The organism is Leeuwenhoekiella aestuarii (assembly GCF_004104055.1).
GTDB classification, from domain to species: domain Bacteria; phylum Bacteroidota; class Bacteroidia; order Flavobacteriales; family Flavobacteriaceae; genus Leeuwenhoekiella; species Leeuwenhoekiella aestuarii.
In genome coordinates, this window is sequence record NZ_QOVJ01000001.1 from 865072 (window position 1) to 980414 (window position 115343).

The window sequence follows — 115343 nt, forward strand, 5'->3', positions numbered from 1 at the left end:
TGTCCTTCAAGACCGTGAACGATTATGGTAATTTGAGAGCTTTTTTTCTCGTTTTGCGAAAAACTAAAGTCTACATCTAGAAAATCCCCATCACTTAGGGTGATGCGCTCCCTGTTGTAAGTAACACCTTTTATACGTCGTATTTTTGCCGCATAAATGGTATTAAAGTGACCGTTTGTAAACGGAGTTTTAGGTTTGTATGTAGATGAGACAAGGGGCATTAATACAATATTTCTCCTTTTGGTTTTATTGATTTTGGTAAATCTTTCTCATTGAGCATATCGCGTAGATCTATCTCTATGGTGCGGCACAGTGCAGTCATAGGTACGTCATTTGCCTTGCCCTCAAAAGGATCTTCACTGTTGTCGCCTATATATTCCATTGTAGTGAAGATCCACATTATAAGAATAGTGAACGGAATCATTTGCAGGAATAAAATTGAAATTTGCTGTGAAGGATGTACTGAATCTGTTACATGAATTTCAAAAATATTGAGTAAACCTAGCGGAAGTAAAAGCGCAAAAATCCATGTAAATAGTTTAGAGAAGTAACCGTATTGTCTGGGGAACGGCGTGTTTTTAATACGCTCGCACATTCCCTGAAAATCATAAAACTTAGCCAGAGCCTCTTGAAGTTGCATTTCTTGAAAACCATCTATCACCTTGTCTTTTCTGAGACGCTGAATGATTAAACTTTGATTTTTTATAAGATGCGTTGCCGGGTTTTCTCGTTTTTTAATTTCTTCATATTCATCCTGTCCTACAAATTGATAGGCTTGGTTACTTTCAATATTCCGCTCTGCATGACGATCAAACAGTCGCTCTACTAATGCACCTTCTTGTAGTGTCCAGGAGCGTGGCTGACGGAGTTGTACACGTAACGCATTGAGCCAGGCGATATGTCGGTAAATCAAATCTCTTTTAATTTCTTTTTCAGCCTCTTTATCTTCAAAATCGATAAGACTCAATACCCGTATTCCCCAAGTACGACTCCAGTTTACAATCATTCCCCAGATCTTTCTTCCTTCCCAAAAACGATCATAACTTTGACTGTTTTTAAAACCTAGATAAAAAGATACCGCAATACCAATTACGGTTAATGGTTCAAAAGGAATATCTATAAATTCCCAACCCAGATCGTGATACAGGTAAAATATGACAAGTGAATAAATAAGGAAAAATACGAGGTTTTTCCAGGTATAGCGTAGAATAAGCTTCCAGCTAATATTTCTTTTGATGAGCATTGGTGTTCTTTTGTTTTTAAAGATACTTTGAATGTACAGAATAGCAGAACTATTAAGGTAATTTTAAAATAGTATGCACGCACAGTACTTTTAGGTATCTTTGTTTTCTAATTGAGAAACTATGTATACTAAAGAATTTGAGATACGCTGGAGTGATATAGATGCTAATAGACACCTTGCCAATAGCGCTTATATCAATTTTATGAGTCATACCCGAATGGCTTTTTTGATGGAAAACGGTTTTGGACAGCAACAAATGGCAAAACACAGTATAGGTCCGGTGGTTTTTTATGAGCATATGTATTATTTTAAAGAAGTATTTGCCGGGAAGCCGGTGCGTGTTACACTTCAGTTAAAGGGTATTTCAGATGACGGAATGTATTTTGAATTTGTACATAACTTCTACGATTACAAAGGCCGAAATTTTGCTAGTTGTGAAATGATGGGAGCCTGGATTGATTTAAAAGAGCGTAAGCTCATCGCTTTACCAGAAGAACTCTATAAAAACCTCTCATCTCTAGATCATACTGATGATTTTAAAATCATTACTAAGGAGGATACGCGTAAATTTGGTAAAAAGCCGAAAGATCTAGACTAAGTTATTTTTACTAGATAATTGAGATCTAAATTTTCTGAGACTGGCCCGAAGTCAAAAGTTGTCTTCTTTTAATGACTTTTGGGCTTTTCAAAAGTTGTCTTGTTTCGGGTAGAAAGGTAAACTCCGGCAAAAATTAAAAGAGCTGCTCCCGCTCGTACTGGTGTTATTTTATCTGCGCCTACCAGCATAGCAAAGATCACGGCAATTACCGGTTGTAAGTAAATAAATGCTCCTACGGTAGACGCTTTGAGCGTTTTTAATGCATATAAGTTGAGTAAATAGGTAGAAAAGGTTGTCCCCACAACTACAAAGATCATAATCCCTATTGCGCGAGGCGGAAGCTCTAACCAGTCTACATCTGTAAATTCTGATAATGTGAATGGAAGGTTTAAGACTACACCGGTTAGAAAGAACCATTTCATCAAAGTAATGGTTGAATATTTTGAGGTAATGGGCTTTACGAGTATGAGATAGACGGCATAGGTGCCCGCATTTACAAAAAACAGTAAATTCCCTAGCGGAATATTAGGAGCATTAGGTTGTTCTGAAGCTCCAAATAACACCAGAATCAATGCGCCAAGCATTCCGGTAAAAATACCAACTGTCTTTACCCAGGTTATTTTTTCTTTTAAAAAAAGGGCTGATAGAATCAAAAGAATAACCGGACTCAGCGTGATAATAACTGAACTGTTTATAGGAGTTGACAGGCTCAATCCTTTAAAAAAAGCAAGCATATTTACAAACATCCCAAAGACAGCACATCCCAGAAATCGCCAGTAATCAGCGCGATCTACTTTTTCTGATTTTGTAAAAATACTTATCGACCAGAAGAGAACAGAGGCACCCAGTACGCGTAATAGAATAAAACCATAAGCGCCTATATAGTCAGGCATAACACCTTTAGCAAGTGTATGATTAATACCGTAAATAGTACTGGCTCCTGTTGCTGCAGCAAGTGCAAGCATGCGCTTGTTCATAAATCTGTTTAAGAATGTATAGCCTCTTTTGCCGCTGCAACCGTCTTTTTGCTGTTGCCTATAAAGATCTGATCATTATTTACGATCACTGGTCTTTTTAAAAACGTGTATTGCTCCAGAATAAGTTCTGCAAAATCATCTTCACTGAGATTCTCATTATTCAGATCTCGTTCTCTATATAGACGAGCACGTTTATTAAATAAAGCTTCGTAGCTATTGCTTAAATTATAGAGTTGGTCAAGTTGCTCTTCAGTAATAGGGTCTGTTTTAATATCCTGTTTGATAAACGCAGAAGGTAATTCGATCTCATCCATAATTCGTTTACAGGTATCGCAAGTCGACAGGTAATATATTTTCTTCAAAACAACAGATTTTAAAATTTATAATTACTTAAAAAATTCAAGCTGTGTTTTGCTTTTTAGAAACACAGTTTACGGCTGCAAAGTAATTGCTTTTCGTTGTAAAAAGGTATTTTTGACTAAAATTAAACAGATGGCATTCACTTTTGACTACGCTTTAAAAATCACTTATAAAACTCGGGTAATCTTAAAAAACTACCTCGAGACAATTTCTCTCGAAGATTTAAACAAAATACCACAGGGCTATAACAACACTATTTTTTGGAATATAGCACACCTTGTGGCTACACAGCAAATACTGGTTTATAAGTTCTCAAATGTGCCGGTATTAGTTTCTGAAGAGATTATTAATAAATACAGAAAAGGCACAAAGCCTGAAGCAGATGCTTCTCAGGCAGAAGTAGATGAGATAAAAGAATTGTTATTCACTACGCTAGATCAAACTGCAAAAGATTATGAGGCCGGTGTCTTTAAAACCTACAATACCATTACCACATCAATGGATAGTACGTTGAGTAATGTTGAGGAGGCAATCTCGTATAACAATTTCCACGAGGGGATTCACTTAGGTTCTGTCTTAGCTTTACGTCACGCTATAGGTTTGGTCTAAGGTATTTTTGAACTTCTGTAATAGGGAATTCTAAAATAATCTGACCATCTGCATAGGAGGCAATTTCGTAAGGATTGTAAATAAGTATGATCTTATCGTCTTTAAACCCTATGTTTTCAGGTAAAGAAAAAGTGTCATTTTCAAAAAAGTAACCGCTGCTGTTGATATTTTCACCTTCAGAAATACCTTTTTGATTTCTAAATTGACCTTCGGTAAATTTTAAAAAACCGCCTTTATCGGAGAATAAAGCTTCTTTAGAAAGTTGCTCGTGGGTTTCTTTATCAAAATTGATGTAGGTGGTGCTGCCATAACCGTGTGCTCCACCCCAATAGGAATAGTTGTCAAAAATGATACTCAATACATTTTCACTCTCATAGCTAATTTGAGACTTACTGTTTATTTCATATTCAATAGCAGCTTCGGGAAAATCATTGCGGTAAGCACGATAGCTGGTGATGAAGTTTGCTAACGCCTGATCTAATGTTTTGATATTTTGGCTGTCATCTGGTGAAATAGTAAGTGTATTCACAAGCACCTGTTCAATGGCTTTATTAATCGTATCAGAAAAATTATCATTACCGGAGGCAGTGAGTTTTTCGATTTTGATCACAGGACACATTCCTTTGTCGCAAGCGTCTAAATTTTCAGGATTATAGGTTTTAGTATCAAATACTAACGGAGTTTCTTTTTTTTCACAACTGATAAGTACAACAATAATGGTCAGTATTGAAATGATTTTCTTCAAGGCAAATATGGTTTTGGTGTTAAACAAAGAATAAAGGTACAAGCAATTTTGGGAATAGGTTTCTTGCTTCCTACATTTACGAATAGATTTAATGAAAGATTAAGAATTATGAAATTCAATACCAAAACTATTCACGGTGGTCAACACAATACAGACCCTGCATACGGAAGCGTGATGCCTCCTATTTATCAAACGTCAACTTATGCGCAGTCTACTCCGGGTGGTCATAAAGGTTTTGAATATTCGCGAAGCGGAAATCCTACTCGTAAAGCTCTAGAAGATGCTTTAGCCAGTTTAGAGCATGGAGCGTTTGGGCTAGCTTTTGGCTCTGGTCTTGCTGCAATTGATGCGGTTTTGAAGATGTTTAAACCAGGAGATGAGATCATATCTACTAATGATTTGTATGGGGGGTCTTACCGCTTATTTACTAAGATTTTTGAAGATTTTGGTCTTAAATTTCATTTTGTAAGCATGCAAGATACCGCTGCAATTGAGTCTGTAATCACAGATAAGACTAAGTTGATTTGGGTAGAGACGCCAACTAATCCAATGATGAATATTATAGATGTCGAAGCGGTTGCTCAAGTTGCTAAAGCGCACAAAATCCTATTGGCAGTAGACAATACTTTTGCGACGCCTTATTTACAACAGCCGCTAGATCTGGGAGCAGATTTGGTTATGCACAGTGTTACAAAATATTTGGGTGGTCATAGTGATTTGGTAATGGGCGGTCTCATTGTAAGAGATAAAGAGCTTGCAGATAAGTTGTACTTTATTCAAAATGCAAGTGGAGCTGTTTGTGGTCCCCAAGATAGTTTTTTGGCCCTTCGCGGAATTAAAACGCTACATGTGCGTATGCAACGTCATTGTGAAAATGGAAAAGCAGTTGCTGAGTTTTTAAAGAATCACCCTAAGGTAGATAAAGTATATTGGCCGGGTTTTGAAGATCATCCTAATCACAATATCGCAAAAAAGCAGATGAAAGATTTTGGAGGAATGGTTTCATTTACAACAAAAAAAGATTCGCTTGAAGGCGCTGTTGAGGTTGTTGAAAAATTAAAAGTATTTACGTTGGCCGAAAGTTTAGGCGGTGTAGAAAGTCTTGCTGGCCATCCTGCGAGTATGACGCACGCCAGTATTCCTAAAGAAGAACGTCAAAAAACAGGAATAAAAGATTCCTTAATACGTTTAAGTGTAGGTATAGAAGATGCAGAAGACCTTTTAGCAGATTTACAACAAGCTTTAGATTAGGCTGTACGTTCTTAAAAATTCAGATAATAGATGTAGCCAATGTTTAGCCATGCGATAGAATCATCGTATTTGTTAGGTGGGTAAAATTCAGGATCAGGGTTTAAGCCGTCTACCCAGTTGGAGTAATATTTGTGATATCTTAATTCTAAATTGATATCACTTAATGTAGTGAGTTTGTATCGAATGCCCACACTACCGGTTAGCGCCCAAGTCGTTCCTGAATCATCACTAATACCGCCTAATTCGCCACCATCGCCTATTAAAAAGCGGTCAAAATAGATATCTTCTGGAGAAGCTCCGGGTACATCTTGTACTGATGAATATTTAGGTTTGAAAGAAACAAAGTGTGCTCCGAGGCTAATATAAGGTGCGATTTTATATCCGCCTGCTTGAAAATCCCGTATGCTTAATGGGAAATACTCAAGCTGCATTCCGAGTTCAAAAACGAGAGAACTTCCTTTGTGATCTCTTAAGTCTTGACCTTCTGGAGTATCTTTTTGAGCTTCAACGCCCTCGTGAGTAAAAGGAGTATAATGCAAATCTGCTTCAGAACGCAGTTTAAAATGATCATTAAAATAGCGATCTCTGGTATAGCAATTACAATCTGCTCGATAAGAGAAGTTGAAGTAATGCACGATACCTACACCTAAACCTTGATTATTTATATTAGTATCAAAATTGTTTCTAAGTCCAAAATCAGACTGAAAAAGAAGTGGACCCGCAATTACACCGATTTCGTTAGAAAAAGCAAGTTGTGCCTTACCGGCGAAAGGTATTGTCAGGCAGAGTGTTAATACCGAAACTAGAATTCTGGTATTCATTAGGTTTGGGGACTTAAGATGCAACAAATATAGTAAAATTGAAGTTTTAATCTAAAATTGCTCGCGCACTACAACTTTAATGATAGATATAATAAAAACGAAGTGTCAATATTAAGAATTTCTAAAAATTAGACACTTATTTTTATCAATATCATATATTTGCATCGCCAAAGAGCAATAAAAATTATAAATTCAAAAAATATTATAATGACAGATAGCATTAAAAACTTTGTTGATTCTGTTGCGAAAGCTAATCCTAACGAGCCTGAGTTCATTCAGGCTGTACAGGAAGTAGCAGAAACTGTTATTCCTTTTATAGAAAAAAATCCTAAATATCAGGGTAAAAAGCTTTTAGAGCGTATGGTAGAACCAGAGCGCGCTATTTTGTTTAGAGTGCCTTGGGTAGATGATAAAGGAGAAACTCAAATCAATAAAGGATATCGTGTTGAATTTAATTCTGCAATAGGCCCTTATAAAGGTGGTTTGCGTTTTCATCCTTCTGTGAACTTAAGTATTCTAAAATTTTTAGGTTTTGAGCAGGTATTTAAAAACAGCCTTACTTCATTGCCTATGGGTGGTGGTAAAGGTGGTTCTGATTTTAACCCTAGAGGTAAAAGCGATGCTGAGGTTATGCGTTTTTGCCAGAGTTTTATGACAGAATTATACCGTCACATTGGCCCAAATACAGATGTTCCTGCCGGGGATATTGGTGTAGGTGGTCGGGAGATTGGCTTTATGTTTGGCCAATATAAACGCATTAAAAATGAATTTACCGGTATTTTAACCGGAAAGGGTCTTTCTTACGGCGGATCTAAAATTCGTCCAGAAGCTACGGGTTATGGTAACGTGTATTTCACTAAATATATGTTGAATAACATCGGTGAAAAGCTAGCAGGAAAGACAGTTGTAATTTCTGGTTCTGGTAACGTGGCGCAGTACGCTGCAGAAAAAGCAACTCAACTTGATGCAAAAGTGGTGACGCTTTCTGATTCTGATGGTTTTATTTATGACGAGGCTGGGATAAGCAAAGAAAAACTCGCGTATATCATGGAAATCAAAAACGAGCGTCGCGGTCGTATTAAAGAATATTTAGATAAGTATCCTGAAGCAGAGTTTCACGAGGGGAAAGCGCCTTGGGGAATTAAATGTGATATCGCTTTGCCTTGTGCAACTCAAAACGAACTGGATAAAGAAGATGCAGAACTGCTCGTTAAGAATGGCGTTATGGCTGTAGGTGAAGGGGCGAATATGCCTTCTACACCAGAGGCGATTGAAGTTTTCTTAAAAGCGAAGATCTTATTCTCTCCGGGTAAAGCTTCTAACGCAGGTGGCGTCGCAACATCAGGATTAGAGATGTCACAGAACAGTATTCGCTATAACTGGTCTGCAGAAGAAGTAGATAAAAAATTACACGAGATTATGTATGACATTCATAATGCTTGTGTAGAATATGGTAGACAAGAAGATGGATTCGTTGATTATGTAAAAGGTGCGAACGTCGCAGGTTTTGTAAAAGTTGCAGACGCGATGCTTGCTCAGGGAATTGTATAATAATTTCATTTTTATATCAAGAATTAACTTAAGGCTTCGGTAATTAACGAAGCTTTTTTTATATCATAAATTGTACTTTTAACTGCTGTGCTAAATGCATTTTATGAAAAACAGAATCTTAGTTTTACTGTTTTTGATTTTTCATCTTTTTCAGATGAAGGCGCAAGACTTTGGTCAAAATTGGACAGGTTATTTCTCATACAATACCATAACAGCTGTAGCAAAAGGAGACACAAAAATCTATGCCGCCGCTCAGAATTCAATATTCAGTTATGAGCTTGCTACAAACAAAATTGAAACACTTTCTACTATAAACGGGTTAACGGGTTCTGCCATTAGTACCATTCATTTTAGTGAAAGCACAGGTATTCTTTTTGTGGGTTATGTTTCGGGAGTGATTGATATTGTACGACCAGATAGATCAGTTTCAACCGTTGTTGCTATACGTGATAAACCAGTGATCCTTCCGTCAGAAAAAATAATCAACAGCTTTACCGAATTTGAAAATACCCTATACATTGCTACAGGTTTTGGGATTTCGCTATTTGACTTAGCGCGTTTAGAGTTTGATGATTCCTATTTTATTGGGGATAATGGTACGCGTTTAAACATTATTCAAACAGCAATATATGATGAATATATTTATGCGGCTTCTCCAACGGGAGGTTTGAGAAGAGCTTTAGCCACTGCACAAAACCTGATCGATTTTAATAATTGGGAAACTGTAAATGCTGGCAGTTGGCTTGGAATTCAAACTTTACAGAATGGTCTTTTTGGAGTAAAAGGAGATCAAACCTTGCAGCAATATGATGGAAATACCTTTAATACGATTGCAACTTTTGAGTCTGTACCGGCATTGCTAAAAGCATCAGGCAATTCGTTAGCAATCATTTTTCAAAGTAGAGTTTTGATTTATAATGATACAGGTATTTTGAATACATCAGTTAATACACTTGCAGAATATCCGGACACTTACAACACAGCATTGGCAGTGGATGGACAAATTTACTTAGGAACGCAGTCTAATGGGCTTCTGATCACTTCAGAAACTAATACCACTAGCGCTTTGCAGATTTTACCAGACGGTCCTTTACGCAACGATCCGTTTAATATTGAAGCGGCACCGGGGCAACTTTGGATGGTTTATGGTGATTATTCTTCTACTTACAATCCGTATCCTTTAAAGCGCCGCGGAGTGAGTCATTTAACCGAAGAAAACGGATGGTATAATATTCCTTTTGAAGACTTACTCAATACAAACAGCATCACAAATATTACTTACAATCCGGCGGATGTTAGTCAGGTTTTTATGAGTTCGTACAACGCCGGACTTCTTGAAATTTCAGAAGAAATACCGGTACAGTTGTATGATGAAACGAATAGTGGGCTGAGTGATATTTCTATTAATCCTACAGATGTGCGTATCAATGGAGCTGCTTTTGACCGTAATGGCACCCTGTGGATGACAAACAGCTTAGTAGAAAATGCTTTGGCACGTAAAACCGGAAACCAGATCGCAGGAATATCTGTCGCTGATGTTTTACCAGATTTTGATCAGGTAAATGGATATTCAGAACTCGTTATAGGGAGGTTAGGAACTATATATTTTGGGTCTTCAAATCGCGGATTGATAGCATACGACCCTAATACAAATAGCTTTCAACTTTTAAATGCAGAACGTTCAAATCTACCTTCAGATAACGTGCAGACTTTAGCAATTGATGCAAACGGTACGTTATGGATTGGTACGACTTTAGGGCTTCGTATTTTAATCAATCCGGCGCAAGTTTTTGAGAATGCAGAGTTGCAGACGCAACCGGTGATCATAGAAGAGAACGGTGTTGCTTTAGAATTACTCAACGATCAGGTTATACAAACGATTACCGTAGATGGTAACAATAATAAATGGATAGGAACGGTAAACAGTGGTGTGTTTCAGTTCAGCTCTAATGGTAAGGAAACCTTACAACAGTTTGATCGCTCCAATTCACCGCTTCCTTCTAATACGATACAGGATATTAGTATCGACAATGCATCTGGTGAAGTTTATTTTGCAACTCCATTAGGATTGGTCTCATTTTCAGGAACTGCGGTAAGTGCACAAGAAACTTTAGAAAATGCACGGGTATTTCCCAATCCCGTTCGCCCTGATTTTAACGGGCAGGTTACTATTGATGGCTTAACAGATCGGGCAAATGTAAAGATCACAGATTTGAATGGTAATCTGGTTTATGAAGAAGTTTCGCAGGGTGGAAGCATTCAGTGGGATACTACAGCTTTTGGAAGGTACAAGGTAAGGTCTGGTGTTTATTTTATCTTAATTACTGCCGAAGATGCCGTTGAGACTAAAATCGTTAAATTGATGATCATTCGCTGATGTTAGTCAATACTAAAGCCATTGTGATTTCAGCATTAAAATATGGCGAAGCAGACCTTATCGTGCGTTGCTTTACAGAAGAAGCCGGTGTTAAATCATACATTTTAAGAGGTATTTTAAAGTCAAAAAAAGGAAAGCTTCGTACTGCCATGTTTCAACCGGCAACCCAGTTAGAGCTTGTTGCGATGCATAAAGATAAAGGTACGCTTGAGAGCATCAGAGAGGCAAAAGTTATTCAGCCTTATGTTAGTTTGCATACTGATATTTTAAAGTCGAGTATGGTATTGTTTCTTTCTGAAATGTTGCGTAACGCAATACAGGAGGAAGAAGAGAACCGGGGGCTTTATGCTTTCTTAGAGCATGCTTTTCTTTGGCTTGACCTGCATCAACAGACGGCTAATTTTCATTTATTTTTCTTGCTGGAACTCACTAAATATTTAGGGTTTTACCCAGACACTTCTGCGATTGAAAATGCACATTTTAATCTAGAGACCGGCACATTTGAGCCTGTTGAGCGTTTTTACAGTATTTCTGAAGAAAATTTACAAACACTAAAAGCCTTATTGGGTATAAATTTTGATGCACTTTCTGATGTAAAACTCAATCAGAAAAGGCGTGCAGACTTTGTAAATATGCTGTTGGCCTATTATGAATTACATTTACACGGCTTTAAAAAACCTAAATCACTGGCTGTTCTCAGTTCACTTTTTAACTAACTCTAATTAATGAGATTAACTATTGCCTTACTATTTTTTATTTATTCAATAAATTCTTTGCAGGCTCAGGTCATTAAAATTTTAGATCAGGAAACGCAAGAGCCTATTGAAAATGCTGCATTATATAACACAGAAAAGTCTACCTATGTGGTGAGTGCAACAGATGGTAAAGCGGATATTTCAGCATTCAGTAAATCTGAAACAATTATAGTAACGCACGTTTCTCATCTCACGCTAAAAACAACAAAAGCTGCGCTCATTGCTAAGGGAAATTTGCTCTACTTGTCTGATAATGAAAATGAATTGAATGAGGTGGTACTTTCGGTTTCAAAATTTGAGCAACAAGCGCGGGGTATTTCACAAAAAGTTGTAAGTCTCGATGCAGAAGATATTGAGCTTAAAAACCCACAAACGGCAGCAGATTTTTTAGCACAGAGCGGACAAGTATTTGTTCAAAAAAGTCAGTTGGGTGGTGGTAGCCCAATGATACGGGGATTTTCTACAAACCGCTTACTTTTAACTGTTGACGGGGTGCGCATGAACACCGCTATTTTTCGTTCAGGGAATTTGCAGAATGTGATCAATATAGATCCCTTTACCGTAGACCAGACCGAAATTATTTTGGGACCGGGCTCTGTCGTTTACGGCAGCGATGCGGTAGGTGGCGTGATGAATTTTTACACTAAAAAACCTACATTTTCTTTTGAGGATGGCACTTCGGTTTCCGGGATGGCACTTACACGTTATGCTACTGCAAACAAGGAGAAGACCGGTCACGTCGATATGACCTTCGGACTAAAAAAATGGGCGTTTTTAACCAGTGTGAGCTATTCTGATTTTGATGATTTACGTATGGGAAGTCACGGCCCGAGCGATTACTTGCGTCCAGAATATGTTGTCACTCAAAATGGCATAGATACCGTTGTTGAAAATGATGATCCTAATGTGCAAATACCTACCGGTTTTGATTTAGTAAACCTCACGCAAAAAGTGCGGTTCATGCCAAATAATATATGGGACTTTAATCTGGGGCTACATTTCAGCACTACTTCAGATTATGCGCGTTACGATCGTTTAACTCGTAAACGTGGTGATCAATTGCGTTCTGCCGAATGGTATTATGGGCCGCAATTGTGGTTTATGGGTAATTTGCAAATCGATAAAAAGGGTAATGGAGATTTTTATGACGATGCAAAACTTACTGCTGCCATTCAATATTTTGAAGAAAGTCGAAATGACCGTGATTTTGGAGACCCTATACTTTTTACTACACAAGAGCAGGTAAATGCCTATTCTTTTGATCTGGATTTTACTAAAAAAATGGGTAATGATCGCCTGTTTTATGGGTTGGAATATGTGTATAACAAAATTGGTTCCTACGGAAAGCAAACCGATATCAACACCGGCGACCAAGCGGCAACTGCAACCCGATACCCTGATGATTCCAGCTGGCAATCATTGGCAGCCTATTTAAGTGGACAATTCAATTTGGCTGAAAGTTTAACCTTGCAAACCGGCCTGCGGTACAATCATATATTGATCGATGCCACTTTTGACGATACTTTTTATGATTTTCCATTTGAAAAGGCAGATGTAAGTTTCGGAAACTTCACCGGAAATGCCGGTTTGAATTGGCAAACTGCAGAGAATTTCAATTTAAAACTGAATTTAGGTACAGCCTTTAGAGCACCCAATATTGATGATATCGGGAAGATCTTTGACAGCGAACCCGGTTCGGTTGTAGTGCCCAATCCTGATCTTAAAGCAGAATATGCCTACAATGCTGAAATTGGTGCGGGTTTGCGCGTAGGCGAAAAGTTGCGTTTAGATTTTGCGACCTATTATACCAAACTGAATAATGCGCTGGTACGCCGCGATTATAGTCTAAATGGCGAAACGACCATTGATTATCAGGGCGAGCCCAGCACCGTGCAGGCCATACAAAACGCCGCGAGTGCTGAAGTGTACGGTCTGGAAGCCGGCCTCGAATATTTATTTACTAAAAACTTAAAGCTTACCTCGCAAATCACGATTACCGAAGGGAGTCAGGAAGAAGACGATGGTAGCGATGCGCCATTAAGACACGCCGCACCACTGTTTGGAAATACGCACCTTATTTACCGTATGAAGCGCTGGAAGTTTGACGCTTCTGCAGAGTATAATGGGCAGTTTGATTATGACGAACTCGCCCCTTCGCAGGTAGGTAATGCCTATTTGTATGCACTTGACGCCAATGGGAATCCCTATTCGCCACGTTGGTACACGCTTAATATATACAGCGAATACCAGATCGCGAAAAACTGGAAAGCCACCGCTGCTCTAGAAAATATCACTGATCAACGCTATCGCCCCTATTCTTCAGGTATTTCAGCGCCCGGAAGGAATTTGATTCTGGCGTTGAAGTACAGTTTTTAGAAATACACTAACTTCAGCCTAAACTAAAACCGGGATGAACTTAAAACTACATCACGTTTTCTACTTAGGTTTTGTACTGTTACAGGTATTTTCTGTGCACGCTCAAAGCTATTCGCCTAATCGTACGTATAACGATACGCTCGATTACCGCCCTGTAAATTCTGATTTTATCAATACCAAAGTCGATTCCATAATGACTCTGGGAATTAAAAATCAGGCATTTCCCGGAGCACAAGTGTTGGTGGCCAAAAACGGCAGTATTATTTTTCACAAAGCTTATGGGTTTCATACCTACGACAGTCTGCGGCCGGTTAAAAACGATGATTTGTATGATCTGGCTTCGGTGACCAAAGTGACGGCAGCTTTACCCGCGATTATGAAGCTGGTTGATGCAGGTAAACTCGATCTGGATTCACCTTTTAGCACCTACTGGACCCCCTGGAAACGCCGCCGCGATAAACGCGATTTGACCCTTCGGGAAATCCTTGCACATCAGGCCGGTCTCGAACCTTATATTGTTTTTTTAAGCGATGTACTTAAAAAAGACGGAAGCTTTAAGCATCGGTTTGTACGTGATAAAAAGTCCCGCCGTTTTTCGGTACAGACGTATAACAATCTGTGGTTAAACAAACGTTTTGTGCGTAAAATGTATCGTAAAATCAACCGCTCTGAAGTTTCCGAAGAGAAGAAATACACCTATTCGGGGCTTTCATTTTTGCTATATCCGCAGATTGTAGAGAGCCTAACCGGTGTGCCGTACGAGCAGTATCTTCAGGAAAATTTTTACGGTCCGCTAGATGCTAAAACCTTGATGTTTAATCCAAAACAACACGGTTTTCCACAGGAACGTATTATTCCCACCGAAGCCGATTCTATCTATCGCAAAGCGGAAGTTTTAGGCTGGGTACACGATGAGAATGCGAGTTTGATGGGCGGTGTTTCGGGCAATGCAGGCCTGTTTGCGACCGCAGCTGATTTGGCCAAACTGATACAGATGTATATGAATATGGGCATCTATGACGGCAAGCGCTATATTTCAGAAAAAACCATGCGCGAATTCACGCGGGTTCAATATCCGGATAACGATAATCGTCGCGGTTTGGGTTTTGATAAACCTTATTTAAACAATGCAGAAAAGCCCCTGGCAGAAGCCTATCCCAATCCCGAGGTGAGCCCTGCAAGCTTTGGGCACAGCGGGTTTACTGGTACTTTTGTGTGGGCAGATTCGGTAAACGAATTGGTTTTTGTCTTTCTATCTAACCGGGTTTACCCCAGCCGAACCCATACCGCGATTTACGATCTGAATATCAGGCCGGCACTGATGCAGGTTTTTTATCAGGCAGAGTAGCTTTAGTATTTCAGGGGTTTAAAATCATCATAAGAGATATACAAGTCATTCGTGGTCACATTTTATCTCAATGTCGAAGTATGGGTTTTGAGAGTAAATCTCAGTTTCTTAAGAATCTTCTATGTTAATAAACTGTTGAGATGTAAATTACACCCCCAATTATTGGTTAAGATCATTTAGATTCCTTGTAATAATTTAAATAAATTTTATGAAGTAGTTTTACGTTTTAATCCGGGTATTAGTAATTGGTATTTTCTCACTCATATTTTTTTCTTGTCAACATGAAGAAGAATTTATATCTCCTGAAACTACAATCGTTGAGGATAGTTCAGTGAAAAATTCTAAATTTCCGGACCTACAGGATGTTCAGAGTAATTTTAAATCGAAAACATCTGTAAATAAACTTTTTCGTTCTTCTAAATAGTTCAAAGTCTAGTACAGGTAGTGATTTAAATTTAAGTATTGATTGGGACAATTCTTTCCGTACTGAATTTAATACCGAATTGGATTTAGATGTGTTATATACGCCTCTTCATTTTAATAGCACGAAGCGATTAAAAAGCTTTATCGCCTCTGCAACAATCAATGACACATTGGTTTCCCAAATTGTTACTTTGGCCTATGTGGGAACACCAACCTTAGAATATTTTTCAGGGCTACTGTTTACCCATAATTACGAAGGTATTTTGCAAAGTGTATCTTTTTATGAAGAGGGGGTTTTAATAAAAAGAATCATCAGAAAGGGAAATGGGGATAACAAACAGGGTAAGGCTGGCAACTGTATTAATCCGGCGGAAGGACTTGCTTTTATTTTAGAGTATGGTATTGACGAGTATGAGGCTTATTTTGTGTATAGTACATGTCTTGAAGAGACAACTATTACTGCCCCATCAAGTGGGGGTGATTTTTCTGGTTCAGGAGGTGGTGATATACCCTCTGGAGGTCATCAAATACCTGTAGGCAATAGTTATGTTGGTAATACATCAGGTTCGGGTGGCGGTGGTGCAAGTTCCCCGGGTAATTCAAGCAGCCCTGGCAGCCCATCGTCTATAACGCCAGGCGAGCCTTTTTGGCAGGAAAATGTATCGCCCAGTACCATTTTAATATCTTCATTGTCCTCCCAGTTGAATTTAAACGTTGCACAGACCAACTGGCTGAATGCTCTTTCCGGTACATCACTTTTGCCTTTTCAGATTAGCTATTTTTTACAACTCAATAACAATAGCATTGAAGCCAAAAACTTTGCTAAAGAGGCGATAGGGGTTTTAACAAGATTAGATTTACTTGAGAAGAAGTTTGATGAACAAGGTATAAATCCTTTAAATACCCCTTGGTTAAATGAGCTAAGGGAGATCGTCAAACATTCAGAGGAGCGGCTAAGTGATGATGCGCCAGAATTTATTAGAAATACAATAAATGAGTCTATTGATTTAACTTTACAAACTATGCTTACCGCTACTGCGATAAACCTCTATCAAAATGTGGGCGATGTGGGGAATGATAGCGAAGGGCATAAACAAGAGGTTTTCTTAATGATGGACAAAGTGCTGTTGCTATATTACTTTTTGAGTTTGCAAACGGTTTAGGTCCTGAGAACAGAAGTTTTGATTCTACCTACGACATCACTCAACAAATGCTTGCAGGGGATGTTGTAAGCAATATTAAAACGGATTTCATGAATGTTTTAAGTGATGAAAATCTAAGCTTTGACAATTTTATAATTAATAATCAAAGCCTTCCTGGTAATTATAAATTTAGTCCAGATCATACTTCTTGGAGTGATTCTTTTAATAAGCATATAAATTCTAACTGGGTACAGTTTTTTATAGGAGGATCTTCTTTAACTTATTATCCCAGTAGTCGTTCAGGTTATGTTACTGTTCAAATGCTAAATCCTACTAGTAGAGCCTCCTTGTTACTGCATGCAGGAGAAAAATATGATCGTAGTGATGGCTTTAGGCCGCTTTCAACAATTAATCAAATTTTTTGGTTTGACATTAAGATAGAATGATTATGAAAAAATATTTTACTTGTATTCTATTATTTATCTTGACTAGTTGCCACCTTATTAATTGCGACTTAGATTCGGATTTAGAACCACTTACCGCTAAGCCTGATTCTGAAAGTATCGTCGGAACGTGGTATCCTGATAAACGAACAATGGAAAGCGTTTCAGTATATCGGAAATCTGAAAATCCAGAATTTATAATTTCGAGCAACGGCACATTCAAAATGAGTAGAATTCCGGCTAAAACATTCACACTCTTAACTTCAAAAAATCCTTCAGAAAAAAGTGTAGATGCAACAGGAACCTGGAAACTTGTTGAAAGTAGAGGGTTTGTTTTTCTTTCGATGGATATTATTTTCGAAAAAAATAATTTTCGTTTGACAAAAATGGGGGTGCCTTGGAAAATTAATATTAAAAATGGAAAAGTTGTTTTATTTAGAATGATTGGAGATCCTGACGAGTGCGAGGCAGTGAGATTAATCAAAAAATAAAATACCTTATCTATTACCGTCCCTATTCTTCGGGTATCTCAGCTCCCGGACGTAATCTGATTATGGCGTTGAAGTATACGTTTTAAACCGGCTTTTGCAACGCCTGTTTGATCACATCGCTCCAGATGGCGTAGCCTTTTTTGTTGAGGTGCAAGCCGTCTGACATATAGAGTTCGGGATTGGGTTTGTCGTCTAGGGAGATCATTTGTGAGAACACGTTAATGAATTGCGCATCCAGGCCTGTGATCACATATTCTGAAAGCAATTCGTTAAGCTCCATAAATTGCGGGATGAGATGCGCGCGTTCTACGCTGGGTTTTAAGCTGATCACCGCCAGCGGAACTTTAGGATATTTTGCTTTTACCGCTTTGATAAGCTCTTTAAAGTCGGCTAAGACTTCAAGCGGTGTGCGGCCTTGGGTAATGTCGTTTTCTCCGGCATATAAAATAAGCTTCGACGGATTTACATCTTGAAAGATCTCCTCAAAATAGTGCAAACACCAGGCATACGTAGAGCCGCCAAATCCCAGATTTAAAGTGTGCAAAGGCGCAAGATCCTCTTGCATATGTACCCACAAGCGCACCGAAGAACTTCCGTAGAAAACGTACAAACTCTCTTGGTTTTTCAGTTTTTCAACACGTCGACGCAGGCGTTTGATCTCGTTGGCCCACATTACCGGAGGTTCTTCTTTCGGCACCGCCGAAAAAGTACTGGTCATCAAGCTTTTTACTTTTTCGCGAGCTTCGGCCACATAATTCACATACTTTTTTTGATAGTCTTCGACAAAAGCTTTGACCAACTGAGGATCGTTTTTAGCCACGCGATCACTCATTTTAAACGGCTTGAGGATCTTGCAGTAGAACAAGGTGTCGTTGATGCGTTTGTCAAAATTCACCAAAACCATAGGAATGATAAGCGGTTCGGTTTTAAGGTTTAGGGCGAGGTTGAAGGCTCCTGTTTTAAAAGCTCCGGGAGATTCTTCAGAAGTATACGAAGTGCCTTCCGGACTGATGATCATGTTTTTGTGCTCTTTTAAAAATTCGCTTGCAGCCGTATAAAAAATACTGCGGTTGCTGGTTTTGGCAGCGGCTTCCGGTAGTTCAGATTCTTTGGTGTACACGTTGATGTAGCCCAGGTTTTCATAATAATTTTGATGTCCGTATTCCTGCCCTTGCGCAATACGCACCGTGCGTATACCGGGCTCACCGTATTTATCATCAAGCAAAACGCTGATAAAATGCGAGTCTAAAGTGATCTGAAATTGATTATTCAGCGTGTAAAACGGATGATTCAATAAGTGGTTGTAAATAAAAATATGTCCGGAGTCCTCAGGCAGATTCTCTAAACCTTCTACATGTACCATAACCGACTTGAGCGCTTCACGTGTGGCTTGCGCACAAGCTTTGCGTTTCTGTTGCGGGCTGGTTTCGGGATTGTTTTCGGCGACCGCCTCATAAATAGTGCGCAACGCATTTTTAAACTGATGTTCGCGCCGATCGTGTTTTAAAAACTCGAGACTCAGCGATGCGATATGTCGCTCCAGACTTGTACCCTGCGTTAGTAAATCTTGCAAGGCTTCATAAGCAAACTTTTTAGTGGTTTGATCTTTCAGCAAATGAAATACCGAATGCAACCTCGAATTCACTGTAAGGCGCGCGCGGTTGTTTTCGATCAATTGATACACGGCATCAATACTATGCTTGCCTAAAAGCGAAGTGTAGCGAATGAACGCTGCATTGATTTGATTTCCGATAAGCCAAATGAGGCGGTGGTAAAAACGTTTTTTGAGTCGGTCATCTTTCTTCAGAAGTTGATGCAAATCCAGATGATTGATATGGTAGACCGCTGTTTTTTCGGTGGTGATGGCATTGCAAATATCAGGAAGGTTGAGCAGGGAAGACCAGCCAAAAATAAATCCCGAATTGGAGATGCTGCGCTGGCTGATATCAACTTTTCCTTCGATGCGCTTGATGGCTACCTCGCCGTGAATTAAAATGTACAACCCTTCTGAAGGATGATCTTGCGCATAAATGATTTCGTTAGGTTCATAGTCGCGCCGGTGCGCAAGTTTGGCGAGTTTGCCTAAATGCAGTTCAGAAAATTGATCAAGAAACGGGGAGCGCCGCATCAGTTGAATGATCTCAGATTTCTCGATAGACGCATTTATGTAATACTGTTCGTCTTTTGGAATTTGAAAATTACGTGGTTGTAAAAGCGAAGCTTGCTTGGTCAACGCATTTTTAAGCAGGTGGTAGTTGTTTTGCCCAATCGCAAATAGCAAAGTGTTGACGCCCGGGATATTTGCCTTAAAATCTTTGATAGGCACTTTGTAAAAAGTGGCTTGCTCACTGGCAATTTTTGCGCTAAAGGTATAGCGCTCTGGTGCAAAAAAGCCATTCCAACCTATTGTGGTAAAAACGGTGTCACTATGTGCGACCTGCACTTCTTGTTCTGCATTTTGATGTTGTGTATAAAAGTCAAGACTGCCTTCAATAAGCCAATAGAGGTGTTTTACTTTTTTATGAATGGCGCAAAGTGTGGCGCCTTTGTGTTGAGAAATCAACTGACCGGTAGGCAAGAGCTCTTGTAATAATTGAAGCGAAATTTTAGTAGCAGCACGTGTTTTCAATAGATAGCAGGTTTTAAGTCCTTTACAAATTATCGCATCGGAAGAAATAAAACACATGAGGGGAGGCTAACCGATGAATTTTTAGGGATTTGTAACTTTTGTACGTTTGATTTTTTTGATTCGGCAATATTTAGGGGTTGACTGCTGCAGAGCGGGTTTTTGTGGTACAGTAACCTGAAGCCTTATCTAATATTGCTTCAGTCCTGTGTTCAAGTAGTTTTTTCTATAGGGTATGTATACCGTATATACGCCTTTACTACGCCTTTACCACGGGTGAACCTCGGGTAAAGTACGGGTGAACTATGGGTGAAGCTTTGTGTGTTTGGTATCACTTAGGTGATGGACATGGGTGGGGGTAGTTACAAAGTAAAAGAGATAGACTTCAAAGAAATTGAGTCGTTTATTGGCACCGCCAAAGGGTTTAATACTCCGAGGCTTAACTCGAAATTGAAAATTCGTTTCCAACACATTTCTTAAGAGCTTGCTTTGAGGTAGTTTGCTAATTGATAAAGTACTGATTTATAGTTAGATTGAAGGTTTTGTAAGATACGCTATTTTTAAGCCTTTGTCAACACCTTTGCGAAAATAAAAGTTGGACTTCTGTTTGATTTTTTCTCAAAGAGCTTATCAGTGTATTAACCCGTAGTTTTATAGGTTTTTTTCTAATCTAAATTCCGTAATTTTGCACACTTATTAGAAAACGCATATCATGAGCACAAAGTTCCCTGAATATAAAGGACTTGACCTACCTAAAGTAGCCGAAGAAATTTTAGCCTATTGGAAGGAAAACGACATATTTGAAAAAAGTATTTCTACGCGTGAAGGCAACGAACCTTACATCTTTTTTGAAGGTCCGCCATCTGCAAACGGAATGCCTGGTATTCACCATGTTATGGCGCGTGCGATCAAGGATATTTTTTGTCGTTTTCAAACTCAAAAAGGAAAGCAGGTTAAACGTAAGGCCGGTTGGGATACTCACGGACTTCCGGTAGAACTTGGTGTGGAGAAAGAGTTGGGGATTACCAAAGAAGACATCGGGAAGAAAATCAGCGTTTCAGAATACAACGAAGCCTGTAAGAATGCAGTAATGCGCTACACCGATGTGTGGAATAACCTTACTGAGCAAATGGGGTATTGGGTAGATATGGAAGATCCCTACATCACCTATAAGCCTAAATATATGGAAACAGTATGGTGGCTGCTCAAAAATATTTATGATAAAGGCCTTATTTACAAAGGATACACCATACAACCGTATTCGCCAAAAGCGGGTACTGGTTTAAGTTCGCACGAACTCAACCAACCCGGGACTTATCAAGATGTTACCGATACTACGGTAACTGCACAGTTCAAAGTAGTAGAAGACGAGACGTATAAAGCATCTCCGCTTGCGGCTTTTGAAGGAACAAAATACTTAATGGCCTGGACGACCACTCCGTGGACCTTGCCATCAAACACAGCATTGACCGTTGGTAAGAAAATCGATTATGTTTTAGTAAAGACCTTTAACCAATATACGTTTGATCCTATTCAGGTGGTTTGTGCGAAAGCTTTGGTGGGTAAACAGTTCTCTAAGAAATTTTTCGTTGCCGAAAGTGAGGAAGATTTTACCAATTTCAGCGAAAAAGATAAAAAGATCCCTTATCAAATCGTAGCTGAATGCAAAGGCAGCGAGCTTCTTGAGTTGCGTTACGAGCCGGTGATAGATTATGTACAGCCGCATGACAATCCGCAGGATGCATTCCGGGTGATTGCCGGGGATTTTGTAACTACAGAAGACGGTACAGGTATCGTACATACCTCACCAACTTTTGGTGCAGATGATGCGCTGGTAGCGAAGCAGGCTGAGCCTCAAATTCCACCGATGTTGGTGAAAGATGAGAATGGCAATTTGGTTCCCCTTGTTGACTTGCAAGGGCGTTTTCGTCCTGAGCTGAAAGAGTTTGGGGGTAAGTACGTGAAAAACGAGTATTACGACGACGGTGAAGCTCCCGAAAAGAGTGTTGACGTTGAGATCGCCATTAAACTAAAAGAAGAAAATAAAGCCTTTAAGGTTGAGAAATACGTGCACAGTTATCCAAACTGCTGGCGTACCGATAAGCCTATATTATATTATCCATTAGATTCCTGGTTCATCAAGGTAACCGATGTGCGTGACCGTATGCACGAGTTGAATTTGGGCATCAACTGGAAACCAAAAGCCACCGGAGAAGGTCGTTTTGGGAATTGGCTGGCTAATGCTAACGACTGGAACTTATCGCGCTCGCGTTATTGGGGAATTCCGTTGCCAATCTGGAGAACCGAAGATGGTAAAGAGGAAATCATCATTGGTTCGGTTGCCGAACTAAAAGAAAAAATTACAGAGGCAGTAAAGGCTGGAGTGATGGATGCCGATCCGTTTGCAGATTTTGTGACGGGCGATATGAGTGAAACAAACTATGACCTGATCGACCTGCATAAAAATGTAGTAGATGAGATTAAGTTGATTTCACCAAGCGGAAAACCAATGCGTCGCGAAGCAGATTTGATTGATGTGTGGTTTGATAGCGGAAGTATGCCGTATGCACAATGGCACTATCCTTTTGAGAATAAAGAGAAGGTTGAAGATACCTGGCGCAAGGCAGATTTTATTGCAGAAGGTGTTGATCAAACTCGTGGATGGTTTTACACCTTACACGCGATTGCTACAATGACTTTTGACGATGTGGCGTATAAAAATGTAGTTTCAAACGGACTTGTACTCGACAAGAACGGACAAAAAATGTCTAAGCGTTTAGGTAACGCTGCAGATCCTTTTGAAACATTAAACACTTACGGTCCTGATGCAACGCGTTGGTATATGATAAGCAACGCGAATCCTTGGGACAATTTGAAATTTGATCTTGACGGAATTACCGAAATACAGCGCAAGTTCTTTGGTACACTATACAACACCTATTCGTTCTTCTCGTTGTATGCCAATCTAGATAATTTTAAGTATGCAGAAGCAGATATCGATTGGAAAGAAAGGCCTGAGATTGATCGCTGGATTCTTTCAGAATTACACACGTTGATTGCTCAGGTAGATAAATTTTATGCAGAGTACGAGCCTACTAAAGCGACCCGTGCGATTTCAGATTTTGTACAGGAGAATTTGAGTAACTGGTTTGTGCGTTTAAGCCGGCGCCGTTACTGGAAAGGTGAATATGCACATGATAAGATTTCAGCATATCAAACACTTTATCAGTGTCTAGTGACTGTTGCAAAATTAGGAGCTCCGGTAGCACCATTTTTTATGGATCGCTTGTATAAAGATCTTAATGGTCTAACGCAGCAAGAAGATTCAGAAAGTGTGCATCTGGCAGATTTTCCGGTGAGTAATGCAGCATTTATAGATACGACTTTAGAGCATAAAATGCAGAAAGCACAGACGATATCATCATTAACGCTTTCTCTTCGCGCTAAAGAAAAGATAAAAGTGCGTCAACCTTTGCAGCGCATTATGATACCAGTTCTTGATGAAGCGCAACGTGCAGAAATAGAAGCCGTGCAAGATTTAATAAAATCTGAAGTTAATGTTAAGCAAATAGAGTTAATTGATGATGCTTCGGGTATCTTAGTTAAGAATATTAAGCCTAATTTTAAAGTGTTGGGACCACGCTTTGGTAGAGATATGAAAGTGGTTGCAAATGCTATTAACGCGATGACTGCTACAGATATCGTAACTATTGAAAATCAGGGGCAAATCAATGTGGACATTAATGGAAAAAGTGTTACTTTGACGCCCGAAGATGTAGAAATAACTTCCCAAGATATTGAGGGATGGTTAGTTGCAAGTAGTGGCTCGTTGACAGTAGCTCTAGACGTTACTTTAGATGATGAATTGCGAAATGAAGGAATTGCCAGAGAGTTGGTAAATCGTATTCAAAACTTGAGAAAGGATTCTGGTTTTGAAGTGACTGATAAAATAGAAGTACAATTACAACGTGACGGTAAGGTCGAGCAAGCCGTTAACGAGAATTTAGAGTATATTAAAACGGAGACGCTCACCGCAAAACTCGAAGTTGCAGAGCAAGTTACTAACGGTATAGCCATTGCATTTGACGACGTACAAACAAAGCTGGCTATAAAAAAACAGTAAATAGAATATGGCGGCAGACATCAAAGAACGTTATAGCGACGCAGAATTAGAAGAATTTCGCGTCCTCATTCAGCAGAAAATAGATAAGGCCCAGAAAGATTTGGATCTTATTAAAAGTGCTTATATGAATGACGGTAACAACGGTACCGATGACACTTCACCTACATTTAAAGCTTTTGAAGAGGGCAGTGAGACAATGAGTAAGGAGGCTAACTCTGCGCTTGCAATCCGTCAGGAAAAGTTTATACGTGACCTAAAAAACGCTTTAAACCGTATACAAAACAAAACATACGGTATTTGTAGAGTTACAGGTAAGCTTATTAATAAAGAGCGTTTAAAATTAGTACCTCACGCTACATTGAGTATTGAGGCTAAAAATATGCAGAAATAAGATACATTATTATATTTTTTCAAACGCTTCAGGATTTTCTGGAGCGTTTTTTGTTTCAAGAATTTTATGTTTAAACCCCATTTCCTTCTTTGTTTAGGTTTTTTATTTGCTGTGCTCAATTCAGTTTACAGTCAGAAGCAAATTTTATACACGCAGCCTGCAACTGATCTAGAAGGAGTTTTTGTAAATTCTGATGAGGTTTTTCAAATTCATGTTACAAGTACGAATACAAATGCTATTGAGTTGAAAGCCGAAATAGAGGGTGAAACTTTTGAAACCGTCTTACTGGATGCACATGTAGAAAACAGATTGTGGATTATAAATATCAAACGTGCTCCTGGTTTTCAAAAAATTGATGATAAACTAGCCGCACATAAAGTGTTGTCAGTCGTTCTAAAAATTAAAATGCCACAGAACAAAGAGTTCTGGGTAGATTCTTCTTTAGCTTCTGTTGAGCTAACCGGTGTTTTTAAGTTTATAAACCTCAATCTTTCTAGTGGTGATTGCAAGTTGAAAGCTTTTCGTGGTAGCGGAACCATAAATACCTTGCGGGGTGATATCGAGGTGGAAACGGAAAATAATCAGATAGAAGCAATCACCAGACACGGAAAGCTTCATGTGGAGAATAATGCTTACGGAAGTCAACATTTAAATCTCAAAAGTGTAGATGGGGATATAAGAGTAACCCAGTCTGAATAAATTAATTATTTTTACGCGATAGTCGAACAGAGTTGCTTTAAGCTCGTCTTAGAGTTAAACTGTTTTTTCGATAAATACTTTGAGGGCTTTACCTCAATTAATAAAAAGCACATGTCATTAAAAAAGGCCGTAGGCATTATAGTTCTTATTTTACTTATTGATCAGATCAGTAAAATTTATATTAAAACACATTTCGTCTTACAGGATCAGGTAGTCGTTTTTGACTGGTTTAGAATACTATTTGTAGAAAACGAAGGAATGGCCTGGGGGGCCAAAATACCCGGTAATTATGGTAAAATTATTCTTACTTTATTTAGAATAGGTATTTTACCATTAATAGGCTACTGGCTTTATGATAGCGTCAAGAAAAATGCTTCAAAGATTCTTATTGTAGGAATCTCATTAATTTTTGCAGGTGCCTTTGGAAACATTATAGACTCTATTTTCTACGGAGTTATTTTTAATAGTAGTGCAGGGCAAGTAGCGACCTTTATGCCAGAAGATGGTGGTTATGCCGGCTTGTTTTACGGAAGGGTCGTAGATATGCTATATTTTCCTATGTGGGAAGGTTATTTACCAGAATGGTTGCCTATTTGGGGCGGTGATTATTTTACATTCTTTAATGCGGTATTCAATATTGCAGATATGGCGATAAGCACCGGAGTAGGACTTTTACTAGTATTCAATAAAAGAGCTTTTGCAAAAGAAAAGTAATTATAATTGCTTATAAGGTAATTATAAACTTTGTGCCATAACCTAGTTTGCTGGTTACATCTATTTTTCCACCTAGAGCCTCTACTTCGTTTTTAACGATAAACAGACCTACAGACTGACTATTCTCATTATTGTCTGAACTACGTGTCATATGAAAAACTTGATCGGTTTTTCCCTCTATATCATAACCTTTACCGTTATCCTCTATAATGAGTGACAGTTTTTTGTTATTCTCCAGACAATAAGCCTTAATCTCGGGTTTGCGATCTGGACTCTTATTAATTATACCATTCTTGATTAGTGTATAAAGAATATTGTTTAAAAAATCAGGATTATATTCAATAGTAGGTATCTCAGAAAAATCAGAATAGAGATAGGCTTCTTCTTGCTCAATTAAAGGCCGTAGTTTAGTTTTTACCCGTTCAAAAGCATCTTCAAGATGAATAGCTTTTAAAGGTTCTGATGCTTTATTTTGAATCGAAACCACTTCATTAAGTCTTGCTACGGTACCATTTAAACTGGCAGCGATTTGCTTAAAATTATTAAAGAGCTCTTTTTGATCTTGTGGTAGTTTATTAACATCAACAAGTTCACTGGTAAGCTCTAAATTATTCACGTGTGACTTAATATTGTGTGAAACGTAGTTTGCAAATGTAAAGAGCCGCGAGTTGTTTGCCTCAACCGTTTCAATTGCTTTCTCAAGCATAAGTTCGCGTTCTTTTTCTTGATCAACGTTTACGATAACACCTTTTAGACCAATTATTTTACCATTCTTATCTAGGTCAGGTTTGCTAATTGCGTGTGCCCAAAACGTTTGATTGGTATAGGTGACCATCTTTATAACTTCATCAAAAATGCGCTTTCCCGAAGCAAGTTCTGAAAAGCTTTTAAGTACCATTTCATGATAATCCATGTCAAAAAAATGAAGCGCGTGCTTAAGAGAAGGTCTGTAATTTTCCGGAGTTTCAAGAATAGCCTTCATTTGCTTGTCAAAATAACTCTTCTTGTTGATAAAATCTATACGCCAACCACCGGCACCAACCATTGAGGCAACCTGCTCATAATAAAAGCTTTCCTCCAAATTTTGATCCTTTGATGCAGGCGTTTTTTTCAAAAATGAAAAAAAGCCACTTTGAGGTTTATTCGACATATCTATTTATGCTTTTGAAATGGGAGGTTGAATATAGCAAAAAAATCGCTGTCGTGTTAAAACGTGTATGTTTTATTAGGTGTAACACAGTGTGTTAACTTAATATCATTGTTGTTAGTTGGGAGCTCGTTTTCGGGTTCAAAAAATGAAAGTCCTATTTTTAAACAATCAGGCTTGCAAGACGATAGAAACCTGTCGTAGAACCCTTTACCGTAACCCAGCCTATTGCCTTCTATGTCATAAGCAAGTAGTGGTACCAATACAACATCAAGTTGTGAAGGGTCTATTTCAATACCACCTTGAGGTTCTGGAATGCCCCAACAATTAACTTTAATCAAGGTATTATCTGTAAGTAAAAAGTGACGCATTGTTGAATTTGTAAAATCACTTTGTGCAATAGCCGTATTTTTATCTTTGCCATTGAGAATATTGAGTATATACTCGGTGTTGATCTCCTTAAGTTTTTCAATAGTCAGAAAAATGTGATAGAATTCTAGATTCCAAATGGGTAGTTTCAGGAGTTGATTTGCAATATCAATACTCTTATTATCACAGGTTTCTAAGCTTAAATTTTCACGTAAGCTTTTATATTTTTTTCTAAAAAATGGTTTATCCATTTGCATTATTAGCTGTTGAAATATGAAAAATAGCATCGCCTTGATAAACCAGTGAAGCTTCGTTTGTATTTATGATATAACCATCATTTGATGCCTTAACCTTATGTCTGAAAAATCCATAAGGGTCTGTAATTGTTGCTATGATTTCATTTTTTTCTACAAAGTCCCCGCAGGTGGTTTTAAGATGCAACAAGCCGCTGTATTTTGCTCTAATCCACGTACTGCTTTCAATTGTGATAGTTTTATTATTGAATTCTGGAGGAGTGAAATCTTTAGAAAGCATATTAAGATGTTCTAATATGCGCATCGCACCATGCACCCCTTCTCTGGCGATATCTTTATCGCTAATTTGAGATTTTCCACCTTCAAAAAGCAAAACAGGAATATTCATTCTTGCGCAGGTAGAACGATATGATTTTTGGATATTTTTTGAATACACAATAAAGGGTGCGCCAAAAATCTTAGCCAATTCCATCAGTTCAGAATCGCTGGGATCTACGCGTATTTGAGCAACATTAAAACGACTCCCGCCACCAGTATGGAAATCGAGACAATAATTAGCGACCGGTAAAATTTTTGTTGAAAACTGATGCGCAAATCTACTCGCTAGTGACCCGTTTCGAGTCCCTGGAAAGACTCTGTTAAGATCCCGCCCATCTGGAAATGCACGTTCCATATTGAGAAAGCCAAACACATTTATTACCGGAATACAAATGATAGTACCGCGTGCCGGTTTGTTTATTTTTTTTGAAATGACCTGTCGTACAATCTCTACCCCATTAATCTCATCACCGTGAATCCCTGCGGTTAGCAAAACACAAGGTCCAGGCTTTTTAGAGCGATTAATTATGATAGGCACTTCTACTGAAGTGGTTGTGTAGAGTTTTGCCAGATTAAAATTGAGCGTACGTTTTTCACCGGGTTTGATCTTTTCGCCCAGAATGTGTAACACATTTTTATCATCAAATCCTGTCATAAATTAAATTCCGCGTTCTATATAACGTATTACGCTTTTTGCAATATCCTTTCCAGTAGCTTTCTCGATACCTTCAAGACCCGGTGAAGAATTTACTTCAAGAATAAGCGGTCCGCGAGCACTTTGTAACATGTCAACACCTGCAACTCCCAGGCCCATTGCTTTAGCAGCTTTTATCGCCGCATTTTCTTCTTCATCAGAAAGTGTAATAACTTCTGCAGTACCGCCGCGGTGAAGATTAGATCTAAACTCGCCTTCTTTTCCCTGTCGTTTCATAGCTCCCACAACCTGACCATCTATAATAAATGCTCTAATGTCTGCACCTTTAGCTTCTTTGATAAATTCTTGCACAATAACACGTGCTTGAAGGCCATTAAAAGCTTCAATAACAGACTCTGCCGCGTTTTTAGTTTCTGCTAAAACCACACCAAGACCTTGTGTACCTTCTAGTAGTTTTATAATTAAAGGAGCACCACCTACGTGATCTATGATTTCTTCTACATCTCTGCTGTAATTAGTAAAAACAGTTTTTGGTAAACCTAAACGTGCTCTCGATAAGATTTGCAAACTTCTCAGTTTATCACGGCTGCGTACGAGCGCTTGAGATTCGGTTGTAGTAAAACAGCCCATCATCTCAAACTGGCGCACAACTGCGGTGCCATAATAGGTTATAGAAGCACCAATTCTAGGAATTATCGCATCGGTTTCAGAAAGGTATCTTCCTTTGTAATAAACCGATGGTTTCTTCTTTTCTATAATTAAATCACACTTAAGCGGATCTATAACTTCTACATTGTGCTTGCGTTTTTTTGCTGCTTCAACAAGTCTCGCAGTTGAGTATAAGTTTCCGTTTCGGGATAATATTTTTATGTTCATAAGGCTTTCTGAGCGTGAGAGACATCGGTTAATTCGGTGTCTACAATAAATTTTTTAGTAAGGAATTTGCGACCTATTAATACCGGAAATCGCATATCTTCCCGAGAACTTAACGTCAGGGATATTTTAAAGAGTTTATCAAAAAGCCTGATGTTGCTTTGCACTACATACCGGTATTGTATCTCACCATTACTACTTTTTACAGCTGTAATATCATATGATTCAAAACGCATTTCTTTACCGTTATATTCCGGGTGTTTAGGGTCTAAAAATGTACAAAGTAAAATATTGTCTTCTTCGCGAATGTGGTTGCAGTGAATTGAAGAGGTGTAGGCGCCTGTATCAATTTTAATGTCGATATCATTTAAGCCAAGTGCAGGAAAATCTGCCCGGTCTGTGCGTCCTATTACTATCTTCTCCATGTGTTGCAATTTACTAAAAGCATATTTCTTTTTGAGTTGGGGATATTTAAAACTAGGTTAAACAATTTTAAAGGTAGTTGTAAAGTCTTACAATTACGGTGTAAATATAATACCATAACTCGTTAGCAATTTAATCTGATGCCTTGGAGTTTATAATTTTTTAAGCGCGTAAGAAGGCGTAAATTTGGTTTGCATGAAAACCCCTGATTTAGAAATACAATTAAAAACCCTGCCTAAAAGTCCCGGCGTCTATCAATATTATGATAAAAAGGGAAAGTTGCTGTATGTCGGGAAAGCTAAGAACTTAAAAAAACGGGTTTCTTCTTACTTCAACAAGAAGCATGATAATGCCCGAACTCACCTGTTGGTAAAAAAGATTGCAAACATTAAACATATTGTGGTAAACAGTGAGACCGATGCGCTCTTGCTGGAGAACAATATGATCAAAAATTACCAGCCACGATATAATGTGATGCTCAAGGATGATAAGAGTTATCCGTGGATTTGCATTAAAAATGAGCGATTTCCCAGAGTTTTCCCTACACGTAGATTAATTAAAGATGGGAGTGAATATTACGGTCCGTATACCAGCATGAAGACGGTGCATATTTTGCTTGATTTGATCAAAGGACTTTATCCTTTGCGTACCTGCAACTACGATTTGTCTAAAGAAAAGATAGAATCGGGTAAGTATAAAGTTTGTTTAGAATATCATCTAGGCAACTGTCTGGGGCCTTGCGAGGATAAAATCTCTGCGGAAACCTACCACGATAATATTGATGCAATACGTGATATTGTAAAAGGGAACTTTAAAGATTCGCTGCACCGTTTTCGATCTCAAATGAAGGCACACGCTGAAGCTATGGAATTTGAAGATGCCCAGCGTATCAAAGAAAAAATAGACATTTTAGAAGGCTATCAGGCAAAGAGTACAGTTGTTAATCCTTCGATAAATAATGTAGATGTTTTTAGTATCGTTTCTGATGAAGGTTACGGCTATGTCAATTTTTTACAGCTTTCTCACGGAGCGATTATTCGCTCACACACGCTAGAACTTAAAAAGAAACTTGACGAGTCTGATGAAGAATTGCTGGCAATAGGTGTCATAGAAATCAGACAGCGTTTTAACTCGCAATCTTCAGAAATTTATGTTCCGTTTACGTTAGATCTAGGAGACGGCATACGGGTTACAGTGCCCAAACTTGGAGACAAAAAACGTATTGTAGAGTTGTCTGAACGCAATGCAAAATATTTCAGGATGGAGCGTTTTAAGCAAACCAAAATCATAGATCCTGATCGTCATGTAAATCGACTTATGGCTCAGATGAAGTCTGATTTAAGACTTTCGGTAGAGCCCAGACATATAGAATGTTTTGATAATTCAAACATACAGGGAACAAACCCAGTAGCAGCTTGTGTCGTATTTAAAGACGGAAAACCCAGTAAGAAAGATTATCGTAAATTTAATATCAAGACTGTAACGGGACCCGATGATTTTGCGTCTATGGAAGAGGTGGTTTTTAGAAGGTACAGACGTTTACTTAATGAAGATGAACCCTTACCGCAGCTTATTATTGTTGATGGGGGAAAAGGTCAACTTTCTTCTGGTGTCAAAGCATTAGAAGCTTTAGGATTGAGAGGTAAAATAGCCATTATAGGTATAGCAAAAAGATTGGAAGAATTATTTTATCCGGGAGATTCTATTCCGTTGTATCTTGATAAAAAAAGTGAGACGCTTAAAGTGATACAGCAATTGCGGAATGAGGCGCACCGCTTTGGGATAACCTTCCATAGAAATAAAAGAAGTAGTGCCGCCATCACCACAGAGCTAGAGACGATAAGCGGGATTGGAGAAAAAACCGTGGTTGACCTGTTACGACATTTTAGATCAGTAAGTAAAGTAAAAGCTGCTACAGAGAAAGCTTTGGCAGAAGTTATAGGTCCGGCAAAGGCAAAAATTATTTTTACGCATTATCATCAGGAAGAATGAAAATATATCAGAGTCTACTCGTTTTAGTATTATTAAACTGGGCAACTTATGCTCAAGACACGACAACAGTAGATTTTAGCAAGTTTCCAAAAGGTGATAATCTTAAAGTAGGTTTAGTTTTAAGTGGCGGCGGAGCTAAAGGTCTTGCGCATATAGGTGTACTTAAAGAGATCGAAGCTGCCGGGATCAAAATAGATTATATAGGAGGTACGAGTATGGGGGCTATTATTGGTGGCTTGTATGCTTCGGGATATAATGCACATCAATTAGACTCTATTTTTGAAGCGGTAAATTTTGACAAGCTCATACAAGATGATTTACCCCGGAGTGCGCGGTCTTTTTATGAGCGTGCAGATGCTGAAAAATATGCTATTAGCTTACCTTTTGATAACTTTAAGATCTCCTTTCCTTCAGCGTTGTCTAAAGGGCAAAACATTTATAACCTCTTTACCGAATTAACCCATCACGTTCAGGAAGTTGATGATTTCTCAAAATTAGATATTCCGTTTTTCTGCGTAGCAACAGATGCTGAAAAAGGTCAGGCTATCGTTTTAGATAAGGGGTGCCTTCCGGAAGCTATCACGGCTAGCGGAGCTCTTCCTTCCTTATTCAGTCCCGTGATTTTAGATGATAAAATTTTAATAGATGGGGGCGTTGTCAACAATTATCCTGTTGAGGAATTGCGTAGAAGAGGTGCCAATTTTATCATAGGGGTTGATGTACAAGATGATTTAAGAGGTAAGAATGAGCTAAAAAGCGCACCAGAAATGCTTATTCAGATCAACAATTACCGTACGATTGAAGCGATGAAAGATAAAGTAGCTCAAACAGATATTTATATCAAGCCCAATATCGCAGGGTATAGTGTTGTTGATTTTGATAAAGGAGCAGCAATAATAGAAGGCGGAGAAGAAAAAGCCAAAGAGTATAAGTCTGATTTTAAAAAGCTTGCAGATCTACAACATAAAGAATTTATAAAGCCTCCTTTAGAAATAAGTGATCAAGATACCCTGATGATCAGAAGTGTAAGTATTAATGGCAACAAGTATTATACGCGCTCGTACATTTTAGGGAAGCTCAAGATCAAAACTCCGATAGAAACAACATACGGGGCTTTGTTTGATGGAATCAATAATCTGGCAGCTTCAAATAACTTTCAACGGATTAATCATAAATTAGAGCGTTATGATGATGGGCAGTATCACTTAATTATCAACCTGAGCGAAAGCGAAGCGACCACCTATATTAAGGCCGGTATTCACTACGATGATATTTACAAAAGTGCTGCTTTAGTAAACCTTACGAAGAAGCGAGTTTTGTTTAAAAATGATATTGCCTCATTTGATCTGGCTTTGGGAGATAACATTCGTTATAATTTTGATTATTACAGCGATAATGGTTTTTACATTGGTTTTGGTATGCGCTCACGATATAACAGTTTTGAGCGTAAAGTAGATGCACGTTTTGTAGAACAGGTGAGTGATTTACCTCTGGAGAGTTTTAATACCATTACAATAGATTATACAGATCTTACTAATCAAGTGTATTTGCAAACGTTGTTTCAAAAGCAGTTCTCTTTAAATTTGGGATTAGAACACAAATTTCTAAAGATTGATACAGAAAGTGTGCGCTTAATGGATGATCCAGATAGTAAAGTATATTTTGAAAACAGTCATTATTACAGTACTTACGGTAATTTGTTATTAGACACATTTGATAACAAATACTTTCCTACTTCAGGATGGTATTTTAATGGGGATTTTCATCTTTATTTATTTTCATCAGATTACAACGCCAATTTTGAAGAATTTTCTATAGCTCAGGCACATATCAAATATGCAAAGAAGCTCTTTCCAAAATTTTCTATGGTTCTCGATGCTGAAGGAGGTTTTAAAATAGGTGCAGCGACAAATTCAACGCTTAACTTTGTGTTGGGTGGTTGGGGAAATGATTTTATCAATAACCTGGTTTCTTTTTATGGTTACGATTTAATAAGTGTTTCCGGTGATGGTATGGTAAAATCTCAAATCAGTTTTGATTATAATTTCTACCGAAAAAATCATCTCAATTTTGGTGCGAATATTGCCAATCTTGAAAACGATCTTTTTACCTCAGGTAACTGGCTTTCTGCTCCAGATTATACCGGATATTATTTAGGTTATGGACTGGAGACTTTGGTTGGACCTTTGCAAACAAAACTCTCCTATTCTCCCGAAATCGATAAGGTATTTTGGAACTTCAGTCTGGGTTTTTGGTTTTAAGAAAATATTAGCCCAAAACGCTTTCGATTTTACGATATTTGTAAACAACGATAACGTTTTCGAAGAAAAATATAAATTATGCCTTTTTATCATAAACTCGGTAAGATCCCGCATAAGCGGCATACCCAATTTAGAAAGCCTGACGGCAATCTGTATTATGAGCAGCTTTTTGGCACCATTGGCTTTGATGGGATGTACTGCAATATGTACCACGAGCAGCGTCCCACGCAGGTTAAGGAAATTAAGGGAAGTAAAAACATAAAGCCTAAGATCGCTAAGGCAAATCACATTCAATCGTATCGCTTCAGAGGTTTTGAGATCAAACCCGAAGGTGATTATCTCGAAAGTCGCAAACCGGTACTAACCAACAGCGACTGCACCATAATTTTGGCAGCGCCGCAAAATAAAACTCAGGATTATTTTTATAAAAATAGCGATGCAGACGAACTCATTTTCGTACATCGCGGGAGTGGAAAATTTCGCAGTCATTTAGGAAATCTCGATTTCAAATACGGCGATTATATCGTAGTGCCACGCGGCACAATCTATAAAATGGACTTTGACGACAGCGACAACCGTCTGTTTATTGTAGAATCACGACATCCTATTTATACACCCAAGCGCTACCGCAACTGGTTTGGTCAATTGCTGGAGCATTCTCCTTTTTGTGAACGGGATTTACGCAGACCGTATGAATTGGAAACCAACAATAAGACCGGGGATTTCCTGATGAAAATCAAAAAGCAGAACGATTTGTTTGAGATGATTTATGCTACACACCCGTTTGATGTGGTGGGCTATGATGGTTACAATTATCCATATGCGTTTTCCATTCACGATTTTGAGCCTATTACCGGGCGCATTCACCAGCCGCCACCGGTGCACCAGACTTTTGAGACCAGCGCTTTTGTAGTGTGCAGTTTTTGTCCGCGTAAATACGATTACCACCCTAAAAGTATTCCGGCACCTTACAATCACAGTAATATTGACAGCGATGAGGTGCTGTATTATGTAGATGGTGATTTTATGAGCCGCAATGATATTGAAGCCGGGCACATTTCGCTGCATCCTGCAGGTATTCCGCACGGGCCGCATCCTGGAGCAACTGAGCGTAGCATTGGCAAAACCGAAACCGAAGAATTGGCGGTAATGGTAGATACCTTCAAACCCTTGCAAATTTGCGAAGATGCGATGCCTATAGCAGATGAGAGCTATTATAAATCATGGTTGCCTCACTAGATTTTTCAGGAGCTGATACCTGCTTTCCGCTATATCTTTTTCTCGGTGCTTCGATATAATTTGCCGCCAGCAAATCACTCAGCAACCGGTAAAAAGGATGCCGCTGCAATCAGGGCTAGGTTAATCAGCGAATTATGGAATAAACGAATAGTACTTGAAATAAGAAATATGAAAGTGGAAATACGAAGTTTTAAAACGATTAAACAGATCCACGATTCAACAAATAATAAACAAGAAATTAGAAATACCGAATAACTATGGGTAAGGAACTAAAATCCGTTGACTACGGACTCGAAAAAATATTTGAAGGAGCACAGGATTTTCTCCCGCTTCTGGGTACCGACTATGTAGAATTTTATGTAGGTAATGCCAAGCAGGCGGCACATTTCTATAAAACCGCTTTTGGCTTTCAATCCTTCGCATATAGCGGTCTGGAAACCGGTCAAAAAGATCGGGTGAGTTATGTCTTAAAACAGGATAAAATACGTCTGGTGCTTACTTCACCGCTTAACAGCGATTCGCCGATTAATGATCATATCGTAAAACACGGCGACGGCGTAAAAGTGGTTGCCCTTTGGGTAGAAGATGCGCGAAGCGCTTTTGAAGAAACCACAAAACGCGGTGCAAAACCCTTTATGGAGCCCAAAGTTGAAACTGATGAGCAAGGCGAAGTCGTGCGTTCCGGGGTTTACACCTATGGAGAGACGGTGCATATGTTTGTTGAGCGTAAAAACTATAATGGACATTTTATGCCCGGCTACAGAAAATGGGAGTCTGATTACAGCCCGGAGCCTACCGGCTTAAAATACATTGACCATATGGTGGGTAATGTAGGCTGGGGCGAGATGAATACCTGGGTAAAATGGTATGAAGAGGTAATGGGATTTGTAAACTTCCTGACTTTTGATGATAAGCAAATCACCACCGAATATTCGGCTTTGATGAGTAAAGTAATGAGTAACGGCAATGGACGCATTAAGTTTCCAATCAATGAACCGGCAGAAGGCATAAAAAAATCACAGATCGAAGAGTATTTGGATTTTTACGAAGGTCCAGGGGTACAGCATCTTGCCGTGGCGACAGATGATATAGTGCAGACGGTTTCGGCATTAAAAGCCAGAGGTGTGGAATTTCTGCCACCGCCCCCACAAGCCTATTATGATGATATTCCACGCAGATTGGGTGCACATATGGATACTATGAAAGAGGATCTTAACAAATTGCAGGAACTTTCAATACTGGTAGACGCCGATGAAGAAGGCTATTTACTACAGATTTTTACCAAGCCGCTTCAGGACCGACCTACTTTGTTTTTTGAAATCATTCAGCGCATGGGGGCTAAAGGTTTTGGCGCGGGTAATTTTAAAGCACTTTTTGAATCTATTGAGCGTGAGCAGGCTCAGCGGGGAACGCTTTAATTTAAGTATGTAATAATAAAATTTTAAAATCCCTGTTTGTATTCAAGCAGGGATTTTTAGCTTTTGGCTACTTTTGGAATAACTCTTGTAAAAGCATAAGTTACAACAGTGTTGTTGTGCTTAAATCAGATCGCTATGAAAAAATATTATGTTTTATTTCTTACGCTTTTAGTATTGGTTTCTGCCAGTGCACAGGAGCCTGCTTTTGAAGATGGAGAGTGGTTCAAATTCCGTATAAGTTATAGTGGCTGGTGGAAAGCAGGTGAGGCAACTCTTTCGGTTACAAACGATACTTATAATAGCAAGCCGGTATATTATATAAAAGGAAAAGGTGTGACGACGGGTATGACCAAGCTATTTTTTGGTGTTGAAGACTATTATGAAACTTATATTGATAAACAATCCACTTTACCGTACCGTTTTATTCGTAAAATAGATGAAGGAGGACATACAAAAGATAAGGTAATTGACTTTGATCAGAAAGCTCAAGTGGCTACGGTAAATGATAAAAAGCATAATGAAATCAATACCTATAAAACAGAGCCTTCCATTCACGATATGGTATCCAGTTTTTACTACCTGCGTAATTCGATCGATACGAAAAACCTGAAAGAAGGTGATGAGACAGTAATCAATATGTTTTTTGATCAGGAAAACTTTAAGTTTAAACTCAAGTTTTTAGGACGTGAAGTGATTAAGACCAAATTCGGAAAGGTAAACAGCTTGATTTTTAGACCGTATGTTCAGGCAGGACGTGTTTTTAAAGAAAAAGAAAGTCTTACGGTTTGGATTAGTGATGATCAAAATAAAATACCTTTGCAAATCAAAGCAGATTTAGCGGTAGGCTCTTTAAAAGCAGAGATTGAAGCATATAAAGGCCTTAAACATCCATTCTATATTATACAAGATTAATGACGCATAAAAGCAGTCTGGAGACAGATCAACAATTAGAAGCGCTTAGAGAAAAATTTGATGCAATGGGTCAAAACCTGAATCATCAATTAGAAGGATTCGCACATAGTAAGCCCATAAATTATTGGGATTATATTCAGGTTGATTCCTTATTAAGTCTTCAAAACCAGCGTACTCTTCTTCCTGATGAAATGGTTTTTATTATGTATCATCAGATCAACGAACTGCTTTTTAAAATGATTTTATGGGAAATTGAGCAGGTCGCTTATGAGAAAGACTTGAATGTGGTTTTCTTTTCAGAAAAGTTAAATCGCATCAGCAGATACTTTGATATGCTTACTTCTTCTTTTAATATTATGCGAGAAGGGATGAATATGGAGCAGTATCTCAAATTCAGAAGAACCTTAAGTCCTGCAAGTGGTTTTCAAAGTGCGCAGTATCGCTTTGTAGAGTTTGGTTCTACTGAACTCATAAATCTTATAGATGCACGTTTCCGCGAAAGCTTCAAAAATGAAGAAGTTACAGATGAGAGCTACTACGATAAAGTCTTTGAGCATTTATATTGGCAAGCAGCCGGCAAAGATTATGAGACCGGCGATAAAACGTATACGTTAAAAGCATTTGAATTAAAATATAAGGAAGCCTTCATTCGTTTTCTAAAACAATACAAAACCCTAAATTTGTGGGCCAGATTTAAAACCTTGCCACTTTCTGATCAAAAGGATGCAACATTGCTTGAAGCGATGCGTCACTATGATTACACAGTAAATATCAAGTGGGTTATGTCGCACTACCATACTGCCCTTCATTATTTAAGTCAAGGTAAAGAGCCGTTAGAGGCAACAGGCGGTAGTGATTGGGTAAAATATATGCATCCCAAATATCAGAAACGCATATTTTTCCCTGATTTGTGGTCTGAAGAAGAACGCGCAAACTGGGGACAGAATATCTAAATAAAAACATTAAAATTTCAAATACCCTAAATTGAAAAAAATTAGTCTCGTATTGCTGGCTGTACTCACTTTAATGAGTTGTGCTGATGATAAAAAAATAGAAAAAAAACCGGAAGTACAAGAAGTAAAGAAGCCTGTTAATAAAAGGTTTGGTTATGTGCTAGATGATTATGAGGTGATATCAGATACCGTGCAGTCTGGGGATAGTTTTGGTCAGATTTTGTTTGAAAATGGTATTGATTACGGGACTATTCAACAAATTACAGACACCGTACAGTCTACTTTTGATACACGTAAAATTCTTGTAGGTAAGCCATATACCTTACTTAAAAGTAAGGATTCTGCAAATCAGGCAAAAGTTTTTATATATGAGGAAAACAAGATAGATTATGTCGTGCTTGATTTTGCTGATGAGGTTGTAAAAGCTGCCGCTAAAAAAAGACCAGTTACGGTTAAGGAACGTGTGGTAAGCGGTGTTATAAATAGTAACCTTTCTTCTACTTTTGATGATCTTGGTGTGAATATTTTAGTGGCTTATAAAATGGCAGATATTTATGCCTGGACTATTGATTTCTTCCGTCTTCAAGAAGGGGATAGATTTAAAGTAATTTATACTGAGAAGTTTATCAATGATACCATTCCGGCAGGATTTGGAGAAATAAAAGCAAGTTGGTTTGAGCACAAAGGCAAACCTGTTTATGCTTTTGCGTATCAGAATGATTCGGTTAATGATGGTAACAGAGACTTTTATGATCAGCATGCAGATAATTTAAGAAGAGCTTTTTTAAAAAGTCCGCTTAAATTCGGGCGTATTTCGTCTCGCTATAACTTAAAGCGCAGAATCGCGTATTATGGTAATCGTATTCGTCCACATAAGGGAACCGATTTTGCTGCTCCTGTAGGAACTCCGATTATGGCGACTTCAGACGGTACGGTAATCGCTTCAGAATACAGAGGTGGTAATGGAAATTATGTGAAAGTTAGGCACAATAAAACCTATGATACGCAGTATTTACACATGAGTAAACGTGCAGTTAGCAGAGGTGATTATGTGCGACAAGGAGAAGTAATAGGTTATATAGGTATGACTGGTAATACCAGTGGACCTCACGTTTGCTATCGTTTTTGGAAAAACGGTAAGCAAGTTAATCCATTTGCTATAGATTTACCTACTTCAGAGCCTTTAGCAGAAGAACTACAACCTCAATATTTTGAATTTATAGCTCCTTTGAGAGCGCAATTAGATGCAATAACCTTCCAAAAATCAACATAAAATGCAAAAAGTAAATCCTACTAAGACAAAAGCCTGGAAAGCACTTCAGGCACATTTTGAAGACATTAAAGATGTCGAAATGAAGAAACTCTTTGAAGATCAATCAAGGGCAGCAGCTTTTACTTTGAAGTGGGAAGACTTTTATGTGGATTACAGTAAAAACAGGATCACTGAAGAGACAAAATCTTTATTGCTGGATCTAGCTAAAGAAATGAATCTTGAGGAAGCTAAGGCAGCTTATTTTGGCGGAGCCGAAATAAATGAGACTGAAGGTCGTGCAGTAATGCATACGGCTCTTCGTCAGCCCAGTACAGCAAATGTAAAGATTGATGGAGCAGATGTAATTCCTGAAGTAAACGAAGTAAAAGCAAAAATTAAGGGTTTTTGCGACACTGTTATTAGTGGTGAACATAAAGGATATACTGGTAAAGCAATTACCGATGTGGTGAATATAGGTATTGGAGGTTCTGATCTTGGTCCTGTTATGGTTGCTGAAGCTTTAGCATATTACCATAACCATTTAAAAGTTCATTTCATATCTAATGTAGATGGCGATCACGTTCACGAATCTCTAAAAGCTTTAAATCCGGAAACAACCTTGTTTGTGATCGTATCTAAAACCTTTACAACTCAAGAAACACTTTCTAATGCTAATACTGCACGTAAATGGTTTTTAGGTAAAGTTTCTGGTGCTGTAGCAGACGGTGAGGCTGTCGCAAAACACTTTGTTGCCGTTTCTACAAATGAGACTGCCGTTAAAGATTTTGGCATAGACCCTAATAATGTTTTCACAATGTGGGACTGGGTTGGTGGTCGTTTCTCATTATGGAGTTCGGTAGGGCTTTCTATTGCTTTGGCGGTGGGCTACAACAATTTTGAGAGTATGCTTGCTGGCGCTCATAAAGCTGATGAGCATTTCAAAAACACACCACTTGATGAGAATATTTCAGTAATACTGGCGCTTGTAACAGTATGGTACAACAATTTCTTTGGTGCAGAAAGTGAAGCGATTATTCCTTATACACAATATTTACACCGTTTCCCTGCTTACCTTCAACAGGCAATTATGGAAAGTAACGGTAAAAGTGTGGACCGTAATGGAAAGCACGTAGATTATCAAACGGGGCAAATAGTTTGGGGAGAACCGGGAACCAATTCACAACATGCATTTTTTCAGTTGATACATCAGGGAACTAAAATTATTCCTACTCATTTTATTGGCTATAAACATTCATTACATGGTGATGTAGATCACCATAATAAGTTGATGGCTAACTTTTTTGCGCAAACTGAAGCTTTAATGAATGGTAAAACAGAAGCTGAAGCTAGGGCAGAATTAGAAGCTTCTGATATGGATGCTAATGCGATTCAGAAATTGGTTCCATTTAAGGTTTTTGATGGTAATAAACCTACTACAACAATCCTTATTGATAAGCTAACTCCAGAAAGTTTAGGTGCGTTGATAGCGTTATATGAGCATAAGATCTTTACCGAAGGTATTTTATGGAACATATTTAGCTATGACCAGTGGGGTGTTGAGTTAGGAAAACAGTTGGCAAAAAATGTTTTAACTGATTTAAATTCAGAGACTATAGCTTCCCATGATTCCTCAACAACAGCTTTAATTAAAGCATTTAAAGAGTAAATTTTACGCTTATTTGGATTTAGATTTTTAACTGTTAAATATTAATTTAAAATATTTAGGGGTTAAAATAGCACATACGCTGTTGAGATGTTATTCTTAACATTGCGTTAATATTTAATTAGGTCTTTATTAAGACTTTTGCGCAAAATCTAAATTTAAACAAGCACAATGAAAAAAATTACAAGTTCACTAACACTTGTGTTTCTTCTGTTTACAGCCTTTATGCAAGCACAAGGAACAATTCGTGGTACTGTAGTAGACGGTGAAAATGGTACGCCGCTACCTGGAGTAAACGTAGTTGTTGAAGGAACAACTAACGGAGTATCAACTGATTTTGACGGAGTTTTCGAAATTCAGGTTGTTGATAATGCAGGTTCTTTACGTGTCTCTTACGTAGGGTTTAAGCCTTCTACTATTGCTTTTGATTTGTCTGGTAAAAAAGTAATAGATCTTGGGACGGTCCAGTTGGAAATGGATTCTGATGCCCTTGATGAGGTAATTGTCAAAGCGTATTCTCTAGCAATTGATCGTAAAACACCGGTTGCAGTTTCTACAATTAAAGCTGAGACCATTCAGAATGAATTGGGTAGTCAGGAATTTCCTGAAATCCTAAAAACAACTCCTGGTGTTTATGTAACCCGAGGTGGTGGTGGTTTTGGAGATGCAGAACTGCGTGTACGTGGTTTTAACTCTGAAAACGTTGCGGTAATGATAAACGGTATTCCGGTAAACGATATGGAAAATGGTCGTGTATATTGGAGTAACTGGGCAGGTCTATCTGATGTAACTAGTTCTATGCAGGTACAAAGAGGTCTTGGTGCGGCAATGATAGGTCTTCCTTCTATTGGAGGTACTGTAAACATTGTTACAAAAGCTACTGACATCAATAAAGGTGGAAATGTAATGATGACCACAGGTAATGATGGTTATACAAAATATGGCTTTACACTTTCTACAGGGATGTTAGAAAATGATTGGGCGGCTACGGTAAGTCTTTCTAGAACTACTGGAGAGCAGTTTGTAGATGCTACTACAATTGATGCTTATTCTTACTTTTTAAACCTAGCAAAAAAAATCGGTGATAATCACGAATTGTCGTTTACTGCTTTTGGAGCGCCACAACGTCACGGCCAGCGTCAAAATCGATTGTTAATAGACGATTATAGAAGAAGTGATCGTGGTATACGTACCAATACAGATTATGGTTATAAAAATGGTCAGCTGGTAAATATTGAAGACAACTTCTACCATAAGCCACAGATGTCGTTAAACCATTATTGGACAATTAATGATATTTCATCATTAACTACTTCAGTTTACTATTCTATAGGTACTGGAGGTGGCGGAGGTACTGCGGGTACTAATAAATTCGGGAAATACGATACAAACTATCGTGATCAAGAATTTGGACCTGTAAATCTTGATAAGATCGTTGCAGAAAATAAGGCTTTAGGTCAGGCAACAAGTGCTGAAACTTTCTTGAGAGCTTCAAGAAACAACCACCAGTGGTATGGTGCTTTGTCAACATACAATACAGAACTTTCTGAATATATAGATTTAACTGCAGGTGTAGATTTGCGTTTTTACAGAGGGGATCACTATACAGAATTAACTGATCTTTTAGGAGCTGCTTTTTATTTAGATAATAGTGATGTAAATAATCCTAACAGAGTTGTTAGAGAAGGGGATAAGTATAACTATAATGACACCGGTTATACTAACTGGCAAGGGTTATTTGCTCAGGCAGAATATAACAAAGATGCTATTTCTGCTGTGATTTCTGTTGCAGGTAACAACACTTCTTACAAAAGAGAAGATTATTATAAGTATACACCAGACGATCCGTTAAGAGAAACAGATTGGATAAACTTTACAGCTTTTAGTACTAAAGGAGGTATTAATTATCGTCTGGATGATGTAAATAATGTATTTGCAAATGTAGGGTATTTTGAACGAGCTCCATTTAATGAAGCGGTTTTTATAAACAATCGAAATGTTGTAAATGAGGATGCCGAAAACCAAAAGATATTTAGTGCAGAACTAGGTTATGGCTTAAGAACAGATAATTTTAGAGCTGACTTGAATGTATATCGTACTAAATGGATGGATAGATCATATACTATAACAAGAACAGCCAACACTATTCAATACACCGCAAATATTTTAGGGGTAGACGCACTACACCAGGGTGTTGAATTAGAATTGCAATACCGTCCTATAGAGACTTTAACCTTGACTGGTATGGCATCTTTGGGAGACTGGCAATGGGATAATAATGTAACTAATGTTCAGGTTTTTGACGATCAACAAAATCCTATTGGAGACCCAATTGATATCTTTTTAGAGGGTGTGAAAGTGGGTAACTCAGCACAAACTACCTTTGCATTAGGTGCAGATTATGCTGTGCTTGCTTCAACAACTGTAAGAGCTTCATTTAACTATGCAGGTAATTACTATGCCGATTATGACGTAACTGGTCGTAGCGTAGAAGGTTTGCCACAAACTTGGGAGATGCCAGATTACGGAGTATTTGACTTGGGCTTAACACACAGATTTAATTTTGGTGGATTTAATGCACAAATAAATGCTAACGTGTTCAATGTATTAGGTACTGAGTATATTTCTGACGCGCAAGATGGTGATGGTTCTGTTGCTGAAACAGCATTAGTTTACTACGGTCCTGGTAGAACATACACTGTAGGAGCAAAAATTAATTTTTAATAAAAAATTGAAATGAAAAAATTTAACTATTTAATCGTTGTAATTACCATAGGCGTTATGTCTGTGGGTTGCGATCCTGTAGAGGATATAAATGATAGCCTGGCTGCAAATGAGCCTGGTATCAGCACTGTATTGGATTATACGTTAACTGATGATGACTACGAAGATTTAGAGCTTTCATTTGGTAACTTTAGTAGCCTTGACGATGCTAAGGCTTTAATACCTCAGGTGCTTAAAAATAACTTTCCGGTACTAGGAGCTGGTTCATTGGCCAATGTTAGCTTTAATATTTATGATCCTATACGTGTTCAGGATTATGCTGTGAATGCGGCAGATTATGAAGAAGCTGGTCTTTCAGAGGCTTATTTTTCTGGTTTAGATGATGTTCAGGATTTTCTGGATCTTAAATACCCACAAGCTGAAAATGGAGATTATGTAAATCTTACGTATCAGGTATTAGCTGACGAAATCGCTTATACACTTGATGCAGATGATTTTGACTTGATAGGTGATGAATTGGCTGATGCTTATCCTGATCCTGCATCAAGTGCAGCTCAATACAGCAATTTTGAAAAGAGAGATGGAAGTGATTCTTTCTGGTCTGATGATATGATCCTTGAGGCTATCAATATTGTATTAGCTGATAATTTTGACAATGTTTCAGGTCAAAAGTACAGTGTTTCTTATGCAATTTATGATGGAAGCGCTGGTGCTGAAAGTATGACTGTTCAGTTTGATGGTAACGCTTATGTTGCAGTTGGCGGTGTAGCTTACGAATTTGTTGATTCAGATTATGAATTGGCAGCTACACAGTTAGCTACAGCATATCCGGGACCTGCAGCTAATGCTGGTCAATTTGGTAGCTTTGATGTTCGTGAAACTAGCGACAACTATTGGAGTCCTGCAATGTTGCTTGAAGCATTTAATATTGTTCTAGATGCTCAATATCCTGATTCTGCAGAAGGGAATAAATTTGAATTGACTTATGCGATTTATAACGGTGCAGTTTCAACCCAAGTTTCTTCTGTAATTAAAGAAGGAGATACTTTTGTAATAGATGAGACTGCTTCAGTTTCTACTATTGAGGCAACTGCAGTTTATGCATATGCAAACAATACCTGGAATAAGCCCTTTACTTTAGAGTCTGAAGATTACACAGAGATGGAGCAAAGATTCCCTAATTTTGATGATGAGGACGAGGCTATCTATAAGCTACAAATTTTCTTAGGTAGAGAGTTTCCTTACGCAGAAGAGGGCGATTTTGTAGCTGTTGCTTACGCTTTTTATGATGGTTCTACATCAACAGAATATGCAAACTTTGTATTTAAAAATGGATCTTTTGTGAATATTCCTAGTGTGGTAGAGTCTTCTTTACAGTTTGGTAATGATGGTTCAACTTGGGTGCCAGATAATACTATCGCTTATTCACTTGCAGGTGCAGATTACATATTAATAGCAGATGCTCTTGCTGCAGAATATCCTGCTCAAACAGCAAGTATGGCGCAATATGGAAACTTAGATCGTCGTAGTGGTAATGCTGCTTATTGGAGTGATGATATGATCGTAGAGGGAATGAATGTTCTTCTTGATGAGATTGCCCCTTCAGCTGCAGAAGGTCAGAAATATGCGGTTACATTTGACATTTACAACGGTTCTAATACTACTGAAACTTTCTATCTGATCAAAACAGATGGGGCGTGGGTATTACAGTAATATATAAATTACTTTAAGTAAAACCTCCTACACTACTGTAGGAGGTTTTCTTTTCTATAGCTATATTGAAAACCAATATTTTATTTATGAAAAAGATAAACCTTAAAAGAAATGCGATCCGCTTTTTTAATACCGCTTTTGTGCTTTTACTTTTAAGCTGTAGTGGCGGTGATGATTCTCCGGAAACTCCAGATCCAGAAACTGAAGTTGATAAACCCGTGGCACAGGCTGATTCTTATACGACAGGTGAAAATGAATCAATTACTTTTGATGACTTACTAGATAATGATACCATCTTTGATTTTGGAAGAGTTTCTGAAATCGATAAAGAGTCTTCAAAAGGTGGAACTATTTTGGATAACAGAGACGGTTCTTTTACTTATACGCCACCTAGTAATTTTACAGGTGAGGATACTTTTGAATATACTTTGTGTGATGCACTGACTCCGGTAAATTGCTCTTCTACTACCGTTACTGTTACTGTAACAGGTTCAGATCCTATTGCCGTAGCTGATAGCTATGAAGTAAAGGAAAATAGCGTTTTTAAAATAAATAACTACCTTCAAAATGATGAACTGCTGGATAATGCAATAGTAACAGAGTTGGATTTAACATGCACTAATGGTTCTGCAGTTTTAAATGAGGATGGTTCGATCTCGTATACTGCGTCTAATGGATATGCAGGTGAAGATACATTTACATATACCATTTGCGATGATGATGAAACTCCGGTTTGCTCTACAGCCACTATTACCATCACGGTTATAGACGAAGGTACTCCTGTCGCTGTTGATGACGAGTTTGTGTTTAGACAAGAAAATCAGACGTTAACCTTAGAGGGTTTTACTGATAATGATGATTTGATTGACGATGCTGTTGTGACTGAGATCAGTTACTCGGGATCTGGATCTGCAACGCTTAATGAAGATGGTACGATCACCTATACTTCTTCAAATGATTTTATAGGGGAAGAAACCATTGTTTATACGTTGTGTGATGATGATGAGGCACCGTCTTGTGTAACTGCCACAATAACTATTAAGCTTGTAGATGGTCTTGATGTTAATATTCCAGCGGTACTTGAATACTATTACGGAGATTTAGCGCTTACTACAGATGAAGATCTAAATTTCACTGTGCTCCGCACGCTTACACAGGAGATGCATACTACGATTCTTACGTATTTTGAGCGTCACGAATATTTATACGATGCAGATGCAGATTTAGATAATCCTGCAAATGTTATACTGATGTATACCGGTGAAAGCAGAGATCGTAGAGAGTATACCTCAGGGAGTAATTCCTACTCACCTCAAACTTTTAATACCGAACATATTTTTCCGCAGTCGCGTTTAGCAACTGCAAACGCAGTTACAGATTTACATCATTTACGCTCTACAGATGACGCGATCAACTCTCTTCGTCTTAATTACCCGTATACAGATGGAAGTGGAGAATATGCGTTGGTCAACGGCAATTCTTGGTTTCCAGGAGATGAATGGAAAGGTGATGTGGCGCGTATGGTACTTTATTTAAATATACGCTACGGAGAAGACTATACTAAAATAGGAACACTAGATTTATTCTTAAAGTGGAATCGTGAAGACCCGGTTTCAGATTTTGAACGTCAGCGAAACGGAGTAATTGAAGGTGCACAGGGAGTTCGTAATCCATTTATTGACAACCCGTATTTAGCAACTTTAATTTGGGGAGGAACCGCAGCTGAGAATACTTGGGAGTAGTTAGCTTTTATGTTATGATTTATAAAACCCTTTCATTTAGAAAGGGTTTTTTGCTATCTGTTCTTTACTTTTCGGTTGTTTTCAAGCCAAAAAGTTATCTTTGAATTTCAAAAATCAGACTATGTATAACACCATTCAATTTGTACACTCGTATTGGGCTTATTTGGTCCTCATTGTACTTACTATAACCGTAATCAATTCACTGGTTTCTTATTTTGGAAATAAAGAATTTGGAGCTCGGGATTTTAGATTAGCATTATTTACGTTGATCGTTACACACATCCAATTATTAATCGGGATCGTGCTTTATTTTGTTTCTCCACTTGGAGCAAAAGCCATAGCTTCTGAAGGCATGAGCGCAGCGATGAGCGATCCTAATTTACGCTTGTATGTGGTGGAGCATCCAATAGGAATGATACTTGCCGTAATATTTATTACGGTTGGCTATAGTAAGCATAAGAAGAAATTGACTTCTAAGCCTAAATTTAAACTTTTGGCGATTTTCTATACACTTGCACTTGCTTGTGTATTATATATGATTCCTTGGTCTAACTGGTTTTAATAATAGACTTGAGTTCAGAGACATAAGTATTTAGATAAAAAACCCTTCGATTAGCTTGCCAATCGAAGGGTTTTTTTTGTCTAACGATTCATCCAGTCTTCAATCTCTTCCACTTCAAGTGGTATGTTTCGCATCAGATTAAACGGCTCTCCGTTTTCTTGAATTACTACATCATCTTCCAATCGAATCCCGAAACCTTCCTCAGGAATGTAAATTCCCGGTTCAACGGTAAATACATTGTTTACGTGCATCGGTTCGTGAAGTAGTCCATAATCATGGGTGTCCAGACCTATATGGTGTGATGTACCGTGCATAAAGTATTTTTTATAAGCCGGCCAATCTTTGTTTTCGTTTTGAACATCGGCTTTGTCCAGTAGGCCAAGACCCAACAATTCTGAAGTCATTAGTTTGCCTACTTCTTCATGATAAGGACCCCATAAGTTTCCTGGAGTGAGCATTTTTGTAGCTTCTTTCTTTACGCGTAAAACAGCATTATAAACGTCCTTTTGACGATCGGTAAACCTACCGGATACCGGAATCGTACGGGTCATATCGCTGCTGTAATTTGCATATTCAGCACCAATGTCTAACAGAATTAAATCTCCGGCTTTACATTCAGAATTATTCACAACATAATGCAATACATTGGCATTGTTGCCTGAGGCTACAATAGGTGTGTACGCAAAGCCTTTAGAGCGGTTACGCAAAAACTCGTGCATAAATTCGGCTTCTATTTCATACTCCATCACACCGGGTTTAGTGAACTGTAAAACGCGTTTAAAACCTTTTTCGGTGATATTGCAAGCTTGTTGCATAATGTCAAGTTCAATTGGGTCTTTTACAGAACGTAAACGCTGCAGGATAGGATTGCTCTTAGCTACACTATGAGCAGGATATTGTTCTTTAATCGCTTTGTTGAAACGAGCCTCTCGAGTTTCGGTCTCTACATTTGCACGGTAATGTTCGTTGGTATTGATGTAAATGGTTTCGGCCTGTGTCATCAATTCATAAAAAATCTTATCCCATTCCTGTAACCAATATACAGTTTCAACACCGCTAACTTCTAGTGCTTTTTCTTTAGTGAGTTTTTCGCCTTCCCATACAGCGATGTGCTCATTGGTTTCCTTTAAAAATAAAATTTCGCGATGCTTCGCTTTAGGACAATCAGGAAAAAGAACTAAGATACTTTCTTCCTGATCTACTCCGCTTAAAAAGAATAAATCGCGGTTTTGCTGAAAAGGCATGGTGCTGTCTGCACCTATAGGATAAATGTCGTTACTGTTGAAAACAGCAAGGCTATTTGGCTTCATTGCAGCCATAAAATCCTTGCGATTTTTTATAAAAAGATTACGGTCTATTAAGTCGTATTTCATAGTTGTAATTTGAATTTTTTCAAAGGTAAAGGAAATTAAAGCGATGCTGAAATAAAGTGACGAGCCTCCCTTTTTAATAGAAGGTTTTTCTTTCGCTCATTAAAGGGGATATTTGTATTTAAAAACATGGTCATAACTAGGTCTTTGTTGTGCAAATCACTATTTTTAGAAGCATAAAACTCTTCTCTATGCGATCAAGATTTCTACCAATTATCTTACTTTTTAGTTTTCTGCTAAATGTTCAAGCGCAACAATCGGCTACTTCGGAAAATGCTTTACAGGAAACACTGACTTTAAAAGAGCAAATGCTCGAAAATTCTCTAGTAAAAAATATTCCTTTTAAAAATATAGGACCTACTATAATGAGTGGTCGTGTGGTTGATATAGAGGTTAATCCTGAAAACAGTACAGAATTTTATGTCGCGTATGCGACAGGAGGTATCTGGCACACCGTGAATAACGGAAATACCTTTGAATCAGTTTTTGATAGTGCACCTACTCAAAATGTAGGTGATATTGCAGTAAACTGGACAGATGGTATAATGTGGGCGGGAACCGGAGAGACGATTTCATCGCGTTCTTCTTATGCCGGAATCGGTATTTTAAAAAGTACGGATAATGGCAAAACATGGGAACAAAAAGGACTTTTAGATGCCCATCACATCAGCGATATTGTTCTTGATGCATCGAATCCTGATGTTGCGGTTGTGGGTGCTTTGGGTCATTTGTATTCACCTAACGAGCAGCGCGGTATTTTTAAAACAACAGATGGCGGTGACACTTGGGATAAAAAATTATATATAGGTGATGAAACAGGAATTATATGTCTTGCTGAAGCCCCAGATAATCCCGATGTAATGTATGCTACCGCCTGGGACCGGGAGCGCATGGCTTGGGATTTTAGAGGGTCTGGTGAGAATTCCGGGATTTACAAATCTACAGATGCAGGAGATAGTTGGGAGTTAGTGACTACCGGTAATGGATTTCCGCAGGGAGAAGGGGTTGGTCGAATTGGTGTGGCGGTTGTTGATGAGAATACCATATATGCGATTCACGATAGTCAGTTTATAAGAGAGGAATCAAAAGAAAAAAATGAAGAGAAGGGAGACGAGTCTTTAGAACCTGAAGTTTTTAAGACGATGACTAAAGCCACTTTTTTAGCTTTGGATGAGGAGTCGTTGAGTGATTATTTACGTAATAATCGCTTTCCGAGGCAGTATGATGCTAAAAAGGTTTATAAGATGATAAAAAGCGATGAGCTGAAACCGGCTGATCTGTTCTTATACACTTATGATAAAAATGCTTCTGAATCTAAAGGAGAAGTAGTAGGCGCCGAAATTTACCTTTCTGAAGATGGTGGAGCTACTTGGAGTAAAACTCACGAAGGCTATATTGATGATTTTTTCTATTCTTATGGTTACGTTTTTGCAGAGATGGATGTAAACCCTCAGGATAAAAATGAAATTTACTTAGTTGGTGTTCCACTTATAAAATCTACAGATGGCGGGAAAACGTTTACCTATATCAATGAGCCCAATGTACACGTTGATCATCATGTGATTTGGGTTGACCCTAAAATGCCAGACCATTTGATTAATGGTAATGATGGTGGACTCAATATGTCTTACGACGCCGGAAAGAGTTGGTCAAAATTAAACTCGATGCCACTGGCGCAATTTTATGCGATAAATGTAGATTATGAAAAGCCCTATAATGTGTATGGGGGTTTACAGGATAATGGTACGTGGAAGGGGCCACATACCTATTCTTACTCTAAAGATTATGAGGCTGATGGTCAATACCCCTATAAATCCATAGGTGGTGGTGATGGTATGCAAGTGCAAATTGATCGTCGCAACAGCAATATAGTTTATGCAGGTTCACAGTTTGGGTATTATAATCGCGTGAATCTGGAAACAGGAGAGCGTCAATTTATAAAACCCAGTCATGATGTAGGTGAAGCTCCGTATCGATTCAATTGGGAAACCCCTATTCTGCTTTCTTCTCACAATCAGGATATCTTATACATGGGCGGAAATAAGCTGATGCGTTCTATGAATCAGGGTGATGATTGGACGGCGATTTCTCCAGATCTCACAGCTGGCGGAAAAAAAGGAAATGTACCCTACGGGACCTTGACAACAATTAGTGAATCTCCTTTTCAATTCGGTTTAATTTATACGGGTAGTGATGATGGTTTGATTCAGGTGACACAAGATGCCGGAGGAAGCTGGAGCGTTATTTCAAAAACGCTTCCTCAGGACTTATGGGTGAGTAAGGTTACAGCTTCGGCACATAAAAAATCTAGAGTTTATGCTACGCTAAACGGATATCGCTACGACGATTTTGCGCCTTATGTTTATGTAAGTGAGGATTATGGAAAAAGCTGGAAAGACATCAGCGGAAATTTACCCCTGTCTCCTATTAATGTAATTATTGAAGATCCAGTAAAAAAAGATATTTTTTATTTAGGTACAGACGATGCAAGTTATGTGAGTTTAAATAAAGGAAACACCTGGCAATTATTAGACGGAAGTATGCCTAATGTAGCGGTTCACGATATGGTTGTTCAAACCGAAGCAAACGATCTGGTTGTGGGTACTCACGGAAGATCAATTTACATTACTAATCTTAATGATATTCAAAATTTTGATTCTCAAAAAGCTGAAAATTTACAAGTTTTTAAAGTTGACCCAGTAAATTATTCAACAAATTGGGGGCGTTCTTGGAGTGCGTGGAGTTCAGCAAATACTCCTGAGATCACTTTCGGTTTTTATACACCACAAAGTGGAAATGCCACAATAACTCTTAAGAGCACAGGGGGTAAAACCTTAAAGACTTGGCAGGTTGATGTGAGTAAAGGCTTTAATTATAGTTCTTACGATTTGAGTATTTCAGAATCAGGTAAGAAATATTTAGAAAAAGAAATTAAAGATTTACAAATTGAAAAGGCTCAAAATGGAATTTTTTATCTTCCGCCCGGCTCTTATGAAGTTGAGATTAAAGCGGCAGGAAATACAGAAACTACAGCTCTAAAAGTAGAAGAGGGAAGTCGTCGCAGAGATCGTGCTGAGGCAGCTGCAAATGCACCAGAAGAAGATTAAATAGGATGGAGCTGAACTTAAGTATACCGGCATTGCTGTTTCCGGCAATATCACTAACTATGCTAGCTTATAATGCCAGGTATTTAGCAATAGCAGCATTAATTAGAGAGTTGCACAAGCGGTATCAGAACCAGTCATCGAGTCCCGTAAAAAAGCAAATCAAACAATTGCGCAAACGTCTGGGCATTATAAAAGCTATGCAGGCGATGGCGATCGTGAGCTTTCTTCTGGCCGTAATCACGATGTTTCTAATCTACATTGAAAAGTCAATTTGGGCTAATATTTTCTTCGGGATCAGTTTGATAGCGCTTATTGTTTCTTTGACATTGTCTTTTATAGAAGTGCAATTAAGTACTCAGGCACTTGAAATTCAGTTGAATGACATGGATGATTGAATGGGTTTACAAATCAGTTTAACTTGAATTTAATCGACTGGTTAGTTATTTATTTTTCTGGTTCAGAAAGCGTTTAGGTTTTATCAATAGCACACTTGATTCCAATTCTTTGTTTAAGGGAACTCTTATATTTCAAAGGTTTTCGTGTGAACTCTTAAACATTTTCGGCTTTATTTAAAACCATTCCAAAAGGGGGGGTAAAGTTTGTGAAACAACCTGCTGAGCCGTATTTTTGTGCCACTAAATAAAAAACGTAATTAAATGGGAATCATTTCCTCTTCTATCGCCCGAAAAGTTGCCATGGCACTTTCAGGTTTGTTCCTTGTATTGTTTTTAGGTCAGCATTTTACAATTAACCTCACGTCGACCTTCAGTCCTGAAACATTTAATGAGTTTTCTCATTTTATGGGAACCAATTTTCTGGTACAGGCAATTCTTCAACCCGTGCTAATTTTTGGGGTTATTTTTCACTTTGTGATGGGTTTTATTCTTGAAATACGTAACCGTTCTGCTCGTCAGATCAGTTATGTGAGCTATAAGGGTAGTGCAAACTCTAGTTGGGTAAGTCGTAATATGATTTATTCAGGTATAGTAATTTTAGCCTTTTTAGGGCTTCACTTTTATGACTTTTGGTTTCCGGAAATCGCTTACAAATATATTGAAGGTAACCCGGCTGATGCTACCCGTTATTATGGGGAGTTGGTTGAAAAATTCCACAGTCCTGTAAGAACAGGTTTGTATGTGCTTTCGTTCATATTCTTAGCGCTTCACCTGTATCACGGTTTTGCGTCTTCGTTTCAATCAGTTGGCTTCAATAACAAATACGCGACAGCTTTAAAGAAATTCGCAAAGGTTTATGCTATAGTTATTCCTGCAGGATTTATTTTCATCGCGTTGTTTCACCATTTTAATCACTAGACGATGTCAGAATTAAAATCAAATATACCAGAAGGACCACTTGCAGATAAGTGGACTCAACATAAAAACGATATCAATCTCGTTAACCCGGCTAACAAACGTAATATAGATGTTATCGTTGTGGGTACCGGTTTAGCAGGTGGTAGTGCAGCTGCAACTTTAGCAGAATTGGGCTACAATGTAAAGACTTTTTGCTATCAGGATTCTCCGCGTAGAGCACACTCTATTGCTGCTCAGGGAGGTATCAACGCGGCAAAGAATTATCAGGGAGATGGGGATTCTAACTACCGTTTATTTTACGATACTGTAAAAGGTGGTGACTACCGTTCTCGTGAAGCAAACGTTTACCGTCTTGCGGAAGTTTCAGGTAACATTATTGACCAGTGTGTTGCACAAGGTGTGCCTTTTGCACGAGAGTATGGGGGGTTATTAGATAACCGTTCTTTTGGTGGAGTTTTGGTTTCCAGAACATTTTATGCTAAAGGACAAACCGGTCAGCAGTTGCTTTTAGGAGCATATTCTGCGATGAACCGTCAGATCAACCGTGGTAAGATAAAATCATTCAACCGTCACGAGATGTTAGATCTTGTTTTGGTTGATGGTAAAGCGAGAGGTATTATAGCTCGTGACTTAGTTACCGGTGAGATAGAAAGACATGCTGCTCACGCAGTTGTTTTAGCTAGTGGAGGTTATGGTAATGTGTTCTTCCTTTCTACTAACGCAATGGGAAGTAATGTAATGGCAGCGTGGAGAGCGCACCGTCGTGGAGCATATTTCGCAAACCCTTGCTATACGCAGATTCACCCAACGTGTATTCCGGTTTCTGGAGATCATCAGTCAAAATTGACGTTGATGTCAGAATCTTTGCGTAATGATGGTCGTATCTGGGTTCCTAAGAAGAAAGAAGATGCGATTGCAATTAGAGAAGGTAAAAAGAAACCTACTGATCTTTCTGAAGACGAAAGAGATTATTATTTAGAGCGTCGTTATCCTGCTTTTGGTAACCTGGTTCCTCGTGATGTAGCTTCAAGAGCTGCAAAAGAACGTTGTGATGCCGGTTTTGGCGTTAACAAAACAGGAGAAGCAGTTTACTTAGATTTCTCAAGTGCGATTGAGCGCTACGGAAAAGAAAAAGCATTTACTTCAGGGCATAAAAATCCTTCTAAAGAAGAAGTGATTAAGCTTGGTAAAGAAGTGGTAGAGGCTAAGTATGGTAACTTATTTCAGATGTATGAGAAAATCGTAGATCAGAATCCATATGAAACTCCAATGATGATTTATCCTGCAGTTCACTATACAATGGGTGGTCTTTGGGTAGACTATAACTTACAAACCACAATACCGGGTTGTTATGCAGCAGGAGAAGCAAATTTCTCTGATCATGGCGCTAACCGCCTTGGAGCTTCAGCATTGATGCAAGGTCTTGCAGATGGATATTTTGTACTGCCATACACAATAGGAGACTACCTTTCTAAAGATATTAGAACAGGAAAAATTCCAACAGATTCTCCAGAATTTGATCAGGCAGAAAAAGATGTACGCGACCGTATGCAAAAGCTTATGAATGGTAGCGGACAGCATTCTGTAGATTATTACCATAAGAAATTAGGTAAGATCATGTGGAATAAATGTGGAATGGCTCGTAATGCAAAAGAGCTTCAGGAAGCAATGGATGAAATCGCTGAATTACGTGCAGATTTCTGGGCAAACGTAAAAGTGCCAGGAACGTTAGATTCTAAAAATGCGGAGCTTGAAAAAGCCGGAAGAGTAGCAGATTTCTTAGAACTAGGTGAGCTTTTTGCTAAAGATGCATTCACTAGAAATGAATCTTGCGGAGGTCACTTTAGAGAAGAGTATCAAACTCCAGAAGGTGAAGCTTTACGTGACGATGAGAATTTTAGTTTTGTATCTGCTTGGGAATATAACGAGAATCCACGCGAAGCAAAACTGCATAAAGAACAGTTGACCTTTGAGAATATCGAGGTTAAAACACGTTCATATAAATAATAATTAAAAGATAACTTTTACTATGAAGTTAACACTGAAAATATGGCGTCAGGAAAACGCTAAGGCAAAAGGAGCGATGAAGACCTATCAGATAGATGGGATTGAGGGCGATATGTCTTTTCTTGAAATGCTTGATGTTCTTAACGAAGAGCTTATAAATAAAGGAGAAGTTCCTGTAGAGTTTGATCACGATTGCCGCGAAGGTATTTGCGGAAGTTGTTCTTTGCAGATTAACGGTGAGCCTCACGGGCCAGACCGTTTAGTAACTACCTGCCAGTTGCACATGCGTAAATTTAATGATGGAGATACCATCGTTATTGAGCCGTTTAGAGCAACTGCATTTCCGGTAGTAACAGACCTTATTGTAGATCGTACTGCTTTTGATCGTATTCAACACGCAGGTGGTTATATCTCTGTGAACACTTCAGGTAATACTATTGATGCAAACAGTATTCCGGTAAATAAGCACGATGCAGACGACTCGTTCAACGCAGCTACATGTATAGGTTGTGGCGCTTGTGTTGCTGCTTGTAAAAATGCAAGTGCGATGTTATTTACTTCGGCTAAAGTTTCTCAATATGCATTGTTGCCACAAGGTCAGGTTGAGGCTGTAGAACGTGTAGAAAATATGGTACGCCAGATGGATTTGGAAGGTTTCGGAAATTGTACAAATACCGGGGCTTGTGAGATAGAGTGCCCTAAAGGAATTTCTTTAGAAAACATCGCTCGTATGAATCGTGAGTACTTAAGCGCTACCTCAAAAGGATAAAAATTTCGCAAAGCGGAAATCATAAAAAACCCCTGATAGTTTTTAAAACTATCGGGGGTTTTTAGTTTTATTAGTCTTCAAATTATGAGAAATCCGGTTAGTTATGTTTTATCCAAACAACCACTCCACCACATCATTCATCTTAGCGACGCGTATGATAGTAATACCATAATTATTCTTAGGAACTTTGCAGTATTTTGAAATCATTATCGTGCCAAAGCCAAGCTTTTCAGCTTCTAGAATGCGTTGTTCTACACGAGTTACCGGTCTTATTTCGCCAGCTAGACCCACTTCCGCTGCAAAGCATATATCTTTTGCTACCGAAATATCTTCATTACTTGATAATATAGCGGCAACTACAGCGAGGTCAATCGCAGTATCATCTACTGAAATTCCACCGGTTATATTTAAAAACACATCTTTAGCCCCAAGTCTGAATCCCGCACGTTTTTCAAGCACTGCCAAAATCATATTGAGACGCTTAGCATTGTAGCCCGTAGCACTGCGCTGTGGGGTGCCGTAAACTGCGGTACTTACCAAAGCTTGTATTTCTATCATTAGTGGACGCATGCCTTCTAAAGTTGCAGCAATGGCCGTTCCGCTTAAGTCCTCGTCATTTTTAGAAATTAGAATCTCAGATGGATTGGAAACCTCTCGGAGTCCACTTCCTTGCATTTCGTAAATACCCAACTCATTTGTTGAGCCAAAACGGTTTTTGTGTGCTCTCAGAATTCGATAAACATGGTTGCGGTCACCTTCAAACTGTAGAACAGTGTCTACCATATGCTCCAGGATTTTAGGCCCGGCAATGTTTCCGTCTTTAGTGATATGACCAATTAAAATTACCGGCGTAGCGGTTTCCTTGGCAAATTTAATGAGCTCTGTGGTAGTTTCTCGTATTTGTGATATGCTTCCTGCTCCGCTTTCTATGTAGTCGCTGTGAAGCGTTTGAATAGAGTCTATGATTACGATATCAGGTTCTACCTCTTCAACTTGCTTAAAAATGTTTTGAGTTTTGGTTTCCGTTAGAATGAGGCAGTTATCAGCATTTGGATTTATACGTTCTGCGCGCATTTTAATTTGTTGTGCACTTTCTTCTCCAGAAACATAAAGGGTTTTATAAGGAAGGGTCAATGCAATTTGTAGCATTAGCGTACTTTTCCCGATACCGGGTTCGCCTCCTAGAAGCGTCAAAGAGCCGGGAACCAAACCACCACCTAAAACCCGATTCAATTCTTTGTTTAGCGTGTTTAATCTGGCATCTTTAGTGGTGTCAATCTCCCGAATGCGTTGGGGTTTTGCCACACGTTTTGAAGTGGGCACTTCGGTTTTCCAGCTTGATTTTTCTGCTTTTTGTATAACTTCTTCTGCGATGGTATTCCATTCTTTGCAGGAGGTACACTGCCCTTGCCATTTTGCAAATTGTGCACCGCAATTTTGACAGAAAAAAGTGGTTTTAGTTTTTGCCATTAATATCCAAAATCATCTTTAATTTGCTGCGCTCGGGCAACAAGTATATCTTTATTAATATCTCCAATTTCTTTAAGAACTAGCGCTCCTTCATACGTACGCAATGCTTTTTTAGGTTCCCCGTTTCCTTCGTAAGATCTTCCTAAGTAGTAAGCTCCCAGAATCGTTTCGGGGTATTCTTTACGGGCTAGTTTGCCTAAATTTTCAAAGCCATCCCAATCTGATTTTTGCTCTAGAGCAGCAGCTACAGCAATAAAGTCATTAATGCGGATCTGATCTTTTAAACCGAAAAGATTTTCGATAATCGCATATTTTTCAATCAGATAATTATACGGAGAATCAGATTTGAGTATAACATCTGTAAACTCTTTTTTAGTAACCGGTCTGTATACTGAAAATACCTTTCCTAGGGCATTCGGGATCGCACGGCCAACTAAAGAATAATGCGTAGCGTCGTCAAAATCGTCAAAATAATAGTGAAACTTATCATTTTCTATGGCTTTTAGAGACTGGTCTAATGCGAGCACATCTTCCCGTAGCGATTGAATGTCTTCACTTGCGGTGGCTTGATAGTAAAAAATTTGTTGTTCGATGCGGCTCAAAACATTAGTAAGGCGCTCTGCCATTTGAGGTGCTAAATCTGGACTTAACGAAATATACGCATTAAACAGTGGTGGATTTTTCATCAAATAATAGTTGGCAAAACCTGCTGTAGCATCGTGCCCAACGATTACATTAAAAGGAGCAAGCCGGTATTGTTTATTCAGCCAAGGAAATAATTCCATTCCTATAAATTCAAAAAAATCGGCACTCTGGTTTGTAGGTAAAAAATTAGTCTCGTCGTACACTGAATCATCCATTCGGTTAGGTTGCATAATACCTACAACTATAGCTTGAGGCATATCTTCCCAATAGCTGTAGTAATCTGCACTACCGGCAACCGGTTCAAAAAGATAATCGCCATCTAAAGTGATGATTACGGGGTAACTTTTGTCTTTGTTTGCTTCGTAATTTCGCGGCAGCTGAATCTTTACATTTCTCGGTTCATTAAATTTAACCGAAGGCACAGATTCATAAATTACTTGTGCCTGGAGGCTGCTGTAAAAAAGCAGGAATAGAAGTAGTGTTTTTTTCATGGAGAATAAATTTGGGAACGTGAATTTAGTCATTATGCTTAAGTATTCCTTAAGCTTTAACGTGCCGGATTCAATTATGCTGTAAAAGCTATTTTTTCTGATTGTAAAGAGGAAGGAGGAGAAAAGACAGAGCTCCTAGAATAAGAACTAAAAGGGTTTGTGAACCCCAGACGATCCAGCCAAAAGCTTCGCCGCCCTGTTTGCTGTAACCGAAGAAAATAAAGAGAGCACCAATGGCGATGGGGTAAACGCCTATCCCACCATTGGTAACCGAAATGGAAAATGAGCCTATAACAAACGCAGCAAGAATTACTCCTGTTGAAGCATCAGCGATCTCAGGAATGGTAAACTTTATGACCCAAAACATCAAAACATACATCACCCAGATAAATAAGGTGTGGGCAATAAAAGCCAGTTTATGTTTCATGTTAAGAATGCTGCGCATACCTTCAACTAGGCCGGTCATAAATTGCTGAATCTTGTGTAAAAATCCACTTTTAGCATTTTTTACAATTTTGAAACCGACCAAGATTCCGCCGACGGCGAGGGCTAAAAAAGCTACCGTGTAAAGCGGATTGATGTTTTGATCGTTAAGGTATTCAAGCAAGGTGTCTGTTTGCAGAAGAATAGCGATAGCAACAACAAGCAAAAGCATTAAAAAATCTGCAATACGTTCTGAAATTATGGTGCCAAAGGCTTTTTCAAAAGGTACCTCTTCGTAAGTTGTGAGTAAAGCACCACGCAGCAATTCGCCACTTCTGGGAATTCCTAAATTGGCTAAATATGCCGCCATGACCGCCATAAATCGATTGGCGAGTTTAGGCTTGTAACCCATAGGTTCTAGTAAAAATTGCCAGCGCCAAGCTCTTGATAGGTGACTTAAAATCCCAAAGAGTAAAGATACTGCGATGTAAAATGGGTTAGCTTGCTTTATATTTTTCCAAAGAATTGCGCGTTCTTCTTCGGTGGCAGAACTCAACGAGTAATAGATGAGAACAATCCCAATTCCTAAAGGGATTATGACTTTAAGAAGCTTTATGAGTGTTTTTTTGCTCAACTTAATTGAGCAAATTGGTTTCTTCATTAGGGAAAACTAATGAAGGTTTAAAAGCTTTTGCTTCATCAACTTCCATAAAAGCGTAGGTGATTAAGATCAAGGTATCACCTTTAGCAACTTTACGGGCTGCAGCACCGTTAAGTGTGACTTCGCCGCTATTGCGCGGTCCGGGAATCGCATAGGTCTCTAAGCGCTCTCCATTTGTTACATTTACGATCTGAACGCGTTCACCTTCAATGATCCCGGCTGCATCCATAAGATCTTCATCTATGGTGATGCTGCCAATGTAGTGCAGTTCTGCTCCGGTAACTTTTACGCGGTGTATTTTAGATTTTACAACGTTAACTAACATGGTGTAAAAATAGGGTTTTTAATTTAGGGCAATATTGTCAATAAGTCTTACTTCTCCTGCAAATACGGCTATAAAAGCTCTGTATTTTTCGCTTTCTTTCTTTGTACTCGCATGAGTAAGGGTTGATGCGTTTGCGATTTCAAAATACTCCAACTCGAGATGCATATTATCTTTAAACTGATGCACTACAAATTTCTGAACTTCATCAACTGTTTGGTCGTTAAAAAGCTCTTTTGCTTGCATTAAGGTTTTGTAAATAAATGGAGAAGCATCGCGCTGATCTTTTGTAAGCCTTTTGTTTCTTGAACTTTCTGCGAGACCATCTTTGTGGCGACTTATAGGGCACCCAATTATTTTTACTGAAAGCGCTTCGATCGCTACTAACTTGTTTATGATTTGTAACTGCTGGTAATCTTTCTCTCCAAAAAATGCAAAATCAGGATTTACAATTTCAAATAAATGTTTGAGAACGGTGGCGACTCCTTCAAAATGGCCTGGTCTAAAAGCTCCTTCCATGACTTGATTAAGTCCGTCAAAACTATAATTAATAGATTCAACCTTAGAGCCATAAATCGTTGTAGTGCTAGGAGCAAAAACAAGTAATTCGGGGTTTGTAGATTCTAAAAACTCAAGATCTCCTTGCAAATCGCGTGGATACGTTTCTAAATCTTTGGGATTATTAAATTGTGTAGGGTTGACAAATACGCTTACCACAACAATATCGCAATTTTTCGAAGCAAAGTTAAATAGGCTTGCATGCCCGCGATGCAGGGCGCCCATGGTAGGTACGAAACCTATTTTTGAGCCATTTTTTTTGTGTTTTGCAACAGCAGCAGAAATTTCTGGTCTATTGGTATATACGTGCATCAGGATTTATTTAACAGGCGGCAAAATTACTATATTACTGGCAATCTGCATAAAATTTCGTAATTTTGCGTGTTTTTTAGCCTTAACAGAAACTTAGAAGCACATTTATGAAAAATAAGAGGATATTGTACGTATCATCTGAAGTTATTCCATATCTACCTGAGACAGAGATTGCATCAATGTCTTTTGAAGTACCGCAAATGGTCAATAGCAAAGGAGGTCAAATTAGAATTTTTATGCCTAGATACGGCAATATCAATGAAAGACGTCATCAGCTTCATGAAGTGATACGACTTTCAGGTATGAATTTGGTCATAAATGATTTTGACATGCCGCTTATTATTAAAGTAGCCTCTATACCTAAAGAGCGTATTCAGGTTTATTTTATAGATAACGAAGAGTATTTTAAACGTAAAGCAACTTTTACTGATGAAGAAGGAAAGCTTTTTGCAGATAATGACGAGCGAGCTATATTCTTTGCAAAAGGTGTTGTTGAAACGGTGAAAAAATTGAATTGGGCGCCAGATATCATTCACGTCCATGGTTGGTTGGCGTCTTTATTGCCTTTGTATTTAAAACAATATTATGCTAGTGAGCCTTTATTTAAACAAAGTAAAATTGTGACTTCTGTTTACAATACAGGTTATGAAGGTGCGTTAAATGAGCAAATGATAGACAAGATTGCTTTTGATGGTATTGATAAAGAAGCTATTTCAGAATTAGAAACTCCTTCTTATGATAACCTTATGAAGGTTGCTATTAAAAATTCTGATGCAGCGATTATAGGTTCGTCTGATTTAAGGGAGGAGCTTACTGCATATTTAAATGCAACCAAAATTCCTGTACTGCCTTACAAGAAAAAAGAAGAGTTTGCTCAGGCTTATGAAGAGTTTTATACCACAAAGGTATTAGACTAAAAAACAAATAAAAAAAGAATGAAATTGAATACGGTGTTGACGAGAACATTAGGAGTACTAATGCTTCTTTTTATCTTCTTTTCTTGTGAAGATGATATACAAGGAATAGGTAGTGGACTGGTGGATGAAAGTAATTTTACTTCTGGTAGTGAGACTTATCCTGTGGTCGCTTATAGCGAGCGTTTTTTTGATTCAGTTGGAGTTCAAACCAATGGGTTTAGTGCGGGAGCTCTAGGATATTATCAAGATTCTATTTATGGTTCCACTAGGGCTTCTACGTTGAGTCAGGTGGAGTTAAGCGTCTATAATTCTACATACGGTACTAATCCGGTTATTGACTCTGTTGTTTTTGAAATGCCTTATTTCAGTACAGAGAGTATTAATAGTGATAATGAGAATGTATACACGCTGGATTCGGTTTATGGTTCTGACCCTATTAAATTAACAGCTTTTAGATCTAACTATTTTTTAAATAGTAATAGTGCTCCTGACTTAGAGAATGGAGCAGTTTATTATTCTGATGATATAGCTGAGTTTAATGGTGTAGAGGGTGATACAATTTTTAGCGAAACCTTTACGCCTTCAAATAGCCCTTTTGTTACCGTTGTGCCGGCTGATTCTGAAGATGAAGATGATACCAGAACAACGCTTTCTCCAAGATTGCGCCTAAGATTAGATCAAAATTCTTATGGTGAGACCTATTGGCAAACAAACATTTTAGATAAGGGTGGTGATGATGAATTGTTCAACCCAAATGCTTTTAGAAACTATTTTAGAGGAATTTATCTAAAAGCAGAGCCTGTATCTAATAAAGGAAGCTATTTTCTTTTTGATAAATCAAATACTAATATTATAATATATTATAAAAACGGAGCAGAAGGTTCGCGTAGATCTGCAAGTCTTACCATGTCGTTTAGAGGAGGGTCTGTTATAGGATATGATAATGACTTTAACGCTTCGATTAAAGCTGAACTTTCTGGCCTAGATAAGGAAAATGGCGAAGAAAACCTTTATTTAAAGGGAGGTCAGGGTAGTATGGCGGTTATAGAACTGTTTGGCCCTGATGATAATAATGATGGTATTCCTGATGATTTAGCTTTTATGCGTACTGAGCAACGTTTGATTAGAGAAGCTAATTTAGAATTTTTTGTAGATCAGGATAAGATTAATTCTTTTGCAGGGAGTTCTGTTTCAGAACCAGAACGTATTTATATCTATAATTTAGAAACGAATCAACCTTTACGAGATTTTTCTGTAGATGCGACCGCTAGTTCTAATGGGGCAATTACAGCAGTTGGAACTACACATTTAGGTCCTTTAACAAGAACTGAAACTGGCGAAGGAATCAGTTATAAAATAAGAATTACTGAATATTTGAAAAGATTGTTAGATGAAGATAATGATAATCCGGCAACAAAACTTGGTGTTGTGGTGAGTCAAAATTTACTTTCAACAGCTACAGGAAGTATAGAAGGAAAAACATCTTCAGATATTCCTAGCCGAGTACCTTATTCTTCGATTATTTCTAATAGAGGTACAATTCTTTATGGAAGTTCTGAAAGTGTTCCCGAAGCCAAACGACTTAAACTGAAAGTTTTTTATTCGGAAGCATCTAACTAGATTTTATGTGTGGAATTGTAGGTTACATAGGTCATAGACAAGCATACCCAATTGTAATAAAAGGGTTGCAGCGACTGGAGTATCGCGGTTACGACAGTGCCGGGGTGGCGGTTTATGATGGAGAGAACATTCAACTCTGCAAAACGAAAGGTAAAGTAGATGATCTAAAAACTAAAGTTGAAACTTCAATAAAGACGGAGGGAACTTTAGGAATAGGTCATACGCGCTGGGCGACTCACGGCGTTCCTAACGATCTGAATTCACACCCGCATTATTCAAATTCTGGAGACCTTGTAATCATTCACAACGGTATCATTGAGAATTACGATGCAATAAAACAAGAGCTTACTAAACGGGGTTACACTTTTCAATCAGATACTGATACCGAGGTCTTGGTAAATCTTATAGAAGATGTGCAGATCAAACAAGGTGTAAAATTGGGTAAGGCGGTTCAAATCGCTTTAAATGAAACTGTTGGCGCGTATGCAATTGCAGTTTTTGATAAGAAAAAGCCTAATGAAATTGTGGTTGCTCGTTTGGGTAGTCCGCTAGCAATAGGTATCGGCGAAGATGAATTTTTTATCGCTTCAGATGCTTCCCCTTTTATAGAATATACAAATAATGCACTTTACCTTGAAGATGGTGAGATGGCTGTTGTGCGTAGAGGTAAAGAGATCAAAGTCTTTAATATTAAAGATGATGCGATTGTAAGTCAGCCTTACATTCAAGAATTAAAATTAAATCTTGAGCAAATTGAGAAAGGCGGTTATCCGCATTTTATGCTCAAAGAAATATATGAGCAACCTCAGGCTATTCGTGACACCTTTAGAGGTAGGATGCGTGAAAATAAGGGCATCGTAAAAATGGCTGGCGTAGATGATCATATAGATAAATTCATCAATGCCAAGCGACTGGTTATTTTAGCTTGTGGAACTTCCTGGCATGCAGGCTTGGTTGCAGAATATATTATCGAAGAACTGGTTCGCGTTCCTGTGGAGGTTGAATATGCTTCTGAATTTCGGTATCGTAATCCAGTTATTGAAAAAGATGATGTTGTAATTGCGATTTCTCAAAGTGGAGAAACAGCAGATACAATGGCGGCTATGAAGCTTGCTAAAGAAAAAGGAGCTTTTGTTTTTGGTGTGTGTAATGTTGTGGGTTCATCCATATCCAGAGAAGCGCAGGCCGGGGCATATACTCATGCGGGTCCTGAGATAGGTGTAGCTTCAACTAAAGCATTTACAACACAGATTACAGTTCTTACGTTACTGGGCTTAAAAGTAGCTAAAGCTAAAGGTCGAATTTCTACCTCAGACTTTCATATGCACTTAGAAGAATTGCGTTTGATTCCTGAAAAAGTAGAGGAAGCTTTAAAGAGCAATGACCACGTCAGAGAGATAGCAGCAGTTTATAAAAATGCTTCTAATTGCCTGTACTTAGGTCGCGGATTTAACTTTCCTGTAGCTTTAGAAGGAGCATTGAAGCTTAAAGAGATCTCTTATATACATGCTGAAGGTTATCCGGCTGCAGAGATGAAGCATGGTCCTATAGCTTTGATTGATGAGCAAATGCCGGTTGTGGTTATTGCTACCCGTCGCGGACATTACGATAAAGTAGTGAGCAATATTCAAGAGATCAAAAGCCGAAAAGGTAAAATTATAGCAATTGTAACCAAAGGTGATGTCACAGTAAAAGAACTCGCAGATCACGTGATTGAAGTACCTGAGGTGATGGATTCTATGTCTCCGTTGTTAACTACTATTCCGCTTCAGCTTTTATCGTATCACATTGCGGTGATGCTGGGTAAAAACGTAGATCAACCTCGTAATCTGGCGAAATCTGTCACAGTTGAGTAATTCCCTATAAGTTAATATTTTCAAGAATTTATTTGTTTTTTAGTTTCCTGAGCATCTGTTGTTTATAAAGGTGATGTGGTTGATTTGCTGTGTTTTTTCAGAACCAAATAAATTCAATAAAAGTCTTTTAGGTTTTTAAATATTAAAAACTATCTTTGCACGACGAAAAAAACGAGGGGTATTTATGTTCAATTTATTTTTTTCGACTACATATTTTGCTAAACATTAAATAGTTAAGAATGTCAAAAGTTACAGGTAAAGTTGCCCAGATTATCGGCCCTGTTGTAGATGTTGAATTTGCAAACAATGCAGATCTTCCTAAAATTTATGATTCGCTAGAAATTACTAAAGCAGACGGAAGCCTTTTAGTACTAGAGGTGCAATCGCACGTCGGTGAAAACACCGTTAGAACTATCGCGATGGATTCTGCTGATGGTTTGAGCAGAGGTACAGAAGTAGTTGCTACTGGTGCTCCTATTCAAATGCCAATAGGTGAAGATGTTTACGGGCGATTATTTAATGTTATTGGCGATGCTATTGACGGTATTGGAAACCTTCCTAAAGCAGGAAAAGATGGTCTTTCAATTCACCGTGAAGCACCAAAATTTGAAGATTTATCAACTTCTACAGAAGTTTTGTTTACAGGTATTAAAGTGATCGACTTAGTTGAGCCTTATGTAAAAGGGGGTAAAATTGGTCTTTTTGGAGGTGCTGGTGTAGGTAAAACCGTATTGATTCAAGAGTTGATTAACAATATTGCAAAAGGTCATGGTGGTCTTTCTGTATTTGCCGGAGTAGGTGAGCGTACTCGTGAGGGTAACGATTTACTTCGTGAGATGTTAGAGTCTGGTATTATTAAATACGGTGAAGACTTTATGCACTCTATGGAAGAAGGGGGTTGGGACCTTACTAAAGTTGATAAGGCTGCTATGAAAGAGTCTAAAGCAACTTTCGTATTTGGTCAGATGAACGAACCACCTGGAGCACGTGCTCGTGTGGCGCTTTCTGGTCTTACTATCGCTGAGTATTTCCGTGATGGAGCTGGAGACAGTCAGGGTAAAGACGTTTTATTCTTCGTAGATAACATTTTCCGTTTTACGCAAGCGGGTTCTGAAGTATCTGCACTTTTAGGTCGTATGCCATCTGCGGTAGGTTACCAGCCTACATTAGCAACAGAAATGGGTGCAATGCAAGAGCGTATTACTTCAACTAAAAAAGGATCTATTACATCTGTACAGGCGGTTTACGTTCCTGCGGATGACCTTACTGACCCGGCACCGGCTACAACTTTTGCCCACTTAGATGCTACTACGTCATTATCTCGTAAAATTGCAGAATTAGGTATTTATCCTGCTGTTGACCCATTAGAGTCTACATCAAGAATTATGTCTTCTGCTGTTTTAGGTGAAGCACACTATAACTGTGCACAGCGTGTAAAAATGACCTTACAGAAATATAAAGAATTGCAAGATATTATTGCGATCCTTGGTATGGAAGAGCTTTCAGAAGAAGATAAGTTGGTTGTAAGTCGTGCACGTCGTGTGCAGCGTTTTTTATCTCAACCTTTCCACGTAGCTGAACAATTTACCGGATTACAAGGAGTTCTTGTAGATATTAAGGATACTATTAAAGGTTTTAATATGATTATGGATGGTGAGTTAGATCACCTTCCTGAAGCAGCATTCAACCTTAAAGGTACTATTGAAGAAGCTATTGAAGCTGGAGAGAAAATGCTTGCAGAAGCATAAAACTGAGTCTACCGTTATCAGTCTCAGTATCAAGTACTGTAAACTGTAACTGTTCTCTGTAAACTTAAAAATATGCATTTAGAAATAGTAAGTCCTGAAGCTACTTTATATAGCGGAGAAGCAACTTCGGTTATCGTACCTGGTACTGATGGTGCATTTCAGCTTTTGGATAATCACGCACCTATCGTTTCAATTCTAGAAGAAGGTATCATGAAAGTTCAAGGAGCTAAGCTTTCAGATAAGGCTAAAAAGCATTTTACTACCGGAAAAGATGCTGGTGAAATTACACTAGCTATTAAGTCTGGAACAGTAGAAATGAAGGATAATAAAGTAATAGTTCTAGCTGACTAAGCTGAATTATTAACTAATAAAAAAAGCGCTTAATCACTTTTGATTAAGCGCTTTTTTTATTGACCCGGCTAAAAAGTGAAGACTTATAGAGTGGGTTCCAGTTTTATTAAAATCACTTTTTTGCCAGCCACGCTTGCCGGGCTTTTACAACTTCTTTCTTTGCTTTTTCATCAATGCTAATCGTGTAAGTAGGATCTGCAGCCAGGCGTACAGTAGTCTCCAATTCATTCCCAAAACGCGTAAATGTGACTTCCAGCATATCATCTATATTCTTTTCGTTAAGAAGCTGGTTAAAAGCTTCATTTGAAGTCATTTCAATGCCGTCAATTGCCGTAATGACATCTCCTTTATCAAGCTCGGCTTCGTAAGCCGGACTTCCCTTAAACGTGTTCCTGCTGATTTCCAGGCCTGATGTGGTCTCTTTAAACGAGGCTCCAAAATAGGGCTTCATAGTATCCTGTTCCAGCTTTAGGCCTACAGAGGCCAGCAGGTCTTCATAATCTGGCATCTTGCTGTCGTAAATATACTTTTCAAAAAAGTTTTGGGCGAAATCTTTTCCGGCATAATCAGCAAGCGTGGTTTCAATATCAGCAGCCGTATAGGCCACTTCGGTTTTACCGAAACGCTTCCACATCAATTGCATAAAATCATCCAGATTCAGACCTTTTTCGTGTAAGCTTAAATCTAAAGCAAGACCCAAAACACTTCCGTAGGAGTAATATGAGATAAACATATTCTCGCGGTTGACGGGATCAACCGAAGTTGCAGCATCTACAAAAGGTGCCTGATTGCTCATTTCAATCGGGTTGAAATACTCCAGTGCCGGTGAATTCCATACATAATTAAACGTGCCGTTTAAACTTTTGACATAATCTTCCGCAGAAATGATTCCGGCCCGTTCCAAAATCAAATTGGTGTAATAGCTCGTGAAACCTTCGGCAAACCAAAGGCTGTTGCTCATATTGGCTTTATCAAAGTGAAACGGCTCTAAATCTGCAGGGCGAATGCGCTCCACATTCCAACTGTGAAAATATTCGTGTGATACAGTGCCAATATTGCCCTTCATTCCGCCATTGGCGAGCGTCTCCGTATCGGTAAGAATGGTGCTGTTGCGGTGTTCCATCCCATCCCCGGAAACATTGGGCATATAACAGGCGAGAAACGTATAGGTGCCATAATCGTATTTGGGCAATTCGCCATAAACGGCCTTTTCCTGCAAGACAATTTCTTTGACCTTATCCCAGTATTCATCAAATTCAGCTTCGGTACCCGGATCATGTAGTACAAACTTTATAGTCTGACCGTCTACTTCAAATTCACGCGCTTTGTAGTTGCTTATTTCGGTAGGGCTGTCCATAAAATAGTACAGGTTTGGGGCGGAAAACGTATTTCCTTCCTCGTGTTTGAGTTGGGTGGCGACCTTCCAACCCAAATCTTTCCGTGCGTCAAAAGTTATTTCGATGGGACGTTCCTGTAAGTCGTTAGCATACATAAAAGTTGCCGGCATATTCAGATGCGCGTGGGTTGCGTCTACCTGTGAATAGGTGCCTCCGCCCCGATTGGCAAAGAGAATGTATTCTATATTGATTGTGCCATCTGTATTGGTGATGATCCAACTATACGGGTCGTCTCGTTTGACCTCAAGCGGTTCTCCGGCTCCGTTGGTTGCCTTAAAACCGTAGACATTTTTAGCGAACTCGTGAATGGCGTAACGACCCGGTGAAGATCTACTCATTTCAACGCGTAGTGTTTTTGATTTAATATCCGGAAATGTTGCTTTTACTACCGCCTCGTGGTGCACGGCATTGTTAAAAGAAATTTCATAGGTATTGGTCTGAGCCTGAAGAGAAAGGCTTACAAGTAGGAAAGCAATCCAAAGTTTCATGTAAAGCAGTTTGAGAATGAATTTTAAAAGTACTCATAAAACCAATATTTTTCTAGAAACAGAGCTATTTCTATTCCCCTCCTTTGGAGGGGGCAGGGGAGGAAAAGGCTAAAATATCTCCCGGCTGACAATCTAAAGCCTGGCAAATGGCCTCTAAGGTTGAAAAACGTACCGCCTTGGCCTTACCCGATTTCAGGATCGAAAGATTGGCCTCGGTGATTCCTACGATTTCCGCGAGTTCTTTGCTTTTCATATTGTGGTCTGCCAATACCTGATCTAAGTTGATGATTATGGGCATGGCTAGACGGTTAAATCATTTTCTTCTTTTAGGGCTAAAGCTTTTCTAAAAGCATCACTGAGTAACAAAAACAGCACACCCACAATCAGCAAAAATAAAAGCAGTTTGAAATTAGACGAACCAAAAGTGATACTGAATCTGCCCGAGTTTGTAAGTATGGCATTCACGCCAACAAAAAGAAACGAGCCCAAAGCACAGACGGTAAAAAAGCGTCCGGCTTTATTCGTGCACAATACCACTTCTTGAGAGAACAGCTTTCCCTTTAGCAGCAGCCCGGCGAATTTGCGCAGCTGATAAAATCCAAAGAAGAACAGTAGAAACAATGCGAAAAATGTAAGTGTAAAGAGCAAGGCTTTCCCTCCAAAACCACTTTCAGTAAAGGGGATATTCACACTAAAGATGCTTTGCTCCGGAAAAATCAGGATGTACAAAATAGTTCCGGGAAAAAAAACCACAATAGGAATCATAAGAAAGAAAGCCAAATCAATAACTAGCTTAAAGAGTTTATTAAGATTCATAGCTCTAGTGATGAATTACACCAATAACAACTTGATCTGCAATAAAAGCCATGATTGTAAAGAGAATTACAACTGATGCGGCTACAATAAATAATACATTTTTAGTTTTCATAGGTTTAAATATTATCGTTTTACGATAACAAATATAGTTTAATTATTGAAAAACAATAATTTTTAGTGAAATATTTTTCATTTGTATCTTTCGAAGAGCTCTGGGTAGGATGTATCTTTGTGGGATGCTAGCCAAAAAACTACAGGATAAACTCAATCTTCGAAATGAAGCGAATGCTTTACGAAGTTTAAGCTCCCCTCCTTTGGAAGGGGTAAGTAAAGCCATTGATTTTTCTTCAAACGATTACCTGGGTTTTTCTAAAAACGAGACCATTTTTCTCCGTGCCAGTGAAATCTTAGAAGAACAAAACCTGAAACAAAACGGAGCTACCGGTTCGCGTTTGCTTTCTGGGAATCACAAAATTTACGATCTGGCCGAAAATTATATCGCAGAAACACACGGTGTTGAAGCGGCCTTGATTTTTAACTCGGGGTATGATGCGAATGTGGGTTTTTTCAGCAGTGTGCCCCAGCGGGGTGATGTGATTTTATATGATGAATTCATACACGCCAGCATTCGTGATGGGATTCAGATGAGCCATGCGAAGGCCTATAAATTCAAGCATAACGATTTAGAAGATCTGGTATCGAAATTGTCACTTCGAGCGCAGTCGAGAAGTCAGGTAAATACAAATCAAAGCGAAATTTACGTAGTCACCGAATCGGTTTTTTCTATGGATGGAGATAGTCCCGATCTTAAAGCAATGACTCATTTATGTGAAAAGCACGAGGCCTGTTTTGTAGTTGATGAGGCGCACGCCCTAGGCGTGTTTGGGATGGGATTAGTCGATAATATGGCACTCGGGAACCCAGTTGTGAGGTTGGTGACTTTTGGGAAAGCTATGGGTTGTCACGGAGCCGCTATTTTGGGCTCTGACCAACTCAAGTCTTATCTGGTTAATTTCGCCCGCAGCCTGATTTACACAACCGGTTTACCGCCGCATAGTGTAGCAACCATCTTAGCTTCTTATAAACAGCTTGCAAATGTCACCCCGAGCGCAGTCGAGGGGCTTTCCGATGAAATGAAAAAGCTTAATGAAAACATTCAATTTTTCCGAAAAGAAATTAAAACGAAAAAGCTTCAGGCGTATTTTATAGCAAGTGACTCCGCGATTCAATCGGCAGTAATTTCAGGAAATGAACGCGTTAAAGCCATTTCGCGAAAGCTTAAAGAAAACGGTTTTGACGTTAAAGCGATTCTTTCGCCCACGGTGCCTGCGGGACAAGAGCGCTTGCGATTTTGCCTACACAGTTACAATACGCAAAGTGAAATAGAAACCGTTCTGGAGCTTCTGGCAAAATCTTTAGAGGGATTCTCTGCAGATTAAACTTGCGGTAGTACCTTTGCAAGCACTATGAAAAAACAGACTTTTTTTATAACCGGTATTTCTACAGAAGTAGGAAAAACCGTGGCTTCGGCAATTGTGACTGAAGCTTTGGAAGCTGATTACTGGAAGCCTATTCAGGCGGGTGACTTAGACGATTCTGACACCCATAAGGTTAAGCGGTTTATCAGTAATACTAAAACGCATTTTTTTGAAAATGCCTTCAGTCTGCAAACACCTATGAGTCCGCATGCGGCGGCGGCAATCGACGGTGTTTCCATTAAAGCTTCAAGTATACAAAAACCACTAACAGAAAATAATCTGGTGATAGAAGGAGCAGGTGGACTGCTGGTTCCTATTAGCGATACAGAGACAATTCTTGATTTAATTCAGCCTGAAGATAAAGTGATTGTCGTTTCCAGACATTATCTGGGAAGTATCAACCATACCTTGTTGACCATCGATAAACTAAAACGTGAAGGTAAAACCATTTTCGGAATTCTTTTTAGTGGCAAAGAGCACCCCACAACCGAAGCCGTAATTGAAAAAATGAGCGGTGTATCCATTTTAGGCCGAATTGATGAAGAGCCTTATTTTGATAAAATGGTAGTCAAAGAATATGCTGATCGTTTGAAGGAAGTTCTACAGTAAGCAGACTTTTAAGAATTTTAAACTTTATATCTTGAATTTAACCGAACGCGATAAAAAACACATTTGGCATCCGCTTACCCAGCACAAGCTGCATCCGGAAGCAAAGCCCATCGTCAAGGCAAAGGGAGCTTTGTTATACGATGAGGAAGGCAAAGATTATGTAGATGCGATTTCTTCATGGTATACCGCGATGTACGGGCATTGTAGTGATTTTATTATCGAACGTGCCCACAAACAAATGCTGCGGCTGGATCAGATTATTTTTAGCGGATTTACCCACGAACCCGCGGTAGAATTGTCTGAAAAATTAATGGTTATTCTTCCTGATAATCAGCAGAAGTTGATGTTTAACGACAACGGCTCTACAGCAACCGAAATCGGGATTAAAATGGCGTTGCAATACCACCACAACAAAGGTGAGAACCGAAAAACCCTCCTCGCTTTTGAGGAAGGTTTTCACGGCGATACATTAGGGGCGATGTCCGTAAGTGGCTTATCGGTTTATAACGGTCCGTTTGAGGAGTTTTTTATAGATGTAAAGCGAATCCCGCTGCCTGATGGCGAAAACAATGAGAGGGTTTTAAAAACCATTGAAGACGTTCATAAGGCGAGTCCGCTTGCGGGTTTTATTTATGAGCCGCTTGTTCAGGGCGCTGCCGGAATGAAAATGTATCAGGCACAGAATCTTGAGCCGATTTTACAAAAATGCAAAGAGCTTGGAATAATCACCGTGGCTGATGAAGTGATGACCGGTTTTGGTAAAACCGGAAGCTTTTTTGCTTCAGACCATATCGCGACCAAACCCGATGTGATGTGTCTTTCAAAAGCACTTACGGCAGGTCTAGTACCCATGGGAATCACCACCTGCACGCAGGAGATTTACGATGCCTTTTACGATGATGATATCGGCAAGGGGTTGTTTCATGCGCATACTTATTCGGCAAACCCTATTGCCTGCGCTACGGCTATTGCCGGGATCGAATTGTTGCAATCTGAAGAAATTCAACAGAACATCAAAACGATCCAAGGATTGCATCAGCAATTTGCAAGTGAAATAGGGGATCATCCTAAAGTACGCACCACCCGTCAACAAGGCGTTATTTTTGCGTTAGAACTGAATGTTGAAATGGAGCGCTATGGCGATCTTCGGTATAAAATTTATGAGTTTTGTATGACCGAAGGAGTTTATTTAAGACCCTTGGGAGCGACTATTTATATTTTGGCACCTTATGTAACAACTCGCGACCAGATGGAACGCGTGTATGCGGCGATCAGGAAAGTATTGGACACGTTTTAATAATCTCCCACGTCCAATTGGTTTTCTCTCAGATCAATAATTTCACCAGTGTTCTCTAACTGAATTTCAAAAACCTCATAGACCTTATCATCGTCGCTACCTGAGGTCTTTACAGTCAGTGTAGCTTCACCATTTGGGCCATTAATAGGTATCGTTGCTTCAGTAGTTTTGTGGCCGTTGTTGTATTTTACATTGTAGTTAGAGCCAAAAGTTCCTTTTTCAATAGGTTCTCCTAAGGCTTCGATTACTTTAGTATTGTTTTGAGCAATTTCAAAGGCTTCATCTCCACCTGATCCAGATTTTACAGCGCTAAAAAAGCTAAAAAAAGCTCCGCCAATTAAGATGATTCCTAGGAGAATTACGGTAAAGCAACCGCCTACAGGTACTACCCATTTCCAGTTGCGAGACCACCAGCTGCGTTCTTCATTTTCTAATTCGTTCATTGTTTGATTTTTGAACTGTGAAGCTAAGAATTTTCTGCATAAACATGCAGATTTAAGATATTGTCCGTTACCGAAATATTAATTTTGCTTGATAAAATAGATTTTCAATTTGAGAGGTTTTCTTAGAAAATACAGTCTTTTAAGGTATGTTTTTCAAAGTAGCCTGCTGAATCAAAAATCAAAAAAATACATTTGAAACAACCTATTTCTATAACCGGAATTTCAGCAATTTCAGCAGAGAAAAGCACTGGACCTCTAGGGGCGCATGCGCTATGTTTTGATAAAGAATTAGAGAACTGGGTAGGAAAAATCCCTGAAGAAATCTTAGCTGAAATTGAAGCCATACGTAATGAAAATCGGAATTATCAGGCTTTAGACGCTTCGGTCTTGTATGCTATGTACGTGTCAAGATTAGCTGTAAAACAATCCGGTTGGGAGGTAAATTCTGATTTTGGAATAAATATCGGTTCCTCACGTGGAGCCACTCAGCTTTTTGAAAAGTATTACGATGCATTTTTAGAAACCGGTAAAAGTGAGACCCTGGCTTCTCCAAGCACAACCTTAGGAAATATTTCATCTTGGGTCGCTCAGGATTTCCAGAATAATGGCCCGGATATTTCGCATTCAATAACGTGTTCTACGGCACTACACGCAGTGCTTAATGGAGTTGCCTGGTTGCAATCTGGCATGTGTAAGAAATTTTTGGTAGGCGGTAGTGAAGCGGCTTTAACGCCATTTACCATTGCGCAAATGAAAGCTATCAAAACGTATACGAGAGCTTCTGTTGATGCTGAATTTCCATGTTTAGCATTAGATCTGGATAAGACTGAAAATACGATGGTTTTAGGGGAAGGTGCTGCGGCTGTTTGTTTAGAAATCGGTATAAAGGAAAATGCATTGGCCTACATCAACGGAGTAGGTTACGCTACCGAAAAATTAAAGCATGCGGTTTCAATTTCTGCGGAAGCGACCTGTTTTCAAAAGTCGATGAAGATGGCGATTAAAGATGCTTTTGGAGAAATTGGAAATGATGGGATTTCCGCCTTCGCGGAAATGACTGACCAAGTTGATGCGATTGTGATGCATGCTCCGGGAACAATTGCCGGAGATCAAACAGAATATAAAGCCATTCAAAAAATATTTGGTTCAAACCTTCCGTTATTAACAACTAATAAATGGAAAATAGGACACACCTTTGGCGCCAGTGGCCTACTCAGTTTTGAGGCAGCTGTGCGTATGCTGCAAAACGGTAACTATGAAGAAGTTCCTTTTATTTCGCAGCAAACACAACCTAAAAAATTAAAGAATATATTAGTTAATGCTGTTGGTTTTGGAGGAAATGCCGTGAGTATTTTGATTAGCGGAACTTAGTTTTTCGCAATTATAAACATCAGATTTAGTATTTTTGAAACCGCTACTGGCGATATAGAATTGCTTTTTCTATATTGAAAATATATCTTTTCGCTAAAGACTTAAAAAAAGACCCATGAAACACGATTGGACTCGCGAGGAAATCCTCGATATTTATAACAAACCCTTGATGGAACTGCTTTATGAAGCTGCAACAGTTCACCGGGAATATCATGACCCAAATACGGTTCAGGTTTCGACCTTACTTTCAATAAAAACAGGAGGTTGCCCTGAAGATTGTGGTTATTGTCCGCAGGCAGCGCGCTACCATACCGATATAGAGGGTAATGATTTGATGGGTGTGCAGCAGGTAAAAGCGCAAGCGTTACGAGCAAAAGCATCAGGAAGTTCGCGTGTGTGTATGGGTGCAGCCTGGCGTAATGTAAAAGACGGGGAAGAATTTGATCAGGTTTTGGAGATGGTGCGCACCATCAATAAATTAGATATGGAAGTGTGTTGTACCTTAGGTATGATTACCGAAAATCAGGCGCAACGTCTTGCTGAAGCTGGCTTGTATGCGTATAATCACAACTTAGATACTTCAGAAGATTATTATAAAGATGTGATCTCTACTCGTGCTTTTCAAGATCGTTTAGATACGATAGGAAATGTGCGTAAAACCAATGTTACCGTGTGTAGCGGCGGGATTATAGGGATGGGTGAAAAGGTTGAAGATCGTGCAGGTATGCTGGTTGCACTGGCTACTTTGGACCCACAGCCCGAGAGTGTACCCATCAACGCTTTAGTTGCCGTTGAAGGTACGCCGATGGAAGATATTGAACCTATTTCTATCTGGGAAATGGTGCGTATGGTAGCAACTACACGTATTGTAATGCCCCAAACACAAGTGCGACTAAGTGCAGGACGTACGCAAATGAGCAGAGAAGGACAAGCGATGTGTTTCTTTGCCGGAGCCAATTCTATTTTTGCCGGAGATAAGTTGCTAACAACTCCTAACCCTGACGTAAATGAGGATATGGAAATGTTTAAATTGCTTGGCTTAAATCCACAAGCTCCATTTGTGAAGAAATCACAGCCAGAAACGGTTGAAGCTGCAGAGTCCAAACATTTGCCTAAAGGTGAAAAGCCAAAATGGTCAAGACCTGGACACACAATTCCGCGTAACGAAGAAGCGAAAGCAAAAGCAAAAGCTTAATTTAATTTATAGCATACTTGAAACTTACCGAAATACATAGGGTAAAGAATATTACCAAAGAGGAGTTTGTTAAGAATTACCTCAAGCCGCAAAAACCGGTTGTAATCGAAAATCTTATCGGGGATTGGCCTGCTTATGACAAGTGGAGTTTAGATTATATCAAAGAGATTGCTGGTGATAAAGAAGTGCCTTTGTATGATGATCGCCCCGTAACTCACGAAGATGGTTTTAACCAGGCGCACGCTAAGATGAAAATGGCAGATTATATTGATTTACTAAAGCGTGAACCTACTAATTACCGTATTTTTCTTTATAATATTATGAAGGAAGTACCTTCGTTGAAGAAGGATTTTAAGTTTCCTAAAATAGGATTAAGGCTTATTAAACAAATTCCGATGGTGTTTTTTGGAGGTGAAAATTCCAAAGTATTTATGCACCACGATATTGACTGGGCCAATATTTTACACTTTCATTTCCACGGAAAAAAGCAGTGTATTTTGTTTCCTCCAGATCAGACCGAAAACCTTTATAAGGTACCACACTCCTTGATCACAAGAGAGGATATTGATTTTGATCATCCTGATTATGAGAAATTTCCAGTATTGAAAAAAGCAGAAGGCTTTATCTGCGAACTCAACCACGGTGAGACGCTTTATATGCCGGAAGGCTATTGGCATTATATGAAGTATGTAACACCTGGTTTTAGTATGAGTCTTCGTGCATTGCCACGCAAGCCTGGACACCTCTTACAAGCGGTTTATAACGTCTTTATTATGCGTCATTTTGATAATCTGATGCGGCGTCGAAAAGGTCAGGCGTGGATTGATGAGAAAAACGAGCGTGCAATTGCTGAGACTCACAAAAAACATGGATTAGCGGTTTAAGGTATTAATTCTTTAGCCTTTTCATATATCCAATCACCCGGCCAGCCGCGGTACATTAAGAAGTCGGCTAATTTTTTGCGCTTTTTATATTTGTCTTTTTCGGTGAGCTGGTCAAATCGTTTTTGAGCCAGATCGTCAAAGGTATTTCTGTATTCACTTTCCCGGATTTCGGTAAAGGCTTTATTGATGAGATATATGCCTATTTCGCGTTGTTTCAATTCTTGTTTAATACGGTTTTTACCCCATTTTTTATGACGAAATTTTCCACGTGCAAAACTACGGGCAAAGCGTTCTTCATCTAAAAATTTATGCTGTAAAAGGTGATATACGATTGCATCTATCGCATCAGGAATCATACGCATTCGAATCAGTTTTTCCCGTACTTCTTTATGACACCGATCTTGATAGGCGCAATACGCTTCAAGCTTGCGCTTGGCTTCTTCTACAGTATAGGTTTTTGTGAGTTGTTGATCCAAAATAGGCTGTAGTGGTAGAGTTTTGTTTGAAGTTCGGTAAAAATACGAATTTGTGGTGATTGGAACGAAGGGCTGGCGTAGTAATCATTATATGTTTTAAGTCGGTAAACTAAGTTAGGCTTCTCTGTGGTTTAGAGCCTAGTCGTTTGAATTATAGAAGGGGGAAGGATTCTAAATAGATAATCAATAGCATTAGTGATATGATACCACAATGTATCTATGGTTTACCACACTTTTTGTGGAAAAGTGTGGTTGCACTGTGGTTGCATTGTGGTTGCATTGTGGTTGCACTTTGAACTTAATATGTATTAATCATAGAGCATTCTGGGTGCAAAATGGAGATGCGGTATGGTTAACTGGATGTTTGTATGGTATTTAAATGTGCGCTTAATACGCGATAGGGTTTTAAACAAAGTCTAAGAAATAAAAAACCCCCACCGTTTGCACGATGAGGGTTATTTCAGTTATCTAATTTCTTTCCCGTTCTTATCTGTAAAACGGTACTCGAGATACGTGTAAGCATCTCTGGGCATTATTTTTACCCATTTTTTGTGTTCTAAAAACCATTTAGAACGAACTGAAGGGAAGCCTTTTGTCAAGAAGGCTGCTATAAAAGGGTGCGTATGTAACGTGATCTTCTTATAGTCTTTTTTGAATAGTTTGATCAAATCTGCCTGTATGCGATTTACCACACTAATAGGTGCTTCTATCTCACCATCTCCATTAGGATCTTTTTCCCGGGTTTTGATATTCATTTCGGGACGCACACGTTGCCGTGTGATTTGTATAAGACCAAATTTACTTGGGGGTAAAATTTTATGCTTGGCGCGGTCATCGCTCATCTCATCACGTAAGTGATTGAAGAGTTTTTTACGATTTTCGGCCTTACCCATATCGATAAAGTCTATAACAATGATACCTCCCATATCACGCAGACGTAATTGTCTGGCGATCTCGGTGGCAGCGATCAAGTTAACTTCTAATGCTGTCTCTTCCTGGCTTTTAGCCTTGCTTGAGCGGTTACCGCTGTTTACATCTATTACGTGTAGTGCTTCTGTGTGTTCTATAACCAGATATGCACCGCGACTCATAGATACGGTCTTGCCAAATGAAGTTTTTATTTGACGCTCTATGCCATGTTTTTCATATATAGGCACGTTGTTTTGATATAGTTTTACGATACTTTCTTTATTAGGTGCAATCTCTTGCAGGTATTCTTTGATTTGGTAGTACAATGTTTCATCATCTACACAGATGTTTGTAAAGGTGTCATTAAAAAGGTCTCTTAACATAGAAGAGGCTCTGTTCATCTCACCTAAAACTTTACTGGGTAAATGAGCATTGTGTAATTTTTTACACATGGCGGTCCAGCGGTCCACCAAGTTTTGTAGATCTTTATCTAGTTCAGCAACCATTTTTCCTTCTGCGACAGTACGTACAATCACTCCAAATCCTTTGGGGCGTATACTTTGCATCAAGCGTTTAAGGCGTGCCTTTTCTTCTTTAGATTCTATTTTTTGAGAAATAGAAATACGATCAGAAAATGGTACGAGAACCACATATCTTCCGGCGATAGATAGCTCACTGCTAATTCTGGGGCCTTTTGTAGAAATGGGTTCTTTAACTACTTGAACAAGAAGAGACTGGTTGGATTTAACAGCATCAGCTATCTTACCATTTTTGTCTATGTCTTTGTCTGCAGGAAAGTTTTTTAAAGAAAAATCTTTTAATTTACCTGTGCTTACACGTTTTACAAATTTCAAAAGTGTCGGAAGCTGCGGTCCTAAATCGTGATAATGCAAAAATGCATCTTTCTCGTAGCCAACATTGACAAATGCGGCGTTTAGACCAGAAACCGTCTTGCGTATTTTAGCAATAAAAATATCGCCTACGCTAAACTGATTGTCTTCCTCATCCTTATGTAATTCTATTAGTTTACCATCTTTTAAAAGGGCAAAATCAACTGAAGTGGAACTGGATCGAATTATTAATTCATTATTCACGCTTCATTAAATTATATCCATCCCGAGAATACGGGACAAAAGATTAAACATTATTTTTCACAGGATTTTGTGTTTCCGGCAGGAGGTATGGGTTCCCAAAAAAAATCAATGGGAAATATCTCCAGATGTCAATGAACGTTTTATTATACTAACGGTATAATAAAAGAAAAAAGTAGTACTAGACTACTTTTTCTTTTTGTGACGGTTAGCACGACGGCGTTTTTTACGCTTGTGCGTCGCTACCTTGTGTCTTTTTCTTTTCTTACCACTTGGCATAAGAGCTCAATTTAAAATTAATAGTTAGTTTTCGTCTACAGATACATTAGACTTAACGCCTTCTACAAAAACCTTAGCCGGTTTAAAAGCAGGAATGTTATGTGCAGGTATCTTTATAGTAGTGTTCTTAGAAATGTTACGGCCGGTTTTCTCAGCACGTGTTTTAATGATAAAACTTCCAAAACCTCTTAGGTAAACGTTGTCTCCGCTTTCTAAAGAGTTTTTTACCTCTGTCATGAAAGTTTCAACAGTTGCTTGTACATCGTTTTTTTCAATTCCTAGTTTTTCAGAAATTTTGGCAACAATATCTGCTTTTGTCATTACTTGTTATTTTAGGGGGTTAAAAATTTTCAAGGGTGCAAATATACACATTATTAAATCAATATTTCAAACGTAAAAGATTAAAATATAACTAGATAAACGCATAAATTGACCAAAAGGTATTTTTTGTGTTAAACTTTTCTAAAAAACTCATACACTGGTATTTACAAAACAAGCGGGAGCTGCCTTGGCGGCAAATTAATGACCCGTATCGCATTTGGCTATCAGAAATTATACTTCAACAAACGCGAGTTGAGCAGGGAACCCCCTACTATTTTAAGTTTACGGAGGCTTTTTCTGACATAAAAGCGCTAGCTGATGCTCATGAAGATGAAGTTTTAAAACTTTGGCAAGGACTGGGCTATTATTCACGGGCACGTAACCTGCACGCAACTGCAAAAATGGTTGCTTATGAACTGGATGGAAAATTCCCCGATACCTATTCTGAAATAAAGAAACTAAAGGGAGTAGGAGATTATACCGCAAGTGCAATTGCATCTATTTGCTTTGATGAAGCTGCGGCTGTAGTAGATGGTAATGTCTATCGCGTGCTTTCTCGAATTTTTGGGATAGACACTCCTATAGACAGTACACCGGGTAAAAAAGAATTTAAAGCCTTAGCTCAGGAGCTAATAGATCCTGATGATGCTGCAAATTTTAATCAGGCGATTATGGAATTTGGAGCTACGCAGTGCAAGCCCAAAAATCCGTATTGTTTGCATTGTCCTTTTAGTGAAGATTGTGTGGCTTTTCAGCAAGGGAAAATCGATAAGTTTCCGGTGAAGAAAGGAAAGATCAAAGTGAAGAATCGTTTTTTCAATTATCTTCTATTTATAACTCGGGAAGGAGAAACAGTATTGAATCAACGTGAAGATAAAGGGATCTGGCGTGGACTGTTTGATTTTCCTTTATTAGAGACCGCGGCAGATTTGCCGGAAGAAGATTTCCGCGAGAGCGTAAAAGATCTGAAGATTACAGGAGAGACAGCGCCGGTTGTATTTGCAGCGCTTCCTGTGATTGATATAATCTTACAACAGCAAGATCCTGTTATTCACAAATTATCGCATCAAAAGCTTCACGTTAAGTTTTGGGTAATAAAATTGAAACATAAATCAGGTCTTAAAACCATTTCTTTTGAAGATTTTGAGAATTATGCAGTACCTCGTGTTATAGATCGTTTTATGGAAGGGTTTGATTATAAAGATTTTGTTTCTGTAGGCTAAGAATAAATACTGGGGTATTTGCCTTAAGTTAGTTTGCTTTAAATCTGCTATACTGCGTGTTTCTTTATTGTGAGGGTTAACTTGTTTTTAGTTGAGCAACTCCTTAATTTTAGTTACTTTTGACCTTTAAAATATAGAGAATATGTCTGGTACGTTAAATAAAGTAATGCTCATAGGGCACACGGGTGATGATGTAAAGATGCACTATTTTGAGGGTGGTGGCGCTATAGGGCGTTTTCCGCTTGCTACAAATGAAACGTATACAAACAGAACTACCGGTGAGCGTGTGAGTAATACCGAGTGGCACAATGTTGTTGTGCGTAACAAGGGCGCAGAAATTTGCGAAAAATATTTAAAAAAGGGTGATAAAGTCTATGTAGAGGGACGTATTAAAACCCGTAAGTGGCAAGATGAGTCTGGTACAGAACGGTATAGTACAGAAATACAATGTACAGACTTTACATTCTTAACACCAAAAGACGCCAGTGGAATGCCGCAGGAAGGTGCGCAACCTGCACAAAAATCTGCTACACCAGCAACCCCAAAGGCGAGTCCGTCTCCTGTGTCTCCTGCTTACGATGATGAAGAGGAAGATGATTTACCATTTTAATAATACCTACCAACTAAATTAATTTCATTGGATCCTGACCCCCCAAGTTTATTAATTATTCAGCAAGGTTTTTCTGTAACTACGGTTGTAGAAATCATTGCCGTTCTTATTTTACTGGTTTGTTCTGCGCTTATAAGTGGTACTGAGGTTGCTTTTTTTGCCCTTACACCATCAGATCTAGAGCTCGATGTAGAGAAGCAGACCCGACAACAAAATCTGGTTGTACGCCTACTAGAAAAGCCTAAGAAACTTCTCGCTACCATTCTTGTTGCCAATAACTTTATCAATATTGCAATTGTTCTCATTTTTGCCAATCTGGGGGAGACGCTGTTTTCAGGTCTTGAGAAATACCAGTTGTGGATCATTAATCTGCGTTTTCTGGTAGAAGTTGTTGCAGTGACCTTCTTGATATTAATGTTTGGTGAAATTTTACCGAAAGTGTATGCTAACAGGAATAAGGTAGAGTTTTCAGGGAAAATGGCGTATCCGATGTTGGTTTTAGATTTTATCATTTCGCCATTAAGTACTCCTATGCGGGCAGTTACATTATTGTTGCAGGATAAATTTGGTAAGCAAAAAGCAAATATTAGTATAGATCAACTGGGGCAGGCGTTAGAACTTACCAGTGAAGAAGATACCTCTGTAGAAGAGCAAAAAATTTTAAAGGGGATTGTGAGTTTTGGTAATACCGATACCAAACAGGTTATGAAGCCGCGCATGGATATTTTTGCGCTCAATCAAGAGCTTACTTATGCAGAAATTATTCCTCTCGTTATTGAAAATGGCTATTCTCGAATTCCTGTTTTTACCGAAAATATAGATAATATCGCCGGTATCTTATATGTGAAAGATTTGCTTCCGCATATAGATAAAGAAGATTTTGAGTGGACAAGTCTTTTGCGGGATCCTTATTTTGTGCCCGAAAATAAAAAGCTAGACGATTTACTTAACGAGTTTAAAGATAAGCGTAATCACCTGGCAATTGTAGTTGATGAGTATGGTGGTACGAGCGGATTGATCTCTATGGAAGACATCATTGAAGAAATCGTGGGCGACATCAGTGACGAGTTTGATGATGAGGATATCATCTTTTCTAAGCTAGACGATAACAATTATATTTTTGAAGGGAAGACTTCATTAAAGGATTTCTATAAGGTTATCAGGCTTGATGATAACTCAGCTTTTGAAGAGAATAAGGGAGAGGCAGAGACTTTAGCCGGTTTTCTTCTCGAGATTTCAAAAGGATTTCCTAGGAAAAATGAGATACTAAATTTTGAACATTACGCGTTTACCATTGAAGTGATCGATCAGAAGCGTATTAAGCAAATCAAGCTTACGATCAAAGATCTCGACTAGCACAAATTCTAATTTCAATTGAAAAATTTCAGCTTCACATTCGTGCTTTTTTTGGTGCTTACGAGTTTCGGTTCTTGTAAAGATGATGTGCTGCCTAAACCCAATGCTTTTTTAGCGCTAAACTACAGTGCACCTGAGTATACGCCTTACGGAAGTGAAGACTGTCCGTATGAATTTATGAAAAATACCAGAGCAGTTGTGCGTTACAAAAGCGATTGTTCTGCGATTTTAGAATATCCTGATATGGATGGTGCCTTGTATCTTACGTACCGAAATGTGGATGGTAACATCAAGCAATTGCTTACCGATGCGCAGAAGCTTACCTACGAGCATGTGATCAAAGCAGATAATATAGTCGAAGAAAAATACATCAACCCCGAGCATAAGGTGTATGGGATGTTTTATGACGTTGCGGGCAATGCTGCTTCTCAGTCTCAGTTTTATGTGACAGACAGCACTTCGTATTTTATAACGGGTTCTATTTACTTTAATGTGACGCCTAATTACGACAGTATTTTGCCTGCAGCAGCGTATTTAAAGACAGATATCCGGCACTTGATGGAGAGTCTTCGCTGGAAGAAATAAGTCTATATTCATCTTCTATTCTATTTTTTAATTACAATTTTGCAGGCTCAATATGTGCTATGCAAAACAATACTAAAAAGTGGGTGTACCTTTTTATTTTATCGCTTATTTGGGGAACTTCTTATATTCTTATCAAGAAAGGATTAGTAGGTTTAAGTCCGTTGCAATTAGGAGCATTTAGAATTGTGTTTACCACGATCTTTTTATTTATAATGGGTTTTAGAACTCTATTCAAGATCCCAAAAGAGAAATGGTGCTGGGTGGCATTGAGTGCCCTGCTGGGAACATTTTTGCCGGTTTTTCTATTTGCTTTTGCCGAAACCCAAATTGACAGCAGTATTGCTTCAATATTGAATTCACTGGTTCCACTATTCACGATATTCTTAGGTTATCTGATCTTTAAAATTCCATTTAATGGAAATCAGGTGCTGGGTGTATTGTTGGGTTTGTTGGGGGCCGGAATATTAATCTTTCAGGGTGCTGAGGTAAATCCTGAGCAGAACTATATGTTTTCCGGTTTAGTAGTTGTAGCGGCATTATGTTATGCTGGAAATGCCAATATTTTAAAATCAAAACTTCAAGAGTTATCATCACTGGGAATTGCAGTCGGGAATTTTGCTGTGATGCTGATTCCGGCAATACTTGTGCTTTATTTCTCCGGCGGGATGACCGTTGATGTTGAAGATCCTGTAATTACCGAATCACTTATTTATATCGCAGTGCTGGCTTTCTTTGGTACGGCTTTGGCTAAAATTTTATTCAATAAATTGGTTCAAATTTCTTCAGCGGTTTTTTCTACTTCTGTCACCTATTTGATTCCTATCGTGGGTATATTCTGGGGATTACTCGATGGTGAGCGTTTGACTTTGATTCATCTATTAGGAGCCTTCGTGATCCTAACGGGTGTTTACCTTGTTAACGCCAACAGAAAACAAAAAAAGACCGACGGTTAAGTCGGCCTTTGGTATAAGTAAGTGCTTAAAGTTTATTGAAAATCAGCGTCGCTTACGCCTTCATTTACTTTAATTTCAGTAAAGGTAAACTCAATATTTTGAGGCCCCATAGACTGAGATAATTTATAAGGAACAAGAATTGCTCCTGCAGCTTTGTAGTCATCATACACAACCGTTTGAACAAAAGTTTGTCCTTGCATTTCCTGAGTAGTCTCTTCTTTTAATTTTAAACCACTTTCAGTAGCGTAGAATGCTTTTTTAGTATCGGTTAAAGCGATTACATATGCATTTTCGCCATCTACTTTTTCAACTCTCTCGAGCTTTACTGAAGCATCATTCATCATATCGAGTTCCGGGATGATTGCAGCTTCTTTTTTAAGTGCTGCAATTTGCTCTTCAGAAGGTGTAATTGTTTGTCCTTGTGCAGAAATAGAAGCGGTGTCACCGTTTAAAACCTGCTTAGACATCACATTACCCATAACCGAGATTTCCTGTAAGAATTGATCTTTTGTAGTTTTCTTAATAGTCAATTTTAAAGGAGTTCCCTGAACGCTCCCTTCGCCCATCATCACGATAGATTTGATTCCCTCAATAGCGTCTTTACCACCTATAGCTTCAATATAGTTGTTGAAAACAGTTGCTGCAGTAACACCTTCTGGCATGGCTACTTCATATTCTGGTTTTTCAATAGCATTAGCTTCTTTATCGTAATATTTTACAGGAATGGTTTTTCCTTTAAATTGTACTTTTTCAAGATTATCAAGTACTTCGCTTCCTTTTCCGGCGATGACGATGCGCGCATTGTCTGATAAGAAATACTTCTTGGCTACACGTTGCACATCTTGAATAGTAACAGCATTTATCTTGCTTAAATAGTTTTGATAAAAATCTTTTGGAAGATTTTCGGTTTCAATATTTAAAGCAAAACGAGCTACAGTGCTTGGCTGCTCCAGAGAGCGTACAAAGCTACCTATATATTTAGCTTTTGCATTTTTAAGATCCTTTTCAGTAACGGGTTCCTGACGTATTCTGTCAATTTCTTCAAGAAAGGCAACTACAGAGCTGTCTGTCACCATATTTCTCACGCTTGCTGAAGCGTTAAAAGAGGTCTTACCGTACTTGTCATTGTTCATACTAGAATAAGCCCCATAGGTATAGCCTTTATCTTCTCTAAGATTTAAGAATAAGCGTCCTTCTCCACCGCCACCCAGAATCTGATTGGCCATCAACACCGGGAAATAATCTGGATCACTCATTTTAAGTTCTACCAAATTCTCTACGATTACTTGAGACTGTACTGCGTTAGGCATGTCTACAAAATCGATTTCTGTAGTGGTAACGTTTTCTGGTGCTTTAAAGGTGTTGCTTAGATCAGTTCCTTTTTTCCAGTCTTTAAAGTTTTTAGAAACTTCTTTCTTAATGTCTTTAAAATCAACATCACCCACAACTACCAAATACGCGTTGTTAGGTATAAAAGCTTTATTGTAAAATGCTTTTGCATCAGCAAGAGTCACTTTTTCTACAGCTTCTGGAGTTTCAAATTCCCCCTTAGGATGATCTTTACCGTAAAGCAAAGCGCGGCTTACGGTACCTGCTGCTGCTTCAACACTTTTCTCATTAGTCTTTAAACCTTCGATTAAAATGTTTTGCTCCTTTTCAAATTCTTCCTGAGTAAAATTAGGGTTGATCGCTGCATCTGCAAGAAGTTCAAGAATTCGATCTGAATACTGTGAAAGTCCACTAGCAGAAGCATATTGAGAGCCAAAGTTGACACGAGCCCCCATATAGTCTACCTCTTCATTATAATCGTCTTTGCTGATACTTGTTGAGCCTTTACCTAATAATGCACCAGAAAGTGCTGCTGCCCCTACTTTGTCGTTTTCGGCGATTGGTGGGTTGTCTAGCGTAAGAGTGTAAGCTACACGAGGTAATTTATGGTTCTCAACAACAATAACTTTAAGTCCGTTTTTAAGCGTAAAAGTTTGTGGTTCACTCAGGTTGATTTCGGGAGCTGGACCTGCTTTAGGTTGCGTGCTGCGATCTACTTGTGCTACTGCGCCTAAGCTGCAGATAAGTAGTAAGCTAAAGAATATTTTTTTCATCTAAATGTATTTTATTTTAGTTTTCTGATGGTTTCTTGTTTTGAAAACAACAGGCTATTGCTCTTCTTTTTTAGGAAGGTATTCTACTTCTACACGTTGATTAGGTTTTAGATATTTATTTGCAACCTCTTTGATCTCTTCACGTGTGATAGAGCGGTAAATATCTATTTCGGTGTTAATGAGGTTGGTGTCATCATAAAGCATGTAATCTCTGGCAAGTGTGTTTGCAATACCTTCTACGCTTGAGTTTGAATTCACAAAATTAGTTTCAGCCTTATTTTGAAGTTTCTCATAGTCACTTTCAGAAATCAACGTGCTGCGTAATTTTGCGATTTCTTCTTCCATCCCTTCTAATAAAGTTTCGAGGCTGGTTTCACCTAAAGGAAGACCGTAAATGATATACATTCCATAATCTTCTTGCTCCAGATTGATTGCCCCAATTTGTAGTGCTTTTTTCTCTTCGTCAACCATTTTCTTATAAAGCTTAGAGCTTTTTCCATCGCTTAAATAAGAAGAGATCATGTTTAATACATAAGCGTCACGGCTTCCGTAACCCGGTGTGCGGTAAGCGGTAAGAATAGCCGGTACCTGAATGTTAGAGTCGTAAAACTGACTTCTTTTAGCTTCAGTTATAGGAGCTTCCTGAGGATAGCTGCGTTCAAGAGTAGGGCCACTTGGAATAGGACCAAAATAATCCTGAATCATCTTTTTGGTTTTTGAGATATCAATATCGCCAGCAACTACCAATGCAGCATTACTCGGTTTGTAATATTTGTCAAAATACGCCTGAAACTCTTCAAGAGACGCTGCATCAAGATCTTCCATGTAGCCTACGTTTGGATCTTTGTAGGGATGGTTTTCAAAAAGCTGCTCGCTGATCGCAAATAGAAATTGACCATAAGGAGAGTTGTCATAACGCAAGCGACGCTCTTCTTTTACAACTTCGTTCTGAGTATCTACACCGTCTTGTTTGATAATAGGGTGAAGCATACGCTCCGATTCCATCCACAATCCCAATTCTAAATTATTAGATGGGAAAACTTCGTAATAATACGTGCGGTCTTGAGAAGTATTAGCATTGTTGGTTCCGCCATTAGAACTTACGATCTCAAACCATTTACCGTTCTCTATATTTTCGGTTCCTTCAAAAAGTAAGTGTTCAAAAAAGTGAGCAAAACCCGTACGGCCATCTTCTCGATCTTTACCACCTACGTGATACATAACTGCTGTAGTGACAACGGGAGCCGTATTATCTTGATGTAAGATTACGTGAAGACCGTTGTCTAAATCATATTCTTCAAATTCTACTTCCTGAGCGGTAGCAGTAAAGCTCAAAGCTAAAATTGAAGCAATTGAAAAAAGAGTCTTTTTCATGTATATAGTTTTTGTTTTAGTTACTCGTATAAGTAGTGTGTAAGATGATATTGTTACAGTATCAATCTGTTAATTGATAATAAATTACCCTAAGTTATAATAGTCAAAATATTTTATATTTTAGAAACAGACTTAATTTTTAACAGCTTTTTAGCTGACATACAACATTTTAATTGAGAACTTTAAGAGTAATCAAAAATTTACAATTATGCTTAAAGTCGCACTTCCTATACGTTTTGGCATCGCAATTACTGCGGGTCTTATTGCTTATTTTTTAGTACTGGCTCTTTTTGGGCTGCATACAAATCCTATATTCAGTCTGTTTAATGGCGTTATTACAGGCTTTGGTATCTATGAAGCTATCAAATACTATAAGCTTAGTAAAGGCAAAGATTTTGAATATGGCGATGGTTTTTCTGTAGGTGTTGTTACGGGTTTTGTTTCAACAATTTTATTCACTGCGTTCTTCGCATTATATGCTGGTAATTTGAATCCTGAATTTCTAAGTAATATGATTGCTGCTTGGGAGACTACATACAACACGAGTTTAGGTAGTGTGATCTTTGTGGTTGGCATTATGGGCTTTGCTACGAGTATAGTGCTTACGCTCAGTTTTATGCAATTATTTAAGCCGAGCTGGAACACCAAGAAAAAGCATAAAACTTCACAGGCTTAATTTTTCATCATACATTTGTATTGTAAGTAAATAGCTGTATATTTGCGCCCTCTTAAATCACAAGGTTTAAGATTTTAAAAACTATTTTTAATCATTACGCTATGTACGCAATTGTAGAGATAGCAGGGCAGCAATTTAAAGTTGCAAAAGACCAGAAGGTTTTTGTTAACCGCTTGGCAGGAGAAGAAGGAGACGATGTTTCTTTCGATAAAGTTCTTTTGACAGGTGACGGTGACAACATCACTTTAGGCGCCCCGGCTATAGAAGGTGCTCTAGTAGGAGCAAAAATTTCACGTCATTTAAAAGGAGACAAAGTAATTGTTTTCAAAAAGAAAAGACGTAAAGGCTATAAGAAGAAAAATGGTCACCGTCAATCTTTAACCGAGATTGTAATTGGCGATATTTCTTTAAAAGGAGGCAAAAAAGCGGCTCCTAAAGCTGAGAAAAAAGAAGAAGCAAAAGCTGAAGCCCCAAAGGCTAAAAAAGCAAAAGCTTCATCAAAAGGAGATGATCTTAAAAAGATCGAAGGTGCTGGACCAAAAGCTGCTGAAGCATTAGTAGCTGCAGGTATTGACACTTTTGCTAAAGTTGCAAAAACTTCTCCAGAGAAATTGAGCGAAGTTCTTTCTGAGGCAAGCTCTAGATTAAGTCACTTAGTTACCGATACTTGGCCAAAGCAAGCTGCTTTAGCTGCAGAAGGTAAATGGGATGAGCTTAAAGAATTACAAGATAATTTAGACGGCGGGATCGAAAAATAATCCTTAGATTATTTGATTACGTTAAGTATAACCATAAAACTAGAATAAGATGGCTCACAAAAAAGGAGTAGGTAGTTCTAAAAACGGTAGAGAATCAGAATCGAAACGTCTAGGTGTTAAGATTTTTGGTGGTCAGGCTGCTGTTGCTGGTAATATCATTGTTAGACAACGTGGTAACACACATCACCCAGGTGATAATGTTTATGGTGGTAAAGATCATACCTTACATGCAAAAGTAGACGGTGTTGTTAAGTTTACTAAAAAGAAAGACAACAAGTCTTACGTATCTATAGTTCCTGCTGCAGAAGCTTAAGATTTACGTAATAAATATAAAAAACCCATCATCTCAATTTGAGATGATGGGTTTTTTTGTTTTTAAATTTAAAATTTAGCTAATACTCAGGTAATATTAGACCGGTATATTGCTCAACTAAACGGAGCTTTAGTTGAAGTATTTTGGATTAGCTTTTATGTTTTTTTTGATGAGTCTCCCGATTTGGGCTCAAAATAATCCTGAAGAAAAGTTTGAGGCTTTTAAAGATTCAGTTTTCTATGTGTATAAAAACCGATTAGAGCTTGCTGAGTCTGGTGAGAATACTTCAGAACTAGTTAATTCACATATTGATCTGGCCAGATTTTACAAACAAACTCAGATCTACACCGAAGCTGTAAACCACTACAACGCGGCGCTTATTCAAAACGAAGATCACAATAGTCAGCTTACGGCAACGGTTAAAAATGAATTGGCCGGGATCTACATAGCACTTAATAATTATACTAAGGCAGCAGATCTTTTAAACAGCAGTCTTTCGCATTCAGAGAAACACACGTATTTAAATCTAAAATCTAAAAGTTATGAATTGCTCGGTACCTGTGCGGAAAAACAAAATCAACCGAAAAAAGCACTTGATTTTCAGCAGCAAAGCCTGCTAATCTATCGTGATCTTAAAGACTTAAGTGGAGAAGCTACAGTTCTTGAGAATATAGGCAGTATCTATGAAGATCTGGGAGATTATGACAAAGCCTATACCTATTTTGAACAGGCTTATGCCTTTTTTAAAGAGGTAGATGATGAGGCTCAGATCAATGCTTTTAATAATCTCGCTGATATTTACCGAAAAACGGGGAGGTATAAAGAAGCAATAACAAAAACCAAAGAAGTTTTAGAATTGGCTCTTGCTTATGATAATCCGCATCAGATAGCAAGTGCCTACAAAGATCTTGCAAAAGCTTATGCCTTAGCTGAAGATTATAAACATGCACATTTCTATGCATTGGCGTATCAGGATTTGGTTGAAAAGCAATTTTACGCGCAAAACTTCAATCAACTAAATGCGTTACAAACCGTTTACGATACTAAAGAGAAACAGGCCAGAATAGAATTGCTCGAGCAGGAGCAAGAAACTTCTCAGGTAAAATTTATTGCTATGCTACTGCTGCTGTTCATTTTGATAAGCAGCGGCATCATTCTATTTTCTTTTCAGAAGCGAAAACGACGAGCAAGGCTAGAAGTTGAGTTGTATAAACAGCGTGCATTAGAAGCTGAACTAAAAACCAAAGCAGCTCAGGAGCAAAACCTTCAAAATCAAATTCAGCTTAAAACGGCTACGCTATCAAAATACAGTTTAAGTCTGGCTCAAAAAAATAAATTGCTGGAAGAGGTTTCAGGAACCTTGCAAAAGTTGAGTTTGAGAAAGCGTATGGACATTCCTGCTAAATTGATTGCACTTTCAAGTGACTTAAAAGCGCATTTGCTAGAAGATGATGAGTGGAATCAATTCTTGAGTTTATTTGAAGAGATCCATCCGAGCTTCACTAAAAGACTCAATCAAGCTGCCACTCAAAAATTAACAGCTACAGAGCTGCGATTATGTATGTTGCTTCGGCTTGATCTTTCTTCAAAAGAAATCGCATCGGTACTGCGTATTACTCCAGACAGTGTTCGGGTGGCCCGTTACCGACTGCGTAAAAAATTACCGCTTGATAGTACAGATGAGCTCGTGAACTTTATGCTGAAGTTATAAAACAGCTCCCTTTTTTGCCTCAACGTTAGGGCTGTGTAAAATTTAGGTAATTGTTGCCTTGTTGTAGCCCGTAAAATCTTGATTCTTTACAATTTCTTAGACTTTAGTTTAGCCTGTTTTTAAAGGGCTCAGCTACATTTGATTCAATTAAAACATCAAAAAAATGAAAATAATTACTAGTCTGAAGTTGCTTATTGTAACGCTGCTTTTTACACTTAATTACTCCGGTTTATACGCTCAGGAAGGTATTATTCAAGGAGTAATCACCGATGAATACGGGATTAATGTTCCAGGAGCCGCGGTGATGATCAAAAGTTTGAATAAAGGTGCTGTTTCTAATCAAGATGGGAAATTCACATTTGTAGAAATTCCTGAAGGAAATTACACCCTTACTGTAAAATATCTTGGTTTTGCCGATATAAATAAAGAGGTAACTGTATCTGCAGGTAAAACTACTTCGGTTGCTATTTTGTTAGCTTCTGAAGAAAAACAGTTAGACGATGTGCAAATCGTTGGCTTTAGTGCCGGTGGGCAGGCCAGAGCCTTGAATACACAAAAAAACAATGTAAATATTACCAATGTTGTTTCTACAGATCAGATAGGTAAATTTCCTGACGCAAACATTGGCGACGCAACTAAGCGTATTCCCGGTATCACGATGCAAATGGATCAGGGAGAAGCGCGTAATATAATTGTGCGTGGTTTATCGCCACAATTAAATTCGGTTACTTTAAACGGAAGCCGTATTCCTTCAGCAGAAGGGGATAACCGCAATGTGCAGATGGACCTTATTCCTTCTGATATGATTCAAACCATTGAAGTGAACAAAGCAGTCACTCCAGATATGGATGCTGATGCTTTGGGGGGCTCGGTAAACCTGGTAACCCGATCTACACCACAGAATTTTAGGTTGTCTGCAACAGGAGGTTCTGGTGTGAATTTTATCACAGACAAACGTATTTTGAGTGGGTCTTTTTTGTTGGGGGACCGTTCAAAAAATAAGAAGTTCGGTTGGATGGTTTCAGCTTCTATAAACGATAATGATTTTGGTAGTGATAATGTAGAGGCAGAGTGGACAGACGCTTTTGCTTATACTGATGCTGCTGGCGAAGAAGTAGAACTCGATGTTAATCCGTATACCAATGTTTTTGAGATCCGTAAATATTTGGTACAACGGGTACGACGTAGTTTTTCAGCCAATTTTGATTACAACTTTGACGACAATAACGAGATCTATTTAAAAACGATGTACAACTGGCGTGATGATCGGGAGAATAGATTTCGATATGAGACAGAGGTTTTAGATGCAGAAGACATCAACGAAGGTGATTTTGAGATCGTAAACGGTACGCCTTCCCGTTTTCCGGTAGAAGTTAAACGCGAAACTAAAGGAGGTATTCCCGGCGGAAGAATTCAAAACAGAAGATTGGAAGATCAGCGTATGCAGAACTACAGTTTAGGAGGTAATCACCTGTTCGGAAATCTAAAGTTCACCTGGATGGGTTCTTTTGCAAAAGCTTCAGAAGAGCGTCCTAATGAACGTTATTTAGTTTATGCTACAGAATATGAAATCAACAATGAGATCAACGATACACGTAAGCCTATACACACTCCGGTTTCTGCAGAAGATTTTTCGCAGTTTGAATTAGATGAACTAACCGAAGAATACCAGTTTACTGAAGAAAAAGATGTCAATTTCTTTGCAAACTTTGAGTTGCCTGCAGATTTCTTTAATAATGGCGATGGTACGGTAAAGTTTGGTGTACGCGGCCGGTTTAAGAATAAAAATAGAAACAACACCTTCTCTGAGTATTCGCCACTTACTTCTGCATTAGACAACCTGGCATTGGTAAATCAGCGTGCTTATAATGGGGATGATTTTTTAGCAGGGTCAAAATACAGACCCGGAATTTTTGCTTCACCGGAGTTTTTAGGAAGTCTTGATTTGTATGACACGGCAGCTTTTGAAGGAGAAGCAGTGCCAGACGAATATCTTGGGGATAACTTTGATGTGACCGAAAATGTATATGCCGGTTATGTGATGACTAATCAGAAATTAACAGATAAACTGAGTGTTTTAGTAGGTCTTCGCGTTGAAAATACACGAATCGAAAGTACAGGTAATAATTTTGACGTTGATGAGCCAGATACGGTGACCCAGATCAATGACCAGAGTTCATATACAAATGTTCTACCAGGCGTACATTTTAAATACAATGCTTCAGAAAATACAGTTCTGCGTTTTGCATGGACAAATACTTTGGCGCGACCTAATTATATAGACCTTGTGCCTTACCGACAACGGGAAGATGATGAGGTTTCTGTGGGTAACCCACAATTGAACCCTACTACTTCTATGAATTTTGACTTTATGGCCGAAAAGTATTTTAACTCTGTAGGTATTCTTTCAGGTGGGGTATTTTACAAAGATTTAAACGACTTTATCTATACTAATGTTTCAAAAGAAGAAAGCACGGGTTACGAGTTGTTTCAGCCTTTAAACGGAGATAAAGCACGTATTTTTGGTGCAGAAGTGGCATTTCAGCGTCAGCTTGATTTCCTCCCCGGTTTTCTTAAAAACTTCGGAGTTTATTTAAACTATACCTATCTCAATTCTGAAGCTAAAGGTATTACTAATGAAGATGGGGATATGCGTGGTGACCTTGCTTTGCCGGGTTCTTCGCCTAATATGTTTAATGCGTCAATTTCTTATGCAGATAAGTGGTTTAGTGCAAGACTTTCTAGTAATTATGCAGATGCATATTTAGATGAGTTAGGGGGTAATGCCTTTGAAGATCGTTTTTATGACGAGCAGTTTTTCTTAGACTTTAATGCCACTGTTTTCTTATCAAAGAACCTTCAGGTTTATGCCAATCTAAATAATATTACCAATCAGCCGCTACGTTATTATCAAGGAGTAAAAAACAGGACCATGCAAATGGAGTACTATAGCACACGTTTAACCTTTGGTGTAAAATATGATTTATTTTAGAATGAAAAATTTCAAATATATTGCTGGTTTCAGCACGGCACTGGTTTTATTTTCTTGCGGAAATACAAAATCACAACTATCGGAAATCAAACCCGATACCATTACTGAACATGTTAAATATGATACTGATGATCCTGCCATTTGGATCAACCCGGAAGATGCTTCACAAAGTATCGTTTTTGGTACTGATAAAGATACAGACGGTGGCATTTTTGCCTTTGACCTGGAAGGAAAAATTATTCCCGAAAAATCAATTCCTAACATCAAACGCCCTAACAATGTTGATTTGCGTTATGGGTTTCCGGTAACCGATTCTACAACGACTGATATCATTGCTTTTACCGAAAGAGAGCGTAAAATGTTACGCATTTATTCGGTGCCTGATATGAAGCCTTTAGATGGCGGTGGTTTTCCGGTTTTTGTAGAGGATGCGAATGAGGAATTTCAATATCCAATGGGAGTGAGTTTGTATAAATCTGCTGTGGATGGAGCTTTTTATGCGATTGTAGGGCGCAAGACCGGTCCGTTAGAAAACTATCTGTACCAATATAAAATCACATCAAAATCAGACGGTTTGGTAAGCTTTGACCTGGTACGCAAGTTTGGGAATTTTAGCGGTAAAAAAGAGATCGAAGCGATAGCGGTTGATGATGCGCTGGGTTTTGTGTATTATTCTGACGAAGGAGAAAGCATCAAGAAATATCACGCAGAGCCTGCTAAAGGAAATGAACAACTGGCATCTTTTGGTAAGGAAGATTTCTTAGAAGATATAGAAGGTATCGCGATCGCGGCCTATGAAGATGGCAGCGGAATGCTCATTGTTTCTGATCAGCAGCGTGGTCAATTTAATATCTACGATCGTAAGACTAATGAATTGGTTAGAATATTGAATTTGGCAACCACCGAAACAGATGGTTGTGAAGCGGTGACTGTGCCATTAAATGAGACGTTTAAAAATGGTTTATTTGTCGCAATGAATGATGATGGTACGTTTTATTACTATGATTTAGGCAAGTTGAAGTAATTCAGAGCCGGTATTAAATAAAAAAGCCCTGCTGAGCAATCAGCAGGGCTTTTGTGGTTTTGATAAACTTACAATCCAGGATAGTTACCTGTAATGATGTCGATACCATCAATAACCCAACCTACAACAAAGAATCCTGCGGTTAAAATAAAGATGATATTCCATAAAATCGGACTTCCTAGATACCATCTGTGGGCAGCAAAGGCTCCTAAAAATAACCAAAGCAAAATTGCCACGGTTTGACGATCTGCAGCAACAGCAGCAGGAGAAACAAGTTCGTTTGAAGCTTCAGAAGCTGCATTTACTTCAGTGGTTGTTTTTGCAACACGCTCAACAGGAAATCCTGCAAAAGTTGTTGTTGAAATCATTAGCAGAAGTGCCAGTGAAAAGATAATTTTGAAATTCATAAGATCTAAGGTTAATTAAATTACCCAAAATGTACGCTATTTTGAGAAACTTCTATTCCCGAGTAATCCTGTTTTTGATATGTTTAACGTTTACTACAACATTACAAGCACAGGAGTTTGAGTTCTTTGGCGTTATTAAATTAAACGATACTTCGTTTATTAGTTATAAAGTTTTATTTGACCGGGTTAATGATTCTATTCAAGGATATTCACTTACAGATTTTGCAGGTAAACACGAGACTAAGTCTAACATTAGAGGCTTTTATCATGAAGATAAAAAGCTACTGAGTTTTAATGAGTATGACATCGTTTATACGAAGTCACCAGTTGTTCAAAAAGATTTCTGCTTTGTCAATTTTGAAGGAAAAGTGCGTAATCTGGATAAAGTGAAAGCCTTTAGTGGTGATTTTAAAGGACTTTACGCAGATGGTTCTTCCTGCCTCGATGGAATGATCATTGTAAATTCTGGGGAGCAAGTGAAAAAGCGAGTCGAAAAAATAGACAAGGTCATTCAACGTTCTAATAAATTTTCAGATACTATAAAGAAGAATATCAAGGTAGCGCGGGTTTTAGACACATTAACACGGAATATCATCGCTAAAGATGAAAACCTCAATATTTTTACTCGGGATCAGAAGATTAAACTTTCAATCTACGATGCCGGGAAAGAAGATGGAGATGTTATCAATTTGTATGTTGATGATAAACCGGTATTAGAGAATTACACGGTTTTACACGCGAAAAAACATTTAGAATTCAAATTAGAAAATCCGCAGACGCAAATTAGAGTCGAAGCAGTAAGTGAGGGTACTTCAGCACCTAATACCGTGCGGTTGGAAGTAGAGGATAGCCGCAATTTTGTGCGAACTATAACCAACTTGAAAGAAGGTGAAAAAGCACAAATGACGATTGTAAAAAAATAAACCCCCGCATCACTGCGAGGGTTTTATCTCATATCTTGAGTCTAAAATCTCAGATCTCGACTAGTATCTGTAATACTCCGGTTTGTAAGGTCCTTCAACCGTTACACCAATATATTCAGCTTGTTCTTCGTTGAGTTTAGTCAGTTCAACACCTATTTTTTCTAAGTGTAAAGCGGCAACTTTTTCATCTAAATGCTTAGGAAGCATATATACTTCGTTTTTATAGTTGTCGCTGTTTTTCCACAATTCGATTTGTGCCAAAGTTTGGTTTGTAAAGGAGTTACTCATTACAAAACTAGGGTGACCGGTTGCACAACCTAAATTTACCAGACGTCCTTCAGCAAGAAGAATGATGTCTTTGCCGTCAATCGTATATTTATCAACCTGTGGCTTGATCTCGTCTTTAGTATCTCCGTAGTTCTCATTTAACCAGGCAACTTGAATCTCATTGTCAAAGTGGCCAATGTTACATACGATGGTTTTATCTTTCATCACTTTAAAGTGCTCTCCACGTACGATATCTTTGTTTCCGGTAGTTGTGATTACAATATCGGCTTTGTCAAGTACTGTTTCAAGGCGTTTTACTTCAAAACCGTCCATTGCTGCTTGTAAGGCACAAATAGGATCAATTTCAGTTACTGTTACAATAGAACCTGCTCCTTTAAATGAAGCAGCGGTACCTTTACCTACATCACCATAACCGCAAACTACAACGCGCTTACCTGCAAGCATTACATCAGTCGCACGACGTATTGCATCTACAGCACTTTCGCGACAGCCAAATTTGTTATCAAACTTAGACTTAGTAACACTATCATTTACATTGATCGCTGGCATAGGTAATGTACCCTTATTCATGCGTTCGTATAAACGGTGAACTCCTGTAGTTGTTTCTTCAGAAAGACCTTTGATTGCAGCAGCAAGTTCTGGATATTCATCAAGAACCATATTGGTTAAATCTCCACCGTCATCAAGAATCATATTTAACGGCTCGCGCTCTTCACCAAAAAATAAGGTTTGTTCAATACACCAGTTAAATTCTTCCTCATTCATTCCTTTCCAGGCATAAACCGGAATTCCGGCAGCAGCAATAGCAGCAGCAGCATGATCCTGAGTAGAGAAGATATTACAAGAACTCCAGGTAACATCTGCCCCAAGAGCCACAAGTGTTTCGATTAAAACAGCAGTTTGTATGGTCATATGCAGACATCCTGCAATACGAGCTCCTTTTAAAGGTTGTTCAGCACCATACTCTTCCCGCAAAGCCATAAGGCCCGGCATCTCTGCTTCAGCTAATTCTATTTCTTTTCTACCCCACGCGGCCAAAGAAATATCTCTGACTTTATAAGGAACATATTGCACGGTTTTCGTTGACATAATCTTATATTTACAATTCTTATTTTTTGCAAAAATACGTAATAATAGCTACTTAACGTGCCACTTTTCAAAACTATAACGCCTAATGCAGCTACTCAGGTTTACATCTGGAAAGTGGAAGAGTCTCTTGAGGAGTTGTCTCAAAATGTGAATTTAACACCGCATTGCAAAGCCCGTTTTGAAAGTATGAAGTCAGAACTGCACCGCCGCGGATTTTTAAGTATTAGACACCTTTTGCATCAAGCCGGTTATACCGATCAGGATTTGTATTATACCGAAAATGGAAAGCCACACTTGCAAGATGGTAAACATATTTCGATCACCCATTCTTATAATTTTACCGCAATTATTATAAGTGATGCTATTGAGGTGGGTATAGATATCGAAATGCAACGCGATAAGATTTTGCGCATTGCATCCCGCTTTACTCCGTTGAAAGAATACCGTACGTTGGCTAATGATGATGCTGTTATTAGAAAATTGACCATTGTTTGGGGTGCTAAAGAATCGCTTTATAAGATTTACGGCGTTAAAGGACTTAGTTTTTTACAGCACATCAATGTGACCGATTTTGATTTTGATGATCATAAAACGGATGCTATTATCAATTATCACGGCAATCAAAGTAAATACGCTATTGATTTTCTGGAGTTTGAAGGTTTTACCTGTGTTTATGCTTTAGCGCTTTGATATGATTGATGAATTTACGCAGAGCGGAAAACGGATTTATAAAGACTTGCAGGAAGCTGCAAAGAATCAAAAAAAATGTTTTGCCATCCTTTTTGATCCTGAAGAACATTCTGAAGATACCTTGATTCAACAGGTATTACACTTACCTGAATTTACTACACACATTCTTGTTGGCGGAAGTACAGTAACGCAGACTCAAACACAACTTACCGTTCAAATACTAAAAAAGCATACAGATTTGCCGGTAATTCTTTTTCCAGGCGATTATAAGCAGATTTCAAAAGAAGCAGACGGAATACTTTTTTTAACTCTGTTATCTGGAGAGAACCCAGAGTATTTAATAAGGCAACAAATAAAGTCTGTAAAACAGTTACAGCATTCAGACTTAGAGATTATTCCTACGGGTTATATTTTGATTGACGGCGGAATAAAAACTGCTGTAGAACGCGTGAGTCACACACAGGCTTTGCCACAACATGATGTTGAACGTATAGTAAGCACAGCACTTGCCGGTGAATATTCTGGTAAGAAATTGATTTATCTTGAGGCCGGAAGCGGTGCTTTAAAATCGGTTTCTACCGAAATCATTCAGGCGGTAAAGTCGGCAATCTCTATTCCGTTAATTGTAGGTGGAGGAATCAGAACTCCCCTAAAGCTTCAGCAAGCTTACGAGGCGGGCGCAGATCTTGTAGTTGTAGGTACTGCTTTTGAAAAAGGTGAATTTTAGCGTATGAATTCAATTGTAGATTTCTTTTTTGGGCAATATGCAGGTTATGAAACGTTATCAATTATTCTTGAGATCGTGGGCGTTATTTTCGGGTTGCTTTCGGTCTGGTATTCAAAACAGAATAATATCTGGGTATATCCTACGGGGATGATCAGCACCTCAATTTTTGTCTATTTATTATTAAAATGGGGTTTGCTGGGTGATATGATGATCAATGCTTATTATTTCTCGATGAGTGTTTACGGGTGGTATGTTTGGACACGTAAAATAGATGCAGAGCACGTGACGCCTATTTCAAAAACAACTAAAAAAGAACATTTCTGGTCTGCTTTTATTTTTATTGCGACCATCATTTTTGTATTTGCTGTGTACACTGTCTTTGATAAATGGAATAGTTGGACGGCTTATGTAGACACACTTACAACAGCCATATTTTTTGTAGGTATGTGGTTAATGGCTAAGCGCAAAATTGAAAATTGGATTTATTGGATTATAGGAGATATTATTTCGGTTCCCCTATATTTTTACAAAGGCTTCACATTTACCAGTTTTCAATACCTTATTTTTACTGTGCTTGCTATTTATGGCTTTATCGCGTGGAAAAAATACCTCAACAACATACCGGAAACTGCATAAAAATCGTGCTCTTTGGTCCCGAAAGTACCGGGAAGACTACACTTTCAAAGAAACTCTCAGAATATTACGATGGTGCCTGTGTGCCCGAGTTTGCTCGGGAATACCTTCAGCAGAAATGGGATGAAGAGCAAAAGATTTGTGAACCTCAAGACATACTACCCATCGCCATAGGACAGATGAAGTTGGAAAATGAAGCTGTCGATTCCGGAAAAAAAACAGTATTTTGTGATACAGATCTTTTAGAAACAAAGGTTTACAGCAAGGCATACTATGACGGATGGTGTGATGCTCAAGTAGTAGATGCTGCAAAAAACAATACGTATGATCTCTATTTGTTAACGTATATAGATACGCCCTGGCAAGCAGATGATTTACGTGACCGCCCGGAACAACGAGAAGAAATGTTCGAGTATTTTAGACAAGCTTTAATTGATAATGATCGCCCCTACATTTTGGTTAAAGGAAGTCTAGAAGAGCGACTACAATTTATTACCAACCACTTAAATTCTTTACTAATTTGAATTTTACAGACCAAGAAATCAACGAAATCAAAGATCACGGCTTAACTGCAAAACAGGTAGAAAGTCAAATTGATCTTTTTGTTAATGGGGTGCCTAATGTTAAACTAGTAGCACCTGCAACAACATCAGACGGAATTTTTAAACTTGCTGAAGCAGATGAATTGAAGTTTCTAGATTTTTATGAAGATAAAAAACCAAAACTCGATCTTCTAAAGTTTACACCAGCTTCTGGTGCTGCCAGTCGTATGTTTAAAAAGATCTATCAGTTTTTAGAGGACTATGATGCTTCTAAAGAAACAATAGATGAATATCTAGAACGTACCGGGGATAACCACATGAAGAAGTTTTTTGCCGGTTATGAGAAATTTCCATTTTACAATCACATTATAGATGGGCTTGACGAAAAAACCAAGGCCGATGAAAACGCTAAGAAATATGCGTTCATCAAAACAATGATGAGTGAAGATGGTGAGAACTACGGTAATTTGCCTAAAGGTTTGATCCCATTTCATTATTACGGATGTTATAAAGCAACAGCTTTTGAAGAGCATTTGCATGAGGCTGCAGCATATGCTGCAAAAAGCGATAAAGCAGCACTACATTTTACCGTTTCGCCAGAGCATAAGGAGGCATTCGCTAAAGAATTTGATACCATCCACGCTTCAGTAAGTAATACAACAGGAGTAAATTTTGATGTTGATTATTCGTTTCAGAAGCCGGAAACAGACACTGTTGCTGTTACTATGGATAATAAATTATATCGCAAGAGTGACGGTTCTTTGTTGTTCCGTCCCGGGGGTCACGGGGCATTGATTGAAAACCTGAACGATGTGGATGCAGACGTGATTTTTATAAAGAATATAGATAATGTTTTGGTTCAGGATCAGATTCAAAATTTAGCACGAAGCAAACGTATTTTAGCCGGTTTACTTTTAGAAAAGCAAGCTCAGGTATTTAAATATGCAGAACTTTTAAATAAAAATACAATTTCTGAAAACGAGCTTGAGGAGTTAGTAACCTTTTTAAAAGAAGATTTCAGTACGCGTATCGATTCAGATTATACAGATTTTTCAACAGAAGAAAAGAAAAGCTATTTAGCTGAATTACTAGATAGACCTATGCGTGTTTGCGGTATGGTTAAAAATGAAGGTGAGCCCGGAGGTGGCCCGTTTTGGGTTGAAGATGAAAGCGGTAAGGTAGCCCTGCAAATAATTGAAAGTGCACAGGTAAACACTAAAGACGCTAAACAAGGGGAGATCTTTAAAAATTCAACACACTTCAATCCGGTAGATATTGTTGCCGGCGTACGTAATTATAAAGGTGAAAAATACAATCTACTTGATTATGTAAATCCAGATTTAGCATTTATAGCTTATAAGACAGATGGAGGAAACGAAATCAAAGCATTAGAACTTCCCGGATTGTGGAACGGTGCGATGGCACGCTGGAATACCTTATTTGTTGAAGTGCCTTTGGAAACTTTTAATCCTGTTAAAACAGTAAATGATTTACTAAAACTATCACATCAGACAAAAGCTTAATGGATAAAAACGTGCTGTATTCAGAATGTAATTTTAGGGCAGTGCGCAGCAGTGGTCCCGGTGGTCAGCATGTAAATAAGACTTCTACTAAAGTCATGCTGCATTGGGACCTTGATGCTTCTATTGTGTTTGATGAAGATCAGAAAGAGCGTCTTCAAAAACGGCTGTCTTCAAAATTTACATCAGAAAATCAATTGGTTTTATCTTATGATCAAAGTCGCAGTCAGCATAAAAACAAACAAGAAGTTTTTAAAAACTTAGTACGCTTGCTAGAGAAGGCACTTATTAAACCTAAAAAGCGAAAAAAGACAAAACCTACTTTAGCTTCAAAAAGACGCAGGCTTGATTCTAAAAAGAAAAATGCAGAAAAGAAAGCCAATAGAAAACCGCCTTCTTTTTAAGTATTCTGAATATTTTAGAGTATTTTTTATAAAGTGTAGATAAATTCTACACTTTTTTTGTGGAATATACTCTTCTTCTACACAAATCACTTTTCACCTTATTTCTTTATTCATCCCATAATCAGCTACTTAATGGGGATGAACTGTGCTACAGTTGCTATGGTACGGTTTTGCTATTTGATTAGAAGAGTTTGTAACTGAAACAACTCAAATAAATATAACAATAAATAAGAAAACATAGAATTATGAAAAATCTAGTAATGACCGTAGCTGCAGCAGCAACAATGCTTTTCGCTACACAAAATATAACAGCACAAGAAACAGAATCTGAAGTAGCAATGACTGAGACAGAAGTACAAGCACCTGTACAGGATGGCTTTGAGAAAATTGAAACTTCAGCTTTACCAGAAACAGTTACTAATGCAGTAGCAACTGACAAAGCAGGTTCTAAAGTTGAAGAAGCGTATTTCAATGAAGAATTGAGTGTTTATAAATTGATGTTGAAAGCGGAAGGTGCAGAAGCAGAAACGGCTTACATCAATGAAGAAGGTAAATGGGTAAAGATTCAATAAAAAGAGTCTCCCTTTTAATAAATCAATTTTAATCAAAGCACCAGTGCGTGCACAAAATATAGAGTTATGAAAAATCTAGTAATGACCGTAGCTGCAGCAGCAACAATGCTTTTTGCAGCAGAAGGAGTAACAGCTCAAGAAACCACAGGAGATGTAGCACAAGCTACTACAGAATTACAAGCTCCGGTAGATGGATATACTAAAATCGAAGTTTCAGATTTACCGGTAACTGTGACGAAAGCAGTTGAAGAGGATAAAACTGGAGCAGATGTAACTGAAGCTTGGGTTGACTCAGAAAACAAAACTTTCAAATTGACATTAGCAACAGAAGGGGCAGAGCCAGAAACTGCATATATAAATGCTGCAGGTGAGTGGATCGAACCAAAAGAGTAGGTTAGGTTTCCCTAATTTGAATTTTTAATAAATAGAATGGTTAAAAATTCAAGATTGAGCCCCGATGAGAATCGGGGCTTTTTTATGTTTTATTGACACTGCTAAAGGGTTTAATACGCCTAGGTTTTCCGCGAGGTAGTTTATTTTCAAATTCAAGCATTTAGATATAAAAAAACCGAAAGATACTTTCTTAACGTTTTTTATGATTTTATTAGTTACCGCAGTTAATGGTATTTGTACTTTTAACTCAATAATTGAGATTTGAATACTCCGAGGTTTGCCTCGAAGTCAAAAGCCGTTTCTTTATAATACATTTTGGGTTTGCCCAAGGTGATTTACTAAAACTATCTGCCTTGTCTAAAATACTCCTTATAGAAGATGATGTTGCCTTTTGTAAAATGCTTGAGACCTTTCTCGGTAAAAAAGGCTTTGAAGTCAAAAGCGCGTTTACAGCTGGTGAAGCTTACAAAATATTAGATGAGGGATCGACAGATCTGGTTATTACAGATGTTCGTTTGCCAGATGATGACGGACTTAGCATTTTGAATTTCATTAAAGAGAAGTATTCAGCTATCCCTGCGATTTTGATGACTGGTTATGCCGAAATTAATAAAGCTGTAGAAGCTATGAAGGCCGGCGCTTTTGATTATATTTCAAAACCGGTACGTCCTGATGAACTCTTGAAGATTATAGATAAAGCCCTCAATATTCAGGAAAATTCAAAAAACACTTCAAACACTTCTGAACCAAAACAAAATCTAAAAAAGAAAAGTGTGGAAGTTGCATCTGCAACAAGTACTAACTTTATAAAAGGGGTAAGTGATGCCGCAGCAAAACTCAATCAATATGTAGATCTTGTTGCACCTACTACGATGTCAATTTTGATAATTGGCGATAGCGGTACTGGTAAAGAATATGTTGCAAAAAGTATTCACGATAAAAGCAAGCGTAGCGATCAGCCATTTATAGCTGTTGATTGCGGTGCCATACCTAAAGAACTAGCAAGTAGTGAGTTCTTTGGTCATATTAAAGGTTCTTTTACAGGAGCAGTTACAGACAAAGTGGGGCATTTTGAAGCGGCTAATGGAGGTACACTTTTTTTAGACGAAATAGGAAATCTATCATACGAATTACAGGTACAACTGCTTAGAGCCTTACAGGAGCGAAAGGTAAAACCGGTAGGTAGTAACAAGGAAATTCCGGTTGATATACGTGTTGTTGCCGCTACTAATGAAGATCTGGAGGAAGCTATAAAAGAGAATGAATTCAGAGAAGATCTGTATCACAGGTTGAATGAGTTTTCAATCGAGATGCCACGCCTGAGTGATCGTCAGGAAGATTTGATGCTTTTTGTAAATGTTTTCTTGGACCAAGCCAATGCAGAACTTGAGAAAGAAGTGACCGGTTTTAGTGATGAGGCTATAGAGGCTTTAAAAAGATATGACTGGCCGGGAAATTTAAGAGAACTGAAGAATATCGTAAAGCGATCGGTTTTATTAACGCAAGACGCTATTATTCCTCTAAAACTGTTGCCTCGTGAAATAATGCTTTCAAAAGAAAGCATAAAAGATGAGCCATTTGCACTCTTTAATTCTAAAAATGAGCAGGAGCTTATTTTAGATGCCTTGGAAAAAACCGGAGGTAATAAAAGCAAAGCCGCAAGACTTCTTAATATTGATCGTAAAACACTTTACAATAAACTCAAGCACTACGATATCAAGTTGTAAGAGTTTGTCTTAGCAAATCTACCAAGGTTTTCGATTTTGCCTTAACACTTAAAATAGCCGATTGTATCTCTGCCTTAGAAATGTTTTGAAGTGAGGGTTTTTCTAATTCTTCAAGAATAGTGACAATCCCTGAAGCTTCAAGCTGTTTCATCATCGGAAGCATTTTATGTGCAGTGTCATTAATAGATTTGATGTCTATAGTTTGGGCGTTTAAACTTTCTAAACTTTCTTCAGTGCTCTCACAAAACACAGTAAGAATAGTCTTTAAAGCTTCATCATCATCACCTACAAATTCTTTCAACTGCTCAAGACTGAATAATTCAGAGTTAGATTTTGAGACAATTGAATTGGGTTCAGTTTTCTTTTTTTCTAAAGCACTTATCGTGCTAATAGCCTGAACCAGTTCATCCGGTTTGTAAGGCTTTTTTAAGTTTTCGGCGAAGCCAAAATGTTTGTAATCTGCTTGTTTGAGCGCTCCGTTTCCGCTCAGAGCAATTACAGGTATTTGAGCAGTTTCTGAGGTTGATTTAAGCTCTTTAATTAATGCAATTCCATCCATAACAGGCATTTGTATGTCTGAAAGGATGAGGTCGTATTTTTTTGTTTTAAGCAGTTTTAAAGCTTCCTCTCCATTGTTTGCAGTATCTGTCTTTAAGTCATAAGGAGCTAGAGTAGCTTGAGTAAGTTTGATCTGTACCGATTCATCATCAACGATTAGAATACGTTCAATTGAATTTAGATCTTCTTTTGAAACTGAAACGGATTTAACAGACTCTTGCTGTTCTGTTTTTTCAACAGGAATAGAAACGGTGAATGTACTTCCTTTGCCCGGAGTACTATTTAAAGATAATTTCCCTTTAAGTAGTTTAGTTAATTTTTTTGATATGGAAAGGCCAAGACCAAAACCGCCAAATTTGCGCTGTGTGGTTTCTTCTGCCTGTGAAAATTCTTTAAAAATGAGTTGTTGCTTTTCTTTAGGAATTCCCAGGCCGGTATCAATTACTTCAAATTTTAGACTGCTTTTTACAATTTGTGCAGTAATGATTATGCTTCCGGTTTCTGTGAATTTATAAGCATTAGTGATGAGGTTGGCGAGTATTTGTTTGATGCGAAAAGGATCGCTTAGAAAGATTTGATTAGCCTCTTCAGAGATTTCTGTGCCAATTTCAACGCCAGGTTTTATAGGTTGTGGTAAACTTACTGCAGCAACATCTTCAATTAATTTTTTAGGGTTAAACGGTATTCTTTCGATAGTGATCTTACCGGCTTCAAGCTTTGAAAAATCAAGCAAATCGTTAACCAGTTTTAAAATATAATCTCCAGATTTTTGAACAGTATCTAAATACCGTAATTGTTTAGCATCAACAGGTGTTTTTTTAAGCAATTCTGTAAAGCCTAAAACCGTATTGAGGGGAGATCGCATATCATGAGTCACTGTCGCCATTAATTGTTCTCTACTCTTTAATAGGGATTGCGCAACGGCATTACTTTTTTCAAGTTCAGTGCTGTATTGCTGGCTACGGGACGCATCTTTAAAGATCATTATGACAAAGCCTAAAGCAAGAATAATACTGATACCGCCTATGATTTTTAAGGTGTTAGAAATTTCTTCAATACGGCTATTGAGTAGAGCTTCGCGCTGTCTCGCTGTCATCGTCCCTTCACGTTCAAGCGTACTCAGAAGATTTCTGATCTTAAGGTTGATGTCGCGGTCGTTAGCAAGTAGCGTATTTTCACGATTGATGATGTTGAGCTCGAGTTCTTTCTTTCGGGTTTCTATTTTTGCCAGAGTCTTGCGCACAGTTTGTGCCATTGAAGCCATATTCTGATCCTTATCTGTATTGTCTTTTCTGATGTATTCCATCATATCAACAATCACTTTTTTTGTATACGCATCTACAGAATCTAAGCGGGGATCATTAGCATAATCTTCAAAATAAATATCTTCTTTTATAAGTTCAGAAAGCGCTTCATCGTAATAATTACGGGAGTATTGCTCTTCGCGTAAGCGCACCATTGAGCGGATGTTGCTGGTCTTGTTTGACAGTAACATTTTGATACTGTCTAACTGTTCATTTTGTGCTTTGGTTTCTGTGAGAGCTTGTAAAGAATCTAGCTGAATGGTGATGCTGTCAACGAGAACTTCATATTTGCCAAATTGATTCTGAGAACCCGTCGCCATCGCAGTTCTGCCTATCGTTTCGGCTTCATAAAGATAGCTCAACGCATTGCTGGTAAAAGTGAGTTTTTGATTAGTGGCTTGTTCTTTTTTAGGAGGATATATAAAGGTTTTAATCTGCGGATAAATAAACCAAATCGCAAAAAAGATAAGCAAACCTATTAGCAGATAGCCTGTCAAAACCTTAAGTGTTATAGAGCGTTTGGTATTTTTCATAGGTACTAAAATTAAACTACCCTAAAATAAAACACCTTAATTTTTTTATAAAAGCAGAAATATTGCATTACATTTGCCGCCTAATCTCAAAGGGGTGCTTAAACTTCTGTTTATTCAGAAAGCGAGCTGAGATCATACCCAATGAACCTGGGCGGATAATGCCGCCAAGGGAATCGCTTAAAATACTGGTGACGATCGGGTTGTTTTTAAGCAACATTGCATTTTATTAACTAATAGTAACACGGAATAATCGCCCCTTTTATTCGTAAAAATTTTTACGAATGAAATCACTTTTATTCGCCTGTGCTGCCAGTTTAACAACTTTTGGCGCACTCGCACAACAAACACAACAAGACACCACATCTGTAAACAAACTCGATGAAGTACTTGTAAAATCAATCCGGGTAGATGCAGATTCACCCATCACTTACAGCAATCTTTCTAAAGAGGAAATTAACGAGCGCAATCTGGGTCAGGATTTACCCATTTTACTCAATTATCTGCCTAGCGTTGTAACTACATCAGACGCAGGAGCAGGAGTGGGTTACACGGGTTTTCGGGTCCGCGGAACAGGGAATCAAGGGATCAACGTGACCATTAACGGGATTCCATATAACGATACAGAAAGTCTGGGTAGTTTTTTTGTAAACCTGCAAGATTTTAGCAGTTCTATACAAAGTGTACAGTTGCAACGTGGGGTAGGGACTTCTACTAACGGAGCCGGAGCTTTTGGTGCAAGTTTAAACATTCTTACCGATGCGGCAGAGGATAAAGCTTATGCTCAGGTTAGCGCTTCAGGCGGATCTTTTAATACCCGCAGAGCAAATGTGAAATTTGGTACGGGATTGATTAGCGATCACTTTAGTTTTTCCGGAAGGCTTTCGACCATAAAATCTGATGGTTATGTAGACCGGGCGAGTTCTGATTTGAAATCTTATTTTTTACAAGGGGAATATCGTAATGAAAACACACTGCTTAAAGCAATTGTTTTTGGAGGTCACGAGATTACCTATCAATCGTGGAATGGTATCGATAAGCAGACTTTAGAAACCAACCGCACCTATAACCCTATAGGTTTTCAATATGATGATGCCGGAAATTTAGAGGGTTTTTATGAGAATCAGGTAGATAATTATAAGCAAGACCACGTGCAGTTATTGTGGAATCAAAAATATGGCGGTGGCTGGTCTACTAATCTTGCATTAAACTATACAATGGGTCGCGGCTTTTTTGAAGAGTATGTAGACTCTTGGTATTATGCCAATGTGAATTTTTCTAATGATGCTACATTTGATTTCATAGGCTGGGAGCCTTACGAAGTAGATGGAGAGTTGCAAACAGATACAGATCTAATACGTCGTAGATGGTTAGACAATCGCTACTATGTTGCGAATTTGACGACTAATTATTCTGATAAAAATATCGATTTTGATGCCGGGATTTTTGGTAGTGTTTACACCGGCGATCATTATGGTGAGATCACCTGGGCGCGCTATTTCTCGCAAACTGAAGAGGCTGGTTACCTATATTATTTTGGTACGGCAGATAAAAATGAGTTTACCACTTTTGTTAAGGCTACTTGGAGAATCGATGACACTTGGAGTGTATTTGGAGATCTTCAAGGAAGATTCATTACTTATGAGACCGACGGTCTTGCCGATGATACAACACCTTTTAAAATTGATAAAGATTACTCGTTTTTCAACCCTAAAGCGGGTGTGACATTTACCGTTGATGAATCGAGTAAAGTTTACGCGTCTTATGCCAGAGCAAACCGCGAACCTAACCGTACTGATTTTGAAAATGGAAATCCCGTACCAGAGACTTTAAACGATTTTGAATTGGGATATCGCTTTACTAAAGACCGTGCGCGTATTTATGCTAATGTGTATTATATGGATTATCGCGATCAGCTAGTGCTTACCGGAGCGATAGATGATGTGGGTGCAGCGATACGCCAAAACAGCGGTTCTAGTTACCGTCTGGGTGTAGAAGTAGAAGCCGGTTTCCAGTTAGGAAGTCAGGTTGCGATTTCACCAAACATGGCTTTGAGTACTAATAAAAACCGAGATTTTTTCTTTCAAAGAGACGGTGTCTTGCAGAATCTGGGAAATACCAATATTTCGTTTTCTCCTAACATTGTTGCCGGTAATAGAATTGATTTTTTCCCGATTCAGAATTTACGTTTTTCGCTATTATCTAAGTATGTTGGTGAGCAATATCTGGGTAATATAGATGCCGAAAGTTCTAAGCTTGAAGCTTATTTTATAAATGATTTGAACTTTCAGTACGATTTAGAAGGAATTGGTTTTGCTAAGTCGATTACATTAACGGCTTTGGTTAATAATATCTTCAGCGAAGAATACGTGTCTAATGGATACTTTTTTACCTATGATGATGATTTTACAAATCCGGGAACCGTTACTACCATTGAAGGTGCCGGGTATTATCCGCAGGCTAAAATCAACTTTTTAGTTGGAGCGACTGTACGATTTTAGGGTGCCTTGGGGTCAATCTTTAAAGCCGGCATTTGCCGGCTTTTTTATTCAATAATCGAGAACTATTTTTTAAATACTCTTAACGGAGACGGCTAGTGAAAATTTAATTTGAAACAACTATGTCATTTCCATTTTGCGAAACCCGGTATTCAATAAGTGTGTAAGCCAATTCTTGGCTGGTGTCCTGACCAGTGTACAGGGTATACGTGTTGTCTTCACAAGAGCAGTTTGCTTCTACTCCATTTAAATTCATTGTAGAACAAGCATTGGGTACGTGATTGGGGTCGGTTGCTTCCCAGGCGCGTATAGAAGAACCTGTATTTATCACAAAAACACCGCGTATGCCTGCATTAGCAACATAAATAGCATTTCCCGGAAATTGTAACTGACTATATTCAGGCAAGTTTGTGTTTAAACTAATGGTAAATGAGATGGGATTAACATTAGGGTTGTTGATGCGGTTATCGTCTGAACTGCACGAAAATGTCAGTATGCAAAACAAAGCCATTAGTAGTCCTCTTTTTAGGATTTTAGTTAAAGATGAGATTGTCAATTTATAAGATTTTAGAAGTAACAATTAATAAATTCGTATATTAGCAACACTTAATCCCGTTAATTAATGGGATTTTTTGTGTTTATATATCAGGGTAAGACTTTACCATAGTATTAACACAATTGTTAAACGATAATTACATACATCGCATTGTGCATAAATAAACGAAGTTATGAGTAAAGTATCATACTATACCGCAGAAGGACTAAAAAAATTAAAAGACGAACTCAATCAGTTAAAAGATGTTGAGCGTCCTAAGGCTTCTCAAGCTATTGCAGAGGCTCGTGATAAGGGGGATTTGAGTGAAAATGCAGAATACGATGCTGCAAAAGAAGCTCAGGGAATGCTAGAGATGCGTATCTCTAAAATGGAAGAGATTGTATCAAATGCACGTATTATTGATGAGTCGCAATTAGACACTTCAAAAGCGCTGGTCCACTCTACAGTAAAAATTAAAAACCAAACTAACGGTCAAGAAATGACCTACAAGTTGGTTGCGCAAAGTGAAGCTGATTTAAAAAGCGGAAAAATCTCTGTAGATTCTCCCATAGGAAAAGGTTTATTGGGAAAAAAAGTAGGAGAAGTCGCGGAGGTAAGTGTGCCTAATGGTACGATGAAGTTTGATATTCTTGAAATAAGCAGAACGTAAATTATGGCATCTATTTTCACTAAAATAATCAATCGCGAAATCCCCGGTTATATTGTTGCCGAAGATGAGAAACACATCGCGATTTTAGATATAAATCCTAATGCAAAGGGTCACACGCTTTGTATTCCTAAGAAGGAAGTAAATAAAATATTTGATCTTCCGGAAGCAGATTATATGGCGCTTATGGCTTTTAGCCGAAAGGTTGCAAAAGCATTAGAACAGGTTGTTGAGTGTAAGCGTATAGGTGTTTCTGTAATAGGGCTTGAAGTGCCTCATGTACATGTGCATTTGATTCCGTTGACTTCAATGGAGGACGCTCGTTTTATTTCAAAAACCAAAATGGAAGCAGAAGCGTTTAAAGCCTTAGCCGAAAAAATACAGGCAGCTCTCTAAGGAGTCTGAAACTTGTAAATGGCAAATGCCGCTGCTGCACCGGCAACTACAATAGCGATTAAGATAATTATAGCTAAAGGTTTATAACGCACGTAGGTGTCAGGGCTTCCAAAGCGTTTCAGATTATATAAATATACCCGGTCGATCTCATCGGTCCAAAGGCCGGGGTATATCATAGACTCACAATGGCTGCAATTAAGCTCTCCCTTCACTTCTTTAGTAGATCGTTTCATGAGCTTATTCTCCTCTACCTTATTAAAAAAGGTAAAAGTGAGCCCATCTTGGGCAAAGCATTTAGGACAGTTATTACGCAGTTTGGATTCCCCAAATTTCACGTAGTTAGAAGCCATAGGAGATAGGTTGGTTGTCTTGCGAAATTAAATTATTTCATAAGATTCTCCAGATTTATTTGAGCATATTGCAGCAACATAATGGTTTTAGCATCTTTAATTGCGCCGGTTTTAATTAGGGCTAATGCCTCCTTGAATTGATATTCAAGCACTTCAATGTTTTCGGTTTCATCTGTTGCACCACCACCTTCTGAGACTTTTTCTTTTTCAGAATATTCTGCTATAAAAAAGTAGAGAATTTCGGTAACAGAACCTGGGGACATATAAGATTCAAAGACTTTTTCAACCGTTTTTATACGGTATCCGGTTTCTTCTTCAATTTCTTTTAAAATAGCCGTTTCAGGGTCGTTTTCATCCAGTAAGCCGGCACAAGCTTCAATCATCATCCCGTCTTTATTTTTATTGAGATACGTAGGCATTCTAAACTGCCGTGTGAGAATTACCGTTTTTTTATAGGTATTATAAAGCAGAACCACAGCACCGTTACCCCGGTCGTAAGCTTCACGAGATTGCTTTTCCCATTGTTTGTCATTGTTGAGGTACTCAAAATCTACTTTTTTTAAAGTGTACCAATTGTCTGAAAGAATGCTCACCTGCATATTCCTCACATTATCATTCATGATTCAAAAAGTTTTAAAGCGATTTGAAATGTAGTTCCTTTGTTGATCTCACTATTCAGTACGCGCACCTGGCCGTCATGATATTCTTCAATAATGCGTTTTGTGAGTGATAAGCCTAGTCCCCATCCCCGTTTTTTTGTTGTATAACCAGGTTCAAAAATAGTTGAGAAATTCATTTTAGGAATACCCTTGCCGGTATCAGAAATCAAGATTCTAACATACCTTGTGTCTCGCTTAATAGTTAGGGTTAACTTTCCTTTACCCTTCATAGCATCGATGGCATTCTTCACCAGATTCTCAATACTCCAGGCGTATAGCTCTTTATTGAGCATTACAAAAAGTTGTCCTTTTGGCGGAACATCGATCTCGAAGTCTATAAGTTTTGAACTTCTGTTAGCAAGATACTCAAAGGCTTCCTGAGTTTCAGTGATAATATTTGTTGCGTCTAGTTTCGGGATACTTCCAATTTTTGAAAACCTGCCGGTAATCGTTTCTAGACGGTTGATGTCTTTGTTTATTTCTTCAATGTACTCGGGATTTACATTTTCGGCTTTTAAAATTTCGGTCCATCCTACTAAAGAGGAGAGTGGAGTTCCTATCTGGTGTGCAGTTTCTTTAGCCATTCCTGCCCATAACAGGTTTTGTTCGGAAGCTTTGGAGGTAGCATAGAAAAAGTAAATAACTCCGATAAATAAAATCACAATGATTACAAGCACTACTGGAAAATACTTTAACTGATTGATCACGGGAGAATGCCCGTAATAAG

101 protein-coding genes (2 of these 101 only partly in view) are annotated in these 115343 nt (G+C 38.4%); 67 read left to right on the plus strand and 34 right to left on the minus strand.

Going from position 1 to position 115343, the window contains the following annotated elements; all coding sequences use genetic code 11:
• Both DSM03_RS03885 and DSM03_RS03890 read right to left on the minus strand, forming a co-directional pair.
• A protein-coding gene (locus DSM03_RS03885; protein WP_128759696.1) for a YheT family hydrolase crosses the window boundary here: on the minus strand, positions 1–221 show its start. Its footprint begins 766 nt before the window's first position; 221 of the gene's 987 nt are visible here — the first part of the coding sequence; the start codon lies at positions 219–221; its stop codon lies off the left edge, out of view.
• Complete coding sequence (locus DSM03_RS03890; protein ID WP_128759697.1) at positions 221–1243, minus strand: bestrophin family protein; 1023 nt, start codon at positions 1241–1243, stop codon at positions 221–223. Before DSM03_RS03890 ends, DSM03_RS03885 begins: the two co-directional genes overlap by 1 nt.
• 121 nt (positions 1244–1364) lie before the next feature.
• On the opposite strand from DSM03_RS03890, the gene DSM03_RS03895 reads away from it, so the two are divergent.
• Positions 1365–1841: an acyl-CoA thioesterase gene (locus DSM03_RS03895; RefSeq protein ID WP_128759698.1), complete on the plus strand. Its 477-nt coding sequence runs from the start codon at positions 1365–1367 to the stop codon at positions 1839–1841.
• A 68-nt stretch (positions 1842–1909) separates the two neighbouring features.
• On the opposite strand, the gene DSM03_RS03900 is transcribed toward DSM03_RS03895, so the two are convergent.
• Positions 1910–2818, minus strand: coding sequence for a DMT family transporter (locus DSM03_RS03900; RefSeq protein WP_128759699.1), 909 nt, complete (start codon positions 2816–2818; stop codon positions 1910–1912).
• Positions 2819–2826: 8 nt separating this feature from the next.
• Positions 2827–3180: an arsenate reductase family protein gene (locus DSM03_RS03905; RefSeq protein WP_201740398.1), complete on the minus strand. Its 354-nt coding sequence runs from the start codon at positions 3178–3180 to the stop codon at positions 2827–2829.
• 130 nt (positions 3181–3310) lie between these two features.
• Here DSM03_RS03905 and DSM03_RS03910 point away from each other — a divergent pair, with 130 nt between their 5' ends.
• Positions 3311–3787: a DinB family protein gene (locus DSM03_RS03910; protein WP_128759700.1), complete on the plus strand. Its 477-nt coding sequence runs from the start codon at positions 3311–3313 to the stop codon at positions 3785–3787.
• On the opposite strand, the gene DSM03_RS03915 is transcribed toward DSM03_RS03910, so the two are convergent.
• Entirely contained in the window at positions 3771–4532 is a 762-nt protein-coding gene (locus DSM03_RS03915; RefSeq protein ID WP_128759701.1) for a DUF3298 and DUF4163 domain-containing protein, read from the minus strand. The two genes, DSM03_RS03910 and DSM03_RS03915, sit on opposite strands and share 17 nt — an antisense overlap.
• Before the next feature lie 63 nt (positions 4533–4595).
• On the opposite strand from DSM03_RS03915, the gene DSM03_RS03920 reads away from it, so the two are divergent.
• Entirely contained in the window at positions 4596–5783 is a 1188-nt protein-coding gene (locus DSM03_RS03920) for a cystathionine gamma-synthase (protein WP_262707728.1), read from the plus strand.
• 11 nt (positions 5784–5794) lie between these two features.
• Here the strand turns inward: DSM03_RS03920 and DSM03_RS03925 are convergent, their stop codons facing one another.
• Positions 5795–6604, minus strand: coding sequence for a THC0290_0291 family protein (locus DSM03_RS03925; protein ID WP_128759703.1), 810 nt, complete (start codon positions 6602–6604; stop codon positions 5795–5797).
• Between the two features lie 207 nt (positions 6605–6811).
• Between DSM03_RS03925 and gdhA the strand changes: the two genes are divergently transcribed.
• The 8 genes from gdhA to DSM03_RS03965 all read left to right on the plus strand — a co-directional run bounded on the left by gdhA (position 6812) and on the right by DSM03_RS03965 (position 17510).
• On the plus strand, positions 6812–8155 hold the full coding sequence (gene gdhA, locus DSM03_RS03930; protein WP_128759704.1) for an NADP-specific glutamate dehydrogenase: 1344 nt from the start codon (positions 6812–6814) through the stop codon (positions 8153–8155).
• Between the two features lie 103 nt (positions 8156–8258).
• On the plus strand, positions 8259–10532 hold the full coding sequence (gene porZ / locus DSM03_RS03935) for a type IX secretion system anionic LPS delivery protein PorZ (RefSeq protein ID WP_161567048.1): 2274 nt from the start codon (positions 8259–8261) through the stop codon (positions 10530–10532).
• A complete protein-coding gene (gene recO / locus DSM03_RS03940; RefSeq protein WP_128759706.1) occupies positions 10532–11248 on the plus strand; it encodes a DNA repair protein RecO in 717 nt (238 codons plus the stop codon). Before porZ ends, recO begins: the two co-directional genes overlap by 1 nt.
• A gap of 9 nt (positions 11249–11257) precedes the next feature.
• Positions 11258–13663: a TonB-dependent receptor gene (locus DSM03_RS03945; protein WP_128759707.1), complete on the plus strand. Its 2406-nt coding sequence runs from the start codon at positions 11258–11260 to the stop codon at positions 13661–13663.
• 34 nt (positions 13664–13697) lie between these two features.
• The gene (locus tag DSM03_RS03950; protein ID WP_128763059.1) at positions 13698–15011 is read left to right on the plus strand and encodes a serine hydrolase domain-containing protein; all 1314 of its coding nucleotides are present in this window, start codon (positions 13698–13700) and stop codon (positions 15009–15011) included.
• Positions 15012–15514: 503 nt separating this feature from the next.
• Positions 15515–16597 carry a hypothetical protein gene (locus DSM03_RS03955; RefSeq protein WP_128759708.1) on the plus strand — a complete coding sequence of 361 codons (1083 nt, stop codon included), beginning with the start codon at positions 15515–15517 and terminating at the stop codon, positions 16595–16597.
• An 89-nt stretch (positions 16598–16686) separates the two neighbouring features.
• Positions 16687–17022 carry a hypothetical protein gene (locus DSM03_RS03960; RefSeq protein WP_128759709.1) on the plus strand — a complete coding sequence of 112 codons (336 nt, stop codon included), beginning with the start codon at positions 16687–16689 and terminating at the stop codon, positions 17020–17022.
• 2 nt (positions 17023–17024) lie between these two features.
• On the plus strand, positions 17025–17510 hold the full coding sequence (locus DSM03_RS03965) for a hypothetical protein (RefSeq protein ID WP_128759710.1): 486 nt from the start codon (positions 17025–17027) through the stop codon (positions 17508–17510).
• A gap of 82 nt (positions 17511–17592) precedes the next feature.
• Here the strand turns inward: DSM03_RS03965 and DSM03_RS03970 are convergent, their stop codons facing one another.
• The gene (locus DSM03_RS03970; RefSeq protein WP_128759711.1) at positions 17593–20139 is read right to left on the minus strand and encodes a cyclic nucleotide-binding domain-containing protein; all 2547 of its coding nucleotides are present in this window, start codon (positions 20137–20139) and stop codon (positions 17593–17595) included.
• A 709-nt stretch (positions 20140–20848) separates the two neighbouring features.
• Between DSM03_RS03970 and ileS the strand changes: the two genes are divergently transcribed.
• From ileS to DSM03_RS03990, 4 genes are all read left to right on the plus strand, one after another.
• Positions 20849–24259: an isoleucine--tRNA ligase gene (gene ileS, locus DSM03_RS03975; protein ID WP_128759712.1), complete on the plus strand. Its 3411-nt coding sequence runs from the start codon at positions 20849–20851 to the stop codon at positions 24257–24259.
• 7 nt (positions 24260–24266) lie between these two features.
• A complete protein-coding gene (locus DSM03_RS03980) occupies positions 24267–24650 on the plus strand; it encodes a TraR/DksA family transcriptional regulator (RefSeq protein WP_073096093.1) in 384 nt (127 codons plus the stop codon).
• A 66-nt stretch (positions 24651–24716) separates the two neighbouring features.
• Positions 24717–25349 carry a DUF4097 family beta strand repeat-containing protein gene (locus DSM03_RS03985; protein ID WP_128759713.1) on the plus strand — a complete coding sequence of 211 codons (633 nt, stop codon included), beginning with the start codon at positions 24717–24719 and terminating at the stop codon, positions 25347–25349.
• A 111-nt stretch (positions 25350–25460) separates the two neighbouring features.
• A complete protein-coding gene (locus tag DSM03_RS03990; protein ID WP_128759714.1) occupies positions 25461–26063 on the plus strand; it encodes a lipoprotein signal peptidase in 603 nt (200 codons plus the stop codon).
• Between the two features lie 10 nt (positions 26064–26073).
• Here DSM03_RS03990 and DSM03_RS03995 read toward each other — a convergent pair whose 3' ends face one another.
• Genes DSM03_RS03995 through DSM03_RS04015 form a run of 5 tightly spaced genes read right to left on the minus strand, consistent with a single transcriptional unit; the run spans position 26074 to position 30104 of the window.
• On the minus strand, positions 26074–27213 hold the full coding sequence (locus DSM03_RS03995) for a PAS domain-containing sensor histidine kinase (protein WP_128759715.1): 1140 nt from the start codon (positions 27211–27213) through the stop codon (positions 26074–26076).
• A gap of 56 nt (positions 27214–27269) precedes the next feature.
• Positions 27270–27830, minus strand: a complete 561-nt coding sequence (locus DSM03_RS04000; RefSeq protein ID WP_128759716.1) for a 5-formyltetrahydrofolate cyclo-ligase — start codon at positions 27828–27830, stop codon at positions 27270–27272.
• Positions 27823–28806, minus strand: a complete 984-nt coding sequence (locus tag DSM03_RS04005) for a succinylglutamate desuccinylase/aspartoacylase family protein (RefSeq protein ID WP_128759717.1) — start codon at positions 28804–28806, stop codon at positions 27823–27825. The genes DSM03_RS04000 and DSM03_RS04005 overlap by 8 nt, the downstream gene beginning before the upstream one ends.
• Positions 28807–28809: 3 nt before the next feature.
• Complete coding sequence (gene rimK / locus DSM03_RS04010) at positions 28810–29682, minus strand: 30S ribosomal protein S6--L-glutamate ligase (RefSeq protein ID WP_128759718.1); 873 nt, start codon at positions 29680–29682, stop codon at positions 28810–28812.
• A complete protein-coding gene (locus DSM03_RS04015; RefSeq protein WP_128759719.1) occupies positions 29679–30104 on the minus strand; it encodes an ATP-dependent zinc protease family protein in 426 nt (141 codons plus the stop codon). Before DSM03_RS04015 ends, rimK begins: the two co-directional genes overlap by 4 nt.
• A 193-nt stretch (positions 30105–30297) precedes the next feature.
• Between DSM03_RS04015 and uvrC the strand changes: the two genes are divergently transcribed.
• From uvrC to DSM03_RS04075, 12 genes are all read left to right on the plus strand, one after another.
• Positions 30298–32094: an excinuclease ABC subunit UvrC gene (gene uvrC, locus DSM03_RS04020; RefSeq protein WP_128759720.1), complete on the plus strand. Its 1797-nt coding sequence runs from the start codon at positions 30298–30300 to the stop codon at positions 32092–32094.
• Positions 32091–34355, plus strand: coding sequence for a patatin-like phospholipase family protein (locus DSM03_RS04025; RefSeq protein WP_128759721.1), 2265 nt, complete (start codon positions 32091–32093; stop codon positions 34353–34355). Before uvrC ends, DSM03_RS04025 begins: the two co-directional genes overlap by 4 nt.
• Positions 34356–34433: 78 nt before the next feature.
• Positions 34434–35594 carry a homogentisate 1,2-dioxygenase gene (locus DSM03_RS04030; protein WP_128759722.1) on the plus strand — a complete coding sequence of 387 codons (1161 nt, stop codon included), beginning with the start codon at positions 34434–34436 and terminating at the stop codon, positions 35592–35594.
• Positions 35595–35851: 257 nt separating this feature from the next.
• A complete protein-coding gene (hppD, locus tag DSM03_RS04035) occupies positions 35852–37012 on the plus strand; it encodes a 4-hydroxyphenylpyruvate dioxygenase (RefSeq protein WP_128759723.1) in 1161 nt (386 codons plus the stop codon).
• Positions 37013–37147: 135 nt separating this feature from the next.
• Positions 37148–37924, plus strand: coding sequence for a DUF3108 domain-containing protein (locus tag DSM03_RS04040; protein WP_128759724.1), 777 nt, complete (start codon positions 37148–37150; stop codon positions 37922–37924).
• Positions 37924–38877 carry a tryptophan 2,3-dioxygenase family protein gene (locus DSM03_RS04045; RefSeq protein ID WP_128759725.1) on the plus strand — a complete coding sequence of 318 codons (954 nt, stop codon included), beginning with the start codon at positions 37924–37926 and terminating at the stop codon, positions 38875–38877. The genes DSM03_RS04040 and DSM03_RS04045 overlap by 1 nt, the downstream gene beginning before the upstream one ends.
• Positions 38878–38908: 31 nt before the next feature.
• Positions 38909–40150: a M23 family metallopeptidase gene (locus DSM03_RS04050; protein ID WP_236638703.1), complete on the plus strand. Its 1242-nt coding sequence runs from the start codon at positions 38909–38911 to the stop codon at positions 40148–40150.
• Between the two features lies 1 nt (position 40151).
• Positions 40152–41795, plus strand: coding sequence for a glucose-6-phosphate isomerase (gene pgi / locus DSM03_RS04055; RefSeq protein ID WP_128759726.1), 1644 nt, complete (start codon positions 40152–40154; stop codon positions 41793–41795).
• A 168-nt stretch (positions 41796–41963) separates the two neighbouring features.
• A complete protein-coding gene (locus DSM03_RS04060) occupies positions 41964–44516 on the plus strand; it encodes a TonB-dependent receptor (RefSeq protein WP_128759727.1) in 2553 nt (850 codons plus the stop codon).
• Positions 44517–44528: 12 nt separating this feature from the next.
• Complete coding sequence (locus DSM03_RS04065) at positions 44529–46229, plus strand: nuclear transport factor 2 family protein (protein WP_128759728.1); 1701 nt, start codon at positions 44529–44531, stop codon at positions 46227–46229.
• 86 nt (positions 46230–46315) lie between these two features.
• Entirely contained in the window at positions 46316–47971 is a 1656-nt protein-coding gene (locus tag DSM03_RS04070; RefSeq protein ID WP_128759729.1) for an Ig-like domain-containing protein, read from the plus strand.
• A gap of 121 nt (positions 47972–48092) precedes the next feature.
• Positions 48093–48533, plus strand: a complete 441-nt coding sequence (locus DSM03_RS04075) for a hypothetical protein (RefSeq protein WP_128759730.1) — start codon at positions 48093–48095, stop codon at positions 48531–48533.
• A gap of 80 nt (positions 48534–48613) precedes the next feature.
• Here DSM03_RS04075 and DSM03_RS04080 read toward each other — a convergent pair whose 3' ends face one another.
• Positions 48614–49906 (minus strand): aminopeptidase P family protein, encoded by a 1293-nt coding sequence (locus DSM03_RS04080; RefSeq protein ID WP_128759731.1) that lies wholly within the window; start codon positions 49904–49906, stop codon positions 48614–48616.
• A 188-nt stretch (positions 49907–50094) separates the two neighbouring features.
• Between DSM03_RS04080 and DSM03_RS04085 the strand changes: the two genes are divergently transcribed.
• The 5 genes from DSM03_RS04085 (at position 50095) to DSM03_RS04105 (ending at position 57099) form a co-directional block, all read left to right on the plus strand.
• Positions 50095–53010: a WD40/YVTN/BNR-like repeat-containing protein gene (locus DSM03_RS04085; RefSeq protein ID WP_128759732.1), complete on the plus strand. Its 2916-nt coding sequence runs from the start codon at positions 50095–50097 to the stop codon at positions 53008–53010.
• A gap of 5 nt (positions 53011–53015) precedes the next feature.
• Positions 53016–53405 (plus strand): DUF2721 domain-containing protein, encoded by a 390-nt coding sequence (locus tag DSM03_RS04090; RefSeq protein ID WP_128759733.1) that lies wholly within the window; start codon positions 53016–53018, stop codon positions 53403–53405.
• Positions 53406–53666: 261 nt separating this feature from the next.
• Positions 53667–54323: a succinate dehydrogenase cytochrome b subunit gene (locus DSM03_RS04095; RefSeq protein WP_128759734.1), complete on the plus strand. Its 657-nt coding sequence runs from the start codon at positions 53667–53669 to the stop codon at positions 54321–54323.
• Between the two features lie 3 nt (positions 54324–54326).
• Complete coding sequence (locus DSM03_RS04100) at positions 54327–56330, plus strand: fumarate reductase/succinate dehydrogenase flavoprotein subunit (protein WP_073096140.1); 2004 nt, start codon at positions 54327–54329, stop codon at positions 56328–56330.
• 22 nt (positions 56331–56352) lie between these two features.
• The gene (locus DSM03_RS04105; RefSeq protein ID WP_073096144.1) at positions 56353–57099 is read left to right on the plus strand and encodes a succinate dehydrogenase/fumarate reductase iron-sulfur subunit; all 747 of its coding nucleotides are present in this window, start codon (positions 56353–56355) and stop codon (positions 57097–57099) included.
• 108 nt (positions 57100–57207) lie between these two features.
• Here DSM03_RS04105 and radA read toward each other — a convergent pair whose 3' ends face one another.
• The 5 genes from radA to panC all read right to left on the minus strand — a co-directional run bounded on the left by radA (position 57208) and on the right by panC (position 61981).
• A complete protein-coding gene (gene radA / locus DSM03_RS04110) occupies positions 57208–58569 on the minus strand; it encodes a DNA repair protein RadA (RefSeq protein WP_128759735.1) in 1362 nt (453 codons plus the stop codon).
• Positions 58569–59705 carry an alpha/beta hydrolase gene (locus tag DSM03_RS04115; protein ID WP_128759736.1) on the minus strand — a complete coding sequence of 379 codons (1137 nt, stop codon included), beginning with the start codon at positions 59703–59705 and terminating at the stop codon, positions 58569–58571. The genes radA and DSM03_RS04115 overlap by 1 nt, the downstream gene beginning before the upstream one ends.
• An 88-nt stretch (positions 59706–59793) precedes the next feature.
• On the minus strand, positions 59794–60789 hold the full coding sequence (locus DSM03_RS04120) for a lysylphosphatidylglycerol synthase transmembrane domain-containing protein (protein ID WP_201740399.1): 996 nt from the start codon (positions 60787–60789) through the stop codon (positions 59794–59796).
• Positions 60764–61114 carry an aspartate 1-decarboxylase gene (gene panD, locus DSM03_RS04125; protein WP_128759738.1) on the minus strand — a complete coding sequence of 117 codons (351 nt, stop codon included), beginning with the start codon at positions 61112–61114 and terminating at the stop codon, positions 60764–60766. The genes DSM03_RS04120 and panD overlap by 26 nt, the downstream gene beginning before the upstream one ends.
• An 18-nt stretch (positions 61115–61132) precedes the next feature.
• Positions 61133–61981, minus strand: coding sequence for a pantoate--beta-alanine ligase (gene panC / locus DSM03_RS04130; RefSeq protein WP_201740400.1), 849 nt, complete (start codon positions 61979–61981; stop codon positions 61133–61135).
• Positions 61982–62088: 107 nt separating this feature from the next.
• Between panC and DSM03_RS04135 the strand changes: the two genes are divergently transcribed.
• The 5 genes from DSM03_RS04135 to DSM03_RS04155 all read left to right on the plus strand — a co-directional run bounded on the left by DSM03_RS04135 (position 62089) and on the right by DSM03_RS04155 (position 68473).
• Entirely contained in the window at positions 62089–62898 is an 810-nt protein-coding gene (locus DSM03_RS04135; RefSeq protein ID WP_128759739.1) for a glycogen/starch synthase, read from the plus strand.
• 18 nt (positions 62899–62916) lie between these two features.
• On the plus strand, positions 62917–64518 hold the full coding sequence (locus tag DSM03_RS04140; protein ID WP_128759740.1) for a BamH family beta-barrel-assembly machinery protein: 1602 nt from the start codon (positions 62917–62919) through the stop codon (positions 64516–64518).
• A gap of 5 nt (positions 64519–64523) precedes the next feature.
• Positions 64524–66374, plus strand: a complete 1851-nt coding sequence (gene glmS / locus DSM03_RS04145; protein ID WP_128759741.1) for a glutamine--fructose-6-phosphate transaminase (isomerizing) — start codon at positions 64524–64526, stop codon at positions 66372–66374.
• Positions 66375–66613: 239 nt separating this feature from the next.
• Positions 66614–68122, plus strand: coding sequence for a F0F1 ATP synthase subunit beta (gene atpD / locus DSM03_RS04150; RefSeq protein ID WP_073096162.1), 1509 nt, complete (start codon positions 66614–66616; stop codon positions 68120–68122).
• A 72-nt stretch (positions 68123–68194) separates the two neighbouring features.
• A complete protein-coding gene (locus DSM03_RS04155; RefSeq protein WP_128759742.1) occupies positions 68195–68473 on the plus strand; it encodes a F0F1 ATP synthase subunit delta/epsilon in 279 nt (92 codons plus the stop codon).
• A gap of 112 nt (positions 68474–68585) precedes the next feature.
• Here DSM03_RS04155 and DSM03_RS04160 read toward each other — a convergent pair whose 3' ends face one another.
• The 3 genes from DSM03_RS04160 to DSM03_RS04170 all read right to left on the minus strand — a co-directional run bounded on the left by DSM03_RS04160 (position 68586) and on the right by DSM03_RS04170 (position 71048).
• Positions 68586–70358, minus strand: a complete 1773-nt coding sequence (locus DSM03_RS04160; RefSeq protein WP_128759743.1) for a M61 family metallopeptidase — start codon at positions 70356–70358, stop codon at positions 68586–68588.
• A 70-nt stretch (positions 70359–70428) separates the two neighbouring features.
• Complete coding sequence (locus DSM03_RS04165; protein ID WP_128759744.1) at positions 70429–70656, minus strand: helix-turn-helix domain-containing protein; 228 nt, start codon at positions 70654–70656, stop codon at positions 70429–70431.
• Positions 70657–70658: 2 nt separating this feature from the next.
• Positions 70659–71048 (minus strand): DUF2975 domain-containing protein, encoded by a 390-nt coding sequence (locus DSM03_RS04170; RefSeq protein WP_161567049.1) that lies wholly within the window; start codon positions 71046–71048, stop codon positions 70659–70661.
• A 362-nt stretch (positions 71049–71410) separates the two neighbouring features.
• Here DSM03_RS04170 and DSM03_RS04175 point away from each other — a divergent pair, with 362 nt between their 5' ends.
• The 3 genes from DSM03_RS04175 to bioA are packed head-to-tail and all read left to right on the plus strand — an operon-like array spanning position 71411 to position 74558.
• On the plus strand, positions 71411–72613 hold the full coding sequence (locus tag DSM03_RS04175; RefSeq protein WP_128759746.1) for an aminotransferase class I/II-fold pyridoxal phosphate-dependent enzyme: 1203 nt from the start codon (positions 71411–71413) through the stop codon (positions 72611–72613).
• Positions 72614–72640: 27 nt separating this feature from the next.
• Positions 72641–73261, plus strand: coding sequence for a dethiobiotin synthase (bioD, locus tag DSM03_RS04180; RefSeq protein WP_128759747.1), 621 nt, complete (start codon positions 72641–72643; stop codon positions 73259–73261).
• 31 nt (positions 73262–73292) lie between these two features.
• Positions 73293–74558: an adenosylmethionine--8-amino-7-oxononanoate transaminase gene (bioA, locus tag DSM03_RS04185; RefSeq protein ID WP_128759748.1), complete on the plus strand. Its 1266-nt coding sequence runs from the start codon at positions 73293–73295 to the stop codon at positions 74556–74558.
• Here bioA and DSM03_RS04190 read toward each other — a convergent pair.
• Positions 74555–75001, minus strand: coding sequence for a cytochrome c oxidase assembly factor Coa1 family protein (locus DSM03_RS04190; protein ID WP_128759749.1), 447 nt, complete (start codon positions 74999–75001; stop codon positions 74555–74557). The genes bioA and DSM03_RS04190 overlap by 4 nt on opposite strands.
• A gap of 192 nt (positions 75002–75193) precedes the next feature.
• Between DSM03_RS04190 and DSM03_RS04195 the strand changes: the two genes are divergently transcribed.
• From DSM03_RS04195 to DSM03_RS04205, 3 genes are all read left to right on the plus strand, one after another.
• On the plus strand, positions 75194–76372 hold the full coding sequence (locus tag DSM03_RS04195; RefSeq protein ID WP_128759750.1) for a beta-ketoacyl synthase N-terminal-like domain-containing protein: 1179 nt from the start codon (positions 75194–75196) through the stop codon (positions 76370–76372).
• A gap of 115 nt (positions 76373–76487) precedes the next feature.
• Positions 76488–77567 (plus strand): biotin synthase BioB, encoded by a 1080-nt coding sequence (gene bioB / locus DSM03_RS04200; RefSeq protein WP_128759751.1) that lies wholly within the window; start codon positions 76488–76490, stop codon positions 77565–77567.
• Positions 77568–77584: 17 nt separating this feature from the next.
• Positions 77585–78451, plus strand: coding sequence for a cupin-like domain-containing protein (locus DSM03_RS04205; protein ID WP_128759752.1), 867 nt, complete (start codon positions 77585–77587; stop codon positions 78449–78451).
• Here the strand turns inward: DSM03_RS04205 and DSM03_RS04210 are convergent.
• The 3 genes from DSM03_RS04210 to DSM03_RS04220 form a co-directional block, all read right to left on the minus strand.
• Positions 78448–78927 (minus strand): regulatory protein RecX, encoded by a 480-nt coding sequence (locus DSM03_RS04210; protein ID WP_128759753.1) that lies wholly within the window; start codon positions 78925–78927, stop codon positions 78448–78450. The two genes, DSM03_RS04205 and DSM03_RS04210, sit on opposite strands and share 4 nt — an antisense overlap.
• Before the next feature lie 464 nt (positions 78928–79391).
• Complete coding sequence (locus DSM03_RS04215; RefSeq protein WP_128759754.1) at positions 79392–80930, minus strand: Rne/Rng family ribonuclease; 1539 nt, start codon at positions 80928–80930, stop codon at positions 79392–79394.
• Positions 80931–81230: 300 nt separating this feature from the next.
• Complete coding sequence (locus tag DSM03_RS04220; RefSeq protein WP_028376886.1) at positions 81231–81527, minus strand: HU family DNA-binding protein; 297 nt, start codon at positions 81525–81527, stop codon at positions 81231–81233.
• Between the two features lie 128 nt (positions 81528–81655).
• On the opposite strand from DSM03_RS04220, the gene mutY reads away from it, so the two are divergent.
• The 5 genes from mutY (at position 81656) to DSM03_RS04245 (ending at position 86254) form a co-directional block, all read left to right on the plus strand.
• Positions 81656–82750, plus strand: a complete 1095-nt coding sequence (gene mutY, locus DSM03_RS04225) for an A/G-specific adenine glycosylase (protein WP_128759755.1) — start codon at positions 81656–81658, stop codon at positions 82748–82750.
• A gap of 142 nt (positions 82751–82892) precedes the next feature.
• Positions 82893–83360 (plus strand): single-stranded DNA-binding protein, encoded by a 468-nt coding sequence (locus DSM03_RS04230; RefSeq protein ID WP_128759756.1) that lies wholly within the window; start codon positions 82893–82895, stop codon positions 83358–83360.
• A 27-nt stretch (positions 83361–83387) separates the two neighbouring features.
• Entirely contained in the window at positions 83388–84716 is a 1329-nt protein-coding gene (locus tag DSM03_RS04235; RefSeq protein ID WP_128759757.1) for a gliding motility-associated protein GldE, read from the plus strand.
• Between the two features lie 18 nt (positions 84717–84734).
• Positions 84735–85301 (plus strand): gliding motility lipoprotein GldD, encoded by a 567-nt coding sequence (gene gldD / locus DSM03_RS04240; protein WP_201740401.1) that lies wholly within the window; start codon positions 84735–84737, stop codon positions 85299–85301.
• A 59-nt stretch (positions 85302–85360) separates the two neighbouring features.
• Entirely contained in the window at positions 85361–86254 is an 894-nt protein-coding gene (locus DSM03_RS04245) for a DMT family transporter (RefSeq protein ID WP_128759758.1), read from the plus strand.
• A 32-nt stretch (positions 86255–86286) separates the two neighbouring features.
• Here the strand turns inward: DSM03_RS04245 and DSM03_RS04250 are convergent, their stop codons facing one another.
• Positions 86287–88356 carry a M16 family metallopeptidase gene (locus DSM03_RS04250; RefSeq protein ID WP_128759759.1) on the minus strand — a complete coding sequence of 690 codons (2070 nt, stop codon included), beginning with the start codon at positions 88354–88356 and terminating at the stop codon, positions 86287–86289.
• Between the two features lie 54 nt (positions 88357–88410).
• Positions 88411–89730, minus strand: a complete 1320-nt coding sequence (locus tag DSM03_RS04255) for a M16 family metallopeptidase (RefSeq protein ID WP_128759760.1) — start codon at positions 89728–89730, stop codon at positions 88411–88413.
• Between the two features lie 208 nt (positions 89731–89938).
• Here DSM03_RS04255 and DSM03_RS04260 point away from each other — a divergent pair, with 208 nt between their 5' ends.
• The 6 genes from DSM03_RS04260 to DSM03_RS04285 all read left to right on the plus strand — a co-directional run bounded on the left by DSM03_RS04260 (position 89939) and on the right by DSM03_RS04285 (position 97204).
• Entirely contained in the window at positions 89939–90406 is a 468-nt protein-coding gene (locus tag DSM03_RS04260) for a DUF4199 domain-containing protein (protein WP_128759761.1), read from the plus strand.
• A gap of 101 nt (positions 90407–90507) precedes the next feature.
• A complete protein-coding gene (gene rplU, locus DSM03_RS04265) occupies positions 90508–91164 on the plus strand; it encodes a 50S ribosomal protein L21 (RefSeq protein WP_128759762.1) in 657 nt (218 codons plus the stop codon).
• A gap of 49 nt (positions 91165–91213) precedes the next feature.
• Positions 91214–91477: a 50S ribosomal protein L27 gene (gene rpmA / locus DSM03_RS04270; RefSeq protein WP_073096222.1), complete on the plus strand. Its 264-nt coding sequence runs from the start codon at positions 91214–91216 to the stop codon at positions 91475–91477.
• Positions 91478–91646: 169 nt separating this feature from the next.
• Positions 91647–93188, plus strand: coding sequence for a tetratricopeptide repeat protein (locus DSM03_RS04275; RefSeq protein ID WP_161567050.1), 1542 nt, complete (start codon positions 91647–91649; stop codon positions 93186–93188).
• A 163-nt stretch (positions 93189–93351) separates the two neighbouring features.
• Complete coding sequence (locus DSM03_RS04280) at positions 93352–96180, plus strand: TonB-dependent receptor (RefSeq protein ID WP_201740402.1); 2829 nt, start codon at positions 93352–93354, stop codon at positions 96178–96180.
• Between the two features lies 1 nt (position 96181).
• Complete coding sequence (locus DSM03_RS04285; protein ID WP_128759764.1) at positions 96182–97204, plus strand: phytase; 1023 nt, start codon at positions 96182–96184, stop codon at positions 97202–97204.
• Positions 97205–97272: 68 nt separating this feature from the next.
• Here the strand turns inward: DSM03_RS04285 and DSM03_RS04290 are convergent, their stop codons facing one another.
• Positions 97273–97611, minus strand: coding sequence for a TM2 domain-containing protein (locus DSM03_RS04290; protein WP_128759765.1), 339 nt, complete (start codon positions 97609–97611; stop codon positions 97273–97275).
• A 29-nt stretch (positions 97612–97640) separates the two neighbouring features.
• Between DSM03_RS04290 and DSM03_RS04295 the strand changes: the two genes are divergently transcribed.
• On the plus strand, positions 97641–98534 hold the full coding sequence (locus tag DSM03_RS04295) for a hypothetical protein (protein ID WP_236638705.1): 894 nt from the start codon (positions 97641–97643) through the stop codon (positions 98532–98534).
• A gap of 60 nt (positions 98535–98594) precedes the next feature.
• Here the strand turns inward: DSM03_RS04295 and ahcY are convergent, their stop codons facing one another.
• The gene (ahcY, locus tag DSM03_RS04300; RefSeq protein ID WP_128759766.1) at positions 98595–99911 is read right to left on the minus strand and encodes an adenosylhomocysteinase; all 1317 of its coding nucleotides are present in this window, start codon (positions 99909–99911) and stop codon (positions 98595–98597) included.
• A gap of 57 nt (positions 99912–99968) precedes the next feature.
• Between ahcY and DSM03_RS04305 the strand changes: the two genes are divergently transcribed.
• The 9 genes from DSM03_RS04305 (at position 99969) to DSM03_RS04345 (ending at position 107119) form a co-directional block, all read left to right on the plus strand.
• Entirely contained in the window at positions 99969–100601 is a 633-nt protein-coding gene (locus tag DSM03_RS04305; protein ID WP_128759767.1) for a 4'-phosphopantetheinyl transferase family protein, read from the plus strand.
• A 1-nt stretch (position 100602) separates the two neighbouring features.
• A complete protein-coding gene (locus DSM03_RS04310; protein ID WP_128759768.1) occupies positions 100603–101328 on the plus strand; it encodes a phosphoglycerol geranylgeranyltransferase in 726 nt (241 codons plus the stop codon).
• Positions 101329–101331: 3 nt separating this feature from the next.
• On the plus strand, positions 101332–101964 hold the full coding sequence (gene pnuC, locus DSM03_RS04315) for a nicotinamide riboside transporter PnuC (protein WP_128759769.1): 633 nt from the start codon (positions 101332–101334) through the stop codon (positions 101962–101964).
• Positions 101925–102485 (plus strand): AAA family ATPase, encoded by a 561-nt coding sequence (locus tag DSM03_RS04320; RefSeq protein WP_201740403.1) that lies wholly within the window; start codon positions 101925–101927, stop codon positions 102483–102485. Before pnuC ends, DSM03_RS04320 begins: the two co-directional genes overlap by 40 nt.
• Positions 102482–104026, plus strand: coding sequence for a DUF4301 family protein (locus tag DSM03_RS04325; protein ID WP_128759770.1), 1545 nt, complete (start codon positions 102482–102484; stop codon positions 104024–104026). The genes DSM03_RS04320 and DSM03_RS04325 overlap by 4 nt, the downstream gene beginning before the upstream one ends.
• On the plus strand, positions 104026–104427 hold the full coding sequence (gene arfB / locus DSM03_RS04330) for an alternative ribosome rescue aminoacyl-tRNA hydrolase ArfB (RefSeq protein WP_128759771.1): 402 nt from the start codon (positions 104026–104028) through the stop codon (positions 104425–104427). Before DSM03_RS04325 ends, arfB begins: the two co-directional genes overlap by 1 nt.
• A gap of 245 nt (positions 104428–104672) precedes the next feature.
• Complete coding sequence (locus tag DSM03_RS04335) at positions 104673–104999, plus strand: hypothetical protein (RefSeq protein WP_128759772.1); 327 nt, start codon at positions 104673–104675, stop codon at positions 104997–104999.
• Between the two features lie 66 nt (positions 105000–105065).
• Positions 105066–105392, plus strand: coding sequence for a hypothetical protein (locus DSM03_RS04340; RefSeq protein ID WP_128759773.1), 327 nt, complete (start codon positions 105066–105068; stop codon positions 105390–105392).
• 353 nt (positions 105393–105745) lie between these two features.
• Positions 105746–107119, plus strand: a complete 1374-nt coding sequence (locus DSM03_RS04345) for a sigma-54-dependent transcriptional regulator (RefSeq protein WP_128759774.1) — start codon at positions 105746–105748, stop codon at positions 107117–107119.
• Here DSM03_RS04345 and DSM03_RS04350 read toward each other — a convergent pair.
• Positions 107109–109514, minus strand: coding sequence for a hybrid sensor histidine kinase/response regulator (locus DSM03_RS04350; RefSeq protein WP_128759775.1), 2406 nt, complete (start codon positions 109512–109514; stop codon positions 107109–107111). The two genes, DSM03_RS04345 and DSM03_RS04350, sit on opposite strands and share 11 nt — an antisense overlap.
• A gap of 281 nt (positions 109515–109795) precedes the next feature.
• On the opposite strand from DSM03_RS04350, the gene DSM03_RS04355 reads away from it, so the two are divergent.
• Positions 109796–112012 (plus strand): TonB-dependent receptor, encoded by a 2217-nt coding sequence (locus tag DSM03_RS04355; protein ID WP_128759776.1) that lies wholly within the window; start codon positions 109796–109798, stop codon positions 112010–112012.
• A 103-nt stretch (positions 112013–112115) separates the two neighbouring features.
• On the opposite strand, the gene DSM03_RS04360 is transcribed toward DSM03_RS04355, so the two are convergent.
• On the minus strand, positions 112116–112520 hold the full coding sequence (locus DSM03_RS04360; protein ID WP_128759777.1) for a hypothetical protein: 405 nt from the start codon (positions 112518–112520) through the stop codon (positions 112116–112118).
• Between the two features lie 217 nt (positions 112521–112737).
• Here DSM03_RS04360 and greA point away from each other — a divergent pair, with 217 nt between their 5' ends.
• Positions 112738–113214, plus strand: coding sequence for a transcription elongation factor GreA (greA, locus tag DSM03_RS04365; protein WP_128759778.1), 477 nt, complete (start codon positions 112738–112740; stop codon positions 113212–113214).
• Between the two features lie 3 nt (positions 113215–113217).
• Positions 113218–113607 (plus strand): HIT family protein, encoded by a 390-nt coding sequence (locus tag DSM03_RS04370; RefSeq protein ID WP_128759779.1) that lies wholly within the window; start codon positions 113218–113220, stop codon positions 113605–113607.
• On the opposite strand, the gene DSM03_RS04375 is transcribed toward DSM03_RS04370, so the two are convergent.
• The 3 genes in view from DSM03_RS04375 to DSM03_RS04385 are tightly spaced (at most 32 nt apart) and all read right to left on the minus strand, a layout consistent with a single transcriptional unit that may run on beyond the window.
• Positions 113604–113957 carry a hypothetical protein gene (locus DSM03_RS04375; protein WP_128759780.1) on the minus strand — a complete coding sequence of 118 codons (354 nt, stop codon included), beginning with the start codon at positions 113955–113957 and terminating at the stop codon, positions 113604–113606. The two genes, DSM03_RS04370 and DSM03_RS04375, sit on opposite strands and share 4 nt — an antisense overlap.
• A gap of 32 nt (positions 113958–113989) precedes the next feature.
• Positions 113990–114577, minus strand: coding sequence for an NUDIX domain-containing protein (locus tag DSM03_RS04380; RefSeq protein ID WP_128759781.1), 588 nt, complete (start codon positions 114575–114577; stop codon positions 113990–113992).
• Positions 114574–115343 carry the 3' portion of a sensor histidine kinase gene (locus DSM03_RS04385; protein ID WP_128759782.1) on the minus strand. It continues 388 nt past the right edge of the window, so 770 of the gene's 1158 nt are visible here — the last part of the coding sequence; the start codon falls outside the window, past its right edge — the gene reads right to left on this strand; its stop codon occupies positions 114574–114576. The genes DSM03_RS04380 and DSM03_RS04385 overlap by 4 nt, the downstream gene beginning before the upstream one ends.

Excerpts from the sequence above, each read along its gene's own strand:
- DSM03_RS03890 (WP_128759697.1), bottom strand. The coding sequence starts at position 1,243 with ATGCTCATCAAAAGAAATATTAGCTGGAAGCTTATTCTACGCTATACC.
- DSM03_RS03895 (WP_128759698.1), top strand. The coding sequence starts at position 1,365 with ATGTATACTAAAGAATTTGAGATACGCTGGAGTGATATAGATGCTAAT.
- DSM03_RS03900 (WP_128759699.1), bottom strand. The coding sequence starts at position 2,818 with ATGAACAAGCGCATGCTTGCACTTGCTGCAGCAACAGGAGCCAGTACT.
- DSM03_RS03910 (WP_128759700.1), top strand. The coding sequence starts at position 3,311 with ATGGCATTCACTTTTGACTACGCTTTAAAAATCACTTATAAAACTCGG.
- DSM03_RS03925 (WP_128759703.1), bottom strand. The coding sequence starts at position 6,604 with ATGAATACCAGAATTCTAGTTTCGGTATTAACACTCTGCCTGACAATA.
- gdhA (WP_128759704.1), top strand. The coding sequence starts at position 6,812 with ATGACAGATAGCATTAAAAACTTTGTTGATTCTGTTGCGAAAGCTAAT.
- porZ (WP_161567048.1), top strand. The coding sequence starts at position 8,259 with ATGAAAAACAGAATCTTAGTTTTACTGTTTTTGATTTTTCATCTTTTT.
- recO (WP_128759706.1), top strand. The coding sequence starts at position 10,532 with ATGTTAGTCAATACTAAAGCCATTGTGATTTCAGCATTAAAATATGGC.
- DSM03_RS03945 (WP_128759707.1), top strand. The coding sequence starts at position 11,258 with ATGAGATTAACTATTGCCTTACTATTTTTTATTTATTCAATAAATTCT.
- DSM03_RS03950 (WP_128763059.1), top strand. The coding sequence starts at position 13,698 with ATGAACTTAAAACTACATCACGTTTTCTACTTAGGTTTTGTACTGTTA.
- DSM03_RS03960 (WP_128759709.1), top strand. The coding sequence starts at position 16,687 with ATGAATGTTTTAAGTGATGAAAATCTAAGCTTTGACAATTTTATAATT.
- DSM03_RS03965 (WP_128759710.1), top strand. The coding sequence starts at position 17,025 with ATGAAAAAATATTTTACTTGTATTCTATTATTTATCTTGACTAGTTGC.
- ileS (WP_128759712.1), top strand. The coding sequence starts at position 20,849 with ATGAGCACAAAGTTCCCTGAATATAAAGGACTTGACCTACCTAAAGTA.
- DSM03_RS03980 (WP_073096093.1), top strand. The coding sequence starts at position 24,267 with ATGGCGGCAGACATCAAAGAACGTTATAGCGACGCAGAATTAGAAGAA.
- DSM03_RS03985 (WP_128759713.1), top strand. The coding sequence starts at position 24,717 with ATGTTTAAACCCCATTTCCTTCTTTGTTTAGGTTTTTTATTTGCTGTG.
- DSM03_RS03990 (WP_128759714.1), top strand. The coding sequence starts at position 25,461 with ATGTCATTAAAAAAGGCCGTAGGCATTATAGTTCTTATTTTACTTATT.
- DSM03_RS03995 (WP_128759715.1), bottom strand. The coding sequence starts at position 27,213 with ATGTCGAATAAACCTCAAAGTGGCTTTTTTTCATTTTTGAAAAAAACG.
- DSM03_RS04000 (WP_128759716.1), bottom strand. The coding sequence starts at position 27,830 with ATGGATAAACCATTTTTTAGAAAAAAATATAAAAGCTTACGTGAAAAT.
- DSM03_RS04005 (WP_128759717.1), bottom strand. The coding sequence starts at position 28,806 with ATGACAGGATTTGATGATAAAAATGTGTTACACATTCTGGGCGAAAAG.
- rimK (WP_128759718.1), bottom strand. The coding sequence starts at position 29,682 with ATGAACATAAAAATATTATCCCGAAACGGAAACTTATACTCAACTGCG.
- DSM03_RS04015 (WP_128759719.1), bottom strand. The coding sequence starts at position 30,104 with ATGGAGAAGATAGTAATAGGACGCACAGACCGGGCAGATTTTCCTGCA.
- uvrC (WP_128759720.1), top strand. The coding sequence starts at position 30,298 with ATGAAAACCCCTGATTTAGAAATACAATTAAAAACCCTGCCTAAAAGT.
- DSM03_RS04025 (WP_128759721.1), top strand. The coding sequence starts at position 32,091 with ATGAAAATATATCAGAGTCTACTCGTTTTAGTATTATTAAACTGGGCA.
- DSM03_RS04030 (WP_128759722.1), top strand. The coding sequence starts at position 34,434 with ATGCCTTTTTATCATAAACTCGGTAAGATCCCGCATAAGCGGCATACC.
- hppD (WP_128759723.1), top strand. The coding sequence starts at position 35,852 with ATGGGTAAGGAACTAAAATCCGTTGACTACGGACTCGAAAAAATATTT.
- DSM03_RS04040 (WP_128759724.1), top strand. The coding sequence starts at position 37,148 with ATGAAAAAATATTATGTTTTATTTCTTACGCTTTTAGTATTGGTTTCT.
- DSM03_RS04045 (WP_128759725.1), top strand. The coding sequence starts at position 37,924 with ATGACGCATAAAAGCAGTCTGGAGACAGATCAACAATTAGAAGCGCTT.
- pgi (WP_128759726.1), top strand. The coding sequence starts at position 40,152 with ATGCAAAAAGTAAATCCTACTAAGACAAAAGCCTGGAAAGCACTTCAG.
- DSM03_RS04060 (WP_128759727.1), top strand. The coding sequence starts at position 41,964 with ATGAAAAAAATTACAAGTTCACTAACACTTGTGTTTCTTCTGTTTACA.
- DSM03_RS04065 (WP_128759728.1), top strand. The coding sequence starts at position 44,529 with ATGAAAAAATTTAACTATTTAATCGTTGTAATTACCATAGGCGTTATG.
- DSM03_RS04070 (WP_128759729.1), top strand. The coding sequence starts at position 46,316 with ATGAAAAAGATAAACCTTAAAAGAAATGCGATCCGCTTTTTTAATACC.
- DSM03_RS04075 (WP_128759730.1), top strand. The coding sequence starts at position 48,093 with ATGTATAACACCATTCAATTTGTACACTCGTATTGGGCTTATTTGGTC.
- DSM03_RS04080 (WP_128759731.1), bottom strand. The coding sequence starts at position 49,906 with ATGAAATACGACTTAATAGACCGTAATCTTTTTATAAAAAATCGCAAG.
- DSM03_RS04085 (WP_128759732.1), top strand. The coding sequence starts at position 50,095 with ATGCGATCAAGATTTCTACCAATTATCTTACTTTTTAGTTTTCTGCTA.
- DSM03_RS04090 (WP_128759733.1), top strand. The coding sequence starts at position 53,016 with ATGGAGCTGAACTTAAGTATACCGGCATTGCTGTTTCCGGCAATATCA.
- DSM03_RS04095 (WP_128759734.1), top strand. The coding sequence starts at position 53,667 with ATGGGAATCATTTCCTCTTCTATCGCCCGAAAAGTTGCCATGGCACTT.
- DSM03_RS04100 (WP_073096140.1), top strand. The coding sequence starts at position 54,327 with ATGTCAGAATTAAAATCAAATATACCAGAAGGACCACTTGCAGATAAG.
- DSM03_RS04105 (WP_073096144.1), top strand. The coding sequence starts at position 56,353 with ATGAAGTTAACACTGAAAATATGGCGTCAGGAAAACGCTAAGGCAAAA.
- radA (WP_128759735.1), bottom strand. The coding sequence starts at position 58,569 with ATGGCAAAAACTAAAACCACTTTTTTCTGTCAAAATTGCGGTGCACAA.
- DSM03_RS04115 (WP_128759736.1), bottom strand. The coding sequence starts at position 59,705 with ATGAAAAAAACACTACTTCTATTCCTGCTTTTTTACAGCAGCCTCCAG.
- DSM03_RS04120 (WP_201740399.1), bottom strand. The coding sequence starts at position 60,789 with ATGAAGAAACCAATTTGCTCAATTAAGTTGAGCAAAAAAACACTCATA.
- panD (WP_128759738.1), bottom strand. The coding sequence starts at position 61,114 with ATGTTAGTTAACGTTGTAAAATCTAAAATACACCGCGTAAAAGTTACC.
- panC (WP_201740400.1), bottom strand. The coding sequence starts at position 61,981 with ATGCACGTATATACCAATAGACCAGAAATTTCTGCTGCTGTTGCAAAA.
- DSM03_RS04135 (WP_128759739.1), top strand. The coding sequence starts at position 62,089 with ATGAAAAATAAGAGGATATTGTACGTATCATCTGAAGTTATTCCATAT.
- DSM03_RS04140 (WP_128759740.1), top strand. The coding sequence starts at position 62,917 with ATGAAATTGAATACGGTGTTGACGAGAACATTAGGAGTACTAATGCTT.
- glmS (WP_128759741.1), top strand. The coding sequence starts at position 64,524 with ATGTGTGGAATTGTAGGTTACATAGGTCATAGACAAGCATACCCAATT.
- atpD (WP_073096162.1), top strand. The coding sequence starts at position 66,614 with ATGTCAAAAGTTACAGGTAAAGTTGCCCAGATTATCGGCCCTGTTGTA.
- DSM03_RS04155 (WP_128759742.1), top strand. The coding sequence starts at position 68,195 with ATGCATTTAGAAATAGTAAGTCCTGAAGCTACTTTATATAGCGGAGAA.
- DSM03_RS04160 (WP_128759743.1), bottom strand. The coding sequence starts at position 70,358 with ATGAAACTTTGGATTGCTTTCCTACTTGTAAGCCTTTCTCTTCAGGCT.
- DSM03_RS04165 (WP_128759744.1), bottom strand. The coding sequence starts at position 70,656 with ATGCCCATAATCATCAACTTAGATCAGGTATTGGCAGACCACAATATG.
- DSM03_RS04175 (WP_128759746.1), top strand. The coding sequence starts at position 71,411 with ATGCTAGCCAAAAAACTACAGGATAAACTCAATCTTCGAAATGAAGCG.
- bioD (WP_128759747.1), top strand. The coding sequence starts at position 72,641 with ATGAAAAAACAGACTTTTTTTATAACCGGTATTTCTACAGAAGTAGGA.
- DSM03_RS04190 (WP_128759749.1), bottom strand. The coding sequence starts at position 75,001 with ATGAACGAATTAGAAAATGAAGAACGCAGCTGGTGGTCTCGCAACTGG.
- bioB (WP_128759751.1), top strand. The coding sequence starts at position 76,488 with ATGAAACACGATTGGACTCGCGAGGAAATCCTCGATATTTATAACAAA.
- DSM03_RS04220 (WP_028376886.1), bottom strand. The coding sequence starts at position 81,527 with ATGACAAAAGCAGATATTGTTGCCAAAATTTCTGAAAAACTAGGAATT.
- DSM03_RS04230 (WP_128759756.1), top strand. The coding sequence starts at position 82,893 with ATGTCTGGTACGTTAAATAAAGTAATGCTCATAGGGCACACGGGTGAT.
- DSM03_RS04245 (WP_128759758.1), top strand. The coding sequence starts at position 85,361 with ATGCAAAACAATACTAAAAAGTGGGTGTACCTTTTTATTTTATCGCTT.
- DSM03_RS04250 (WP_128759759.1), bottom strand. The coding sequence starts at position 88,356 with ATGAAAAAAATATTCTTTAGCTTACTACTTATCTGCAGCTTAGGCGCA.
- DSM03_RS04255 (WP_128759760.1), bottom strand. The coding sequence starts at position 89,730 with ATGAAAAAGACTCTTTTTTCAATTGCTTCAATTTTAGCTTTGAGCTTT.
- DSM03_RS04260 (WP_128759761.1), top strand. The coding sequence starts at position 89,939 with ATGCTTAAAGTCGCACTTCCTATACGTTTTGGCATCGCAATTACTGCG.
- rplU (WP_128759762.1), top strand. The coding sequence starts at position 90,508 with ATGTACGCAATTGTAGAGATAGCAGGGCAGCAATTTAAAGTTGCAAAA.
- rpmA (WP_073096222.1), top strand. The coding sequence starts at position 91,214 with ATGGCTCACAAAAAAGGAGTAGGTAGTTCTAAAAACGGTAGAGAATCA.
- DSM03_RS04275 (WP_161567050.1), top strand. The coding sequence starts at position 91,647 with ATGAGTCTCCCGATTTGGGCTCAAAATAATCCTGAAGAAAAGTTTGAG.
- DSM03_RS04280 (WP_201740402.1), top strand. The coding sequence starts at position 93,352 with ATGAAAATAATTACTAGTCTGAAGTTGCTTATTGTAACGCTGCTTTTT.
- DSM03_RS04285 (WP_128759764.1), top strand. The coding sequence starts at position 96,182 with ATGAAAAATTTCAAATATATTGCTGGTTTCAGCACGGCACTGGTTTTA.
- DSM03_RS04290 (WP_128759765.1), bottom strand. The coding sequence starts at position 97,611 with ATGAATTTCAAAATTATCTTTTCACTGGCACTTCTGCTAATGATTTCA.
- DSM03_RS04295 (WP_236638705.1), top strand. The coding sequence starts at position 97,641 with ATGTACGCTATTTTGAGAAACTTCTATTCCCGAGTAATCCTGTTTTTG.
- ahcY (WP_128759766.1), bottom strand. The coding sequence starts at position 99,911 with ATGTCAACGAAAACCGTGCAATATGTTCCTTATAAAGTCAGAGATATT.
- DSM03_RS04310 (WP_128759768.1), top strand. The coding sequence starts at position 100,603 with ATGATTGATGAATTTACGCAGAGCGGAAAACGGATTTATAAAGACTTG.
- pnuC (WP_128759769.1), top strand. The coding sequence starts at position 101,332 with ATGAATTCAATTGTAGATTTCTTTTTTGGGCAATATGCAGGTTATGAA.
- arfB (WP_128759771.1), top strand. The coding sequence starts at position 104,026 with ATGGATAAAAACGTGCTGTATTCAGAATGTAATTTTAGGGCAGTGCGC.
- DSM03_RS04335 (WP_128759772.1), top strand. The coding sequence starts at position 104,673 with ATGAAAAATCTAGTAATGACCGTAGCTGCAGCAGCAACAATGCTTTTC.
- DSM03_RS04340 (WP_128759773.1), top strand. The coding sequence starts at position 105,066 with ATGAAAAATCTAGTAATGACCGTAGCTGCAGCAGCAACAATGCTTTTT.
- DSM03_RS04350 (WP_128759775.1), bottom strand. The coding sequence starts at position 109,514 with ATGAAAAATACCAAACGCTCTATAACACTTAAGGTTTTGACAGGCTAT.
- DSM03_RS04355 (WP_128759776.1), top strand. The coding sequence starts at position 109,796 with ATGAAATCACTTTTATTCGCCTGTGCTGCCAGTTTAACAACTTTTGGC.
- DSM03_RS04360 (WP_128759777.1), bottom strand. The coding sequence starts at position 112,520 with ATGGCTTTGTTTTGCATACTGACATTTTCGTGCAGTTCAGACGATAAC.
- greA (WP_128759778.1), top strand. The coding sequence starts at position 112,738 with ATGAGTAAAGTATCATACTATACCGCAGAAGGACTAAAAAAATTAAAA.
- DSM03_RS04370 (WP_128759779.1), top strand. The coding sequence starts at position 113,218 with ATGGCATCTATTTTCACTAAAATAATCAATCGCGAAATCCCCGGTTAT.
- DSM03_RS04375 (WP_128759780.1), bottom strand. The coding sequence starts at position 113,957 with ATGGCTTCTAACTACGTGAAATTTGGGGAATCCAAACTGCGTAATAAC.
- DSM03_RS04380 (WP_128759781.1), bottom strand. The coding sequence starts at position 114,577 with ATGAATGATAATGTGAGGAATATGCAGGTGAGCATTCTTTCAGACAAT.